This window comes from Granulicella sp. dw_53, assembly GCF_018449545.1.
Classification (GTDB): Bacteria; Acidobacteriota; Terriglobia; order Terriglobales; family Acidobacteriaceae; genus Edaphobacter.
This window is the reverse complement of the sequence record NZ_JAAVUR010000008.1, coordinates 113,828-229,170: the sequence shown is the minus strand read 5'-3', so window position 1 is coordinate 229,170 and position 115,343 is coordinate 113,828. Positions and strand designations below refer to the sequence as shown.

Here is a 115,343-nt window from a genome sequence, read left to right as displayed (position 1 = left end):
TTCGGACAGCCATGGAAAAAGCGCGTTTGCCGCAGGATTGAAGTCTACCAGGCGCTGCTGCAGATCAATCGCAAGCACTGCATCGCGGATGCTTTTGAACACAAGTGAACGCACCGTCGGAACAAGATGGAACCACTCCAGCCGGAATACGGCGACATACACAAGCGCGACCGTAAGGCATAAGGCCAATGGCGCCAGATCGAGTCCCCAAGGGCTCCAGCCAACGAAATAAATCAGGTAGCCGATAAGCGGCGGTATGCAGGACGAGGCAAAAAAGATCGATTGCAACCGTGCGAGTCCCGATGAAGCGCGGATGCGCGAGAGGCAAAGCACTGTCCCGTAAAAAAGAGAGCCATAAAGAAACGCCAGATTTAGCCACGCAATGGGGCCTCTGTGAACCTCGACCACCCAGAAAGGGCCGCGCTGCACAAGCGTCATCGAGCGGTCATACAGACCATGCATGCCGTTAGTCCATTCAGCGATGGCAACGATCACGGGAATGATCGACAAAAGAACTGCACGGCCTCGCAAGCCAAAGTGCCGACGTACAATCAGAACCCACAGCATCGGGATCCAGGGAATGCCGATGTATTCCACATGGAGCCAGAAGACGGCTCCGGCCAGTGTGGTCTGCGCCATCTCCTGGGCGTATCCGAAGCAGTAAAATGCCTCCGCGCACATCGCCAGGAATAATAAACCTGATTGCGGAGCCTGGCGCCGGCGTGTGAACGTCAGGGCGGCCATCACGAACAGACCAAGAGACACGGCAATGAGAAAGATCTGTAAAAACGTAACGAGCTTCACCGGCATGAAAGAGTGGCCACAAATGACTTGATACATTCCATTATCGGCTCTACACCCGAATTCCCGAAATTTCCAGAGTTACGGTTCAACCGGAGGGGCGTTCCATCGCTTGGACGGGAGATGGAGAACAAGCATTAGATTCTAAAATTCCACATTTGCAGTACCTGCGGTCACGATGGAGCGAATTGCCAGGTGAATCGCACTTCACACCAGTCTTTGTATCGTATCCTGTAAGATTTTTATTCCGCCCTCAAAGTCTCCACAGGATCGACCTTCGCTGCACGCATGGCAGGAAAAGAAGCGGCTGCAGCAAAGACGAGCATTAGTACCATTCCGGCTTCGGCGGCTGTCGCGGCATCAAACGTTCTCACTCCATACAGAAACGAACGAACCGCATAACCCGCTCCCCACGCGCCCGCAATGCCGGGAATGAGCCCAAGCAGCGCCATTGCTCCTGCTTGGCTCATCACCAGTGCGGCTGCCCTGGTTCCTGTCGAACCAAGCGCCATGCGGATTCCGATTTCGCGCCGCCGTAAAGCCACCGAATATGCCAGCACGCCGTAAATTCCCACGGCCGACAGCGCCAGTGCAACGACGCCGAATCCCCCAACCAACCGTAAAGCAAGCCGCCTCTGGCCCAGCGAATGCGTGATAGCGTCATCCATAGGCTGCAGACTCATCTCGACCATCGTTGGTGCTTCCTGGGTGACGGCAGCGCGGATCTCCGTTGCTAACGTTTCCGACGCCAGAGGGGATCGTATCGCATACTGCGCCGTCATACTAAACACCATGCCCAAAAGCGAACCTTTGGGCAGTTGCAGATATTCGAGATAGATCATCGGCTGATACGGAGCTCCAAGATCACTTCCCTGAACTTCGTCCTCAACTACGCCGACGACGGTCATGGGCTGAACGAAGGGAAGGTCTGCATCAGTCTCGCCTGGATTGCGATGGAACCGCAGGCTTGCACCGATAGCTTCCCGCCCTTCGAGATACTTCTTCAGGAAGGCTTCGTTGACCAGCGCCACCATCGCAGAGCTGGCCTCATCGCCTGCTACAAAGTTGCGCCCCTTCAGGAGGCGCATTCTGCTCGTTTGCACAAAGTTCGTGCTGACCAGGCTGTAAAAGGCGGAGTCTCCCTGTTGAAACGCGCGCCCGGAGACCTCTGTATCTCCGTTCAGGGTCATGTTGTAGCTCGAGAACGGAACCGCAGTTTGCATCGTCACCGATTGCACACCTGGGAGTGTCTCGAATCGACGCAGCAGACGCGCTTCGATCTCGCGTGAGAGCTCAGGATCCTGATTCTGTAGTTCGGGCATGAGGACCAGTGTCGTCACGCCGCGGGGATCGAATCCAAGCTTCACATTTTGAAGCGATTTAAGAGTGCGAACAAACAGACCGCTGATCACCAGAAGGATGCACGTAAGCGCCACCTGAAGCGCCACCAAGGCTCCAGGAAGACGCGATCTCCGTGTAACGCTCTTGGTGTTGAACTGCGATGTTGTTCGTCGGCGAATATTCAACAGAGGCGCGATCGATGCGACAATTCCTACGAACACGGCAAGTACGCCAGTACAGCCCAAAACGACTAGACGAACGGACAACTCATCAAATCGTGGGAACTCCTGCCCATAGGCGTGCCGCACAATCCCAACCGCCGCAAAAGACAACATCCCTCCGAGCACCGCCCCGAGCAGCGAGACCAGAATACTTTCCGAGATCAATTGCTGGAGCAGTCGTCCGAAACTGGCGCCCAGCGCCGAGCGAGTCACGATCTCCGGCATGCGACTGGCTGCGCGTCCGATCTGCAGGTTCGCCGCGTTGGCGCATGCGATCAACAGCAGCACGCCGACACCACCAAGCAGTGCGAACAGGGGCTTCTGCATGTCGCCAACGATCAAATTCTGGTACGAACGCATCGACAATCGCCTGTACCGCTCCGCGTATCTCCTGTCGCCATGAGCAAAGACGCTCTGGGCATCCGCCAGTGCCTGCTGTGCGGAGACACCGGGCTTTAGGCGCGCGATTGTAAGAGCCGACTCGATCTTGAAATCGTCCTCGCCCGAGGCGTTCAATGAAACCGGTAGATAAACCATCGGCCCACCCGTTCCCTGAGGAACATGAACTTCCGCCGGCAGCACACCAATCACCGTGCGGAGTTGGCCTGAGACCTTGATCGTCGAACCAACTGCCTTGGGGTCTGCGTGAAGCCGTTCACGCCAGAACTCGTCGCTGACAACGACCACCGCCGCCTTATCGTCGCCAGGGCCGATCGGCCGTCCGAGCCTCGTCTGAACACCGAGCATGGGGAAGAACTCCGGCGTCACTTCCGTCAGCACCGTGATGCGCGTACCGTCCGATGCGCTCACGGGCCGCGCCATAAAGTTGTATCCGCTCACGTTGGTGAAGGAGTGGGTGTTGCGCCGTAGCTCGTCGATCGCCTTATACGACAGTGCGTGAGCCGACGCGGAGGTTCCGTCCGGCCCGTCTTCGCTATAGACCTGAACTAGTTGCTCGGGATGCGGCAGAGCCACAGGCCGCATCAGAATCGACTCGACGACGGCCATCATGGTGGTCGCGGCCCCCAGTCCCAGTACGAGCGTGCACACAAGGGTAGCGGTGTACGCCGGGGATCCCCTTAGGCTTCGCACCGCATACCGGACATCCTGCAGCATGCGCTCCAACCAAAGCCGGCCCCAGATCTCGCGGGATTCCTCTGCGGCAAGCAACACATTGCCAAACTTCTTTCGTGCGGCTCGTTTTGCTTCCTCAGGCGACATCCCTGCTTCAAGGTTCTCCCGCGTTTCGACTTCGATGTGCGTCTCGAATTCCTGCAGTAATTGATTCCTGCGGTTGTTCCAGCCAAACATGATCGAGTCCTCCCACTATGGATTTTCTTCGGCTACCGGCGCCAGAATGCGCGCAATCGCATCTGAGAGCCGCTGCCACTCGGAAGCTTCCGTGAAGAGTTGTTTGCGACCCTTCGCCGTTAAGCGATAGAACCTGGCCTTGCGGTTGTTCTCAGAGATCCCGTCTTCGGCGATGATCAAACCAAGTTTGAGCAGGCGCTGCAGTGCCGGGTAGAGAGAGCCATGGCCCACCTGCAACACTTCGTCAGAGCGCCGCTCGATGGAACGCGCAATTGCGTGGCCATGAGCGCGGCCAAGGGCAACGGTCTGGAGGATCAGCAGATCCAAAGTGCCCTGCATCAGTTCCAGTTGATTCGCATCTCTAGTCGACATTCGACCCAAGATAAGACGACTCCGGTCGAATGTCAAGGGGAGATTTGATGAGCTTTTAGCGAAACGGTGGACGGAATATACGGTTTTATTCACATGAAATCGAATATGACGTTTAGTCGTTTATTGGCCACTTGCAAGAGTTCCGGAACTGCCCGAGATGCATCAAAACCATCGACATCGGGCAGTATCCGTCAACACTCTCCGTGTTCTTAGCACGCAAACTGACACGGAAGAGAACTATCGCTTCAAGGAGCTCCATGTTTCGCAATCTTTTTTTCAGTCGTTCGCATCTTCCCAGACTCTTGCCTTTCGCAGTGGTTGGTGTCCTGTTACTCAGTTCGCTCCACGCCTTGGCGCAGTCCGGACAATTAAGCGGAACAATTAAAGATCTTGATCAATCGGTCGTACCCAACGCCCAGGTCGTGCTGTCGAACACACAAACCTCTTCTCCACTGCAAATGGTTACCAACCAGGATGGCCAGTACACGTTTGCTTCTGTGCCTGCCGGCACCTATAGGTTGGAGGCACGCAAGCCCGGTTTTACCACCTTTGCCATCCCGTCCTTCACCATCCTCCCAGGACAGAACGCACTACAAGATATTTCATTCGCCGTTGCGGGCACAGACAGTTCTATAACCGTTACAGCCGGACTTGCAGGTACGCCGGCGACCGGTTACTACGTAAACAACGTCGATCAAGGTGTCTTAGGAAACTCTCCTATCGTAAATCAGCCGTACACGATCACTGTCTTGCCGGCTGAACAGATCACAAATACTCAGGTAAAAAGCCTGCGCGACGCCATTATGTTCCTACCTCTGGTGTCCTTTACCGAACAGCAGGGATCAGAGATCTTACGCCCCTCCACACGCGGTATTCAGGGAAGCATCGCACAGAACACACGCATGGACGGTATGGCAATCGCCATCACGGGCGCGAATGCCATGGAACAATACCAGGAACTCCAAGTCGAAAATGGCCTTGGAGCGGCAATGTATGGGCCTGCCAATCCCTCCGGCATGTTCGACTTTGTCCTCAAGCGCCCAACGGAAGAGCGCACGACTAACCTCTATCTTGAGCAGGACAGCAAATCCATCGGAACTGTTTATGGTGACGCCGGCGGCCGCATCGGCCCACACAAGGTGTTCGGGTATCGGACGAATCTTCTCTTCGGAGATGGAACAGCATTTGTAGAACAGAGTCGACTGCGACGCAGATTGGCCGAATTCGCCTTCGATTTAAGGCCTACAGCGCATACGACTATCGACTCCCATTACAGCGCCTATGACATCGTCCAGCGCGGCTATCCCGGGTGGTTCAGCTATGGTCCTGACCCCACCGATACGACCTCAACGAAGCAGAGGCCAAGCCGAACGCTACTCTTGCCCGTCGCGCCCGATCCGACGAGACTAGGCTTTGGCCAACCCTATGCCGGCGTCAATCTCACCACACAAAGCACGAGTGCTCGCATCCTGCATGACTTTTCGCCCAACTGGCACGCGATGGCTGGGGGTCTTGCACAGCGTCTGGATCGCTTTATGGATACACCTGTCAACACCATCACGAACAACACAGGTACTTACGTAAGTTCGCTTGCAACCGGATTCGCCCCGCGCTTCGGAATCGAGAGCGACCTTGGCTATATCACCGGCACAATCTCTCGCTGGGGAATCAAACAAGATGTCGTCCTTGCTAGCGAGGGTTATAGGTTCAATCAGTACGCCTATTCAACACCGCCTGCCGCCAGTGTTCTGCTTGGAACCGCGTCAGTCGACAACCCGGTTGTGTTCGCACCACCCGCTGCCGGACTTCCCCAGAACCGCGGCCTATATCAGGCTACTGTCGTTAACCAACAAGGATTCAACCTGGGGGATCTGATTTACTTTCCCAAGGGTTTCGCCGTACGTCTAGCCGCGAGTCAAGACTTCATCGGTGTCGATAACAACTCGGCAACTGCCAGACTCAGCGGATCAAACAAGCAAGGCATCAGCCCCTCAGCCAGTGTCATGTTCAAGCCGCGTAACTGGATGACAGCCTATGCCACCTACGCCAGTAGCCTTCAACAGGGAGATATAGCTCCCGGAGGTGCCAACCTGGTGAATGCTAATCAGGCCCTCGCTCCCTATCGCAGCAAGGAATGGGAGTTAGGATTCAAGACTGCATCGAAGACGATGAACATTACGACTGCCCTATTCCGTTTGGAGCGGCCCTTCGCAAATACGATCGCACTGAATGCGACCGAGAATATATTTGCGATCACGGGACAACAGGTAAACTTCGGAGCCGAGATCTCTGCCCAGGGCACTCTCTTTCACCGTCTCCTGATAGATGGAGGCTTCACAGCTCTCAATGCTCGACTGAACGATACCGGAATCGCAGCAACGAACGGAAAACGATTCGTCGGCATCCCAAGCTATAGATCCAACCTCTACAGCGAATATCGGCTTCCTGGGGTTGCCAATCTGAGCGTAACCGGCGATTGGCAGTTCGTGGGACGACGTCCCCAAGATGATGAAAATCTTCACTCAACAAGTGGATATAACGTCTACGATCTCGGGTTTCGCTATTCCCATATGATCTTCACCAAACTGGCAACTTTGCGTTTTACCGGCAACAACATCGGGAACGTTCACTACTATTCAACGATTGCGGCTGGCGACATCACAGGAACAAATGCGAGTAGCAACACTGCCCATTTTGGCGCTCCACGGACGATCTCAACGTCGCTGCAGTTTGCCTTCTAAACTAGTAGTTTGAATACCTGCAGAGTCGCTGCCGCGAATTCGATCAAGTCGGCAGCGATCAAATAATCAATCATATGTACCAACTTGCCCTGAAGCGCTTCAAAGCTGAAGGCTAGCAAACGTGCCTCATCAAGGCACGTTTTGCGACACCCTCATTCCATCCGCAGCGCTTCTAGCGGCTCGATAGCCGAAGCCCGCCGCGCAGGAAAGTAACTCGCCAGCACCGCCGCCGCCACCATTGCACAGCAAGCCGTAGCAAGCGCCATCGCTGTGCTCCACGACGAGGCCGAGGCTCCCGCGCCGGCAGTGTACATGCTGCTGTCCAGCAGCGAGCGCAGAAGTCGAGGCAGCAGAAGGCTAGCTCCCGTGCCCACCACCAACCCCACCATCGTAAGAAACAATCCACGCTGCAGCACAAAGCCCAGAATCCTTGCTCGCGTGGCCCCAAGTGCAATCCGTACGCCGATCTCGCGCGTGCGCTCCGACACCTGGTAGCTCAGCAAGCCGAACAACCCAATCACCGTCAGAACCAGTGCAAACCCCGCAAACGCCGTCACCAGCGATGAGAAGAACTTCGGCCGCGCTAGCGAACGGTCGATGATTGCCTGCATCGTGGTATAGCGCGAGATCGGAATCCCCGCATCCGCCTCGCGAATCGCTGCCTCAACACCCGCTGCCATATCGACATCCGCCGCGCTGCGAATTGCAAAGCTCGTGCGAAACCATCCATTCAACGCCTTCATCGTCTTGTCAGGCTGTTGTTGAAACGCCTCGTAGATCAGCAACGCCGGAGGCTCTGCCAGCGAATGTGTACGCGCATTGCCTACCACGCCCACCACCACTGGCGGCCCCGTCACCTTGTCGCGCAGAGAGTCAATGTGCTCACCAATTGCGGACTTTCCCGGCCACAGTTTCTTGGCGAATGCCTCGCTCACCACTACCGCCGTTGGCCCCCCCGCCTTGTCTGTGTCAGCAATATCCCGCCCTGCCAGCAGCGGTGTGCCCACGGCGGCAAAATATCCCGGCGTTACCAGACGAAGCTCCACAATGTACAACTGCTCATTTTTTCCGGTTGGAGGGATCGCGATATTCAACCCACGGTCCAGGAGAAGCCCGTTGATCGCGGCGACATGCTTCACCCCTGGCTCACGCGCCAGCCTTCCCAGTACCTTGTCGATGAACTGCGTCGTCTCGAGCGTCGAAGCATAGCCTGACCCCTTAAGATTAACCTGCGCGACCGTTAGATGCTCCGGCTGCACCCCCGAAGGCGTAGCACGCAGCCGCAAAAACACCGCAAGCAGCAACGAAGCAGCCGAGAGCAGCACCACTGCAATCGCCGTCTGAGAGACAAGCAACACTTTACTCATACGGCCATCCGCTGCCGAAGCTCCCACACTATGCCCCGCCTTCAGATTGGAGGCCGTATTCCGCCGCAGCACCATCCACGACGGAGCCAACCCGCACATCAGCGTTACCGCGAAGACCAGTAGCGGCGTCAGCCACACAGTCGCGATCATACTCAGACCCGCACGCAAGATCGGAACCGGAGATCTTGCCAACAACATGTGCAACATCGGCATCGACGCCACAATTCCCAGCATCGAGCCACACATCGCCAGCAGAAAACTCTCCGCCAACAGCAGTCGCACCACCGCACCCCGTGACGCTCCCAGCGCACTGCGCAGAGCCATCTCCCTCTGTCTGCGACTGGCCCTCGCCACATTCAATCCAGCAAGATTAAGACAAGCCACCAACAGCACAGCTATCACCGCGGCCGTCAACGTAACGATGCTCGAGCGAACATTGCTCACCATTACCTCGCGCAGTGGCCACACCCTAAGTTCAGGGATCGTCTGCTTCGGGCCGACCCATTGCGCCAGATAGGGCATCGCCTTGTACAGCGGTTTGACAAGTGCAGACACGTCCTCCTGCGCCTGCGCTATCGTTACACCATCTCGCAGCCGTGCAATCATGTTGTAGTTCTTGCCTGGGTATCCCGCATTCTTCTCGTCCAGCTTCAGCGGCTGCCACACATCGGCTACCGCACTCAGCGAGCGTGGATCGTCGCTGCCGAACGCCATACTCTCCGGCATCACGCCCGCAACTACGAAACTCTCGCCGTTCAGATGAACCACGCGATCGACCACGCCGCGATCACCTGCAAACATCCTCTGCCACAATCCATAGCTCAGGATGATTGCCTTCGGTCCGGTCGCTCGATCTTCATCGACCGTAAAGTTCCGCCCTATTACCGGAGCTATGCCAAGCGTCGGAAAGAAGTTGTGATCGACCGCTTGCACTGCCACCTGCACTGCTCCTGACGCGTTGTCGTTTCCTACCGCGAGGTTTGCGCCCGAGGTCGTATCGACATATACCCCAGTCGTTGCAAACGATCGCGCATGTTCGATTACAAAATTCGCCGTAGCTCCCGTCTGCTCATTGTTCGCAGGCTGGCCTGGTTGCGCATACGCCACTCCGACGAGTCGATCCTGTAGCGGATAGGGCAACGGAGCCAGCAGCACCGTGCGCACGAGGCTCATCATCGTAATCGCCGCACCAATCGCAAGGGTCAGTGTTACCAACGCCGTCAACGTGTATACCGGCGAGCGCCTTAATTGTCTTAGCGCAAAGCGCATGTCGCGCACAACATCATCCACAAGCCGCACACCGCGTCCCTCCCGAACCTGCTGCCTCACCTGCTCCAGGCCGCCAAGAGATAAACGGGCAAGACGGATCGCCTCAGCATCAGGCATACCCGCACTACGATTCTTTTCCACCTGGCGCTCCAAGTGATAAGCCAGTTCCTCGTCCAACTCGCCATCAAATCTCTTGCGGCCCAGCAATACCCGCAGCCGGTAAAACAGATCATTACCCATGAGGCCACTCCCTAAACCGTGCCGAGAATCTCGTTCACCGCGCCAGTAAGTCGGTTCCAGTCACTCGTCTCCAGCGCAAGCTGTTTGCTTCCCTTCCCCGTCAGTTCGTAGAACTTCGCCCTGCGGCTATTCTCGCTGATCGCCCAATTTGCCTTGATCCACCCGCGTCGCTCCAGACGGTGCAACGCCGGATACAGCGACCCCTGCTGAACCTGGATCGCATCCCGCGACATCTGCTGCAGGCGCTCGGAGATTCCCCATCCATGCATCGGCTGGAGCTCAAGCGTCTTAAGTATCAGAAGGTCTAGCGTTCCCTGCGGCAACTCCAACCTCTTTTCGCCCATCACACACGTCTCCCCTTTCACTTCGACAACAGAAACCTAACAGAATGTACTGTCGAAGTGCAAGGGGAAAGAAATTAGAGTAGTGCCATTTTTTATTTATCCGTAGAACATTAGGGCAGGAGACCCATCGGATTCTCCAGAGGAAAAGCGAGGGCGCAATCCATTCATAAAAAATAGTTCTTGATCGGATAGTCGGAACACGATATAGTCGGTTTTCGACTAGAGACCCTATCATGAAGAAGGAACATAAAACGCCGCCACCGCTTTCTAGCGCAGCCCTTTACATTCTTCTCGCTCTTGCCAATGAAGACCTGCATGGTTACGGCATCATTCAAGAGATCTCACGCCAGTCCGAGGGAGGCTATCGAATCGGCCCCGGCACCCTATACGACAACCTAAAGAAACTCGTCGATCAGAAATTCGTGGTCGATGCCCCCCGCTCCAGTCGAACCCAAGGTGACGACCGCCGATTCTACCGCCTCACTGCGACAGGGAAAGCCGCGCTCTCCTCTGAGGTTGACCGCCTGCAGAGCATCGTTTTAGAAGCGCAACTTCGTCTTCGTGAGAGGAAGCCACGCAACGCATGAGATCATTCCTTCGTCTCGCTTATCGCGCTATTCTTCAACTGCATCCGTACGCCTTCCGCGCCGAGTTCAGCGAGGAGATGCTTTGGATCTTCGATCAACAACTGCGAGACAAAAAATCCCGCGACAGCACATCTGCACACCTGCTGTTTGACGGCGTCCGCTCCCTCGTCACTCAGCATGCAAAGCCCCGCATCCAGCACACCGAGACCGTGAACCGATACTACTGTGAGATCGACTCATCTCTTCCTGCATTTCGTTTCACTCAGGCTGGGATGATTGTTCTCTCCTGCCTCTGTTGTCTTTTTAGCATCGGCCTCTTTGTGAGCATGATGATTCCGAAACTAACCGTGCTTGATGCCGCAAGACAAAAAGACTGGCTCCTTACACGAGTCAAAATCTTCTCATCTTTACCCACGCCAGCTCCACAGAGATCCACCGCTAACCTACGCGCAGGAGTCAACCGATGAATGATCGCAAGTTACGAACGATAAGTGTCGCCGCATCTCTTCTCTGCATAGCGGCAACTCTTTGCGCCCAGGACATAACCGGCAACTGGCAGGGCACAATTGACTCTGGTTCAAAACTCCGCGTTATCCTTCAGATTGAAAAGACCGCCGACGGCACGTTCAAAGGAATGGCCTATAGCATCGACCAATCGCCCAATCCCACTCCAGTCACTACTATCTCCTTCACCAACCCGACATTGAAGTTCACGGTGGATTCCCTCCACGCGTCTTACGAGGGCACCCTCAGTCCCGACGGAAAAACTATAACCGGCACTCTCATCCAGGGCAAGGCCAACCTCCTCGCCTTCGAACGTGCCACAAAAGAGACCGCATGGAAAATTGACCCATCGCCTCATACCAAGCAGATGATCCCTGTAGAGAAGGACGTCATGCTTGAAGTACTCGACTGGGGAGGAACTGGTCGGCCGCTTGTACTTCTCACTGGCCTCGGCGACAACGCGCACGTCTTCGACAACTTCGCGCCGAAACTCGCGGCAACTTATCACGTCTACGGAATCACCCGACGCGGTTTCGGAGTCTCCAGCGCCCCTTCATTCACAACAACCAACTACACCGCCGCCCGCCTCGGCACCGACGTCCTCGCCGTCATCGACGCGCTCCACCTTAGCCGCCCAGTGGTCGCGGGGCACTCTGTCGCCGGGGAAGAGCTCAGCTACATCGGCAGCCAACATCCGGAGAAAGTAGCTGGCCTCATCTACCTCGATGCGGGCTACCCCTACGCGATGTATGACAAAGCCAACGGCAACTTCCTGATCGACGCCATCGATCTGCGCGAGCAACTCAACCAGATCCTTCCTGGCAGACCTCCCGCCGAAGACCAAAAGAAGCTGCTCGACGAATTCATATCCAACCTTCAGCTCGTCGAAAATGAGGCAATTCGGCAACGGCAGGATTTGGAGCACATGCCACCTCCGCCTCCCGGACCCCACCCCGCAGCACCGCCGGTTGCGGTCGCCATCATGACCGGCCAACAGCGCTTCACTACCATCAGCGCTCCTGCACTTGTCATCTTCGCCTCTCCCCACGATCTCGGACAGACGATGAAGGACAAGCCAGAGATACGCGCTGCCATGGAAGCCAACGACAAGCGCAACGTCGATCTCCAGGCCAATGCCTTCAAGACCCAAGCCCCCTCAGCCCACGTTGTCCGCATACCCAATGCGAACCACTATCTATTTCGTTCCAATGAGGCCGATGTCCTCCGCGAAATAAACGCCTTTATCAGCACACTGCCTGCAGCGAATTAATACCAGGAGCTATGAAGCGGTTGCTGATGAGCGGACGTAACGTGTAACTGGTAGGCATGGCCAGACTGAATCAATCGGAAGGTTAGTATCCCGGCAAAAGCAGATCGAAAAGGCAGAAGGACTTTGCCGCGAATAAATTATCTTTGAGGCAGATCGCGTCTCTTACGTAACCGAAGTGGGTGTGCCGATCGCGGAGCTAATCCGGAAGGTGGAATCAGCGATGACATGTTCTATCGTAAGAAGTACATTGGCTTAGAAGCGTACCAGTACGGCCACTGAAAAAGCTCCTCCAACGAGAGCATATGGCCGAAGCAGTAGGTGGCCAAGCAGACGCTCGACAAGTGGCCCCCAAATCATCCTCGCGCTAATATGTGCTGCTATGCTAGACGGAACCTCCGACAACGGCACCGGAATGCCTGTCTTTCTATCTCTGTCGCAGACTGCTCAAGGTTGAAATTGCGCCATCATCTGATACACAATTCTGAAACCATCTGAATGAGGCTCGGCGGGTGGATCGTCCCCGTCACTCTACGTAAAATAGAGATGAACCTCGTCAGTACGTCATCATCCACTAACATTGGACGCCGTCCTTCGCCCCTGCGCCATTGATTCCAAGTTTGATCTTCTAACTACAGCTACTCATTCAAGACTAGATACCTCAAGAAACCACCAACCCATCCACAGATCATCGTTGGATGAAACTCCTAGGATTCGGAGCGCTCGTCACAGCAAGAGAGGCCATTTTGATTCATCTATCTTCATCCCCGATATCTATTAGTTGTAAGAGGAAGTGTATCCTCCGATCTTCCAGCGCTAGCGCATTCATTACGACAGGAAGCAGTCTACCCTTCGCCGTCTTAGCTCTATTCTTAGCGATATCTTCCCCACTCTTCGCGCAAGTCACCTCCGGAGCCATCCTAGGCTCCGTTCAGGACACGTCGGGGGCCATTCTTCCCGGCGCCAAGATCACCGTCATCGCCAGCGCCATTGGAGTAATCCGGTCCGTCACCTCCGGCAAGAACGGTACCTTCTCTCTCACAAATCTGCCTGCCGCTACCTACAGTGTCACTGTCCAGGCCCCCGGTTTCGAAACCAACACCAAGACCGGTGTCATCCTAAGCTCCGCCGACAACCTCAACGCCGGTTTTTTTATTCTGAAGGTAGGCGCCGAGTCCACCACCGTCACCGTCGAGACTGATGCCGGTCAACTACAACTACAAGCCAACTCCGGCGAGCGCTCCGACCTCATCACCGGCAAGCAGCTCAACGACATCGCCCTCAACGGACGCAACGTGCTCGATATCGTCCGTGTTATTCCAGGCGTCTCTGGCTCCGGTGCCTTCGGTGCCTCCGGAACGAGTGGCCTCGATAGCTACTCCATCAACGGCAGTCGTACCAATCAGCACGACTTCACCGTCGACGGAGCCTCCAACGTCGATACGGGCAACAACGGCACAACCCAGATCACCGTCAATACCGACGCCATCGCCGAGGTCAAAGTCCTCACCTCTAACTTCCAGGCAGCCTTCGGCAAGGCCGGCGGCGGGTCTATCGTCGTCACCACCCGCGGCGGTACTAACGACTTCCATGGAAATGCGCACTTCTTCCACCGCAACGAAGGCATGAACGCCAACGACTGGGTCAGCGACCACAATGGCACCGCCAAACAGCTCTATCGCTATAACACCGTCGGTTATCAGATCGGCGGCCCCATCAATAAAGACAAGCTCTTCTTCTTCTTCTCCAATGAGTTCTACCGCCAGCTTGTCCCCGGCGGCATCACTCAGTACCGCAGCCCCACCGCTCTAGAACGCAACGGTGACTTCTCACAGTCGGTCGACAGCAGCGGCAACCACCTTCACATCTTCAATCCCGAGACCCACCAGCAGTTCGCTGGCAATGTCATTACGCCGGGTGCACTAAGCGCAGCGCAGGCATCCGCCTTCGCACAAATCCAGAAGATCCTCGCGCTCTATCCTCTCCCGAACGTCACCGGCAACAATACTTACAACCGTCAGGACCCACTCTCCTCGACCCACCCCCGCACAGAGTACATCGGGCGCGTCGACTATCAACTCTCCCAGTCTGAACGTCTCTTCGCTCGTTATGTCCGCAACCAGGATACCCAGACCGGCCCTATGGGCTCCTTCGGCATCCAATGCCTTGGCCCCCTCCAGATCACCGGCGGCTGCACTAATTCCCAGCCTGGCTGGAACCTCGCCGTCGATCTCATCAGCACACTCTCGCCTACGATCGTTAACGAGGTCAGCGTCGGGCCCAGCGTGTACTCGTCCCGTATCGCAGGCGTCAGCGGGAACATCACCGTCGGCGCTAACAGCATCAATTTGCCCCTGCTCTACCCTGTCACCTCCGAAACCTCGATCCCTGACTTCAATTTCAGCGGCAACGGCCAAACCTACCCCGGCAGCTACTTTGGCTCGACACCCTGGCACCAGGCCAACACCACCATCACCGCGAACGACAATCTCACCTGGAGCTTTCATAGCCACACATTGAAGTTCGGTGCCTTTTACCAGCGCAACCGAAAAGATCAGGTCAGCTACGGCAACAGCAATGGACAGTTCAGCTTCTCCACCAACTGCACTGGCCCCTCCGGCTGCCTGATCTCCACCTCCAGCAACCAGGGTTCCCCTTACGCTAGCGCTCTACTTGGAGCCTTTTCCAGCTTCGACCAATCCAGCGCACGGCCCACCGGTTACTTCCGCTACAACCAGGTGGAGTTCTACGCGCAAGACACTTGGCAGATCACCCCGCGCTTGACTCTCGACTATGGCGTCCGGTTCGTCTACATTCCGCCGCAATATGACGCGAAGAATCAGATCGCGCTCTTCAGCCCTTCCGCCTATGCCCCTTCGACCGCCGTTCAGATCGATCCCGATGGCAACATCATTCCCAACACAGGCAACCGCCTCGACGGCATGATCTTTGCCTCGAACGGAACTCTCCCTAGGGGTGGTTGGAACAGCAACGGCATCATGCCCGAAGCGCGCTTCGGTTTCTCGTTCGACCCCTACGGCGATCACAAAAGCGTCCTCCGCGGCGGCTTCGGCACCTCACACGATCGCGAACAGGGCAACCTCGTCTTCAACACCGTCTTCGGCAACCCAGCGCTCGTTACCACTCCTACTATCTCCAACGGGACCATCGCCGGCATCGCCTCTGCGGCTCAATCCAACTCCGGCGTCCTCAGTGGAATCTACGGTGCCGACATCTCCGGACAGGTGCCCGTCACTTACAGCTACTCCTTGGGCATTCAGCGCGAAGTCGGTAGTGGCATCACCCTCGATGTCGCCTACGTCGGCAATGTCAACCGTCACCAGGTCACCGCGCGCGACATCAATACCATTCCCTACGGCACCACCTTTACCCGCGCCGCCCAGAATCCCGCTAACTTCGCCGGCGGCGTCGTGCCCGCCGTCGAACCCAATCTTCCACCAGAATATGCTGCCGCAGGATATTCGTTCTCCGGACAGTATGCCTATCAGCAGAACTTCCTCTCTCCCTACAAGGGCTACGGCCAGATGGAGTACTACAAGTTCGACGGTACCTCCAGCTATAACTCTCTCCAGACCTCTGTGCAGCGGCGCTTCTCAAACGGCCTCACCTTCGGCGGCGTCTACACTTGGTCCAAGACCCTAACTACCTCGAGCGCTGACGAAACCTTCGTCGATCCCTTCGATCCCCGCAAGTACAGCTACGGAGTCGCTAGCTACGATCGCCGCCACATCGCAGCTATCAACTACGTCTACGACCTGCCCAACCTCAACCAGCGATTCCACGGCCCATCCTGGGTGGGCTACCTTACCGACAACTACCAACTCTCCGGGCTCGCCAGCATGCAGAGTGGGGTACCAGTCCGCAACGCCCTCTTCTCCCCAGCCAACCAGTTGACCGGTGGATCTCAGTACAGCAAGACACCACCCGCCTTCGTCGGCGTTGACCACAACGGCAACCTGCTCCTGCCGACCATCGGCCAGCCCAATCTCGGCGCACCCGGCAGCCTTCGTCAGGGCGCATTGGTGACGTGGGACTCGTCCATCTTCAAGAACTTCCCGTTCGGCAGCAAGGAGAAGGGGCGCTCCATTCAGCTCCGCGGAGAATTCTTCAACATCCTCAACCACCCCAATTTTTTGACACGCGACTATGGCGCTAACATCACACTACCGTCCTACAACAACTCCACCGGCACCTTCACTCCACTCTCCATCGCGAAGGACACCAATTGGGGTCAACCCACAGCGTCCTATAACCCAACCGGCCCTGGCGGACCCCGCGTCATCCAACTTGCCGCCAAGGTCTATTTCTAGCCTCAACTCAACCCGCGGATGAGTGTTCTAAACCACCATCCGCGGCCGCAAACATTCGGTCACCTTCCATGGTGAAGTCATCTCCTCTAAAAGAGGTAGATACCGTGTAGCGCGCAACAACTGTTACAATTCCCCCTCAAATTGAGACGTCACATTTTTGGCTGAAGCAACTGCTCCGGGGGAAACAATGCGCTCGAACACTGCCCGTAATACCATCTGCGTCATCTCCTTAATCTGGACCTTCGGCCTCTCGAACCTTATTGCCCAAAGTACCTCTGACCCACTCGAGAAGAACTTTCTGAATCCGCCCGAAGCCGCTCGGCCGCGCGTCTGGTGGCACTGGATGAACGGCAACATCACCAAAGAAGGCATCGGTCTCGATCTCGATTGGATGAAGCGCGCTGGACTCGGCGGATTTCAGAACTTTGACGCTGCCCTTAACACACCCAAGGTCGTCGACAACCGTCTCGTCTATATGGATCCCGGCTGGAAGGAGGCCTTTCGCTTCGCCATCGAGAAGGGTAAGTCTCTCGGCTTTGAGATGGCCATCGCCGGCTCTCCTGGATGGTCTGAGACTGGCGGTCCCTGGGTCACTCCCGAGCAGGCCATGAAGAAATACGTCTGGAGCGAGACTACTGTAGAGGGCGGCAAGCACTTCAGCGGCATCCTTCCCAAGCCTCCCAGCGTCACAGGTCCCTTCCAAACCCTCGCCTCGCAGGACCCCATGGGCAACATGGGCGGAGCAGGCGCACACCCTCCCTCAGTCCCCGACTTCTATAAGGACTCCGTCGTCATCGCTTACAAACAGGCCACTGATGACAAACCCCCAGCCGCGCTAAAGCCCACCGTCACCACCACCTCCGGAGCTGTCGACTCTGCCGCGCTGTGGGATAACGATCTCATGACCAGCGCCTCCATCACGGCGCCCACAACCGAACCCGCCTGGATCCAGCTAAGCTTCCCCATGCCGCAGACTATCCAGTCCGTCACCTTCGCCCTAGGCGGCCCTCGCAACCCGCTCGGGATGTTCATCCCTGAGACCAACGACGGGCCCATGATCGAAGGCAGCGAAGATGGCACGACCTTTAGTCCGCTGGTTCGCGTCCCCACCTTCGGTGCCGTCCAGCACACCCTCACCTTCCCTACCAAAACTCTTCGCGCCATCCGAGTCACCTTCGCCCCCAAGGTCTCCAGTGGTCTCGGTCCCGATGATCTCGACCTCACCGACCTCGGCGTCAAAGGTCCTACATCGTCACCCCCTGTCATGGTCGCCGAGTTCTCCGTTCACTCCGGTGCACGCGTCAATCGCTTCGAAGACAAGGCCGCCTTCGCCGCTCCGCCCGATCTCTATAGCTTCGCCACTGGCGATGTCTCCCCTGCTTCCGCCGTCGATCCCAAGTCCGTCGTCGATCTCACTTCGAAGATGCAGCCTGACGGTTCGCTTACCTGGGATCCGCCCTCTGGCAAGTGGACCATCGTGCGCATGGGCTATTCGCTCACCGGAATTACAAACCATCCCGCGCCACCCGAGGCAACCGGACCCGAAGTCGACAAGCTCAACAAGACCTACGTCGCCTCGTACATGAACAAGTACCTCGATAACTACAAGGACGCCACCGGTGGTCTGATGGGGACCGAGGGCGTGCGCTACGTCATCACCGATAGCTGGGAAGCTGGCACGCAAAACTGGACCGACGATATGCTCGCCGAGTTCCAGAAGCGTCGCGGCTACAGCGCCACGCCATATCTTCCCGTTCTCACCGGACAGATCGTCGGTAGCGCGGCAGACAGTGACCGCTTCCTCTGGGACTTCCGCAAGACCATCGCCGAGCTCGTCGCAGAGAATCATTACGGCACCATCGCCGAGCTCCTCCACTCACGCGGCTTGAAGGTCTACGGTGAATCGCACGAAGATCGCCGCGCCACCATCGGCGACGGCATGGAGATGAAGCGCTACACCGACATTCCCATGGCCGCCATGTGGACCCGCCCCGGCGAGCAGTTCGGGTCCCAGGCCGACATCCGTGAGTCCGCCTCGGTCGCCCACATCTACGGGCAGAACCTCGCCGCCGCCGAATCTCTCACCAGCTCCGCCGGCCCTTGGGCTTGGTCGCCCGCCATGCTCAAACCCACTGCCGACCTGGAACTCGCCAGCGGCCTCAACCGCTTCGTCATCCACGAGTCCGCGCATCAACCGCTCGTCGGCAAAGCCCCCGGCCTCGCCCTTGGCCCCTTCGGCCAGTGGTTCAACCGTAACGAGATCTGGGCCGAGCAGGCCACACCTTGGATTAACTACCTCGCGCGTAACTCCTATCTGCTACAGCAAGGCCGCTTCGTTGCTGACGTAGCCTACTTCTACGGGGAAGACTCCAACCTCACCGCCATCTTCAACGACCACGCACCCGACGTCCCCTCTGGCTACAACTTCGACTACATCAACGCCGACGCACTCATCAACAAACTCTCCGTCAAAGACCACAATCTAATCACTCCCAGCGGCATGACCTACCGCGTCCTCGTGCTCGATCCCTACGCGACGCACATGTCGTTGCCAGTGCTGCGGAAGCTGCACGAACTCGCCGTCGCAGGTGCCACCATCTACGGCGCCCGCCCCACCGCCGACCCTAGCCTCGGAGACGACGCCAAAGAGTACAAGACCGTAGGCGACCAGCTCTGGAACTCACGCGGTCGCGTCAAGCTGCAGGTCTTCAGCCAGGAGAAACTCTCGATCTTGCTCGAAGACTTACGGGCCAGGCCTGACTTCGAGTACACCAAGCCCGCAGCTGATACCAAAGTTCTCTTCGTCCATCGCCACCTCGAGGACGGAGATCTCTACTTCCTCGACAACCGCAACGACCGCCCCGAACAGATCGAGGCCACCTTCCGCGTCACCGGCAAGATCCCTGAGATATGGCACGCCGATACCGGCCAGATCGAGCCCATCAGCTACCGAATTGAAGACGGCCGGACTACCGTGCCTCTCCCGCTCGACGCCTACGGCACGACCTTCGTCGTCTTCCGCAAACCTGCATCGGCACCATCGCTTACTCTACCTGCGAAGCACGACGTCACACTCGCTCCCGTCAAAGGTCCATGGAAGATCTCCTTCGAGCCTAACCGCGGGGCACCGGCTACAACCACCGTGTCGACGCTTGCCTCGCTCAGCGAGAACGGCGACACAGGCATCCGATACTTCTCCGGCCATGCCACCTACATCAGAACTATTAATGCCCCCGTCACATGGTTCAAGCATGACGCGCTGCTCTGGCTTGATCTCGGCGACGTAGCGAACCTCGCCGAAGTCAAGATAAACGGAAAGCCACTAGGCATCGTGTGGAAGAAGCCCTTCCGCGTCGACGTCACCAGTGCGCTCAAGCCGGGAGACAACCATATAGAGATCACCGTCGCCAATCTATGGGTCAACCGCCTCATCGGAGATGCACAGCCAAACGCCACCACAAAGTACACCTTCACCACCCGCAACCCTTACAAGGCGAACTCCAAGCTTCTCCCTTCTGGTTTGATCGGCCCGGTACAGGTAATGGAGACTCAAGTCGTCGGCAGGTAGAACCCATATGCGTAACAACGACGCAAGCTTCGCAGGTAGAGCTGGCACCATAGCTGTCGAAGAAGCTCCGGTTGTGCTCCGTAGTAATGTTCTTCCCTTCCCCAATCTGGGAGGTTAGAAGTTGACTCGTGCTCCGAGTTCGATTCGACGTGCGGCCTCCGCGGCAAGAGACTGCGCGAAGGTCGGAGATGAGACGACCGTACCAACCGCAGTAACGTTTGTATGGTTCAGCAGATTGGCGCTCCGTACGTTGAGGGTCAGAGTTCGTTGATGATCCGGCCCTCTATTGAGGTTGAAAGTGCGACTCACACTCAAATCAAGGTGAATAGTCGTTGGCAAGGTTCCGAGATTTTTGGGGACATTGCCATTGATGGCATTGGTGCTGAGCAGCCCAAAGCGAGTAGCAAAGACCCCGTTCCCTGGCACGGTGGCATAAGAAGGACGGTCATTAAAGGTGCCGTCGCCATTTGCATCTGTCCCCGTCGTCAGATTGAATGGACTACCGGATTCGGCATCCATTACTGACGACAACTCTACCTTGCGAGGAAGGGTCAGATTGCCGGTGAGAGTCATGCGATTCTTTACCACCCATGAGGCTTTCCCGGACTCGCCATGATCGGTATACGAGGACTGAGGGACATCGAGGTCATTTCCGTAGTTTCCCGATACGCTCGTATGTACATAGCTCACATTGATGCTTGCACGCTTGAAGCTATTCTGGCTAATACCGGCCCTGACCACATTACCAGCAAGATGACCGGTATTTTGGAACTGGAGAATGTTCATATTGGGAGCAAGGGGACGAGGTGCAAATAGGACTGCGGTGGGATCCGGCACGGTGTTATTGCTGCTTGCGACAATGGGGGCATTGATATTGCGTACACGAACTCCATTCCATGCCACCCCATATATGAAACCGACGGACATGCTCCACCCATGAGACAAGGACTGCTCGACGCTGAGATTGAATACGCTTAGAGTGGCTTCGCTCAACGAATGTGGAAGTGCACGCACAGTGCTTACCTGGAACGACCCAGGTACTGGAGTAAGCGGTGCGATAAAGGAAGGCGAATAGACCAGGGCCTGACGCTGACGAATACCATTCAAGCGGAACGCCTCTGTCGATGTACTCCGATTATTAAAGTCGTTGAAGAGACCCGCACGAGCGTGAAGCACTGTGGAACTCTTCTTACCAAGGGCCCACGCCACGCCGATTCGCGGTTCCAGGTTGAGAAAGCTGGCGGGGGAGGTTTGAAGCTGAGAACGGATGCCAGCAGAGAGAGTCACGTTAGAACGGAGCTTAATGGTGTCCTGCGCATAGAGTCCGGTCTGCCATTGCGTATAGTTCACAAGCGCAGTACCCGATGTAATCTGAAAGGTGGTTGGCACACCACCCGCCAGGTTGAGACGGGCTCGTCGATACTGCTCCAGAGCATTGATATTCGTGGCCTGCGAAAGTGGCTGTCCATTAGTATCCAGCACAGGAGCACTACCGCCTCCAAAGACGAAGGCTCCATTGAAAGTATCCGGATCGAAGTCGTGAACAAAATAACCAAGTGCCTTCGCACCGATCTTCAGCGAATGCTTGCCGCGCACATAAAGAATATCGTCGTTGACCTCAAGACTGCGGTCGCGATTATTGAGCTGCTGCCCCGTGAAACCACCACCAACGAAGAAACCAGCTACCTGCAGTTGAGGCGCCGTCGAAAGTGGAGTCTGGACCGTATCCTTCCATGTAAATCCAAGACGAGTTTCATGAACGAGATTTGGACCGAAAGTCTGCGTATTCTTAAGTTGGAGGGTATATTCGCTAACGTGATTGGTGTATCCAGCCTCAGCGAGTGTCAACCCACCAACCCCCTGATTATCGAGATCGTTGACATTCGCCGCAAACGACGCTGTCGCGGAATCGCTGGCGCTAACTTCCATGTCTCCGCGCGCCGAGGCAACCCATAACCGCTGTGGTGCTGAAACTGTCTGATGCAAGGCTTCCTGATTGTTATTACCATCGAGCGTAATGGCGTTTACAACATTGAATTCATCAATATCGCGCTTCTCGAACGCCAGATTGAAACCAATCTTCTTGGGAACGATGGGGCCACCCACAGTGAAGCCATACCGGCGCTTGCCTGCTGGAGTCGACGTTGAAGAGAAGGGATTGGTGGCGTTAAAGCTTCCATCGCTATCGGTAAAAAATAGAGATCCATGCAGAGAACCCCCTCCGACCTTAGTTACAACATCAACGTGACCGCCACTAGCGAAAGGAGGCCATTGATACTCCGACGAGAAGAGATCCGGATTGATCCGAATGAAGGCAATGGAATCTTTCGGGGGCAGAGCGCTGGTGTTCTCGAAACCATCTACCGTGATTGCGGTCGAGCTCGGTGCACCTCCCGTTGTCGCTGCAAGTGCTTGGAGCTCTCGAATCAGATCGTCGGGATCGTTGGCCAACCGCTCAATGTCTTTTGTATTCAGGGTTCGAGAGCCTGGCCCCTCTCCCCCTTCCATTGGTGCTGGCTCATCCCCAACCTGGATAACCGTTTCAACCTCAGAGAGAGCAAGCTGAATCCGCATGCTCAATCGACCGTTCGGAGAAATCGGCGCACTTTCCGTCTTTGGGGCAAAGCCTGGAGCCTCGATACTGATCTCAGCCGACGGCGGCGTAACACAGGGCAGGACGAAATGACCTTCTGAATCGGTAACAGCGGTCGGGCCGCTGGCAGCTTTGACCTGCGCCCCTTGTATTACCAGATTGCCAGGGTCGGTAACCACACCTTCAATACGGAGGCCATTGCTGCAACTCTGCGCGGCTGCAGTAAGAGAGTAAAGAGAAAAGATCAGTATTGGATAGTGTATGTTCATATATTTTGACTTCGTTCTGTATGCTTGTTTGCGTAAACCGTTGTCGGAAAGTTCGGCCGTATTGTTGTTATTCTTCCAATTGAGTTGGTCCTGCTTCGTCGTTGTTCCTGAGAAATGGCGCTCTTCAAGCCGCTGATCTCGGGTCTTGCCATTCACCATGAGAGGCATTTCATGGATCTCCCTTGAAAGGTATGAAGTTAGAGCTCTGTGTTTTCTTGAATAACAAGGCAATACGCAAAATATTCCAAACGGAAAGCACTGAATCTCGAAATCGAGGTCTTGCGCTTCAGAATCTGCAGAGAGCAGCTACAGAGGGACAACATCCTTCGCACTCGCGCGTCCTCCTATTGGCGACGGAACGCTAAGTAGATTCGCTGTATCGGCAGGGCGGACCATAGGATCCAAAACGGATCACTCTGCAGGCGATTGTCATCAGTTCAGAAGTAAGTCGGAGGGGCGTTACGAACCTATTCGCGTCTTCGCCGCGAACTTTAGGACAAGCGTAAGTTGCAGGCCACACCCAAAGCCGGCAGCAGCTATACCATTCGCGTCTGAGCATCATACTTTATCTATGCTATAGTCTTCTCGATAAATATTGTTTGATTTCTACCCTGGTAGATGAGTTACGGTCGGACCGTTTATGGATTGCAAATCGTTGAGTGTATCCAAGCGGCATAGAACCGGATGTGCATCTCGGATACCGCAAAGAAGGCGCTTCTATGCGCCGTCGGAGAGATCCTTCAACTTATCCCTCTCACGACCAATGACTGCTAGTCATACCCAATTACACGCACGTTCGTGCTCGTGAATCGTCACCACTGGGTCCTGCGAACTCTAAGGCATTTACGTCGCAGATAGGTTCGGAAGAGGGATGGGAATGAGCCGAACAATGGATCCGAAGATCAGCGAAATACTCACAAGAGGCGCTGCGATTCCGGCTCACCCACTTGCATTGACTGCCGCACGTCGTCTTGACGAACGGCGTCAACGAGCTCTAACTCGCTACTACGTTGCCGCAGGAGTAGACGGCATAGCCGTCGGAGTACATACAACTCAATTCAGTATTCGAGATCCCCACATAGGACTCTTCGAGCCAGTTCTGTCACTCGCCGCAGAAGAGATGAACCGAGCCGATCTACTTCGGATTGACCCTTTGCTCCGCATCGGTGGGATCTGCGGGGACACGAACCAAGCAGTCCGCGAGGCCGGTCTTCTCGCAGATCTCGGTTATCACTCCGGCCTCTTAAGCTTGGCTGCTCTAAAAGACCGGGACGAGGCAGCCTTAGTAAACCATTGCCGCAGCGTAGCTCAGATCATCCCAGTAACTGGCTTCTACCTGCAGCCCTCCGTCGGAGGTCAGGTCCTCTCATCGACATTCTGGCGTAAATTCGCCGAGATCGATAACGTAGTCGCCATCAAAATCGCTCCTTTCAATCGCTACCAGACCCTGGATGTCATGCGTGCTGTCTGCGAGTCCGGCCGAAATATCACTATCTACACCGGCAACGACGACAACATTCTCATGGATCTGGTCACCCCATATTCATTTCTAGTCCAAGGCAAAAGGCAGCAGCTTCGCATGAAGGGTGGCCTTCTCGGGCATTGGTCTGTCTGGACGCATACGGCAGTCCACCTCTTCCATGAGTGCCAGGAACTCGTCCACAGCACCGATGGCATTCACCATAACTTCCTCCAGAAGAGTGTCGAAGTAACCGATACCAACGCGGCGTTCTTCGATGTTGCAAATGGATTTGCTGGCTGCATCGCCGGCTTGCACGAAGTGCTGCGACGTCAGGGCCTCTTGGAAGGAATCTGGTGCCTCGATCCCAACGAGACCTTGGGAAAAGGTCAGAAGGAAGAGATCGATAGAGTCTACGAGGCCTATCCACATCTCAACGACGACAGCTTTGTACAGCAGCATTTAGATAAATGGCTCGCGCCATAGTAGTTGGTTCCTATCCTGGCTTGCCGGAGATCACGATGTCCGATCGACTCGACCGCCGAAGCTTCATGCAACTCGCCGGCACGACATTTGCGGCGGGAGCGATTGGACCAGCGCTAGGACAGCCCGCGTTGGGATCCCCAGCCGACGTGGCATCTCCAATCCACTTGGGAAAGGTAGCGTGGGTAAACGACGATCAGACTGCGGATTCCGTAATCAAAGACGTACGGGAACTTGGCCTTCGCACCTGTCAAATTGGCTTCGAGCATCTATCGACCGACATAGTCGCTCCGCTACTCGCCGCACTCAAAAAATACGCAGTAGAAGCAACCTCCATCAGCGAACACAACCCCGGCCGCCGCATCTTCGACTTCTACCAGGGGCCACTTACGATTGGAGTGGTTCCCCCGGACACACGCGCCGTCCGCATACAAGCCTTGAAGATTGCAGCCGACGTCGCAAGCCTCGCCGGCATTCCCGCAATCCACACCCACTGCGGCTTCATCCCCGAAGATCCAAACGACCCCCTATATCCACAGGCCGTCGAAGCAGTGAAAGAAGTAGCCAGCCATTGCAAGCAAAGAGGCGTAGTATTGCTTTGCGAAACGGGACAGGAGACCCCCATCACCTTAGTCCGAATGATCGACGATGTGAACCTTGGCAACGTATTCGTCAATCTGGATCTTGCCAACCTCATTCTCTACGGCAAGGGAAATCCCGTCGATGCAATGGACGTCTTTGGTGATCGAGTGCGAGGGATCCATGCTAAAGACGGGAAGTTTCCGACCAATCCGAAACATCTGGGTGCAGAGACCCCGATCGGTGAGGGGAAGGTCGACTTCCCACGCGTCTTTGAGGCTCTGAAGAGGATCAACTACAAGGGCTCCATGATGATCGAACGCGAGGTCGGAAACGAAGCAGAGCGCAGAACCGACATCCTTAGGTCTAAGAAATTTCTTGAACGCCTCATTCTGAAGACCTACGGCTAAAGCTCGAAGTGGGCGGCCTAAGTCAAAGCATGCGTCCGAACCAAAGGAGTTGGAGATGATAAGAACCGCTCCACACGATACCTTATCTGAACCCGCTCCACGAATCTTCTACGGATGGTGGATTGTCGCCGCGGCCTTCCTCAATCTGTTCTGCAGCACAGGAGTCATCTACTATGGATTTCCCGTCTTCTATCCCGCCTTGGTAGAGTCGCTCGGATTCACCCGAGCGCAAGTCACACAAGGCTTCCTGCTTGGTTTCATCATCGTTGGGTTGCCATTTGGCTATCTCGCCGGCTTGCTCATCGACCGGAGTGGAGCTCGCCGAGTTATCCTCCTTGGCGTTGCCTTCATTGGGCTCCCGCTCATCTTCATGGGATTCATGAATAAGTTCTGGCAGTACGAAATCCTTTGCCTGTTCGAGGTCCTGGGATACGTCTTCGCCGGGCCAATCGCAAACCAGGTCCTTATCTCACAGTGGTTTCGTCTGCGCCGAGGACGCGCAATGGGATACGCCTATCTGGGACTTGGACTCGGCGGTGTATTCGCTCCGCCTGCTGCAAACTTCCTGATCCATACGTTCGGCTGGAGATACGCACTCGAAGCCGCTGGAACCTTGATTCTCCTAGTACTCTTCCCCGTAGGCTTCTTCGTCACGGAATCAACACCCGCCGACATGGGACTTCTACCAGACGGGACGATAGCCACCTCCGCCCCACCTCTAGAGAAGACATCAGATTCCTCCATGACCATAAGTCAAGCGATCCGCACAGCAAACTTCTGGTTCATTCTGGCCGGCTCCGCACTGGTCATCGGCGCCATCAACACCGTCATCCAGCACTTTATCCTCTTCCTGCAGGACCACGGCCACTCACGAACCACCGCCTCGCATTTTCTCTCCGTGCTTCTGGCATCGAGTCTGGCTGGACGTGTAGTTGTCGGCTACATCGCGGATCGCTTCGTAAAGAAGAACGCGATGGCGCTGTTTTATCTCGTAATTGGCGCGGCCATTCCTCTGCTCTTTCTCGCAGATCGTCCCCTTGCCGCATGGAGCTTTGCGGTAACCTTCGGATTCGCCATGGGTGCGGACTACATGCTCATCCCGCTCGTTACCGCAGAGTGTTTCGGCGTGGGCTCTCTAGGAAAGCTCCTCGCTCTACTCATTATGGGTTACTCGGTCGGTCAGTGGGTAGCCCCATGGATGGCCGGAAAGATCTTCGACACGTATCACAACTACGATCTCGCCTGGAAGATAATAGCCGCGTGCGGCATCCTTGGTGCAGCGGCAATCTACACCGTCAGGGTGCCTCCGTCTCTTTCCACCGCGCCAGACTGAAATTCGTGACGCCTCGAAGATAGAACCTTCAAACACGGAAGAACTGAAAGAAGAAAACGTGAGAACAACGCACATCAGCGATGTAGAAGAGCTGGAAGATCTCTTAAGTCTCCCAACTCCGGAAACCGTTGCTGCCCTCGGCAAGCTGGAAGGCGACATCGTGATTTTGGGCGTCGGAGGAAAGATGGGCCCGACGCTTGCGCGGATGGCCAAACGCGCCTCCGACTTAGCCGGCATCTCACGCCGCGTCATCGGGATCTCACGCTTCACCTCCGCAAGCCTGCCAGCGCAACTCCACTCCTGGGGAGTGGAAACACACTCCTGCGATCTCCTGGATCGCACGGCCTATGTAGACCTTCCCGAAGCTCCCAACGTAGTCTTCATGGCCGGCATGAAGTTCGGTTCGACGAATCAGGAGGCGCGAACATGGGCGATGAATACCTTCATGCCTGGACTAGTAAGCGAAAGATATCGCGACAGCAGGATCGCGGCCTTCTCCACGGGCAATATATACGGGCTATCTTCGATCAACCTCGGCGGCTCCCTCGAAACCGACGAATTAAACCCCGTCGGAGACTATGCAATGAGCTGCCTGGGCCGCGAGCGAATCTTCGAGTACTTCAGCCGCACCTATGATATTCCGCTCTCCATCGTCCGCCTGAACTATGCAACAGAGCTTCGCTACGGCGTTCTCCTGGATATCGCAGAGCGCGTACTAGCAGGACGTCCAGTATCGCTGCACATGGGCCACCTCAATACCATCTGGCAAGCCGATGCGACCGCGATGAGTCTGCAATCGCTCCTGTACGCCTCATCTCCGCCCTTCATCATCAACATAGCCGGTCCGGAGTTGATGAGTGTACAGCGCATCGCCAGAAACTTCGCGGAACGTTTCAACACCGATGTTCGCTTCGAAGGAGTCGAATCAGGAGACGCCATCCTCAGCAACGCGCAAAAATCATTTGAACTCTTCGGCTACCCCACAGTCAGCGTGAACCAGATGATCGCATGGATCGCCGACTGGACCACCCATGGCGGAGAGAAGTTAGGAAAACCCACTCACTTCGAAGTACGTAGCGGAAACTTTTAAATCGACTTCATCAACCTCGCACCTCAGCAGACGCCACCCCAGGCACGGAGGGGACACCATGAACCGTAGAGATATACTTCAAGGCCTTTCATTGAGCATGCTCTCCCGCAAGCTTCTCTCGAACGAGCCTCTGCTCGCGCAGACCGCCAAAACAAAACCGAAGCCCATCGCCGCCAATGATCGAATCAACGTGGGTGTTATCGGTCCGGGCAGTAGAGGCCGGGAGGTCATGCGGCAGATGCTACGGATACCCGGTGTCGAAATGGCAGCCGTATGTGACGTGTACGAGCCACGCTTCGCAGAAGTAAATGAACTTGTAGGCAAGAAGGTGATGTCCTACAAAGACTACCGCGAGCTTCTGGAGCGGAAAGATCTGGATGTAATCCTGATCGCCACACCGCCTATCTTCCACTCCGAATACACGATCGCGGCTCTCGAAAAAGGCAAGCCAGTCTATGGCGAGAAGACACTCGGCTTCACCGTTCAGGATTGCAACGACGTCGTCGCCGCCGTAAAACGAACCGGACAGATCTTTCAAATAGGTCACCAGTTGCGTTACGCATCTTGGATTCAGCAATCCATCAAGCGCGTCCGTCAGGGCGACATCGGTGTTCCCACCCATGTCTATGCCTACTGGCATCGAGCCGATGATTGGCGCCGTCCAGTCAACGATCCAAAGCTTGAGCACCTCTTCAACTGGCGCCTGTACAACGAAACCTCCGGCGGTCTGCTCGAGGAACTTGGATCGCATGCAATCGACATCGCCAACTGGGTCTTCGGGGAGACACCAGAGACGATCATGGGCTCCACTAGCATCGCCGTCTATCATGACGGCCGCACCGTTGGCGACAATGTGCAGGCAGTCATCGGCTACTCCAAAGGCCGCCGCATGTTCTTCAGCTCCATTACGGATAACGCCATGATGGCCGATCAGATCTGGATCTACGGAACCGAAGGCAGCGCCCAAATCACATTGCAGGACGCCACGTTCTATCGTCCTACCCAAAAAACGGTAACGGCGTCATCACACACCGATATCGTCGAGCGCGGCGTCAAAACAGGTGCGTCCTACAAGACCAGTTGGGAGATGCCGTACCGTGGGCCAGGAGAACGTGTGCAGTTTCCCTCCGGCGATGATCCAACCTTGACGGCCTGTCAAGCGTTCTTTCAATCGGTGCGCGATAAGCACCAGCCAGTCGCGAGCGCAGAGGTAGGATTTGGATCGGCCATCGCTTGCGTGGTAGGGAAACAAGCCATGACCGAGGGACGAACGATAACTGTGCCTCAACTCCCAAAAAGTTAAACCTGAAGTGGCATACATCAACGCCGAATAGAAGCCACTTCGCATCCAGAATGAGGAAAGCCCGGCACAAGGACAAGGTCATCCATGCTGAAGATTGCGCCTCCGCTTTGGCCCATGATCTGTCTTGTAATACTTTGTCAGAACATAAGACACCTGGCCCCGCAGTCCCATACCGTCACAACCAAACCACTGCAACTTTACTCAAGCAGTCATCCCGCGATGGGCACGACCTACTCCTTATATCTCTACGCATCATCGGCCACCGAAGCCGACGCAGAATCAGCGGCAGTATTCGAAGAGATCGACCGGCTGGAACAGTTACTCAGCAACTATCGGGAAAGCAGCGAACTCTCTCGAATCAATCGGGAAGCAGATAGCTCCGAGGTAACAACCGATCCCGAGACCTTCGAATTCCTTCAGACCTCTCTCGAGTGGAGTGCCCTATCAAACGGAGCGTTCGACATCACCGTCGGCAAGCTGATGAAAGCGTGGGGATTTTTCAGAGCATCCGGACACCGCCCAACCCAGCAAGAGCTCACACAAGTAAGCAACGAAATCGGATGGGAAAAAGTCCAACTGGATCCACAGCGCCGCACAGTCCGATTCCTGTCTCCAGGAATCGAACTCGATCCTGGTGGCATCGGTAAGGGTTACGCCATCGAGCGGTCAGTCGCAATCCTTCGCGCAGACAATGTTCAGGCCGCTCTACTCTCAGCCGGAAGCAGCACCATCTATGCATTGGGCGCACCCCCCGGAACGTCAGGTTGGAAGGTTCGCGTGCCCACCCTCGGAGACCACCAAAACACCCTCTCCACCGTAACCTTGCGCGATACGTCTATCTCGACCGCCAACTGTTCTGAGAAAAACTTCATTCAGAATCACCATCTCTATTGCCACATTATGAATCCCCATACCCTGCAGCCAGTCGAAGGAATACTGCAAGTCTCCATAATCGATCCATCGGCCACCGCCAGTGACGCCCTCTCCAACGTACTCTTCGTATCAAGCGCCAGACAAAGGGCTTCCATCCTGCAACATCTGCCAAAGGACTCTGCGTTCATCATCACTGGCACCAGGCTGACCTCCCGCTGTAAGACCATTCGCTGGACGGGAACTAGAAACGGCTACTGTTCAAGCCGAATGGCCAACAAAACACATTGATACAGTCATCTACCATCAATGCGGTAACTCGAAGTTCATTTCACGAATCCTGTCCGCTCAACCCGGTCAATAAGAATCTGCAGGCCCAGTACCCACGCAGCCACCCATTTCCACGCAAAATCTCCGTAAACTAGTCGGATGGATAAGTTTGTAGTGCGTGGCGGCAACCCCCTTCTCGGCACCATTAAAGTCTCCGGAGCAAAAAACTCCGCTCTCCCTTGCATGGCCGCCGCCATCCTCACCGAGGACGAAGTAATCCTCGAAAACATACCTCAGGTCCGCGACATCGAGACCGAGCGCAAGCTCCTCGTCAGCATGGGAGCAGAGGTTGAACTCGGCTACGGCCGCGCCCAGCATCGCACCAGCATCAAGTGCGCCCTCCTCTCCGACCCCGTCGCCAAGTACGAAATCGTCAAAACCATGCGAGCCTCCTCGCTCGTCCTCGGTCCCCTCATCGCCCGCACCGGCGTCGCCCGCGTCGCCATGCCCGGCGGCTGCGCCATCGGAGACCGCCCCATCGATCTCCATATCAAAGGCCTCGAAGCCATGGGTGCCACCGTCTCCTACGATCACGGCTACCTCGAAGCCCGCAGCCCCAACAGCGGCAACAACCGCCTCCATGGTGCTCACATCGTCTTCGACAAGATCACCGTTACCGGCACCGAAGACCTCCTCATGGCCGCCACCCTCGCCGAAGGCGAAACCCTCTTCGAGAACTGCGCACGCGAGCCCGAAGTCACAGACCTCGCCGCCCTCCTCATCGCTATGGGTGCTCAAATCGAGGGCGCAGGCACCGGCACCATCCGCGTTCACGGCGTCCCCCAGCTCCACGGAGCGCGCCATAAGATCAATCCCGACCGCATCGAGGCTGGCACCTTCCTCCTCGCCGGAGCCATCACCGGCGGCGACCTGAACGTCGACTGCTGCGACCCCTCACACCTCGGCGCACTCATCGCCAAGCTCGAACAGTGCGGCGTAAAGATCGACGTCGGCACCGACCACATCCGCGTCCGCTCCGGCGGCGACCTCAAAGCCTCCGACATCTCCACCGAGGAGTACCCCGGCTTCCCCACCGACATGCAAGCCCAATTCATGGCCCTCGCCACCCAGACCGAAGGCACCACCACCGTCACAGAAAACATCTTCGAAAATCGCTTCATGCACGTCGGCGAACTCAACCGCATGGGCGCCAACATCACCGTCAACGGCCGCACCGCCACCATCCGTGGCAAGACTCCCCTTCAGTCCGCCGCCGTCATGTGCTCAGACCTACGAGCCTCCGCTTCCCTCGTTCTAGCGGCTCTGGTCGCTGACGGCGAGACCATCCTCGACCGCGTCTACCACCTCGACCGCGGCTACGAGCGCTTCGAAGAAAAACTCCGCGGCGTAGGCGCCCAGATCCGCCGCATGGGCGACGTCTTCGGCAAAAAATAGCACTCCGTCCGCTTCTTTGGTAGATGGATTAAAGCTACGAAACGTATCGCAACTAATGCTGTTACGTAAAATTTGTCATCCTGAGCGAAGCCACTCGCAGTCTCATCGCGAGTGGCGCAGTCGAAGGACCTGCGGTTTGCTCAGACCGTCAATCCTTTCAAATGGTTTAGGCATTCTCCTTACCTGCATGCCTTTGAGATGAGAGTAGGATCTTTGCCTACAAACTTCAGCCCCAAGCCTCTCCTTCACACTGCAACCGATTATCAGCCATCCCTCCAACGCGAAGTCCAGCCAACGCGATACCATAGCTCAATCCTCAAAGCGCCCCACGGAGCTCGCAAGATGAAGTTGTCCCTACGCCTGGCAATCGCCACCGCACTGCTGCCCCTCAACCTCCTGGCCCAATCCCCTACACCCGACTGGGACGCCGCCGGCAAAGCCTGGTTCGCCCACGTCCAGTACCTCGCCTCGGACGAGCTTCAGGGCCGCCGGCCCGGCACTCCCGGCTTCGACGCCGCCGTAGCCTACGTCCAAAAGCAGTTCCAATCCATCGGCATCCTGCCAGCCGGATCCAGCGGCTACCTCCAGCCCGTCCCCCTCGACCAAGCCACCATCGACCCCGCTAAATCCTCCGTGGCCCTATGCATCGGCGCCACCCAGACGCCGCTGGAACTCACCAAAGAGATCACCCTCAGCCCCCACATCACACCCGGTGGCCCCATCGACGCACCCTTGGTCTTCATCGGCTACGGCCTCGATCTCCCCGCCAAACACATCAACAATCTCGCCAACCTCGATCTTCACGGTAAGGTAGTTGTCTTCTACAACGCCAGCCCTGCGAACGTCCTCGGTCCTCTGCGCGCATACTCCCGCGTCCTCAGCCAACGTTGGAAGGCCCTGCAGGCCGCCGGAGCCATCGGCGTAATCTCCTTCACCCCACCCCGCAACCCTCCCGCTCCAACACCTCCCGGCCCACGCCCCACTTATCTCATCTCCGATCCCAGCTTGGAAACCCTCCCTGGCCTTCGCCTCAACGCCACCCTCACCGCCGCTGGAGCCGAAAAGCTCCTTGCCACCTCCGGCCACACCTTCGCCGAAATCAAAGCCCTCGCCGACCAGGGAAAACCCCTTCCCATCTTCCCCTTCAACGGCAACCTCCACGCCACCACCACCGTCCAGCAGTTAGCCCACCTCGCACCACCCAACGTCATCGGCGAGCTCGAAGGCTCCGACCGCAAGCTCAAGCACGAATACATCGTCATCAGCGCCCACCTCGATCACCTCGGAGTCGGCCGCGCCGTCGACGGCGACACCATCTATAACGGTGCCATGGACAACGCCTCTGGCGTAGCCTCCGTCATCGAAGCCGCCAAACTCCTCGCCGCCGGACCGCGCCCCAAACGCTCCATCCTCTTCATCGCCCTCACCGGTGAGGAGTTAGGCGAACTAGGCTCCCAATACTTCGCCACCAAGCCCACCGTAAAAAAATCCGAGATCGTCGCCGACCTCAACATGGACATGTACCTTCCGCTCTTCCCTCTCCGCTACCTCGAGATCCAGGGCCTCGGCGAATCCACCCTCGGCAACGACGCCCGCGCCATCTGCCAACTCAACGACGTCGAGCCCCAGTTCGACAAGCAGCCCGACGAGAACCGTTTCATCCGCTCCGACCAGGTCAACTTCGTCAATCAGGGCATCCCCGCCCTCGCCTTCAAGTTCGGTTGGACACCCGACTCCCCAGAGATGAAGACCTTCAACGAGTGGGTCAAGGCCCGCTACCACCAGCCCTCCGACGACCTCCAGCAGCCCATAGACAAAGTTGCCGCCGCGCAGTTTACCCACATCCTCGGCCAACTAGCCGCACGGGTAGCCAACAACCCCCAACGCCCCACATGGTACCCGGAGAGCTCCTTCGCCCCTCACTAAACCCAGGAGAACATGGAACAAAGACGATTACATGTTCTCTCAGCTATCCAATCCACTTCCGATACACCCACGCATCCATTCTCTTCGCACCCGCCGCAATCCCGCTGTAGAACCCCGCAACCCGCTCTCCTCGCACATAACCAATCCGCTCGTAGAACCTGATCGCCCCCTCATTCTCGACAAACACATGCAGCCCCATCCAGATCGCTCCACTCTCTCGTGCTTGTTCCTCCGCCTCTCCCATCAATCTGCCAGCTAACCCCGACCGCCGCCACTGTTCACTAACATCCAGAGTCACCACATAGCCCCCCATCGCCCGGCCGCTTCCCTCCAGATGCACGATTACAAATCCAACGATCTCCCCTGTACTCTCGACCTCCGCCACCACCACGACCGCTCTGCGATGCCCCACAAAATGCCGCATAGACTCCCGGTCGAACCGGAACTCCGCAGCAAAGCAGGCCTCATCGATCTGGAAGAGAGTCTCTAAATCAGTCTCTCGATAACCACGCAGCACAATCTCCATAGCTCATCTCCACCAGCACCGGCGCTCCCTCTCTTCGAGCCACAAGTATCTCTCTCCATGCTCGCACGCTGACATCAAAACACCATCTCAAAAGAAAAAACCTCGCATTCCTGCGAGGCTCTCTCACGTTTCCACCTGCAATCTCAAAAGTGCGAAAGCTCAGCGCGCTTCGTATCCGGGCGTCCCGCCAGGCTCTTTTCGAGCTCCCGTTCAAGCACATCGACAGCCACGTCCAGGCCGCGAGTCTGTGCAATCACCTTCTGGAAGGCACGCGCCTTGTCGCGGTAGCTCGTATCCTTCAGCACCTTCTGAATCAACCCGGCGAGACCTTCCACCGTCAGATCCTCCACCTCCACGAGCTCACCCACACCATGATATGCAATGCGGCTGGCGACACCTGGTTGGTCGAATCCAATCGGCATCGCCACCATGGGAACCCCCTGCGCCAAAGATTCGAGCGCCGTATTCAACCCCGCATGCGTGATACAAAGAGCCGCACGCTTCAGCAGCTCAATCTGAGGAGCCTTCCTGACAACAATCGCATTCGATGGAACGGGTCCCAGCTCATCGAGGTCGACAACGCTGCCAGCCGAGAGCACCAACTGAACCCCCGGAATCGTCTTTACCGCTTCGAGAATGGTGCGAAACACCTGTTCCAGGCCATTCACCAGCGTTCCCAGAGAAGCGTAGACCAGAGTCTCACCAGTCAGCCTCTCCCACGCAAAAGGGACATCCTCTCGCCCTCCTTCATCATGAAAGGGACCAGCGTAATGAAACGCGGGAGGCCACGGAGCGCCGCTGAAATCGAACTCCCGTGGAGTCTGGGTAATCACCGCCACCTTGGACACCGTCGCAGCCGGATTACTCCATTCAATCTGAAGCCCTTCCTTCTCTGCATAGGCCTTCGCAACCTCCGCCATCGGCCCAAAGAAACCACCCATCGCTTTAACTCCCTCCATGTTGCGGGCAAGGGCCTCCGGAGTAGTCTCATGCGGCCAACTAAAGTAATACGGTGGAGTCGCGCCCGAACGATCCAGATGAAGAATATTCCAAATTTGGGCGTAAGGCATACCCAGACGAATCGGCATCAACTCGGTAAAACGGTAGACAGTATCAAGGACCAGCGCCTCCACACCGGTCTCTACCAGCTTCTCGGGCAACTTATTCAGCGTCGCCCGAACGATGCCAGGAAGAATGTTCCAAGCGGTATACCGCACCCCTTCCAGGCCCGGCAACTTCGCCACAGGACCAAACAGCTTCGCGACAGATCCTACCGGATACTCTTCTTTGCAATAGGAGACGAAATCCAGCTTCGCAGCCCGAACGATCGGTCCACAATCCAGAACCCCAAAAAACACTACCTCGTGCCCACGCGCCTTCAACCGTCGCGCGAGCGTCGTCATGGGATTCAAATGCCCCGTCAGAGGCATACTCAAAAAACCAATCTTCACAGTGTCTCTCTCTTCACATAAGTCAATCCTCGGATCGACTCATCCGGCATGCAACGCAAAACCTGCATTAGAGAAATAGACCCGCCCTCTCAAATTTTATTCCCAGCGGGCACAACCTCTGGAGATGGAAAGGCCGCGAAACTAAAGCTTCCCCGCAAGAAACAGCTTCATAGCAGCCGCAATCTCCACCACATGCGTCTCCGTCGCAAAGTGTCCCGTATCCAGAAATTGAACCTGAGCATTCGGGATATCTCTTCGATAAGCCTCCGCCCCCGCAGGAATGAAGAAAGGATCGTGCTTACCCCAAATCGCCAGCAGCGGAGGCTTAGCTTTGCGGAAGTACTCCTGGAATACAGGATAGAGCTTGACGTTATTGGCATAGTCCAAAAACAAATCCAACTGAATCTCCATATTCCCCGGCCGTGCGATCATCGCGGCATCCAGCGTATAACCCTCCGGTGCAATAACCGCAGGATTCGGCACTCCATACGTATACTGCGTGCGAATCCCCTCAGCGCTAAGCTCCCTGCGAACAGCCTCGCGATTCTCTGCTGTCGGCTCTCGCCAGTACCGCCGAATCGGAGCCCACGCATTCCCCAATCCCTCTTCGTACGCATTGCCATTTTGCGAAACAATAGCCGAGACCCGTTCAGGATGCGCCAACGCCAGCCGAAAGCCAGTAGGAGCGCCATAGTCGAAGACATAAAGCGCATAGCGTTTCAATTGGAGTGCATCCGTGAAGGCGCCAATCGTCCGAGCCAAAGCATCGAAAGAGTAAGTATAGCCGCGCTTCTCCGGCACCTCCGTAAATCCAAAACCCGGCAGATCCGGCGCAATCACGCGGTAGCGGTCAGCCAATCGCGGAATGAGTTCGCGATACATAAACGAAGACGTCGGGAAGCCATGCAACAAAAGCACAACCGGCGCATCGGGCGCGCCCGCCTCTCGATAAAAGACGCTTACGCCGTCCGCCTCCACGCGATGAACAGACGTGCGCGGAATCTCAGAAGTAGTGCTGCCCCGCTCTGCGTGAACTGTAGGGACTGCGGCCGAAGCCGCGACTAAGCTCGCCCCCTGTGATAAAAAGTCTCGACGAGTCATAAATCTCCTTGATATTAGCCAACGAATGCGACACCCTTGAAATCCATTTCTATGGTTACTCGGATACAGTCACCTGTCAATATCAGAATCTCCGGTTACAATAGAAAAGATCGCCGGACTGGAAATATGCAAAATAAACGACAACCCTCCACACAACAAGAGCCCATTCTCCTCGCCGATCATCCGGCACTCGATCTCTTGAACACCCTTCCCAACGTGAACGGCAAGCTCGTGGATCTCTTCCAGACCGACGCAGACGTCGTGCACTGGCTAGTCCGTGCCGAACTCACCCCGCCGGCAACGCGCCCACCCGCGCCGCCGTCATCCCTGCTCAACGCCGCGCGCACCCTGCGCGAGACCTTTCGCCGGCTGCTTCAAAAGTACAAAGCTGACGAACGCGGAGACCTCACAGCCATCAACGCCTTCCTAACCGAAGCGCAAAGCCATCCTCAACTCGTCTGGGACCGGTCACGCTCTCTGAAGGTAGCCCGTGTACGCCAACAGACCACACCGGAGCAGATCCTCGCGCCCCTGGCGGAGATCGCCGCAGACCTTCTTGTCACTGGAGACATGGATCTAGTGAAGCGCTGCGAGGACGAGACCTGTGTGCTCTGGTTCTACGACCAGACAAAATCCCACCATCGCCGTTGGTGCAGCATGGCGACCTGCGGCAACCGCCACAAAGTAGCTGCCTACAGAAGACGAAATCTCGAAAGAGAAATCTGAACGCAGACTACCCCTCCGAGACCCGCGCCGAAAGTCGATCCACGATTCTCTTTGCCACCTCGGAAGGCCCCTCGGAACTGAAGACCTGAAGATCTCCCAGTTCCATATACCCATCAAAGCGGGCCGCAAACGTAGCCTGTTGCAACAAATAATTCAGCCCCAGACCCCGCCCCATCTGACGTTCCAGCACGATCTTCATGCTCTCCTCGAAACTGCGGGATGGCATCAACAAGATCGAAGTCCCCGCCTCTTTCACCCTCAAACGATTGCTGGCAACCACCTCGGGTTCGACATCGGTGACCAGGAAACCCGAGGACAGAACGAAGAGGGCAGGCTCCTCTTGCATCTCCAATAACTCACCAAACAATGTCGCATTGCGCCGCACATACGCAGCGTATCCATAGCGGTCCAGGTAGCTGCGAATCGGTTCGACGCGTGCACAGAACTCCTCATCCAGATCGATAAAATCGCGACCCAACATAGAGGCAACAAACCGGCCCGCCGCACTCTTACCCACCCCTCCCGGCCCTATAAGAAAGAGATGCGCCATCCATCCAGCTTAGAGCACTTGGCATCACGCACCACTCATGAGAACCTACAAAGTCCAGCCGCCTCCCAACGCACGAAACGAACCGACCGCGGCACGCGCAGCAGCCTCACGCGTAAGCGCAAGATCGTCTTTCGCCACGAGCAACTGACGATCCGCATCCAGCACATCGGTCAGTCCAATCACTCCGGCCTGATAGGACTCCTGCGACCGATCCCTCACCCGTTGCAGAGCGCTGATCTCCCGAACGATCTCGTCACGGCGAGCCTCAGACTGAGCCAAAACACTGAAGGCATCTTCGACATCTTCAGCCGCATGCAAAACAGAGTTGCGATACTGCAGCAGAGCATCCGCATTGGCGAAACGCGTCTCCTTCACCTCGGCATCCACTCTTCCGAAATCGAATAACCTCCACCGCAAACCCGCCACAGCAGCCGGCTGGAAGCTCTGGCCTTGGAACAGGTGGCCCGGTGCAAGACTCTCGGACCCCAGAACACCCGAGAGTGAAATCTTGGGATAGTACTCGGCAAGAGCCTGCCCAATACGGGCATTCGACGCCGCCACTCGGCGCTCCGCCGCAATAATGTCTGGCCGCCTTCGCAAAAGATCGGAGGCATTGGCATATCCGGTAAGAGCCGGAACCACTGGAATGTCCACCACCGGAGTCAGTTCGGCAGCATAGGTACCCGGCTGTGCCCCCATCAGAACATCCAACCGATTCAACTCCGACTCCAGCGTGATCATAAGCAGTGGTACCGTCGCAATGGCCTGCGACAACAGCGCCTGCGCCTGCGCAAGCTCTCTGTCAGAAGCGATGCCGGCATCCTTCCTCTGCTGAACCAGCTTGACCAGGTGCTCATCTGTAGCGATCTGTTCCTTCGCAAAGGCGATCCTGGCCTGGGCTCCGCGAATCTGCAGATAAGCATCGGCAGCCTCCGCCACAACCGAGATGCGCGTCCCCATGCGCAGAGCCTCCGCTGCTTGAGCCTCATCGGTTGCAGCCTCGGCTCCGCGCTTCAGCCCACCAAAAAGGTCGGTCTCCCAACTCGCGCTCGCCCCAAGATCGTAGTAGTTTTGGTTGCGGTCATATCCCGGGAGCCCGCCAACGAAGCGCCCCACCTGGCTCTCCAGCGATTGATGAAACGATGTCGTCTGCGCATTCAGAGCACCTGTCGGTTTGCGTTGTGCACCCGCCTCACGCGCAACCGCACGAGCCAACTCGACCCGGCTTAGCGAAGCCGCGAGATCCAGATTCTGATCCAGGGCCCGTTGCACGATCTTGGTCAGCACCGGATCATTGAAGCCCGTCCACCAGCTATCGAGCATCGGCGCGGGTGGCACCCCCGTACGCGCTTCGATCGAAGGAGCATTATGAAACGGCTGCAATTGCGAGGTCGGCGACCGGTATTTGGGTCCCACAGTACAGCCGACAGCCCCAAGCGAAAGCAACAAAACGGACCTCATCCAAAGCGAGGAGCCCACTCGCGCTCTTCGTTCCTTCGAACGGAACGTGTCGCCTGACAGGGAGGAAGCAGCGCAGGATGCAATTGGACCTTGACTCGTCATAATTAGTAAATAGTATTGATAATCGTCACTTGTTGTCAATGTATGATGATTGCTCTATCATCTATTTATGACAAACACGGTCTCGGATCCGGCAATTACGATCTCGACTGCGGGCCAGCGTGGCCCGGCGGAACATGAGCGGCGGCATCAGATTCTACAGGCCGCCCTGGAGCACTTTCGCCACTATGGATACAAGAAGACGACCGTAGGCGATCTGGCCAAGGCGATCGGCGTGTCGAGTGCTTATATCTACAAATTCTTCGACTCCAAACAAGCTATAGGCGAAACCATATGCACAATGGGTCTAGCCGAAATCATCTCGGAACTGGAGCGGATCATCTCTGAAACCGAATCTCCTGTTGAGTGTATGAGATTGATTTATAAGGGTACCGCGCTCAAAAGCAACCAGGTCTTCCTCGAGCATCGAAAGATACACGACATCATTGCGGCGTCCTTCGAAGAGAACTGGAACTCTCACAATCATTACGGCAAGGCCTTCCTGGATATCATCCGCAAGGTCGTCCTAAAAGGCCGCGAGACCGGGGAGTTTGAACGGAAGAGTCCTCTCGAAGAGGTCTGCCACGCAATCCGTCTCACCATGGAGCCTTTCTACCACCCGTTGCTCTTGGAGCAGGATAGAGTTCGTTCAGAACAGGATGCAATTGCTGTCGCCAATCTAGTTCTCCGCTCACTAGCTCCGTAATAAGTGACGAGTTGACAAATACGTTACTTGTTATATAAATTCAGCTCAGCGCCACCAAGGGAGAGCTGAATCAATGAGGATCTGGATATCAATCTATGACGTGCTGGCTGTCGTTGGCCTGGCGTTTGCGCTAACAGGCTGCGAAAAGCACGAACAAGACCCCCGGACGCAGCCCGAACTGGTGCGCGTAGTACCGGTAGAATCCGCATCACACAGTGAGCGGGCATTCACCGGAGTCGTCTCGGCTCGGGTTCAAAGCGATCTCGGCTTCCGCGTCCCAGGCAAGATCACGAAGCGTTTTGTAGATGCAGGTCAGGCCGTTCGAGCCGGCCAGCCGCTCATGCGCATCGACGTAACAGACTTCACCCACGCCATTACGACGCAGACAGGAAACGTAGCAGCGGCAAAGGCGCGGGCGATTCAGGCAGCCGCAGATGAAGCACGCTATCGCGGTCTGGTCAGCACCGGTGCCGTCTCCGCCTCGGCATACGACGGAGTAAAGGCAGCCGCGGACGCAGCGCAGGCCCAACTCTCCGCGGTCGAAGCCCAGGCCCAGGTAGCAAGAGACGAAGGAGACTACTCCCTGCTCATCGCGGACGCCGACGGCATCGTGGTCGAGACGCTCGCTGAGCCCGGACAGGTAGTCACCGCTGGCCAGACAGTCGTGAAGTTGGCGCACTCCGGACCACGCGAGGCCGCCGTCAACCTTCCAGAGACGATCCGCCCCGCCCTCGGCTCGATCGCTCACGCAAATCTATACGGCACCGACACCCCCGTCGCATCGGCTCGGCTAAGACAACTCTCCGACGCAGCCGATCCACAGACGCGAACCTTCGAGGCCCGTTACGTCCTCGAAGGCGCTGCAGCCAAAGCCCCCCTCGGAGCGACAGTGACCATCCGGCTCGGTGGAGGTGAAGCCTCTCAGCCGATCGAAGTTCCGATCGCCGCTATTACAGACCGAGGAGCAGGCCCCGGCGTCTGGGTGCTCAACCCCGCCTCCACCATCTCCTTCCGCCCAGTGCACGTACTCTCCATCGGCGAAGAGAGTGCAACCCTCAGCGATGGCGTGCTCCCCGGCGAAAAGATCGTCGCGCTTGGAGCCCACCTACTCAGCAACGGTCAGCAAGTTCGTATCGCTGAAGAGAAGGCGGCAGTCCGATGAGCGACAAACACCTCTCAGGCCCTGAGATCCGCGCACGCGCAGAGTCCGCATTCCTGAACCTCTCGGCCCTGGCAGTCCGAGAGCGCGCAGTAACCCTCTTCTTGATCCTCGCCATCGTCATCGCGGGCATCGTCTCCTTCTTGAAGCTAGGCCGCGCCGAAGACCCCACATTTACAGTCAAAGTCTTCACCGTTACAGCAGTGTGGCCCGGAGCCACCGCGCAGGAGATGCAGGACCTCGTCGCCGAGCCCCTCGAAAAGCGCGTCCAGGAGCTACGCTACTACGACCGCGTCGAGACATTCACACGTCCCGGAATTATATGGATGACGGTCACCCTCAAAGACCTGACCCCTCCCATTGAAGTTCCCGAACAGTTCTATCAGGCCCGCAAAAAACTAGGCGACGAAGCACACAACCTCCCCCAGGGAGCCTTCGGCCCCTTCATCAACGACGAGTACTCCGACGTCACATTCGCACTCTTCTCCGTAGAGGCCCACGGCCTCCCCCCGCGCTTGCTCACAAGAGAAGCCGAGTCCCTGCGCCAGCGCGTGCTGCACGTCCCCGGAGTAAAAAAGGTCGACATCCTAGGCGAGCGCCCAGAGCGCATCTTCGTCGAGTTCTCCTACGCACGTCTCGCAACGCTAGGCGTAGGCGCTCGCGACATCTTCGACTCCCTCGTGCGGCAGAACGCCGTCACCCCCGCAGGCTCCATCGACACCCAGGGCGAACAAGTCTTCATCCGTCTGGACGGCGCCTTCGACGACCTCCAAAAGATCCGCGACACCCCCATCGTCTCTGGCGGACGAACGTTAAAGCTATCCGACGTAGCCGAGGTCAAGCGCGGCTATGAAGATCCCGCCACCTTCCTCATCCGCCACAACGGCGAACTCGCGCTGATGCTCGGCGTCGTCATGAAAGAGCAGTGGAACGGTCTGGAGTTAGGCAAGGCCCTCGAAGCAGAGCAAAAGAAGATCCAGTCCGACCTCCCTGCCGGCATCACCTTCACCAAAGTCACGGATCAGGCTGTAAACATCAAAGAGGCCGTCGGCGAGTTCATGCTCAAGTTCTTCGTCGCGCTCGCCGTCGTCATGGTCGTCAGCCTCATCAGCCTAGGATGGCGCGTAGGCCTCGTAGTCGCTGCTGCTGTTCCCCTCACGTTGTCCGCCGTCTTTATCATCATGCTGGCCACCGGTCGAGCCTTCGATCGCATCACACTCGGCGCACTCATCCTAGGCCTCGGCCTGCTCGTAGACGACGCCATCATCGCCATCGAGATCATGGTCGTAAAGATGGAAGAAGGCTGGGACCGCATCCAGGCAGCCGGCTACGCCTGGAGCCACACCGCAGCCCCCATGCTGGCCGGAACACTCGTCACCGTAATCGGCCTCATGCCCGTCGGCTTCGCAAACTCGAGCGCCGGAGAATACGCAGGCAACATCTTCTGGATCGTCGCCTTCGCCTTGCTGGTCTCCTGGCTGGTCGCAATCACCTTTACCCCCTACCTCGGCGTGAAGCTCCTCCCCAACATCAAACCCATCGTCGGCGGACACGCCGCAATCTACTCGACCCCCGGCTACCGCAAGCTTCGCAGCATGGTGGTATGGGCCGTTCGCCGCAAGGTCCTCGTAGCAGGACTCGTAGTAGGAGTCTTCTTTCTAGCCATCGCCGGCGTATCCCTCGTCAAACAACAATTCTTCCCCAGCTCCGACCGGCCCGAACTCCTCGTCGAAGTAACCCTCCCTCAAGGCACAAGCATCGAGACTACCAACGCCAGCTCCGCAAAAGTCGAGAACTGGATAAGGCAGCAACCCGAAGCGAAGATCGTAAGCGCCTACATCGGTCGAGGCGCGCCACGCTTCTTCCTCGCCTACAACCCCGAGCTACCCAACCCCAACTTCGCGAAGATCATCGTCCTCACGCCCAGCGAGAAAGAACGCGATCAACTGAAGCTGCGCCTTCGCCAGCGCATCGGACAAGGACTAGCCCCCGAAGCCCGCGTGCGTGTAGCACAACTCGTCTTCGGCCCCTACTCACCTTGGCCAATCGCCTTCCGCGTCATGGGCCCGGACACCGCCAAAGTCCGGTCCATTGCGGATCAGGTCAAAGCCATCATGCTCGCCAACCCCCACACCCGTCAGGCCAACGAGGACTGGGACGAACGCGCCCCAACCATGCACTTCGTTCTGGATCAGGATCGCCTGAGACTGATCGGTCTCTCCTCCAACGACGCCGCACAGCAGATCCAGTTTCTCCTCACCGGAGTGCCCATCACGCAGGTTCGCGAGGACATCCGCACCGTCGACGTCGTCGCTCGCAGCGGCGGCTCAGACCGTCTCGACCCCGCCAGGCTAAACGACATGACCCTCACCGCCCACGATGGACACCTCATTCCCATCAGCCAGATCGGCCACGTCGAAGTCAGGTCCGAGGACCCCATCTTGAAGCGTCGTGATCGCCTGCCGACCATCACGCTTCAAAGCGACATCGACGAATCTCTCCAGCCGCCCGAGGTCTCCGCCGAAATCCAAAAGGCGATTCAGCCCATCATCGCCCACCTGCCCGAGGGCTACAAGATCGAGACCGGCGGACCAGTCGAAGAGGCCCTCAAGGCAAACGTAGCCTTAGCCGCGGTCTTCCCTCTCATGATCGTCCTGACCCTCATCGTCATCATGCTGCAGGTACGTTCCTTCTCCGCAATGGCGATGGTCGTCCTCACAGCACCCTTGGGTCTCGCCGGAGCCGTGCCGATCCTCATCATCTTCCATCAACCCTTCGGCTTCAACGCCATCCTTGGCTTGATCGCACTCGCAGGCATTCTCATGCGAAACACGCTCATCCTCATCGGCCAGATCAAGACCAACCAGGAAGAAGGCCTCGATAGCTTCCACGCTGTAGTCGAAGCAACCGTACAACGTGCCCGCCCAGTCATCCTCACCGCGCTTGCTGCTGTGCTGGCCTTCATCCCTCTCACCTTCTCCGTCTTCTGGGGCTCACTCGCATACACCCTCATCGGTGGAACCGCGGTAGGAACCGTGCTGACCCTCGTCTTCCTTCCAGCTCTTTACGCGATATGGTTCCGCGTAAAGGCGACACCAGTCTCTCGCGAAAGTGCGCAAGGTGTCCTCCTACACAGCTAGAGATCACAGCTCGTCCTCTAGGTCATAGGAATCAGAAGAGACGTAAGTTGATTTTAATGAGAGGAATGTTTTCAGACGTCATCCAATTGGAGTAAGATCTGGCACCCGTAGGAAGATTGCCTGCGGCGCTGCCCGACTTAGGGAAGAACCTATGTGATGCCTCGGACGGCAATCGTTGTCGGAGAATAAACATGGTCACTTTGAGAAAGCGAATTCTCTTTGCTCTTCTGATGGCGGTACTTCCACTTACTTCGGGATGTACAAAACACAGTAAGAAAGAACGGTACTATCTCGTCTCGACCAACACCGACGTAGGCTACTGGAAGACCGTAGCTGCAGGCTTCCAGAAGGCCGGCGACGAGTACGGTGTTACAGCCGAGATGCGCGGCCCCGGAAAGTTCGACTCCCAAGGCGAAGTCGCCGCGTTCCGTGCCGTAGTTGCCCTTAAGCCGACAGGCATCATAGTCTCCGTCTCAAACTCCGCCTTGATGGCGCCCGAGATAGACGCCGCAATCGACGCTGGAATTCCAGTCATTACAGTCGACTCAGACTCACCCGCAAGCAAGCGGCTCTACTTTATCGGAACAAATAATCTGGAGGCCGGACGACTAGGCGGCCATCGCCTCGCGGCACAACTAAACGGGAAAGGCAACGTAGCCTTCTTCTCGAATCCAGGCCAGCCAAATCTGGACGAGCGCTTGAAGGGCTACAGGGAGACCTTCGCCGGATACCCTGGAATCAAGGTCGTTGAAGTCTTCGATATGAAAGGCGACACCGGCACCGCCATGGATAAGACCACCGAATACCTCGCCAGAACAGGTGCCGACAAGGTAGATGCAATAGTCTGCCTCGAGTCCTCTTCCGCGAAAGATGTAGGAGAAGTCTTCAAGCGATTAAAGGTGAAGGACCGGCTCTTAATAGCTATGGATCTCGATGTGGGCACACTATTGCTCGTGAAGGACGGCATCATCGATTCGACCATCTCACAGAAGCCCTACACCATGGGCTTTCTCGGCCTCAAAGCACTCGATGAAATCCATCACTATCCGGTGCGTCTAGCCGGAGACTATGGCCTCGATCCCTTCGCTCCCTTCCCCGCATTCATCGACACCGGCGTCTCGCTCGTAGATAAGAACAACGTGGATCCGCTTCTCGAGCGCGTCCGTGCCGTGGAGCTTCAGTAAGTACGAAACCAGGTAAGAAAACTTAGTAAGAAAAGATAGACGCGAAGAATGCCATTAACCCAACCGGTACTCTGCGCGTTCAAATAAAACATCCCAGCTACCATCGCTATATGTGCCCAGGTAAACTCACGCGATGGAAGGCTGTGCAAGCTTGCGCAATCGCATCTCTTCTCTTCCCTATCCTCCCATCGGCCTTGTCCGCACAAACTCCTTCTATCGACTCTCTTCAGGAACAGATCCGCAAGATCGCCGCGGGCGCACACGGCAAAGTATCTGTGGCGTGCTCCTTACCCGGTTCAACGCTGAACTGCGACCTGGATCCCCACGCGCATCCTCCCATGCAGTCGGTCTTCAAGATGCCCCTGGCCCTCCTGGTCCTGCATCGTGTCGAGCAGGGCACGCTCTCATTGGACCAACAGGTACGCTTTCTTCCCACGGACCGAATCCTCCCACACGCCTACAGCCCCTTGCAGACGAAGTATCCAGAAGCAGACGTCGATGTTCCACTACGCGAACTCACACGGCTGTCGGTCTCTCTGAGCGATAATGTGGCAGCGGACATCCTTCTTCGTCTCGTCGGTGGTCCCGCTATGGTGAACGCCTATATCTCCTCGCTTGGGATCGCCGGCTTTCATCTTCAGGATGGAGAAAACGCGATGCATCACGACGTTACTCTGCAATATCGCAACTGGTTTGAGCCTGCGGCAGCCGTCCAGCTCCTTCGTAGGATGAGCGATAACTCCCCGCTCACCTCCGAAAACACAAAGCTGCTTCTAAGCTGGATGCACGGCTCCATGCGAGCCAAACGTCTGGAAGGCGATCTTCCTGAAGGAACGTTCGTGGCTCACAAGGCCGGCACCTCCGACGTAGACAATGGCATCGCACACGCCACGAACGACATCGGGCTAATAACCCTACCGGACGGACGAAAGCTCGCCATCGCCGTATTTGTAACCGATTCAATTGCAGAGGAAGCCACCCGGGAAAAAGTAATCGCCCGCATCGGAAGAGCAGCCTATGATGCAGGGGCGAGAACGCACTAACTTCTTTTCGTTTCGACAGTTCATACAGGGGGCCGGCGATGGCAACAGAACAGCGGAAGCTGCGATCTCTCTCATGGATGTTGACCGCCATCAGTCGCGGCTTGATACTTCGCGACCGCCTGCGGGGTATAACGCGGGGGTTGCGCAGACACGACGCACGACAGGAATACTTCATCACCAGCGGAACACGAAAGCTATCATGCGTATACGTGCCCGGCATCGAAGCAGCACCTGCGGTACTGCTCTGTCACGGCATAGGAGAGACCGTAGAGCACTGGAGCGCAGTCCAGGCATTACTTCGCGATCATGACATCGGATCACTCATCTTCAACTACTCGGGCTACGGAAAGAGCTCAGGCCGCGTACGCGCAGAACACTGCGATGAAGATCTCGTCACTGCCTACACGGAACTGCGTCGCCAAGTAGGGGCACAGACTCCCGTATTTGTATTGGGATTTTCCCTAGGCAGCGGCATCGCTGCACACGGCATAGCGGCACTCCATCCGCCACCCGCAGGACTATTCTTGTGCGAAGCATTCGACTCATTCCGTGAAGCAGCATCAGCCGCAGGCCTCCCCCGTAGACTCGCACGCATGCTGCCGGACGTTTGGGTCACTGTCGCCAACATGGAACAAGTTCAAATCCCCGTATGGGTAATCCATAGCGATGGAGACCGGCTCTTCCCACTGGAGATGCCGCGAAAGATCGCCAAAGCCTGCGGCCAGTGGGGTGAGCTCATCGTGCTGGAAGGGTTCACCCATAACGAACCCATCCTGACCGCTTCAGAGACGTACTGGCAACCAATAATAGAACGGATCAAAAGATCGACGGCGATAGCAGAAAGCAAACTGGAAGGTAACTCATGAACATACTGCGTGTAGCTTCCTTCCTATGCCTCGCAATCTCACAATCTCTCGCCGCAACAAAGATCGTCACCGTCAAGTATCCCTATCCCTGGGGATTGGACACCGTGACCTTCAATCGAGCCATAACCACGCGCACGCAATTAAATAAATGGATGCGGCTCTCTCCATATCTAAGCCCTCAGAACGATCTCTTTGTAACCATCGACATCAGACGGTGTATCCCGACCGATCGCGCATACGTCGGATGCGGCCCAGAAGCCAAACTAAACACTCACAACATCGACATAAACATAAGCAAAATAAAGACCCTCAGAGAAAGTCTCGACCCAGCAGGTTATCCAGACGATCTAAAACCAGTCGTCGAATATTTCATCAAAATTCAAGACTTTGCTCTCTTGAGAATGGAAAGACAACGCGAGTTTTTCGTCACACATAACCTTTCCACGTTGACTCTGCCTTACGAAAATATAGATCCGAAGATCAGTTGCGCCGCCGAACTTCGTGCGATCGCCTCTAGCTCATCCAAGGATCGAAACTTCGAGAATCTGGTAGTCGTCGATTGGGAGAACTGCGTCAACCTGCTAGGCAGACAGCGCATAGGTCCTTATCCAAAGGATCGTTGGTCGCTCTTCCTAAGAGCACATCAAATTACGGAATCGAACGCCGACCTATCCGCAGAAGAGAGCTTCGTACAAGAGCCACACCGCCCTCCATCTCCACGGCAGATCCGCCTGCAGGTATCCCTCGCAATTATTTTTCGCGATTTTCCTTAGCAAAATCGCATGTCAACCCCTAAAACTACCTAACTCAACCTCCACTGCGACTTAGCAGTGGCACTTTAGTTTCGGTCCAAGCCATAAGATAGAAGTAAGGATCAAACAAGAAAAGCTCCAGCATAAAAAGCTGGAGCTCTTTCATTTAAACAGAAAGGAGTTCCTGTAAGTGACGCTAGCAGACGTTTTTGGACACAACCAATGTGGAATGAATATTTTACGCAGGCTCAGTCGCCATAAACCAAATCCCTGCCACCACTTGGCCCCAGAAATGGGGGGAGGGGGTGCACTAGTGGACTAACTAGACCGCCACGGTAAACGAGTCCTCACTCCGGGTAACGGCGCGATACATCGTATCCCGCTCAAAGGGCTCGCGCCCCGCCTCCGTGATCAGCCGTACCAGATCCGAGCGTCGCATCCCTTGCGGAGTAGTGGCACCGGCATCGTGATAGATCTTCTCCTCGATCACCGTGCCGTCGATATCGTCCGCTCCAAACCGCAGCGAGATCTGCGCCATCTTCGGCGAGACCATCTGCCAGTAGCTCTTGATGTGCGGAAAGTTATCCAGCATCAACCGGCCCACCGCGATCTGCCGCATATCCATCATTCCGGTCGTCTTGGGGATGTGCGCCAACGCAGTATTGTCCGGATGGAACGACAGCGGAATAAAGGTCTGGAATCCGCCCGTCTCATCCTGCACCGCACGTAGCTTCATCAGATGATCGACCCGGTCCTCGTCGTTCTCCACATGCCCATAGAGCATGGTGGCATTGGACCGCAGCCCCATCTGGTGCGCCGTCCGAGCCGTATCCAGCCACTCGCTTCCATCGATCTTGTGGTCGCAGATAATGTGCCGCACACGGTCCGCGAAGATCTCCGCTCCGCCGCCCGGTAACGAGTCGACGCCCGCGTCCTTCATCTGCTGTAGCGCCTCGGCAATCGTCATCTTGCCCCGCTTGGCCAGAAACGCCACCTCAACCATGGTGAAGGCCTTCACATGCACCTTCGGAAACCGCACCTTCAGTCCGCGTACCAGATCCATAAAGTATTCGAAAGGAAGATCCGGATGCAGCCCGCCCACAATATGAAACTCAGTCACCGCCTCGGAGTAGCCCGTAGCAGCAGTCTCCCAGGCCTCTTCAAGAGCCATCGTATAGGTCCCAGCCTCGCCCTTCTTCCGCCCGAAGGCGCAAAGCCGGCAAGACGCCATGCAGACATTTGTAGGGTTAATGTGACGGTTCACATTGAAGTAAGCAGTATTCCCATGCATCCGTTCGCGAACCCAGTTCGCCAGCCAACCCACCGCGAGGATATCGCCGCTCCGGTAAAGCGACACGCCATCCTCGAAGCTCAGTCGCTCGCCGTTCTGCACCTTCGCCGCGATAGGCTCCAGCGCAGCATCATCAGTCTGGAAGGAATGGCGCGGACGTTGGGATAATGGGAGGACACTCATACACTTATTCTATTCCTTGGCGCTCCGCGTCGACACATCGGACTTCGCCGATATCTCCGCAGAATCGACCATCTGAGGCTGAATAACGACCCCATCAAACAAAGTCGCACCGATCATATGATCGCCAACTGGACGCGCAAACCGCAGATTCCATCCCGTGTCCCAGAACTTCACCGACCGATCTGGTATATGGACCGCAAACACAATCGTATTCGCGCCGCCTGACGTAATCACGACCCGCTCCGAAGCCCCATCGTAGAAGACGCTGTTCACATCATGAATATGCAGATTCTTCAGACCTTCCCAGCTCGCCCCGCCATCCCGCGTAACAAAGAGCCCCTCTCGCCCACCAACCCAAACCGCGCCGCTACTATCAGCGGCCACGCCAGCCACCTGGGTCAACGTATCCGGAAGCTTCATCTCAGCCCAGGTCTTTGCATCATCGACCGAAAAAATAACCGACTTCAAACCACCAGCAACAATCGTCCGCTTCGTCGCCGAGACGAACAACAGCCCCTGTTTATCCGCTCCAGCAACTCGTCCCCATCGTTCGCCCGCTGTTCCGCTGGCCATCAAGCCCTCAGAAGTAGCAGCATAAAGCGTATCTCCACTTCGAGAGATCGCATAAACGCTCCCATCGAACGGCTGCGTCTTCACTCCCTTACTACCAATCGTTCCATCAGGCTTACTCAATCGCGCAGCAGCAACAGGCGATCTCCCTGCAGGACGAACCTTCTTCCCCACTTGCTTCCCCTGCGCAACTGCAACAGCTGGACCATCTCCAGATCTGCTCCACATAGCCCCATTCAGACGGTAGAATCCATGCCCAGTTCCCGCGATAATCGTCCCATCCGAAGCCTGCCCAAGGCTGAAGACATCTCGCCCTCCGAGCCCCGAGCTCTCCTGCACCCAGCTCAACCCACCATTCTCACTCGCAAAGACTCCACCCCACTCCTTGTCATTCACCACTCCCACATAGACAGTTGCAGGATGCTGTGCATCAGCGACGTACGAGGTAATCTGACGAGCAGAGAATCCCGCGTTCGAGCTTATAAACGAATTACCTCGATCGCGACTGAATAACACGCCACCTCGGTCGGTTGCCAATAGCACATGAGATGAGTCCGTGGGATCAACATAGACGTCATTGACGATCACCTCCGGACCAGTCGTCCTTACCCAGTTAACTCCGGAGTCGTCGCTTCGAAACAGACCTTCCGTAGTCCCCGCATAAACGGTCTCTAGATGCTTGGGATCTTGCATCAAAACACGCGTTCGTCTCGCTGTAGAAGGAATCCCCTGGATCTTCTTGAACTTCCCGCCTGCATTCTCACTCTTGTAAATTCCTGAACAGGCACTCGCATACACAACGTTCGGCTTAGTCGGATCGACGATGATCGAGAACACGTCTGAATCCTCGATAACACCCTCTTTGATACTGCTCCAGTTCTCACCACCGTCGAGTGATTTCCAAGGCAGATGCCATGTTCCGGCATAGATAGTCTTTGGGTCGTTGGGGTCGATCGCAATCGACTCTACCTCATGGAGCTCATGACTCCCCTCTGGACTGATCAGCTGCCACTTTGTTCCACCATCGACAGACCGGTAAACTCCCTTCAAGGTTCCAGCGACGATCGTCTTTGGATCCGAAGAAGAGGCCGTCAGCGAGCGAACTGACTGTCCAGCCATTCCCGCATTACTCGTCCAGGTCAGACCAGCATCGTTGCTTACATATAAACCGCCATCGTTACTTCCCAGCACCCAGGCACCGACGATGATATGGCTCGCATTCTTGGCATCTACAACGATGTTGTCCAGCACCAGGTCATCACGCTTCCCTACCCGAGCCAGTCGCCGCCATGCCTTGCCGCCATCGCGCGATTCGAAGATCCAACCGTTCACAGCTCCGAGATAAAGATGTTGCGGGTCATGAGGATCTGACGCAAAACTGCGGGCGTCTCCTCCATCTGGCCCAAAGGGCAGCCAGGTTACCGCATGCCCCAAACCGGAGCAAAGCAACAAAAACAAACTCAATAAACCTAGGGAAAATCCAAACCGTCGATTCAACTTAGTCCGTCCAGTTCTAACAATGGTCCTTGGAATCTGCTGCAAAACTTATTCCTTCAACACAAAGGCTGACTGGGAACCAACCCAGTCAGCCTCTGTGCTTTGTTGCATTAGGAGACTACAGCTTACTTGGTGTGCTTCCGGGCTACCTTGTGGGGAACCTTCACTGCGCTCTCGTCGACAGGGGTGATACCTGTCGTGTCGAGCGTTGCGCCGGCGGGGATCAACGTCGTGGTGACCGTCTTTGCATCCGTCGAGCCAGTGTAGACCGATACACGCGATGCATCGATGCCCTTCTCGGTTACCAGGTAATCCTTGGCGTTGACTGCACGAGCTGCAGCAAGGTCAGCTACCTTGGCATGTTTGCCCCGAGGTGTCTTCTCCTTCGCATCAGCGTTGCCGACGAGTGCAAGCTTCGCATCCGAGCTGCGCTGCAAGTTGAGGGAGATGTCATCCAGGCAAGCCTTGGCTTCGTTGTCTACTCGCGCCGGGCGACGAGCCTCGCGCTCGAAGTTGATGGAGCAGAGGTTTGAAGTGGTGGGTGCTGGCGGCGGCGGGGGTGCCATAACCGTTACAGTTGTCGTGGAAGAAGCCGACTGGCCCTTGTCATCGACGACGTTGCAAGTAACAGTGATCGTACCCGGCGCAGCTCCAACTGTGGAGAGAGTACCAGTGGAAGCGTTGCCTGCCACTGAACCGGCGGACGCGCTGTAGCTGTAGGTCAGAGGACGATTCTGCGGGCTAACACCAGTCGCTGTGATCGTCGAGGAATCGCCAGGGCTCACGGTCGACGGATTCGCCGAGCAGGAGACGGTTGGCGGCTCGAAGGCCTTCACAGTGTAAGAAGCGGTGCAATCCGCCATCTGGCCGGGCTTGGTGCCCTCAGAGACGTGACCCTTAGCCGTATAGGTTCCCGGCGCGGCGGTCTTGGTGTCGATGTTCGCTGTGCTGGAGGTGCCTGAGATCGTTCCGCCATCAGTCGACCAGGTATAGGTTGCGGTCTTCTTGGGGTTCAGATTCAGAGCCGTACCGGTAACGGTGAGAGGGTCACCCGGATACGCCGTCGCAGGAGAGACCGCGCAGGAGTAGGTCACAGGAGGAGGAGGAATGATGTGGCCGAAGTGCGTCACGATACCGGTGCTCAGTTCGACGCCGCTCAGGTTCGCACGTCCACCAAGGACGCCGCCGGTCGGAACAGGAACAGACGGACCGAAGTTGGCGTGGATGTAACGGTAGTCCGCTTCAAACAGACGAAGCGAAAAACGGTTGTTCAGGAAAGGCAGATCGTAGTCCATGCCACCACCTGCGGCAACCGAAGCGCCCCAGCGGTAGGGCTCGTGGTAGACCACCGGCCCTTCACTGTTCGGACCGCCCAGACGGGCGCCTCCGACCAATCCGTGAGCAAATACGGTGAAGTTCTGCATCGGTGCGCGGAAAATCGGGCCACCGGAGATCACCGACATACCGTCGTTCTTTCCATCCGGGTGGTTCGCGTATACGCCCTCAAGACCGACATACTTGCTGAAGTAGTAAGCGCCACTGCCGATCGCACCGACGTCGATCGAAGAGTAGGCAATGCCGGCAGGCTTCACCTGACCATGTGCGCCATAATAGGAAAATCCGGTGAACACATCCACGCGGGAAGGGTTCGGCCCCAAGGGAGCGGTTGTGCTGGGCACAGTCTGTGCGCTCAGGCTTGCTGAACCAAGGCTGACTGCACATGCAGCCAGTACAAACCGGCCAATACTACGTAACGGGCGATAAACCATTCGACTTCCTCCGCGTAATTAATACATTTTTATTTGCCAGCGCTAAAAATTTAACACTTGGCTTGATTTCTGTTTGATTCTATTAAGCTTACCGCAGTTGCAGGCGTACCTCGCATTTATATGCAGTATGTAATTCATCTTTCAAGACTTTACCAGCCCGTTGGCAGTATTGCGCCACTATCGATACACCAGGCGAACCTGAAAAGTAACTCAACTGTCTGAACTCTTGGCGCTGCCATCCTAATCCAGATTCAGGGTCTTGCGTAATGTTCCTCGCTCTTTTTGTATCTTTTCCTGCAGAAGGGTGATCGCATACAGCAATTGTTCAGGCCGAGGTGGGCAGCCGGGAACATAGATGTCAACCGGAATAATCTGGTTGACCCCTTGCAATAACGCGTAATTATTGAAAACCCCGCCCGAGGTGGCACACGCTCCCATGGAGATGACCCATTTTGGCTCTGGCATCTGCTCATAAAGCCTGCGAATGACCGGAGCCATCTTCTGCGAGACGCGTCCCGCAATGATCATTAGGTCGCTCTGCCGTGGGGAAGGCCGAAATACCTCAGCTCCAAACCGGGCGATATCGTACCGCGAACCGCCCATCGACATCATCTCGATAGCACAGCACGCAAGTCCGAACGTCATCGGCCAGACCGAGTTCTTTCGCACCCAGTTGATCGCCGCGTCCATCGACGCTAAAACGATCCCCTCAGGCTGATCGTAACCCCAGCTCACCTCTGTCAGTTTGTCGCGATTCTTCCCGAAGCTATCGAGCGCGCCGAAAAAATAACGATCATTGTTTTGTGGAACTGCCGTAGGCCGGCCATTACTCGAAGTCTCGTTTGCGGGTACGCTCATATATTTCAGTATAAAACTCTTCCACTAAACTAGTAACTTTTCCATTGAAGTCCGGAACATTTACCTAGCCCATTCCCTTCCGATGCACAACTCTCGAGCAAAGTTGGCTGCTAAGGACATTTGTATTCTTCAATCTTCATCTCAGGATTAACCCTGAATCCCTGCGGAAAATCCAGGCTAATCCTATACCGCGCCCAAGTTAGCTTCCCCAGCGCCATCCCCTTGCCTTCCGTAGGCTCCTCGACTCGATGTGCGGTTGAGCTGAAGTGCGATGCCACCATAGCGGCCATCTGGGCCTGATTCGCCGTTCCTGGAATCAAATGCGCATCCAGAATCTCCAGCTTTCCCTCTGACGCTTTCGATACCATCGCTGCCAATTCACTCTCCGCTCCCTGCGCCGGAGGCACATGTTTGCCATACCGTTCGTACGCTTCCATCAACCTCGCAAACTCCGCTGCACTCGCCGCAAACCGGAACCGCCTCGGATTCCACGCAACCGCGTCCTGTGCCCGAAAGCTGAAGTCCGTGCTGAATAACAGCGGATTCACCGAGTCATAGGGCGGCGTGGCCAGTCCCGCATAGTCATGTATCAGCCTGGGGCCACTCTCCGGCAGCACCTGCAGCAGCCATCCCGATCCCCAAGACAGCGGCTCCATTCGCACCTGCAACCCGCCTCCGATCGGACGCGAGAGGCTCTCCCCAGCGCGAACCTCACCCTCTACTATCCCTCGTCGGCAAACACCCTTGCCAACCGGCCTCTCCGCAGCGATAGCCTGAGTCGCACCACCTCCCACCACAGCGACTCCCACCAGACCCGCTATCGCCCGCAGAGTTCTACCGAGCATTCTCCTCCATCGCCCGCATCAGATCGACACGCAATCCCTCCTGCTCCTCTAGCGACAGCTTCGCTCCATCTCGCGTCAGGTAAAAGACGTCGATAGCCGTCTCTCCCTCCGTGTCGACCAACGCCACCTCGATATTGAAGCCGCCTCCAGCCAGGGTCAGGCTCAGCGCGCGCAGTAAGCCCGGATTATCCTGTGCCACAACCTCCAGCAGCGTACTGTGCGACGAGGCTGTATCGTCAAAGTCCACCCTGGCCTCGATCACAACCTTGGGAGTCGTCTTCCGGCCTCTTTTTCGCCCACTCAGCAGCTTCTCGACTGCAATCTCTCCAGCAACGACATCGTGCACGCTCTTCACGAACCGCTCATGCTCAGACTCGTTCAGCTCTAGTGTCTGAAAACCGTCCGTAAATCGAAAGCTGTCCACCACCACGCCCTGCCGGTTAGAAAACGCGTCGGCCGTTACGATATTCATCCCCCATGCAGCCAGCGCTCCGGCCATATTCGCAAACAACAACGCCCTGTCCCGCGTCACCAGCGTGATCTCGCTCACGATCGGCGCATAGCGAAAATCTAACTGCACCGCATCTTCGGCAAACCGGCCAGCGCTCAGAAAGTTCGCCCTTACCTGCTCCGGCGTTCGTGTCCTCACGTAGCGCTCCGGAAACCCTTCGAGATAAGCCCGCACCTCCGCGGCCCGCCCCGGCAACAGCGCAGTGACCCGATAGACCAGCTCGCTCTCCTCACGCGCTCCCAGACGCTCGTCATCGACGTTCCGGTCCAGGTAGTTAGAGGTCGCGATATACAGCCTCCATAAGTTCTCCGCCTTCCATGGAGTCAAAGCATCCGGATGAACCGCATTGATGTCCGCATAGGTAAACAACGTCAGCATCCGCAGCGCCTCAGGCGTCGGCACCTTGACCGCGAACGCCTCCACCGCCTCCCCGTCCGCCACATCCCGTCGCAACGCGGCTGACATATCGAGATGGTTCTCGATCAGTCCCAGCACCAACCCACTCTCATACCCATCCAGCTCCAGGCGATCCAACACACTTCGCGCCATGCGGGCACTCTCTACAGCATGTTCGCCCGTAGCTCTGCCCTTACCCGTATCGTGCAGCAAAGCGGCAAGGTATAACAGCCCAGGATGAGGTAGCTCCTGCAGGAGCATGCCAAACCGTGCTGCCCACTCTCCCAGGCCGCCGTCCTGCGGTGTAGCCAGCCGATGCAGCGTATCGATCAGCACGAACGTGTGCTCGTCTACCGTATACCGGTGATAGGCGTCCCGAATCACAAGCGCATCGATCCCGTGGAACTCCGGGATCAACAACTCCAACACCCCAAGCGCATGCATCGCCCGCAACGCATCCCCCGCGTTCGGCTCCGTTAGGATCGCCTGCAACTGCCGCCACAACGCCGGTCCCTCTTCGATATGTGCGGAGATCAGCGGCAGCGCATGCGACAACCGGTCCTCCGCCTCTCGTCCTAGAGTGCAGCCCGTCCGGGCCATCGCCGCAAAGATCTTCAGCACCACATCCGGATCAAGCGCCGGATCGTAGGCACGGTCCCCATCCATCCCACTCGCCGCGTCCAACACCACGCGCCCACGCTCCAGCCGGAATCCCTCCAGAGACTCCTCCACCCGTCTCCCCATCTTCAGACCAAAGATCGAAGCTGCCTTTCCCTTTCTTCCTTGAAGGTCGGAGATCTCCTCCAGCCTCTGCTTGATCTGCCGTTCGATACTCCTCGCATGCCGAAAGTAGACGCGCATCCAGTACGCTGCATCCGCAGATCCCGTACCCTGCAGTCCGATCGCCGCCGCAGCGGCTGCATCCTGAGCCTGCCAATCCAAAGTATTGTCATCCCGCTCGTGCCTGTAATGCAGGAAGCAGCGCACCTGAAACAGAAACTCCACGGCCTGGCGAAACTCCTCGCGATCGTTACTCCCAACCGCATCCACGCCTGACTTGCCCGACTTGCCACTCTCCGGCGCCGAACCCTGGATCGCAGCAACCCACGCGCAAACATGAACGTCCCGCAGCCCCCCCGGAACATCCTTGATGTTCGGCTCCAGATGGAAGAGCGTTCCACCATACTTCGCATGCCGGTCCCGAGTCAGTTGCGCAAGCCGCGTCAAAAGCGCCTTCTGCTCCCGATGTATCAGCTTCGGCAAAATCTGCTCGGCAAGCTTGGCTTGCACGCTCGAATCCCCAGTGATCAAACGTTGGTCCAACAGAGAGACCGTAAACTCCGGATTGTCCTCATCGAACTTCTCGCACTCGGCCAGCCGCCGCGTCGCCGGAGACACCCGAACCCCGCAGTCCCAAAGCTCCTGCCCCACCCGCCGGACCGCATCCTTCAGGTCCTTCTCCGCGACCTTCGCGTCAAGCAGAAACAGCAGGTCCACATCCGAGTAAGGAAAGAGCTCCTGCCGCCCATAGCCTCCCACCGCAAGCAGCGCGATCCCCGTCCCCAACCGCGGGTCCTGTTCAACCTCAGCGCCCCACAGCCGCTGTACAAGCTCATCCAGCAACTTCGCGCGCGCCGCAATCGCCGCAACTCCGCTGCCCCCGGCGTCGAACGCGCCGCGGATCTCCAACATCCGTCGTTGATACTCCCCACGCATTCGGCTGCCCGCGGATTCTGCCACTACTTCATTCGATCCGCTCGAATCGTCTCCGCGCATGGTGTTCGCCTCTGAAAGAAACTAAAGCATAACAGCCATTCAGCCAGAACCGCCGTTCCAGCTCCCGCCTCCGAACTGGCGGGGCGGACACATTTAGAGCGCGATCTCCCCCCGCTCATCGTTCCTGATCCGGATCGCCTCATCAATCTTCGACACGAAGATCTTGCCGTCGCCGATCTTGCCCGTCCGTGCCGTCGTAATGATCGCCTGGATCGCCTTCTCCACCATCTCGTCCGTCACCACCATCTCCAGCTTGACCTTCGGCAACAGGTCGACCGAATACTCGCGCCCCCTGTAAAACTCCGTATGTCCCTTCTGCCGGCCATGTCCCCGCGCCTCCAGAATGGTGATTCCTTCCACCCCGATCTCCACCAGCGCGTCCTTCACTGCATCCAGCTTCGATGGCTGAATCACCGCTTCAATCTTCTGCATGTCCTCTAGTCCTTCCTTGCCTTTAGACTCTCACTTGCTCCGGAGGTCCGATCTCGCAATACGAATCGCAATATGAATATTAGTGCGCCCAATCGTACCCTTCTTCGCCGTGTTGCGACAGGTCCAGTCCCTCGCGTTCGTCTTCCTCGCTTACTCGTAGCCCAATCGTCTTGTCTATCACAAACAGCAGAATCAGAGTCCCGACAATCGAGATGCTCCATGCAATCCCTACCCCGATCGCCTGATTCAGCAACTGGTGTGCATTGCCCTCCAGCAGTCCAGTCGGCTTGCCCGCCCCGAAGATTGGGTTGATCACGCTATTCGCAAAGACGCCAGTCAGCAGCGCTCCCAGCGTTCCGCCTGCGCCATGCACGCCGAAGGCATCCAGCGAGTCATCATATCCAAACGCCGCCTTCACCTTCACGACCATGAAGTAGCAGAACACGCCAGCAATCAGCCCGATCCATATCGCCGACATCGGCGTCACGAAGCCCGCAGCCGGAGTAATCGCGACCAGCCCAGCCACCGCGCCCGAGATCGCTCCCAGCGCCGAGGGCTTGCCCTGCCGAATCCACTCCGCCGCGCTCCAGCTCAATACCGCAGCAGCCGCGCCAAAGTGCGTCGCCACAAACGCCGAGGTAGCCAACGAGCCGGCACCCAGCGCGGACCCCGCATTGAAGCCGAACCAACCCACCCACAACATACAGGCTCCAATAAAGCTCAGAACCACCGAGTGCGGCGGCATCGGCACCTTCGGATATCCCAGCCGCTTGCCCAGATAGATCGCTGTCACCAGAGCCGAAACGCCCGAGGTCACATGCACCACCGTCCCGCCCGCAAAGTCCAGGCACGGAAACTTGCCCCCTAACGCTGCATTCAGAAGGCCATGCTTACCCCAAACCATGTGCGCCATCGGGCTGTAGATAAAGATCGCCCAAAGGATCATGAACACCAGCATCGCCGAGAACTTCATCCGCTCTGCAAACGCGCCCGTAATCAGCGCCGGCGTAATAATCGCGAACATCAACTGGTAGACCATGAATGTCTGCAGCGGAATCGTCGCGGCGTAGTCCTTATCCGGCATCAACCCCACACCATGCAGAAACGCGTTGTGCAGCCCGCCGATAAAGGCTCCGCCATCTCCAAACGCCAGCGAATACGTAACCAGAGCCCACAGCACCGTAATCACCGCCATCATGGCGAAGGTCTGCATCATCGTGCCCAGGATGTTCTTCTTCCGTACCAACCCGCCATAGAACAAAGCCAGCCCCGGGCCGCTCATCATCAACACCAGCGCGGCCGAAACCAGCATCCAGGCGTTGTCTCCGGCGGTCTGCGCGGCGGCAATCGCAGTCGCACTATCCGTTGCCTGCTTCTCCAACGTCGCAATTCGATCCGCCTGGCTCGCGGAGGACGGCGCAACCTGCGCCGCCGGAGTCTGCGCCTGTGCCATCGGCCCAAAGGTCGTTAGACCGCTCAAAATCATCAAGCACAACGCTAGGCACAACTTCACAAAGCCCACCTTTACAAAACAAAGCCGCATGGCTGAATCACTCATTTCAGGGCTGGTCTCCAATCGGCTCTTAAGGCCAATTGGGAATAGTTCTCGCCGCCGTCCGAGGGCACAGGATCGAACTCTCCCGCCAGACGGTCAATCTCTCACAAGTCTCTGTTGGTTGAAGCAGGGCTACAGCAGCTTCCAGGGGGAAACCACAACGAATTAAGAGCTATTGTCACTCAATGTACACAAACCGATCCCTAATACAAAATCAAATCCGCTCATCCAGCAGATGAGCCGTCGTCCAGTCTTACGGAGTCTCAGGAACTTCAGCCGCAAAACCGCGCTCCCGCATCCACTTGATCGCCAGATAAGGCCACACCCGCAGCTGCGGATTCGCCGCCGCCAGGCCCGCTCCATGCCCTCCATGCTGGAAGATATGCATCTCCACCGGCACCCCAACCTTCACCAGGGCCTCGTAAAACATCACGCTGTTCAGCACCGGCACCGTCTGGTCGTCGGTGGTCGAAAAAAGAAACGTAGGCGGCGTCTCCTTCGTCACCTGCGTCTCCGCCGACAACGACTGAACCAATGCAGGATCCGGAACATCCCCCAGCAGAAACTTTCGCGATCCCGTATGCGCATACGGATCCATCAGCGTGATCACCGGATACGCCAGAATCAGAAAATCCGGCCGACTCCCCTGCTGCTCAATCACATCCGTAGCCGCCGCATTCCCTTGATCGAAGTGCGTGCCCGCAGACGCCGTCAGATGCCCGCCCGCCGAGAAGCCCCACATCCCAATATGATCTGCAGCCACCCCGTAATCCGCCGCATTGGCCCGCACCGTCCGAATCGCCCGCTGCGCATCCCCCAGCTCGATCGGGTGATGATACTTCGGTCCCAGCCTGTACTTCAGCACAAAGGCCGCCACCCCTCGAGAGTTCAGCCACAACGCAACATCCTCGCCCTCCTTCAGCATCGAGAGATGCGTATACCCACCTCCCGGAGCCACCACCACCCCGGTCTTCGTCACATTCGGCCCCGTTGGCAGATACACCGTAAGCGTCGGCTTATCCTCCTCCGCATCCCCCAACGCGCCCGGAGCCCCCGCAGGCCACAGCAGCATCGTCTTCCCCTTCAACACCACAGTCGGTTGTGCGACCGTCGGTTGTGCCACCGTCGGTTGTTGCCCTTGCATAGCGCCTGCAACCGCCAGCAATACCGTCACTCCAAACCACGTCGTTCGTCTTGTAACCATCTCGTCCCTTCTTGCTTGCAAACCAACGAACAGCAAAACCGTCCAACACTTCAGATTCGGCAGAACACCAGCGAATAGTAACCCATCGCATCCGCTCTGCCTACAGACACAACATCTATACTGTTGCAACAAACAGCTTGAACGCGAATCAACGGCCCTAAATTCAAAATAGTGAGTTGAATGAATAATCGTGAACGCAAGATGTTGGAGCTTCTCAAGCTGGGGAAAAAAGAGTTCGGCTATCTCGCCGTAAAAGCCGAATTCGAAGCGGAAGGCACCCGCGTCGACGAGCTCCTCCGCCTAGTCGAGATCTGCAGAAAGGCCGACCTCAAACTCGCTCTCAAGATCGGCGGCTGCGAGGCCATGCGAGACCTCATCGAAAGCAAGCAGATCGGCGTCGACTACATCATCGCTCCCATGATCGAGAGCACCTACGCCCTCTCCAAGTTCGCAGAGGGCGTCGCCAAGGTCTACACCAAGGAAGAGCAGGAAGAGACCGACTTCCTCTTCAACCTCGAGACCATCACCGCCTTCCAGCAACTTGAAGCTCTGGCCATCGAAACCGGGAAGGCCCCCGAGCTCTCCGGCATCGTCTTTGGCCGGGTCGACTTCTCCCTCTCCGCCGGTCTGGGCCGCGACGCCATCAACGGAAAAGAGGTGACTGACTACGTCCTCAAGACCGCAGCCACCTGCAAAGCGCACAACCTCGATCTCGTAGTAGGCGGCGGCGTCTCCTCCGACTCCATCCCCGTCCTCCGCCAGATGCTCGACATCCACCTCACCCGCTTCGAGACTCGCAAGGTGGTCTTCGACGCTCAGGCCGCCCGCAAAGACAACATCGCCGAAGGCCTCCTAAACGCCGTCCACTTCGAGCTCCTCTGGCTCCTCAACAAGCGCGACTACTACGGCGCAATCCAACAGGAAGACACCAAGCGCATCGACATGCTCGAATCCCGCTGGGCAGTCCTGAACAAAGAAGAAACCAAATGACCCCTACCGAACGCATCCTCATCTTCGGAGCAACCGGCGCCATCGGCCAGTCGGTCGTGGAAGCAGCCATCGCACGCCAATGGCACGTCACCGCCGTCTCTCGAACGCCCCACTCCAGCACCTCCGCCGGCATCACCAACCTCCTACTCGATCCCTTGGCTGCCAACTTCGATCCCGCTCAACTCGATACCGGCGCTCCCTACACCAGCGTCTGCTGGGCTCAAGGAGCCAACACCAACGACAGCATCTACAACGTTGATTTCGATACGCACCTCGAAATCTACCGCGCCAACTGCCTCTACATCCTCGTCACCCTTCAGGCTCTCCTCAAGCACAAACTCCTCGCCCCGGCCTCTCGCCTCTGCGTCATCAGCTCCGTCTGGCAAAACGTCGCCCGACAGTCCAAGCTCTCCTACTCCATGAGCAAAGCCGCCCTCCAGGGCCTCGTCCTCTCCGCCACCGCGGACCTCGGAGCCGAAGGCCATCTCATCAACGCAGTCCTCCCCGGCGCTCTCGATACCCCCATGGCCCGCAAGAACCTCACCCCCGCACAGCTCGAGCGAATGAGCTCCGCAACCTCCTTCGGACGGCTTCCCGCCCTCACCGATGTAGCCTCCCTCGTCTGTTACCTCTGCTCCCCGGAGAACACCGGCATCACCGGCCAGTTCATCGCCGCCGACCTCGGATACAGCCATGTCCGCATCGTTTAGCGTCGCCTCCTCCACTGGCTCCTACCAGGTCACCATCGCCGCCGACTCCTTCGCCTCCACCCTCGCTTCTCTCGAATCCCCCCACCTCATCGCCGACGAGTTCTTTCGCCTCAACCTCCCCAACCTCGCCCACCCACCGATCCTCCTCGAAGCCACCGAACAAGCCAAGTCCCTCGACCGCTCCCCCGCCCTCATCGAAGCCCTCCGCATAGCCGGTGCAAACCGCAACTCCCAACTCGTAGCCCTCGGCGGCGGCGTCATCCAGGACATCTCCGCCTTCATCGCCTCCATCTACATGCGCGGCCTCTCCTGGACCTACATCCCCACCACCGTCCTCGCCATGGTCGACTCCTGCATCGGCGGCAAGTCCAGCATCAACGTAGGCCCCTACAAGAACCTCGTCGGCACCTTCCACCCTCCGCAGACCATCCTCATCGACCCCACCCTCGCCCGAACCCTCCCACCCGAGCAGTTCGCCAGCGGCCTCATCGAAGCCGCCAAGATCTGCTTCTGCCGCGGTCCCGAATCCTTCTCCTCCTACCTCGCCTCCAACCCATCGCCCAACATGCCGACCTCCGCCCTCGAACAGGTCACCCTCAGCAGCCTCCTCGCTAAAAAACACTTCATCGAGATCGACGAGTTCGACCGCAACGAGCGCCTCCTCCTCAACTTCGGCCACACCTTCGGCCACGCCCTCGAAGGCGCCTCCCACTACGCCATCCCCCACGGAATCGCCGTCGGCCTCGGCATCCTCTGCGCCTCGGCGTTCCAACGCAATCGCGGCATCAATCTAGCCTCGATACCCAAAGTCCAACAACTCGAAAGCCACCTCACCACCCTCATCCAAACCCTGCCCAACCTCCCCACCCACCTCCGCGACCTCGACCTCGACCTAGACGAAGTCCTCCAGCGCCTCGCCTCCGACAAAAAACACTCCACCACCCAATACACCCTCATCCTCCTCAACGCCTCGGGAGACGTCTCTCTCGAACGCATCAACCGCACCCCGCAACTCGAAGCCGACCTCCGCCAAGCCATAGCGGCTACCATAGACACTCATACCGAATGACCAAATACTCCGACCTACTCGCCGACTGGCTCGTCACCCTCGGCTACAGCCACTGCTTCTTCGTCGCCGGCGGCAACATCATGCACCTGCTCGAATCCTGCAGCCACCGCCTCACCTGCATCCCCGTCGTCCACGAGGTCGCCGCGGGCATCGCCGCCGAGTACTTCAACGAGGTCCACCTCAGCCCCGAAGGCCCCCCCAAAGCCTTCGCTCTTGTCACCGCCGGCCCCGGCCTCACCAACATCGTCACCGCCCTCGCCGGAGCCTGGCTCGAATCCCGCGAGCTCCTCGTCATCGGCGGCCAGGTCAAAACCTCCGATCTCTCCCGCTCCCTCGTCCGCCAGCGCGGCATCCAGGAGATCGACGGCATCGCCATCACCAGCTCCATCACCGAGCGCTCCCAACTCATCGCGACCATCCTCGACCGCGCCACCTTCGCCGCCCTCACCTACTCCGGCCAGACCGGACGCAAAGGCCCCATCTTCCTCGAAATCCCCCTCGACATCCAGGGCACGCAAGTAGACCCCGAAACCCTCAACAGCCCCATCCCACCCTTCCAACCCCTCTTCCCCGCCACACCTAAAAACGCAGTAGAAGAAATCGCCGCACGCCTGCAAACCTCCCGACGTCCCGTCATCCTCCTTGGAGCAGGCATGGACCGCGCCACCACCCACCGCCTCTACGATCGACTCACCCCCCTCGGCATCCCCATCATGCTCACCTGGAACGCCGCCGACCGCCTCGGAGCCGACCACCCCCTCTACTTCGGTCGCCCCAACACCTGGGGCATGCGCTACTCCAACATCCTCCTCCAGCAAGCCGACCTCCTCCTCGCCCTCGGCACCCGCCTCTCCCTCCAGCAGAGTGGCTTCAACTGGCAACAGTTCATCCCCTCTGGCGAAATCATCCAGGTCGACTGCGACGCGAACGAGCTAGCCAAAGGCCACCCGAACATCGCCCTACCAATCCGAGCCGACGCCAACCCCATCCTCAGCGACCTCACCACCAGACAACTCGGCGACCACACCGAATGGCTCACCTTCTGCCACGCAGTAAAGTCCACCCTGCCGCTCGTCGAACCTGTAAACCAGACCGGCGAAGGCTACCTCAACCCCTACCTCTTCACCGAAAAACTCTCCACCCTCGCCCAGCCCGACGACATCGTCATGCCCTGCTCCAGCGGCAGCGCCTTCACCGTCATGATGCAGACCTTCGCCCAGAAGACCGGCCAGCGCATCGTCACCAACAAGGGCCTCGCCGCCATGGGCTACGGCCTCTCCGGAGCCATCGGAGCCGCCTTCGCCGCCCCATCACGCCGCACCATCCTCGTCGAAGGCGACGGCGGCTTCACCCAGAACCTGCAAGAGCTAGGCACCGTCCAGGCCAACCAGCTCAACCTCAAGATCTTCCTCTTCGACGACAACGGCTACGCCTCCATCCGCATGACCCAGAAGAACTACTTCGGCGGACGCTACATCGGCTGCGACACCAGTACCGGCCTCGGCATCCCCAACTGGGAACTCCTCTTCTCGGCCTACTCCATCCCCGTCCAACGCCTCCGCCCCGGCTTCGAGCAGGACCCCGTCTTCCTCGCCGCATTCAACGCCCCCGGTCCCCAGGCCTTCCTCGTCCACATCGACCCCAACCAGACCTACTTCCCCAAGATCAGTTCCCGCGTCACCGCCTCCGGCTCCATGGAGTCGAACCCCCTCCACCGCATGTCCCCCGACCTCGACGAAGCCACCGCCGCCAAGGTCTTCCGCTACCTCCCCGACTAACCATGCCCCCACTTCCCGCCGACGATCTCGCCCTCATCGCCACCCACACCGCTCCCCTCTGGAACGAGATGCGCGGCCAGCGCCTCTTCCTCACCGGCGGCACCGGCTTCTTCGGCGTCTGGCTCACCGAGTCCTTCCTCCACATCAACCGCACCTTCGCGCTCGACGCCCACCTCACCGTCCTCACCCGCGACCCCGCCGCCTTCACTCGCAAGTGCCCCCACCTCGCCTCCTATCACGCCCTCACCCTGCTCCCCGGCGACGTCCGCACCTTCAACCACCCTCAAGGCGACTTCGCCTACATCATCCACGCCGCCACCGAAGCCAGCGCCAGACAAGTCGCCGAAGCGCCCCTCGAGATGCTCTCCACCATCCTCGACGGCACCGCCCGCATCCTCGACTTCGCCGCCACCCACAACACCCGCAAGCTCCTCCTCACCAGCTCCGGCGCAGTCTACGGAAAGCAACCCGCCACCCTCAGCCACATCCCTGAGGACTTCCTCGGAGGCCCCGATCCCCTCGACCCCGCCAGCGTCTACGCCGAGGGCAAACGCCTCTCCGAGCAGATGTGCGCCCTCCACGCCCGCCAGTCCTCCCTCCAGATCAAGATCGCCCGCTGCTTCGCCTTCATCGGCCCCCACCTCCCCCTGGACACCCACTTCGCCATCGGCAACCTCCTCCGCGACGCCCTCAACAACAGCCCCATCCAAATCGCAGGCGACGGCACTCCCCTCCGCTCCTACCTCTACGCCGCCGACCTCGCCATCTGGCTCTGGACCATCCTCTTTCAAGCCCCCTCCATGCAGGCCATCAACGTAGGATCCGAAGAAGCCATCAGCATCGCTACCCTCGCCCAAACCATCGCCGCAACCCTCAACCCCACGCTACCCATCCACATCGCCAAAACCCCCACCGCAGAAACACCTCCATCCCAATACGTACCCTCCACCCAGCGTGCCCAGCAAACCCTGAGCCTCAAACCGCTGACCACCCTGGAAGAATCCATCCGCCGCACCGCCGCCTGGCATACCCTTAGAACGAGCGCCTAGACCAAATGCAAAACGCCCCATCTCCCGTCCTCCAGCCAGAACCGAACCTCGCGCCCCCCACCGGTCCCTTCGCCAGCCTGCGCCGCCTTCTCCCCCCGGGCGAAGTCATCCGCTACCTCCTCGTCGGCGTCTGGAACACCCTCTTCGCCTACGCCCTCTACTCCGGCTTCGTCCTCCTCTACGGACACTTCCTACCCAAACACTACCTCCCCCTCACCGTGGTCATCGCCTCCGTCTCCGCCAAGCCCATCGGCATCACCATGTCCTTCCTCTGCTACAAACACTTCGTCTTCCGCACCCACGGCAACTACCTCCGCGAGTGGCTCCGCTGCTTCGCCGTCTACGGTGTAGGCATGCTCCCCGAACTCATCGCGCTACCCATCCTCACCCACCTCTTCCTGCGCTTCGCCCTCACCCACCGCCCCGCCCCCTACCTCGCCGGAGCCTTCATCACCATCTTCACCGCCACCCTAAGCTACTTCGGTCACAAGAAATTCTCCTTCCGCATCTGAAATTCCAACGAAGCATTCCTACGACGGCAATCCGTTTGCTCCTATCGAACGAACGCGCAAAAAAACGGGAATAAAAGTAAGGCTGATAGTTTCTTACCTCTCAATTAGGAAGTTAGATCTATAGGCAGGTCAGTTCTATGAGATGGTCGCTTAGGCCAAAATTCAAAATCGATTACGACCAGAGTAAGCACATTGACGTAGGCGTTTGTTACGGAATGTGCAGGCGAATCCTGGAGCTCGACGGACATGCTACCAACGCCAGGACATTGGAGAAGGCATTCGAAATCCTACGAAACAGGATTCATTCGAGAACGTTTCTACTCAAAGGATTAACCGCCCAGGTCAACCGCCGTCAGACGGGAAGAAATTACGTCTCCTATCCCCTCTCGCAACAGAGGTTCTACATCGTATCGTGCAACATTAGCCTCTCGGCCGGGTACTGTACGCCATACTCGCTAGCCAGTTATGTAACACCCTCAGGCTGGTCTCCGGACCATGCGGTGCTATTGCTTGGAGTGGATGGGGGAACCCTCATGTTTGATCCCAACTGGGGATGTGCCGCCTGGGAATCTCTACCGATAGAAATCCTACGCCGCAAGCAGCTTGAAGAACTCATAGGCGGTGGTTATAAACCTTCATTCCCCGTCTACGTAACCCACGTCGAAACATAAGAGAAACAAGAGCTAGCTACAATTAAAGAAAATCCCATAAGAAAAATTGCGAATTAGTCAGTAGAAATAGAAATAATAAGTCAGCTCTACTCAGCAGCAAGCACAAAGTTCCAAAGATTAAATCTTCAACGTAGATCTTTTACAAAGCTAGAGTCACGAGAACAGACCACTAACAAATTCGAACCACCATAAACCCAACGCAGCATGAACTCTCCACACCGAATATCCCGCAGCCACACCCACCAGCTCTTATCAGCCTTTATCCCCAGGATCACCGTTACGCCTTAAAAGCCGTAAGCTCCGCAGCCGCCCGTTGAACCGTCCACACGCAACACCGATCCCCAAAATGCTTTAACCTTTAGACAGCAGCAAGCAGTCACCACCTGCTTCAGTGGCTGACCTAGGAGAAACACGAACCACCATGAAGCTCACCTTGCCTCCCGGCCCCTTCAAAGCCTACCTGTTCGACTGCGACGGAACCATCGCAGACTCCATGCCCCTCCACTACACCGCCTGGAAAGAGATCCTCAGCGATTGGAACTGCACCCTACCCGAAGAGGTCTTCTACCGCTGGGGCGGTATGCCCGTCGTCGACATCATCGCCACCCTCAACCAGGAACAGGGCCTCAGCATGCCCGTCGAAGAGATCGCGCGGCGCAAGGAACAGTTCTACTTCAACATTCTTCCCCAGCTCCAGGCCGTCCCCGAAGTCCTCGAACACATCCACATCTCGCACGGACAGATCCCCTTTGCCGTCGTCTCCGGCAGCACCCGCGACTCCGTCGTCGCCTCGCTCGAAGCGCTCCACATCCTCGACCGCTTCGACACCCTCGTCTGCGCCGGCGACTACACCCGCGGCAAACCCGACCCCGAACCCTTCCTCATCGCCGCCGAACGCCTCGGCGTCGCCCCCCAAGACTGCCTCGTCTTCGAAGACACAGACATGGGCATCCAATCCGCCACCGCCGCCGGCATGGCCTCCGTCAAAATCCTACAACCCTGGGAAAGACCCAAAGTCTGATCCACACACTCCCAGCCTCCAACCCCAGACCGCGGTTGCACCATAAAATCGGTGCAATCGGCGTAAATCGGCGTTAAGCCTTCCCATCCTGGACACTACACTCACCCGAAATGCTCTAATCTTTCGACAGCATGAAATCCGTAAGCATCGTAACCGCCTGCTTCAACGAGCAGGACAACGTCGAGGAGCTCTACCTCCAGGTCCGCACCATCATGGCCTCCCTCGCCCGTTACCGCTACGAGCACCTCTTCATCGATAACGCCTCCACCGACGCCACCGTCTCCATCCTCAAGCGCCTCGCCGCCTCCGACCCCAACGTCAAGATCATCGTCAACGCCCGCAACTTCGGCCACATCCGCTCCCCCATGCACGGCCTCCTCCAGGCTCGCGGCGACGCCATCATCTCCCTCGTCGCCGACTTCCAGGACCCACCCGCCCTCATCCCCATCTTCCTCGAAGAGTGGGAGGCCGGCTTCTCCATGGTCCTCGGCATCAAGCGCTCCAGCGAAGAGAACTCCCTCTTCTTCTTCCTTCGCCGCCAGTACTACAAACTCGCCGAGCGCCTCGCCAACATCGAAACCTTCCAGAACTTCACCGGCTTCGGCCTCTACGACCGCAAGGTCATGGACCTCGTCCGCTCCTTCGGCGACCCCTACCCCTACTTCCGCGGCATGATCGCCGAAATCGGCCTGCCCAACAAAAAAATCCCCTACGACCAGCCCGCCCGCAAGCGCGGCATCACCAAAAACAACTGGTACACCCTCTACGACATGGGAATGCTCGGCATCATCAACCACTCCCGCGTCCCCCTCCGCCTCGCCACCTTCGCCGGATTCGGCGGAGCGATCCTCTCCTTCCTCATCGCCTGCATCTACCTCTTCCTCAAACTCGCCTTCTGGAATACCTTCAGCTTCGGCCTCGCCCCCATGCTCATCGGTGTCTTCTTCACCGCCTCGCTCCAACTCCTCTTCCTCGGCGTCATGGGCGAGTACATCGGAGCCATCTACACCCAGGTCCAAAACCGCCCCTACGCCGTAGAGTTCGAACGCATCAACTTCGAAACCCCACCCCCCCCACCCAAACCCGAATAACCCCCAAGCTCGCGTAACGCCTGAATCCCAAACGCTCACGTAACGCCTGAGCCGCTAACGCCTAAGCCCACTCAAATTTGTCGCCAGCCCACACAATTTGTCATCAGCCTACAAAAAAAAATTGTCATCCTGAGCGTAGTAACTCGCGCATTTTGCGAGTTACGCAGTCGAAGGACCTGCGGGTGCACTTGCTTTTGCTTTTGCAGTTGTACTTGCAGTTGCCTGTTTTACGCCGTCATCCTGAACGCAGTGAAGGACCCCTGTATTTCGTAACCTCTATAGTTGCTATTGTTAGCAGACTCCGTTCTTGTCTTTGCTGTTGCCGTTAAGGATTAGCGTAGGGCTTTAGCGCTACGAAAAAGTCCCATCAAGAAGAGGGGCTTCAGCAAGAGGGGCTTCAGCCCCGGAAATCGACGACTCAACCTGTCAAGCCCCAAAAAACACCCCAAACCCCACAACCCAAACAAAAGAAACAAGATAAAAAATAAACAAAAGTGGCATGTTAGTTACCACCCACTTGATAAACTAGAAATAGTAAGAAAAGCCCCGGCCAGCCGGGGTTTAGCTCTTTAACAACCTAACTCCAGCTGCTGGACATATTTGGACGCAAGCCCTTTCCCTGCACGTACTTAGCAGAGCCTAGCCCCCGCATCTCATTGCAACCACTACCCTTACGCGCAGGCAATGGGGGGGAAGGGGCACCCTAAATCACCACCAACCCACCCAGGACCGCACGGACAAACTCCACGATCGTCCTCACAATAAAGTCCAGCATCTCCCTCGTGAGCCCCGGATAGACCCCAATCCAGAAGACATGGTTCATCACAAAGTCGGTGTTCACCATATTCCCGATCACCCGGCACTCAATCCCCTCATAAGCCGGCTGCCGCAAAAGATTCCCCGCAAACACCAGCCGAGTGCCAATCTTCTGCGCCTCCAGAGCCCGAGTCATCTGATCCCGCGTAAACCCGGCATCCGCCTTCACCCCAATCGGAAACCCAAACCAGCTAGGATCGGAGTCCGCTCCAGCCACCGGCAACATCAGCACATCCGATAACCCCGCCAGCCCCTCCATCAAATAAGCGAAATTCTCCTTCCGCCGCGCAATAAACTCCGGCAGCTTCGCAATCTGCGACACCCCCAAAGCCGCCTGCATATCCGTCGCCTTCAGGTTGTAGCCAATATGCGAGTACGTGTACTTGTGGTCATACCCGCAAGGCAGCGTCCCCAACTGCCACTCAAACCGCTTCCCACAAGTGTTATCGACTCCCGGCTCACACCAGCAGTCCCGGCCCCAGTCGCGGAAGCTATCGATCAACACCTGCAACGCCGGCGTATTGGTCAATACCGCCCCACCCTCACCCGTCGTAATGGGGTGCGCCGGATAAAAACTTACAGTCGCGATATCCCCAAACGTCCCCACCTTCTGGCCCTTGTAAGTCGAACCCAAGGCATCGCAGCAATCTTCCACCAGCCAAAGATTGTGCCTCTTGCAGAACTCCGTCACCGCTCCCAGGTCGAACACATTCCCCAGCGTATGAGCCACCATCACCGCCTTGGTCTTCGCGCTGTAAGCCTCCTCCAAACGGCTCACATCCATCTCATAAGTCGGCAGCGTCACATCCAGAAACACCGGAACCAGCCTGTTCTGCAGAATCGGATTCACCGTAGTCGGAAACCCCGCCGCAACGGTGATCACCTCGTCACCCGGCCGCAACGCCCGCTCCCCCAGATTCGGCGAGGTCAACGCGCTCAAAGCCACCAGATTCGCACTAGACCCCGAGTTCACCAGCGAAGCCGACCGCACTCCAAAGAACCGCGCCAGCTTCCTCTCAAAGTCCTTCGCAAAACGCCCCGTCGTAAACCACCCATCCAGCGCCGACTCCACCACCGAGCAGATATCGTCCGCCCCAATCACCTTGCCCGAAACCGGAACCACCGACGCCCCAGGCACAAACTCCCGCTCCGGAAACGCCTCCGCATGGTACTCCGCCGTCAACTCCAGGATCTGCCGCCGCAGCCGCTCCGCTCGCTCACTCATATCCATTTAGAGTACAGCGCCGGCCCCTACGACCCGCCAGTCCTTACTACATCCATATACCCGCCCAATTATGATGTTCCCAGCGAAACAATGCACAAGGACTCCTCAACCGAATGAAAGCCGTAATCCTCGCCGGCGGCCTCGGCACCCGCATCGCCGAAGAGACCTCCCTCCGCCCCAAGCCCATGGTGGAGATCGGCGGACGTCCTATCCTCTGGCACATCCTCAAGCTCTACGCCCAGCACGGCATCAACGACTTCCTCATCTGCTGCGGCTACAAGGGCTACATGATCAAGGAGTTCTTCGCCAACTACTTCCTCCACACCTCCGACGTCACCTTCGACATGCACGACAACAAGATGACCGTCCACCAGTCCGTCGCCGAACCCTGGCGCGTCACCGTCGTAGATACCGGTGAATTCACCGGCACCGGTGGCCGCCTCCGCCGAGTCGCCAAATACCTCGACTCCGGCGAGCCCTTCTGCATGACCTACGGAGACGGCCTCGCCGACGTCGACATCACCGCCTCCATCGCCTTCCACCGCGCCCACGGCAAGCTCGTCACCCTCACCAGCGTCCAGCCCGTCGCCCGCTTCGGAGCCCTCGGCCTCAAGGACACCCAGATCTACTCCTTCCAGGAAAAACCGCCGGACGAAGGCGGCTGGATCAACGGCGGCTTCTTCGTCCTCTCCCCCAAAGTCATCGAAGCCATCACCGACGACGCCCAGATGTTCGAGCGAGAGCCGATCGAGACCCTCGTAGCCCAGGGCCAAGTCCACGCCTTCTTCCACCACGGCTTCTGGCAAGCCATGGACACCCTCCGCGACAAGCAGCAACTCGAAGACCTCTGGAGCAAAGGAAAGGCCCCATGGAAGACCTGGTAGAGCGACCCGTTCAAGATTTGTTAGGACTCGCTCTTCGGGATTAAGCGTGGGGCTTCAGCCCCACGAATAGCCATCGAGAATAAGAGGGCTTTAGCCCCGGACTCTCTTCTCCAACACTTCAGCCACCAAGGAACACCAAGAATGAACGCAACAAACAACCTCTGGACCGGAAAGCGAGTCTTCCTCACCGGCCACACCGGCTTCAAGGGCGGCTGGCTCGCCCTCTGGCTCAATCACCTCGGAGCCAACGTCCGCGGCTACTCGCTCGACCCCAGCACCACACCCAGCCTCTTCTCCTCTGCTCGCCTCAACGAAAAAATCGAAGACCTGCGCGGCGACATCCGCAACTCCACCACCCTCGATCGAGCCATCCAGGACTTCGCCCCCGAGGTCATCTTCCACCTCGCCGCGCAGCCTCTCGTCCGCGCCTCCTACGACGACCCCATCACCACCTACGAGACCAACGTCATTGGCACCGCCCGCGTCCTCGACGCCGTCCGCCGAACGCCCTCAGTCAGAGCCGTAGTCTGCGTCACCACCGACAAGTGCTACGAGAACAAGGAGTGGATCTGGCCCTACCGCGAGACCGATCCCCTCGGCGGCTACGATCCCTATTCCAGTTCCAAAGCCTGCGCCGAGATCGCCGCCGCCTCCTTCCGCCAGAGCTACTTCCACCCCGCGAAGCTCGCCGACCACGGAGTCGCCATCGCCACCGCCCGCGCCGGCAACGTCATCGGCGGCGGAGACTGGTCCATCGACCGCCTCATTCCCGACCTCGTCCGCGGCTTCCTCTCCGGAGAGCCCGTCCTCATCCGCCATCCCCACGCCATCCGCCCCTGGCAACACGTCCTCGAGCCCCTCCACGGCTACATCCTCCTCGCCGAAAAACTCCTCCCTGAAAATCCAGAGGCCGCCGCACGCTACGCCACCGCCTACAACTTCGGCCCATCCGAGTCCGACGCCCAGCCCGTCTCCTGGATCGCCGATCGCATGACCCGCTTCTGGGGAGACGGAGCCTCCTGGGTCCTCGATCAAGCCCCCACCCCCCACGAGGCCCACTACCTGAAGCTCGACGCCAGCCGCGCCCGCGCCGACCTCCACTGGACCCCGCGCCTCAACCTCGAAACCGCCCTCCAATGGCTCGTCGAGTGGTACCGCTCCCACCAGTCCGGGGCCGACATGCAGGCCTTCACCCTCCAGCAAATCGCATCCTACGAATCGCTGACCACCGACCATCGATGACACCTCGCGAAATTCTTCTCGCCACACTCCTGTTCGTCAGCCTCTCCGCTCACGCGCAGACGACCCCACCTCCCGTGGCCCCAACCGCATCGCCCTCCAGCTTCTTCACCCACTGGAAGAACTTCTACGGACAAGACTGGCACCCGGACCCCAACGCCCCGGCGTCCCCCGCGCCACCCCGCCGAGGCCTCCCCTCTCCGCTCGACTCTCCTCCCTTCCCCAGCATCGACTGGTCCTACGGCGGCTCCCCCGTCATCGGCGAGCCAGACACCAACAGCTATCCCCTCATGACCGCGATCAACGGAGCAAAGAGCCGCATCAAGATCTACGGCTGGCTCGACCCCACCCTCAACTTCAGCACCTCATCCAACAGAAACACCCCCGTCGGCAATGACCTCTTCTCCAACCGCTTCGAGCTCAACCAAGCCGTCCTCTACGTGGAACGCCTCCCCAACTCCGTCCAGCGCGACCACATCGACTGGGGCTTCCACCTCACCGCCCTCTACGGCACCGACTACCGCTACACCACCAACAAGGGCTACTTCAGCAGCCAGCTCCTCAAGCACGGCCGCCAGTACGGCTTCGATCCCTCCCTCGAATACGTGGACATCTACTTCCCTCACGTAGCCCAGGGCATGAACCTGCGCATCGGCCGCTACATCTCCATCCCCGGCATCGAAGCCCAGCTCTCCCCCAACAACTACCTCTTCAGCCACTCCCTCCTCTACGTCATCGATCCCTTCACCGACACCGGCGCCCTAGCCACCATCAAGCTCAGCAACCGCTGGCTCATCCAACTCGGCATCACCGCTGGCCACGACGTCGCCCCCTGGACCTCCGACGCCAAGCCCTCCGGAACGGCCTGCGTCAGCTTCACCACCCAATCCGCGAAAGACAACATCTACGCCTGCGCCAACGGCATCAACAGCGGCAAATACGCCTTCGACAACCTCCAGCAATACGACGCCACCTGGTACCACAAGTTCTCGAAGACCATCCACATCGCCACCGAAGCCTGGTATATGTACCAGCTCGACGTCCCTGCCGTCGGCGGCCCCATTCAGCCTCAGACCAACACCAACGGCGCATACTGCCGTCCTGGTCAGATTCGCTGCACCGCCCCCGAGTACGCCATCGTCAACTACCTCAACAAGCAGCTCTCGCCCCACGACTACATCACCCTCCGCAGCGACTTCCTCAACGATAAGAAGGGCCAGCGCACCGGCTTCCAGACCCGCTACTCCGAGAACACCCTCGCCTGGAACCACTGGATCGGCAGCACCATCCAGATCCGCCCTGAGCTTCGCTTCGACCGCGCCTGGGACTCCGCCGCCTACGACAACGGCACCCGCCACAACCAGTTCACCGCCGCCTCCGACCTCATCTTCCACTTCTAATCAGAGACCGGCTCCGCCAGAGCCAGCGCAGTAGTAAGATTCCCCATGTGAAACTCTTTCCCATCGCAAAAGAGGCTCCTGTGTTCAAGCTCCTCCTCCCCGCCCTCGCCCTCACTGCCTCCGCCCTCGCCCAATCAGCGTCTCTCGCCCCAATGAAGTACACCTGCGCCCCCGCCGACCACGCACTCTCCCCGACAACTCCCTACACCGACACCACCGCCGGCTTCGACCTCAACACCACCCCAAAGATCGACAGCAAAGTCTGCACCAGCGACAAACCCTTCTTCTTCTCCGTCCCCATCCCCGAAGGCAGCTACCGCATAACCGTAGTCTTGGGCGGTCCACAAGCGTCCGTCACCACCGTAAAATCCGAAGCCCGACGCCTCATGCTGGAGAAGATCCCCACCAAGCCCAAAGCCTCCGTCACCCGCAGCTTCGACGTCAACGTCCGCCTCCCCGAGATCACCTCTCCCTCCGGGCCGCAAAACCGCGTCCGCCTCAAACCCCGCGAGATCGGCAACCTCAACTGGGACCCCAAGCTCACCCTCGAGTTCAACGGCGATCATTCCAGCGTCCGCTCCATCTCCATCGAGCCCATCAAAGAACCAACAATTTACTTAGCCGGAGACTCCACCGTCGTCGATCAAGACATCGAACCCTGGGCCGCCTGGGGCCAGATGCTTCCCCGCTTCTTCTCTCCCGGCATCGTCATCGCCAACCACGCCGAGTCCGGCGAGACCGTAAAGTCCTTTACCTCCGAACAACGCTTCGCCAAGATCTTCTCCCTCATCCAGCCCGGCGACTACCTCTTCCTCCAGTTCAATCACAACGACCAGAAGATCAACCCCACCACCAAGGAACCCGTAGTTCCTATCGCCGAGTACAAACGCATCTTCACCGAGTACATCGCCAAGGCCCGCGCCGCCGGAGCCACCCCCATCGTCGTCACCGCCATGAACCGCAACACCTTCGACGCCTCCGGCCACATCACCAACTCCCTGGCAGGCTACCCCGACGCCGTCCGCGAGCTAGCTGCCGAACAGAAGGTCGCCCTCATCGACCTTAACGCCATGTCCAAAACCCTCTTCGAAGCCCTCGGCCCCGACGCCACCATCCACGCCTTCATGCACTACCCCGCCAACTCCTACCCCAACCAGACCGAAGCCATCAACGACGACACCCACTTCAACGGCTACGGAGCCTACGAGCTCGCCCGCTGCATCGTCCACGGCATCCGCGCAGCGAACCTACCCCTCACCAAATTCCTCGCCCCCGAAGTCCCCGACTTCGACCCCGCCCACCCCGATGCGCAGTCCACCTTCCACCTCCCCGAGACCCCCATCCAGATCAAGACCAACGTCATGACCGTTCCTCAAACCTAGTCACTACTTCGTTCCGGATGAGACCAGCGAACTCACGAACTCCAGAAAGGTCAGCGTCTTCGCGGGCAGATAATTCCTCGACGGGTACAGCGCATAGAGCGGAAAGCGTTCGTCCGGCCAATCTGGAAACAGGTCGATGAGTCGTCCATCCGCAATCAACTTCGAAACCGCCAACTCCATCACCTGCGCGACTCCATAGCCTGCCAGGCAGACGTTATGCATCGTCACAATATCGCTGACGATAAGCTGTCCACCCGTTGCAACCTTCACGACCTTGCGGCCACGATGAAACTCCCACTGGAACGGCCGTCCCGTCTCCGGATCGCGATAGTCGATCAGGACATGTCCTTCAGTCGCCAGCTCCTGCGGTATCGCAGGCCGCTTGTAGCGCTTCAGATACGAAGGTGCCGCTACCGTGACAATGCGCGTATCCCACAGCTTTCTCGCCACCAGACTCGACGTCTGCGGCTCCCCCAGATGGATGGCAATATCGAAGCCCTCGCTGACAAGATCCCCCAGTTGATCTCGCGTCACAAGCTCCACATTCAGCTCCGGATGGGCTTCAAGGAAGGCCTTGAAACGCGACCCAATCAGCAGATGCGAAAACACAGGATGGCTCTTGACCCGCAGGCTTCCTCGCACCAGCGTTCGCCCCTCGACGACGGAAGCAGCAGCATCCTCAAGACCAGCCAGTAGCGGCGCAATCTGCTCATACAGGCGGCGTCCCTCATCCGTAATGACAACTGAACGCGTCGTCCGCGCAAACAGACGTATGCCCAGACGCTTTTCCAGCCGCGCAATAGATCGGCTCACGCCCGACTGCGACATATTCAGCGCCTTCCCTGCACCGGCAAAGCTACCGCTCTGCACAATCGCGTCAAGCACGCTCATCCCATTCAACACTCGTTCATCAAAGCTCATGATTTATGCCTTCGGATCATATCTAACATGACATACATGCTCCAATCGCATCAATAGCGGCTGACATCAGATATCCAGATCAGAGACCTCTGATCGGGAGCCGACAATGTTTGCAATCACAGGAATTACAGGAAAAGTAGGTGGAGCCGTCGCACGCAACCTTCTCGCCCAAGGCAAGAGAGTCCGAGCCATAGTGCGCGACGCAAGCAAGGGCCAGCCATGGGCCGTTCTGGGCTGCGACGTCGTCATAGCGTCTATCGACGACACAGAAGCACTCACCCAAGCCTTTCAAAACACCGAAGGCGTCTTCCTCATGACCCCGCCCGACTTCGATCCCAAACCCGGCTTTCCCCAGACCATCAAAACCGCTGCAGCAATCAAACTCGCCATCGAAGCAGCGAAGCCGCCAAAGCTCGTCTTCCTCTCCTCGGTAGGTGCACAGGCGCAGGAGCCCAATCTCCTGAACAACTCCAAGATCACAGAAGATATGCTGCGCACTCTCTCTGTTCCCGTCACTATGCTGCGCCCCGGTTGGTTCATGGAAAACTCCATATGGGACGTGGACGCCGCCCGTGCCGGCGTCATCCCAACCTTCCTCCAGCCTCTCGATCACAAGATCCCCATGGTCGCCACCTCGGACATCGCCCACACAGCCACGGAGCTCCTCAGCCAGACCTGGACCGGCGTCCGTATCGTCGAACTCGAAGGACCGCAGCGCTACTCCTCCAACGACATCGCCGCCGGCTTCTCCGCCGCCCTCGGCAAACCTGTACAGGTCGCCCCCGTACCGCGCGACACCTGGGAAGACCTCTTCCGCTCCCAGGGCATGAAGAATCCAACGCCGCGCATCCGCATGATCGACGGCTTCAACGAAGGATGGATCGACTTCGAAGTCGGACAAGCAAAATCCCTCAAGGGCAGCACATCTCTGGAGACCCTCCTGCGCTCCCTGGTCGCAAAACAAGATCCCACCAGCTAACCGCTCCTCTGGAGAAAGAATCATGACAAACACCCGGAAAGTTGCATTCATCACGGGAGCCAACCGCGGTCTGGGCTACGAGACTGCTCGCGAGCTCGGAGAAGCCGGAATAGAAGTCGTTCTTGGCACCAGAGATTCTGAGTCTGGTGAAAAGGCCGCTGCCTCCCTTCGAGAGCGCGGCCTCAAAGCCCAATCGATAGCATTCGACACCCTCCACGAACGGGATCACACCCGCGTCTTCGATCTCATCTCCGCGCAATACGGCCACCTCGACATCCTCGTGAATAACGCCGCCGTCAGTCTCGAGGGCACCGCCTCAGACCTTGGCCCGCACAACACCACGCTCACTGTCTCCCTGGAAGACCTTCGCAAAACCTACGACGTGAATTTCTTCAGCGTCATCGCACTCACCCGAACCCTGCTGCCATTGCTTCGCCAGGCTCCGGCAGCACGTATCGTCAACCTCTCCAGCATCCTGGGATCACTCACGCTGCAGACGGACCCAAACCAACCCCTCGTCTCGGAGTACAAGTCCCTCGGCTACGGCAGCTCCAAGACCGCTCTCAACGCATTCACCATCTACCTCGCGCACGCCTTGCGAGACACACCAATCAAGGTCAACTCCGCGCATCCAGGCTGGGCAAAGACAGGGCTCGGTGGCTCCGCTGCTACCTTGGAGCCAGATGAAGGAGGCAAGACCAGCACCGCACTCGCACTCCTCAACCACGATGGTCCAAGCGGAGGCTTCTTTCATCTAGGAGAACCAGTTCCATGGTAGTCAAAGCTCTCCTAACTCCTAACTCCTAACTCCTAACTCCTAACTCCTAAAAGCCCTCCCCCAGCAACCGCTCCACGTCCGCCCGAAACTCCCGCTCCTTCGTCTCGCCTACATAGGTCTTGGCGACCCTGCCTTGGCGGTCCACCAGAATCGTCGTCGGGATCCCTGCCATACCCGTCGCCATCTGCGACATCGGCTCCGGAAACGCAATGGGATACCCGACATGCATCCGTCGTACAAACTCGCGTACCGGCTCTTTGCCTCCCACATCCATTGAGATCCCGACGACCGCGAGCTTCGGTTGCATCTCCTCCTCCAGCCGCACCAGCCCCGGCGTCTCCGTCCGGCAAGGACCACACCAGCTTGCCCAATAGTTGATCAGCACCACCTGCCCCCGATGCTCCGTCAGCCTCCAAGTCCCACCATCGAGTTGAGTCAGAGCCACATCCGGCAGTACGCGTCGCTGACTCACAGTAATCAGCGGCTCAGACCGCCGCTGCCAGGGCATCGCCAGGATCGCCAAAACCAGCACGGCTGCTCCCACAAAGGCAAACGCCCCTCGTCTCGAACCTCGCGCGTCTTTCACCGCCTCGGCCATCCCTCATCCTCCCACACCCATCCCGCCAGACGCCGCCCCAACTTTCAGCATCTCAACATCCAGACACATACGTAAGAATCGAGACTAGTGATCAACGATAAGAACGGTACGCCCATGCAATCTTCCTCCAGCAACGTCTCCTCCGCAATGAAGCCTAGCCATAGGAACGCCATCACCAGCACTCTCTCCGTCGCCCTGCTCTGCTTCGCAGCCGGATGCCACTCCAAGACCAAAGCCACGCCAGAGAACTTCATCGCGGGCCTGAACGCCAACTTCCTGAACCACAGTGAGTGCCTCTTCCCCGACCCGCCTCGCTTCCCCTACGGCACCTCCGATAAGACCGAGACCAAGCAGTTCGACTCCCTCGTCAAGGCCCAGCTCCTCACCGTAGCCCAGGAGCCCGCCATCAAGGTCAGCCGTTACACCGTCACCACCACCGGAGCACGCTACGCTCCCCGCTTCTGCTACGGCCACCGCACCGTCACCGCCGTCGACTCCTTCACGCCCCCCGCCCAGGCAAACGGCTTCCCCGAGACCCGCGTCACCTATCGCTACACTGTGCAGGACGTCCCCGTCTGGGCCAAGACCCCCGATGTCCAGGCCGCCTTCCCCAAGATGGCTCAGGCTACCTCCGGCGAAAGCACCGCCCAGGCCACCCTCGCCGGAACACTAGCCGGCTGGCAGGTCCCCGAATAGGCCTCCCAGCCTCTAATCTTTGCCCTCTTGGATCGTGACCACCCCCCCGATGATCTCGCCCTCCTGCCCAAGGATGGGCGCGGCTGTCAGGCTCACGCGCCGTTTCACTCCATCGCCGCACAGGTACAAAAACTCTTCGGCGCCACTGGCCTCCCCACGCACCACCGCCCGCACCAACGGATAATCTTCCGTCGCCACCCGGCTTCCATCCAGGTGAAACATCACCCACTCCTCATGCGAGGTGACATCCGGAGTCTCCAAAATCCGGTGCCTCAAAATCGCCTCCGCCTGCGGATTCCCCATCACTATCCTCCCGCTGGGTGCCTCGGCGATCACAATCCCCACCGGCACCGCATCGAAGACCCCATGCAGCCGCGCCACCGCCTCGCGCAGCTCCTCCTTCGCCCGCTTGTAGTCGTCGATATCCTCCAGCGTCCCATACCAACGAATGATCTGCCCGGAGTCATCTCGCCTCGGAGCCGCTCTCGCCCGCATCCAGTGCAACTTCCCTTCCGTGGTGCGAACCCTGTACTCCACATCGAGCAGCTCGCCCGTCTTGATCGAATGCGTCCACCTCTCCCGCGCCCCAACCAGGTCCTCCGGATACACAGCCTTCGTCCACGCCATCCCCATGGACTCATCCCGTCCCAGCCCCGTCAACACCGTCCACTGCGGACTCGCCTCGATAATCTGTCCCTGCGCATCGGCCGTCCAGGGAACCTGCGGACTCAGCTCCACCGCATACCGGTGATGAATCTCGCTCTCCCGCAGCGCCACCTCGGCACTCTCCCGCTCCGTAATATCCACCACCGCCACCGACACCCCCACCACCTCACCAGCCTCGTCCCGAGTCGGCTGATAAGAAGTAGACCGCACCTGGACCACCCCATCCGCTCGCGCTGCGCGAAACACCAGCCCCGAAAAAGCCTCTCCATTCATAGCCCGCTTGATATACGGCCCCAGAAAGACATAGAACTCCGGAATCATCTCCGCCACCGTCCGTCCCAGGTGCGACACAATCGGCGCGTTATTCATCTCCGCCAGCCGCTTGTTCACGCTCACATAGCGCTCGTTCCGGTCCAAAAAACACAACCCCACCGGAGCCCCATCGTAGATCGCCTGCAACTGCGAGAGCCGCTGGCTCGGCAGCGCGTCCATCTGGAAGGTCGCATCCTCCGAGTTCGGCGGTCTTCCCACCTCCCGCCGCGTCGCCTTCTTCTGCTCCAGGACGAATCGCTCCAGCCTCTTATCCGACACCGGACGCCCATATAAATATCCCTGCCCCAGATCGCAGCCCATCCACAGCAGCATGTCCGCCTGCGCTTCGCCCTCGACTCCTTCGGCTACTGTCGTCAACCCCAGGCTCTGCCCCAACCCGATAATCGCCGCCACGATCTTCCGGCTCTCACGCCGCGAAAGCATCGTCTGCACAAACGTCCGATCCACCTTAATCTCATCGAACGGCAGCGCATGAAGATGCCTTAAGCTTGAATACCCCGTCCCGAAGTCATCGATCGCGATCCGCACCCCCAGCGCCTTCAACTCCTCCGTAATCGTCCGCGCGTGTTCGATGTTCCCTACCAGCGCGCTCTCTGTAATCTCCACCGTCAGCCGCTTCAGCGAAAAACCCGCCTGCTCAGCAGCCAGACAGACCTGCCGCCGCAGCGTCCTGTCCCTCAACTGAATCGCCGACACATTAATAGACAGCCGCAGATACTCCGGCAGTCGCCGCATCGTCGAGAACGCATGCAGCAGTACCTTCTCCATCAGCTGCCCGATCAGCCCCGCATCCTCCGCCATCCGGATAAACTCATCCGGCGGAACCATCCCTCGCAACGGATGCTTCCACCGCGAAAGCACCTCAAATCCGATCAACTGGCCCGTTCGTAACTCCAGCAGCGGTTGAAAGTAGGGCACAATCTCGTCACTCTCAATCCCCCTCCGCAAATCAACCACATAGTCTGGAATCATGAGGCTCATACTAAATCCCTAACGGGACGCCTCGGACATTATTCTTCAATAAGCTACGGGCTTAGCTGCCATTAGCCGACGCAATCCTCCGAATCGCCATCGCTGCCCCAGCCAACATGTTCTCCCCTTGAAACTTTGCCTCAAATGAACTAACGTGGCACCCGTGGTTCCTTAGCCGCAATTCCACCCATATGACCCGAACCATACTCCTTCCCTCCGCGCTCGCCCTCGCCTCCCTCCTCGGAGCAGCCACCTCCGCCAGCTCCCAGCCGCCAAAGCCCACTCAGACCTTCACCATCCAGCAGGATCACTTCCTCCTCAACGGCCAGCCCTTCAAAATCCTCTCCGGCGAGCTCCACTACGCCCGCATCCCCCGCGAGTACTGGCATGCCCGCCTCAAAATGGCCAAGGCTATGGGCCTCAACACCATCGCCACCTACGTCTTCTGGAACATCCACGAGCCCACCCCCGGCCACTTCGACTTCACCGGCAACAACGACCTCGCCGCCTTCATCAAGGCCGCCCAGCAGGAAGGCCTCTACGTCATCCTCCGCTCCGGCCCCTACTCCTGCGCCGAGTGGGAGTTCGGCGGATTCCCCGCCTGGCTCCTCAAAGATCCCGCCATGGAGCAGACCCTTCGCTCCAACGACCCCTCCTTCATGGTCCCCACTGAGCGCTGGATTCACCGCCTCGCTCAGGAGGTCGCTCCCCTCCAGATCGGCCACGGCGGCCCCATCATCATGACCCAGGTCGAAAACGAGTACGGGAACTTCGATCACGATCACGCCTACATGGAGCACTTGAAGACCATCTTCGAGCAGTCCGGCCTCACCGCCTCCCTTCTCTACTCCGCCGACAACTGGCGCAACATCCCCGCCGGCTCCATCCCCGGCCTCTACGCCGCCACCAACTTCGGCATCGGCAACCACCAGGGCGGCATGGACGCCCTCGCCAAAGTTCGTCCCGACGCCCCCCTCTTCGTGTCCGAGTACTGGCCCGGCTGGTTCGATCACTGGGGCCACCCCCACGAGACCCGCCCCGTAGCCCCCCAGCTCGAAGACCTCGACTACATCCTCCACCGCGGAGCCGGAATCAACATCTACATGTTCCACGGCGGAACCAGCTTCGGCTTCATGGCTGGCTCCAGCAACATCTCCGGCCAGTTCCTCCCCGATGTCACCAGCTACGACTACGACGCCCCCCTCGACGAGGCCGGCCACCCCACCCCCAAGCTCCTCGCCTACCGCAAAATCCTTGCCACCTTCAGTCCGTGCGGCAACGAATCCTGCCTCCCCCCCGTCCCCACCGCCCCACCCGTCATCACCATCCCCCCAATCACCCTCACCGAATCAACCTCCCTCTGGCAGAACCTCCCCACCGCCATCGCCAGCGAAACCCCACAATCCATGGAGCACTTCGACCAGAGCTACGGCTACATCCTCTACCGCACCCAGCTTCCCGCCGCCACCTCCGGCGACCTCGTCCTAACCGACCTCCACGACTACGCCCAGATTTACCTCGACGGCAAACTCACCGGCACCCTCGACCGCCGCAACAAGCAGTCCACCCTCCCCATCAAGACCGACGGACCCGCCCGCCTCGACATCCTCGTAGCCAACGACGGACGTATCAACTCCACCAAGCAAATGAGGATCGAGTCCAAGGGCATCACCAAATCCGTCACCCTCTCGGGTACCCCCCTCACCGGATGGCAGATCTACCCCCTCCCGATGACCACCCTTCCCACCCACTTCAACCCCGCCGCCAAACAAAGCCAAGCCCCTACCTTGCGCCGCGGCTCCTTCACCCTCGCCTCCACCGGCGACACCTTCCTCGACATCCGCACCCTCGGCAAGGGTGCCCTCTGGATCAACGGCCACCCCATCGGCCGCTTCTGGAACGTCGGCCCCCAGCAGACCCTCTTCGTCCCCGGACCCTGGCTCCGCAAAGGCCGCAACGAAGTTGTCGTCTTCGACCTCTTGCCTTCCACCACCCCACCTCACCTCGCCGGACTAGCCCAACCCATCCTCGACGGCCCAGCCACCGACCAGACCAAGAGCAAACAGGAATAGCCCATGCCCACCTTCTCTGCACGTCTTCCACAGGCCCTCCACCTTGCGCGAGCATCCGCGACCTTAGCGGTACTGCTAGCAGCACCACAGTCAAGCAGCTTATTTGCAGCAGATAGACCTATAAACCTAAAGCAACAATTCCAGAACCCACCAGCCGATGCCCGCCCCATGATGCGCTGGTGGTGGTTTGGCACAGCAGTGGAAAAACCCGAGATTCTCCGCGAACTTCAGCAGATGAAGGCCGACGGAATCGGCGGCGTAGAACTGGCCTTCGTCTACCCACAAATCCTCGACGAACCCTCCAAAAACCTCGTCAATCAGATCTTCGTTGGCCCGGAGATGCTTGATAACGTTCGCTATGCTCAATCAGAAGGGCGCAAGCTCGGCCTCCGCATCGACGTCACCCTAGGCAGCGGCTGGCCCTACGGCGGAGCAGCCACCACATTAGAAGAGGCCGCTGGCCACCTCCGCGTATCCGAGATCCCGCTTCCCGCCAACGCCACCACCCTCCCGAAGTTCAAACTCCCGGAGGGCGACTCCATTATCTCCGCCGCCGTCGTCTCCGGCGAACCCAAAAGTTGGGACGCTACTTCCGCTAAGACCGTCGAAACCATTGGGAACGCACCACTTCCTCCAGGCTCTGGTCCGCGAACCGCCCTCTTCTTCATCTCCAGCCACACCAAACAACAGGTAAAGCGAGCCGCCGTCGGCTCCGAAGGCTGGGTCCTCGATCCCTTCAGCCATCAGGCCGTAGCCACCCACCTCAAGACCGTCGGCGAGCCCCTCGTCAAAGCCTTTGGCGCCACCCCACCCTACGCCGTCTTCTCCGACTCCCTCGAAGCCTACGGAGCCGACTGGACCCCCCCCCTCCCCGCCGAGTTCAAACGCCGTCGCGGCTATGATCTCCTCCCCCATCTTCCCGAGCTCGTAGCCGGAGGAACCCCCTCCGCCGAAGCAGTAAGGCACGACTGGGGCAAAACCCTCACAGAACTTGTGGATGAAAATTACCTGACTCAAATCAATAACTGGGCCATCGCGCATCACACGAAGTTTCGCTCACAAACCTATGGTGAACCAGCAGTTAATTTTTCAAGCCAAAAACTGGTCGCACTTCCGGAAGGCGAAGGTCCACAATGGCGCGCGTTTTCCACACTCCGCTGGGCCACCTCTGCAAATCACGTCTTCGGCAATAACGTCACCTCCGGCGAGACCTTTACCTGGCTCCACTCCCCCGTCTTCCGCGCCACTCCCCTCGACATGAAAGCCGAGGCCGACATCGACTTCATCATGGGCGAGAACCAGATCATCGGCCACGGCTGGCCCTACTCCGCTCCCCAGGTCGGTGAGCCCGGCTGGTCCCTCTACGCCGCCGCCGTCTTCAACGACCACAACCCCTGGCACCCCGTCATGCCCGACGTCGCCCGCTACATCCAGCGCATGAGCTTCCTCCTCCGCCAGGGCCAGCCCGCCAACCAGGTCGCCATCCTCGTCCCCACCGACGACGCCTGGGCGCACTTCACCCCCAGCAAGGTCACCGTCACCGGCGAGCTCGCCCGCCTCATCACCCCCCGGCTGATGTCCACCATCCTCTCTGCCGGGTACAACGTGGACTTCATCGACGCCGAAGCCATCGACCGCCTAGGCATCCACCACCCCATCCTCCTCATCCCGCCTACCGACCGCATTCCCGTCACCACCCTCCGCAAGATCCAGGCCTGGGTCACCACCGGAGGCAAAGTCATCTCCATCGGCCACGCCCCCTCCCTCTCCGCCGAAGGCAAAGCCACACCCGAGATCGCCACCCTCGCGAAACAGCTCTTCGACCCCTCCAAGCAAACCTTCGTCCCCGACGAGTCCACTCTCGCCGAAGCCCTCAACCGAGCTCAATCCCCAGATTTCAAATTCGAAACAACCGATCGAGATACCATCGGCTTCATCCGCCGTAAGCTCCCGACCGCAGATATCTACTTCGTCGTAAATACCTCCAATCGACTTTTCGCCACGCACGCTAGCTTCGCAACCAAATACAAGGCAGGGGAACAGTGGGATCCAGATAGCACTGCCTCCATCCCAGTCCCCTCAGCTGACGCTAGGATTTTTCTCGCGCCTTACGAATCTCGCGTCTTTGTGTTCTCCAACACCGGTCAGAAGTTGGACCCCAAATCCGTGGAACACGACAAAATTCTGGACTCCGCTGCTTACTTCACTGGACCAATAGGTCACGTCTCTGCCGGACGCCAACTCGCCGATCTCTCCGAGAACTGGCAACTTCGCTTCACTGGAACCAATAAGTCAGAACCCCAGTCCAAACTCACCGACTGGATCGCCGACCCCGCCACCAAAAACTACTCCGGCGAAGTCGTCTACACCCGTGACTTCACCCTCAGCTCCACCCCCACCACCCAAACCTTCCTCCAGGTCGAAGGCGGCGCCCCAGTAGCCGGAGGCCCAACCGCTCCGCCCGAACACGCCCCCCTCGGGCCCAACGGTCTGCCCGATCCCAAGGTCACCCGCCCTGGCCCCGGTATGCGCGCCTGGTACGACCCACCCATCCGCGAGGCCGCTATCGTCCTCATCAACGGTCAGAAGGCAGGCTCCCTCTGGCACCCGCCCTACCGCCTCGACGTCTCCAAATTCCTTAAGACCGGACAGAACCACATCGAGATCCGCGTCTATAACACCGCCATCAACGCCTGGGCCGCGCTTCCACCCCACGACTACAAACCCCTCATCGCCAAGTACGGCGACCGCTTCCAGATGCAGGACCTCGACAAGGTCCAGCCCGTCTCCTCTGGCCTCCTCGGCCCCATCCACCTTGTCACCGTAGAGGCAACCCATTGATCCGCACCTGCTCGCACGAACTCACGACCACACCGCAGATTCCGTCGGTGTTGACACGCCTTGTACAAGTAAGTCAGGGAACACACCAGTCCGGCGCAAGCTGGACTGCGCTGTTTAACCGCGAAATTCGTCGCTGGAAGTCCACGGCTAAGCGCTGTTATTCGAAGATTTTAAACCAGAAACACGGGGGGAGGGGTAGGGCAGGAATGCTAGACATCACGAGACGGGCACACCGGCCAGCATACGCACTGGCCCTGACAGCAATCCTCAGCGCCTCCGCCCTAGCCGCCCCAAAGACCTTCGTCGCCAACGACTACGGTGCCTCGCCCGAGAGCACTACGCCCAACACCGTCGCCATCCAGAAGGCCATCGACGCAGCCGCCAAATCCGGCGGAACCATCACCCTAAAACCCGGAACCTACCTCACCGGCTCCCTCTTCTTAAAGTCCGGCACCACGCTCGACCTCCCCGAAGGAGTCACCCTCATCGGCTCCCAGAAGCTAGCCGACTACCCGATGCTCCCCACCCGCATCGCCGGAATCGAGATGACCTGGCCCGCCGCGCTCATCAACAGCCGCGACCAGCACGACGTCACCATCACCGGCAAAGGCACCATCGACGGCGATGGCCCCATCTGGTGGAAGTCCTACTGGGACCTCCGCGCTACCTACGAGCCCAAGGGCCTCCGCTGGGCCTCCGACTACGACGCCCGCCGCCCCCGCCTCATCCTCCTCCAGAACTCCTCCAACGTCCATCTCGGCGGCGGCATCCTGCTCAAGCGCTCCGGGTTCTGGACCCTCCAGATCCTCTACTCCCATAACATCGTCGTCGACGGCGTGACGATCCGTAATAACGAGGGCGGAAAAGGCCCTTCCACCGACGGCATCGACATCGACTCCTCCCACGACATCCTCGTCGCCCACGCCGACATCGACGTCAACGACGACGCCCTCTGCCTCAAGGCCGGACGCGACTCCGACGGCCTACGCGTCAACCGCCCCACCGAGAACGTCGTCCTCCGCGACTCCATCATCCGCCACGGAGCCGCAGCCGTCACCATCGGCAGCGAGACCTCCGGCGGCTTCCGCAACATCGAGGCCTACAACCTCACCGCCCTCGCCGGCGTCCCCTCGGGAGTCCTCTTCAAGTCCGCCCACACCCGCGGCGGCTTCGCCAAGGACATCCGCATCCACGACCTCACCCTCGAAGGCGTAGCCGTCCCTATCCACATCACCATGAACTGGAACCCCAGCTACAGCTACGCCACCTTGCCCGCCGGTACCGACCCCAAGACCGTCCCGCCCTACTGGATCCCCCTCACCACCCCCGTCCCAGCCGACAAAGGCCTCCCTCACTTCTCCGACGTCCACATCTGGAACATCAAGGCCACCGGAGCCAAGACCGCCATCCAGGTAGCCGCCTACCCCAACGCCACCCTGGACAACTTTCGCCTCGACCACCTCGACATCCAAGCCGCCACCGCCGGCACCATCGCCGACGCCAAAGACTGGCAGCTCACCGACAGCACCATCACCACCACCGACAAAACAAAGATCCAATTCCTAAAACCCGGCGAGACCCCAACCAAAGAAGGCCTGGCCTTCGGAGAAAAATAACCCCACAAAAAAGAAAACGAAAATCTGCCAGATCCTCCAAAGAAAAGGAAAATCAACCGCAGCCCGAACCACTCTTATCAGCCTTCATCCCAAGAATCACCGTTACGCCTTGATTCGCGGCCGCACTAAGCCCGTCCAAAGTCGATAAACGCATGAGCAGGATCGGTATGCAGCAGCTTCACCGTGAGCGTATCGCCAACATCCAAACCCTGTTCGCCCTTGATAACTCGGCCTTCAACCGGAGGATCGAACACGCGCACATAAACACCCTTATCGCTCGCACCAGTAACAACACCGCGAAAGAGCTTCCCAATGCTTCCGCTCATCGCCACCGCAGCCACACGCTTCCGCATCGCTCGCTCCACCTTGTGCCCAGCGCTCTCCTGCAAATTGCACCGCAGCGCAATCGCCTCCAACTCCGCATCGGTATAAGGAGCAGGCTCATCATCCAGCATCGCCTTCACCAACCGCTGCGTCACCAGATCGGCAAACCGCCGATTCGGAGCCGTAGAGTGCGCATAGTCCCTCGCAGCCAACCCAAAGTGCCCCAACGGCTTAGCATCCTTACCTGGAGAGACCACATACTCTCCCGCGCCCATCAGCTTGATAATCGCCAACGAAAGATCCGGATAGTGAACCGCATCCGCCGCTCGCTTCTTGCGTAGAAACGCATTCAACGCCGCCGAATCCGGCTCCGCAGGCAATATCGTTCCATGCCTTCCCACCAGCTCCACAATCCGCTCCCAACGCTCCGGCGACCGCACCACTCGCCGAATGCACGATCGTCCTGCTGCCCGTAGCAATCCCGCCATCGTCTCATTTGCACCGATCATAAAGTCTTCGATCAAGTCCGTCGCGCGGTTATGCTGCGCCGTCTTGAGAGCCTTCACCTGCCCATCGATCACCACAGGATCAGCCTCAATCCTGTTGAACTCGAGAGCACCCTGACTAACTCTCTCCTCGCGCAACGCACGCGCCGCCTCATCTTGCAGCCTCAACTGCGCCTGCAACTCCGCAGAAGCTGCTATCTTGGCATCCGGCTCCGCCTTACCCTCCAACCAAGGTCCCACCTTGCTGTACGCCAGTTGCGCGCAGTTATGTACGAGCGCCCGATAGATACTCTGCTGCTGCAGACAGCCTTGCGGATCCACCACATACTCCGTCACGACCGCCGCCCGGTCAACGCCTTGATTCAGCGACGTCAAGTCCGTCGAAAGCTCATTCGGAATCATCGGAAAGTTCCGTACCGCTGTATAGACCGTCTTGGTCTGATCCAGCGCATGATGGTCGATGGGACTATTCTTAGCAACCGATTCGGAGACATCCGCAATCCCAACCCGCACCCGGATGCCGCCCTCCACTCGCTCGGCCCACTCCACATGGTCCAGATCGCGAGACGTGTCGTTGTCGATCGAAGACCAAAGCAGCTCGCGCAGATCCCGCACCTGGCCGCCCGGCGTCACCTGGCCGTCAGAACGAATCCGCTCCACCTGTTCTTCTGTTCCTGTTGGAAAATCCGGATGAAACCCTTGGCGGACCATCTCGGTAAAAGCCGCGGCAGCTAGGTCAAAAGTATTGGCAGACATGCACCCTGAAGCCTACCACCTCAAAACCGCTCAGTCCCGCCGGTACACGGTCTTAATTACATAGTCCTTCTTAGGTCCACGAACTTGGTGCTGCACTTCGAACGTCCCATCTCTACCAAAGACATACTCTGAGTCGTAGACGTCGTCCTTACAGTCATGGTGTGCGTTCCCCTGCCACACGCCATCTTCCCCTGCCGTTAGACCCACTTGATGGAAGAGTAGTCCCGTGTCGTGGAAGTACACCGCAAAGCCGTTTTGCATGCTCTCGTAGAGATATTTCTGCTCTCCACGCACCCTCTGCCCATCCAGTAACTTCACTTCTCCCGATTCGCGATACGCCACCCGATTTCCATCCACTTCGAATACGGCAAAGCCAACCATCGAACCATGGCCTGATATCTCGCGCTCAAAGGCCCACCGCCCCAGCAGCCGCTCCAATACCCAGCCTTCCTCGGCTTGAAGCATCGCTACTGAGCCCCAGCCTCCATCGCTTCGACAAAGATCAGCGCCCACCGCGACACCTGCTCGGCATAGACCCCGGTTACGATATCCCGGCTTCCTTCAAGAGCGGCCAACTGTACGGCAAAGTTCCCCACCGTCGAACTCTCGGCCGACCCGCGATACACATCGAGCCCGGTCGCCTCGCGCGTAAGCCGATTCAGAAACTCATTCCGGCTCGCACCACCCACTACAAACAACCGCTTCAATTGCTTTCCACTATGCAGCGCAATCCGGTCCAACACCTCGGCATAACGTGCCGCCAGACTATGGAAGATCAGGCTCGCAAATACCGGCGCAGCATCCGGACTCTCATCCAGAGCTTCAAGCCCTCGCAGCAGCCGTTGTGTATTGATCCGCTCCAACATCCGTCCCGCCAGCATCAACTCTGGATCGTCCACATCCAGTAGCCCTTCGGGCTTCGCCACCTTCTCCGCAGCGGCCACCAACTCCACCACATCCCAGACCCGGCCCTTTGCCGCCCAAGCGTCCGTGCATTGTTTGATCAGCCACATCCCATTCACATTTTTGTGAAAGCAGATCCGATCCCCTACTGCGCCGAGATTGGTGAAGTTCTCCTCACGCTCTGCCGCCCCGTTCCGTGCCTGCTCCACCAGCGTTCCCACCAACGACCACGTACCGGAGCTGATATACGCCCAATCATCCCGCAGCGCAGGAATCCCCGCAATCGCCGAAGCCGTATCATGGCAGGCCGGCGCAACCAGCACCGTATCGCGAAACGCCGGCAACTCCGCCAGCGGTCCCTTCAGTTTGCCCACGATCGTTCCCGGGGGCACGATCTTCGCTGCTTTTGAGACATCCAGCCCAGTCGCTTCAAAGATCTCCGTACACCAGCGCTTGTTATAAAGCTCCACCATCTGCGTATGAGTCGCATTGGTATGCTCCGCGACGCACTCTCCACCCCAGCGCGACAGGACATACTCTGGCAGATTCATCCACGCCACACCTGGATCGATCCCCGCCAGCTTATCCGCATACAGCTGGTACAGACTGTTGATGCGAATCAACTGAACGCCAGTTAGCTCACGGAGCCGATCCGGACGAATCCGCTCATACAACAATTTCTCCGACTCTACCGTCCGCTCATCGCGGTAGCAAAACGGATCGGCCAGTGGCTGCCCCTTCGCATCCACGCGAACGTAATCCACCGCCCAGCCGTCAACAGCGATCGATCGAATCCCCTCCGTCGCAAGAGCCGCACACTTCTTCAACCCCTCATCGAGACCCGTCACGATCCGCGCCAGATCCCATCTGAGTCCCCCACCGGCCTCAGCAGCAACCTCTCGCGGAGCATTTCCAAACCGCTCCACCAACGAGATCACTGGCTTGCCATCCACCCAACGGAGCAACGAAACCCGGCAGCTCTCCGCGCCCAGGTCGACGGCGATGGAAGCCCGCGTATCCGCAGGCACCATCGTCATTCCACCAATCTCATGCTCCGAATGCCCACCCACCAGGCTCATCGTAGATAGGCCTCAACCAACCCGCCGTCGACCGGAATGAGGTGGCCAGTCGTGCAACGTGCATTGGGCCCTGCGAGGAACATAATCGCCTGTGCGCAGTCCTTCGGGTCGATGGGCTGATGCGTCAGCGTGCGCTTGGCGTAGAACAGCGCCAGCACGTTGCGCAGCTCGTCGTCGGTCATCTTCTCTTCGAAGGGCAGCTCGTACTTCTTCAAGCTCGCGATCACACGGTCTCGCGGGAACATCGTCGAGCCCTTCACCACCGTCGCCGGCGAGATCCCGTTCACCCGGACCTTCGGCGACAGGCTTACCGCCAGCTCGCGCACCAGATGGCTCAGCGCAGCTTTGCTGACGTCATAGGCCTCGCTGCCCTTCTTCGCTACTACGGCGTTCGCCGAGCTGGTCAGCACGACGCTCGCATCGATGCCCTGCTCCGCAAATACCTTCGCCGCCTCATCGGTCAGCAGATGGTTCGCCGTAACGTTCACTTCCAGCGTCACCCCCCACATCGCATCGCTGATGATGCCATCCGGAGACGACGGGAACATCGCCGCCGTGTTGATCAAAATATCGATCCCGCCGAACTGCGCGATCGTCGCATCCAGGGCTGCACGAATGGCCTTGCGGTCGCGGATGTCGATGCTCGTCCAGCTCACGGCCTCCTTGCCCGCGATCGCCTTGGTCTCCTCGGCGACAGCTTCGGCACCCTTTACATCGCGATCAGCAACAACGACGTGCGCGCCACGCTCGGCTGCAAGCAGTGCTACTTCACGGCCGATACCGCTGCCGCCGCCTACGATCACCGCGATCCGGCGGCTCAGCTCCTTCTCCGGCGGCTGCCTGCGGATCTTCGCCTCTTCCAGCTTCCAGTACTCGATGCGGAACGCCTCGCTCGCCGGCAGCGCCACGTAGTTCGAGAACGTCTTGAACTGATCGGCTGCAGCAGCAGGTCCGGCCTGCGGAATATCCGTGCACTTCACTCCCGCACCCAGCGCGCCCGCGCCCTGCATCACGCCGATCGCGTTGATGTAGAACTCGCCCGTGATGCGCGACTCCGTCTTGTTCTTGCCGAAGCTGAACATCCCCACGCCCGGCACCAGCACCACCGTCGGGCTCGCATCGCGTACCGCCGGCGAGTCCTTCAGCGCATGCTTCGTGTAGTACTCGCCGTACTCCGCGCGATACGTCTCAAGGGCAGTCTCGATCAATCCCTTGAGCTCGCTCGGATCGCCCGCCGGATCCCACTTCAAGAACATCGGACGAATCTTCGTCCGGATGAAGTGATCCGGGCAGCTCGTGCCCAGATGCGCCAGCTCCTCCGCGTGCGCCGAGTTCACGAAGTCCAACACCTGCGGCAGCTCCGAGTAGCTTCCGATCCAACGCTGCTTGCGCGACACCGCTCCGCGCAACTGCGGGAAGATCTTGAGTGCGATCTCTTTGCGATCCTCGCGGCTCTTCGCCTTCGCTCCGCCGAAGTGCACATGTCCCGGCGTCAACCCATGCCGCTCGATGAACTGCCCTAGCTGATCGATGATGGTGATGGTGTTCAGGTAGCTCTCACGCTGCGTATCGCCCCATGTAAACAGGCCATGTCCGCCCAGCACTACGCCATCGCAGCCCGGAGTCTCCGCCACGATCTTGCGCAGCATCATCCCCAGCTCGAATCCCGGACGCTGCCACGGCAGCCAAGCCAGCTTATGCCCGAACTCTTTGTTGAACTCCTCCATCTTCAGCTTCCCGTTCGCCGAGGCCGCCAACGCGATCCCCCAGTCAGGATGTAGATGGTCCACATGCGCGAACGGAAGATACCCATGCAGCGGAGTATCGATCGACGCCGCCACCGGGTTGTTCCCGAACGTGCACAGCGGATACAGATCCACCATCTCGTCTTCGAACTCTACTCCCCGGTACACCTTCTCCAGCGCCAGCAGCTTGTCCAGATACAACGTCGCAAAGCCTGCGCGCTTGATGCTCCCCAGGTCTCCGCCGCTTCCCTTCACCCACAACACCTGCTTCGCCAGCCCATCTACAGGGTCGACCTGCTCTAGCTTCGAGCTCGTGTTCCCACCCCCGAAGTTCGTAATCCGCAGATCACTTCCCAACAAGTTAGACCGGTACCGCAATAACTCGGGCGCATCCAGCTTCGACGCCACTGCTTCGTCCCACTTGTCTTCGAGAAACTTAAGTCCTGCAACGCCCGCCTGAACAGCCATTTGAATTCACTCCTTGAGAGATCGTCTACTTCTACGCCATTCATCATTCCACACGCAACATCAATAGAGCAACTATTTCCAATGTGAAAATACGCCTAAAGGGATCACCTTTTGACATACAGCCACGACCCGGGCCGTTCTACTCCAGCGAAGCCCGCGTCACCACTTTGTGCTCCACGTAGTTGTACGGCGGTACTGTCTGCCCACGCAACAGCTGCAACCCCAAATGAATCAGGCTCGGCCCATACGAGCTAGTCTGGTGCAGCACCGATCCGATCAAGGGAGACCGATCCTTCCGCATCTCCGCCATCGCCTCGGCGATGCAGTCCTGCCCGACGATCGCCACGTTCCGCTCCCGCTTCTGCTCCCGCACCGCATCCACCGCACCAAGGGCACTCGAATCGTTCGCCGCCGCAATCAAAATGTACTTATCCTTAGGATGACGCTGCAGAAAGTCCGAGATCAGCTTCCGGCTGCGTTCCCGCATCCCGCGCGCGTCAATCCGCACAAAGCACTCCACCGGAAGCTCCGGAAATCCCTCCCGTACCCCCTCAAAGGCCCCCGTAATGCGGCTTTGGACCAACTGGCCCGCCTCCGCCAGATCCAACCCGATCACCCACTCTACTTTGCCTGCCCAATGTGCCGTCGCGTGCGCGGCCAGCGTCTCTCCGGCGGCTACTCCAACCCGGTAGTTGTCGACTCCGAAATACGTCGCATGCGGATGCGGAATATCGATCGCGATCAGCGGGATATTCGCCCCTGCGATCTTATCTCCAATCATCGGAGCCACTTCATGCTCTACCTGGAACTCGATCACCAGGTCCACCTTGCTTCGTACAAACTCCTCGGCGTTCTTCAGCGCGGTGGCAGCGTCGTACTTGTTGTCCAGAATAAGCAGGTCGACTCCCACCGCCGCGGCAGCCTCTTTCAAGCTCTCCGTCACCTCCACGGAGAACGGCATATCCGCGCTCTGCCCACCAAACCCGAACCGCAGCTTCTTGGGTCTCGTCACCTGCCGGTAAAGCCCATCCGGAGATTGAGAAAGATATCCCCGGTGCACAAACGTCTTCAGTACCCGATACACCGTCGTCTTTGAGATCTTCGTCTGCCGATGGATCGACTCCAACGTCATCGGTTGATTCTCTGACTGCAGCAACTCCAAAATATCCAGCGCCTTCGACAGCACCGGAATCAGATACAGACGCTTCGTTGTCTTACGCAATGCTTTAGGCCCCCGACGAGAAAAGTAGACTCGCTTATCGCGCTCCATTATCCACGTACGGAGAAAGTTTCGCTAATGAAATCTAATCCCCTAACGTTAGGGGCTGCAACCTATGCGTAAGACGAGGCGCTCGCCGCATTCTTTGCGCTTCGCTCCGACGTGATCTTTTCCACATAGCCGCTCTCCTTCAGCGTCTTTAGTGGATCAGCCGGGAGACCCCGAGCATTGCGCCACGCCGTCACAACAGGTCGCACATCCGTCCAGAACGCTCCACGGAAGCACTCCTCCGCTTCCACCAGGCGACACTCCTGCTGCAGCCCGGCCAGCTTCTCCCGATCCACCAGCGCGGCCTTCGCATACAGCTCCTGCGCCGTCACGACCGTCTGCACCATCGCCTCCATCTTGCCCTTCAGATTGTGGCTCTGGTCGATCATGAAGGCGATACCCGCCCGTTCCTGGGTGCTTGCGCTAAGAATCTCGTGGAAGATCCGGTACACCTGGTACGGATCGATCGAACCCAGCGTCAGGTCGTCGTCGGCATACTTGCGATCGTTGAAGTGGAATCCGCCCAGCGCACCCAGATGCAGCAACCATGCGACGATCTGCTCAATGTTCGTGCCTTGGTAATGATGCCCCGTATCTACGAGCACCTTCGCCTTGGGTCCCGCATGCCGTGCAAGCTCCAGAGCCATTCCCCAATCCGCGATGTCCGTATGGTAGAAAGCCGGCTCAAATGGTTTGTACTCCACCAGCATCCGCTGCCCCTCGCCCAACGCGTCGTGGGTCAGCTTCAGCACCTCCTGCATCCACTCGATCCTGCGCCGAACGCTCTGCGTGCCAGGATAGTTCGATCCATCGGCGATCCAAAGCGAGACGTCCTTCGATCCCAACTCCCGCCCGATCTCCACCGAGTCCAGCAGATGCGTCAACGCATTCTTGCGAATCTCGGCGTTCGGATTCGCAATCGAACCGTACTTGTACTCCTGATCCTGAAACAGATTCGGATTGATGGACCCAGCCATCGCGCCATGCTTCTTCTCCAGCCGCCGTATCTCCGCGACGTCGCCCTTGCCATTCGGCATATCCCACAACACATGCAGGGCCACCGTGGGGCTCGCCCCGGTCAATGCATTCACCTGCCCGGCATCGGCAAACTTCTCTTCAATCGATGTGGCCGCGCCACCCTGCGTAAATTTCCCGAAGCGGGTTCCGGTGTTCGCAAACCCCCACGACGGCACCTCGATGCGAAAGCTGTCTAGCGCCGCAAATACCTGTTCCTGCTCCCGAACTGCCAGTTCACCAGTGCTTGTAGCCATGTCCTCAACCTCGCGGAATTCTCTGTTGGGAAATTTACTCTCTATTGAAACGATCGGCAAGCAACATCTCGAACGCCTGGCGAGACGCCACTTTTCAGCAGCCTATTCGACCAGAATCACATCCAGAAACCGGGGACCGTGCACCCCTTTGATGCGCGTCATCTCGATGTCCGCTGTCGCCGAAGGCCCCGAAATAAACGTAGTCGCCAAAGCGGATGTCGCCGCCAGCCGATCCATCGCCTCCGGCACCGTCTCCACCACATTCGCCAACTCAACCAGGCAAAGATGGTAGTCCGGCACCAGCGATACTGCCCGGCGTCCCTGCCCCGGCGCGTTCTGCAGCACGATCGTCCCTGTCTCCGCAATCGCGACCGTGGACTCCGTAATCACCCCGTCCACATCATTCAACTCCGCAGACGATAACCCCTCATCCTCTACAAACTCGAATCCCGGAACCAGCACCTCCGCCCGCAGACCCTTCGGAACCACCAAGCGCCGCACCCCACGCGCCGTCAGCATTCGCGCTACCGTGGCAGCGACCTCGCCACGCCCCACATGCAGCACCTGGGCATCGTAGTCCACCAACCGATCCACGAGCAGCTCGATCACCGCTCCCCGCTCCCGTCTGGCGCTCCGCTGATACCCACGCCGCAGTCCAGCCCAGGCCGCATGAGCCTCCTCGACCCTGGAGCCAGTCTCCGCCCCCCGAACCATCGCGCTCCGGATGCGACCCAGCACCTCCTCCCTCCCACTAGTTGCCACGAGTCACCTCTTTCTTCTCGCGCTTCTCCCACCAGTCGCGGAACGTCTCCTCCGGCATCGACTGCAGATCCCGTACCTGCGTCCACCCTCCCAGCAGCCCCGGCAGCCAGCCGATCCAGCCCTGCCCGCGCCCATCCTTCCTCACCAGAGGAGCCTCTGCCATCCGGCCCATTCTCTGCGCCGCCCGGAATCTCCGTTCGCTCCGAAAGATAATCCCCATCGCCCGCATCGCCAGCGCCTCGGCGTTCAACATTCCATTCTGCTTCACCACCTTGTTGCGCAGATGGATCAGCACCTCCGGAATATTGATCTTCACCGGACAAACCTCATAGCAAGCCCCACACAGGCTCGAAGCATACGGCAGCGTCTGCGCATGGTGCATCTCCTGCAACTGCGGCGTCAGGATCGCCCCAATCGGACCTGCATACACGCTCCCATACGCATGCCCACCCGTCTGTCGGTACACCGGGCAAGCATTCTGGCACGCTCCGCAGCGAATGCAGTTCAGCGTCTGCCGCCCCTCCGCATCCCCCAGAATCTCTGTCCGCGCATTATCCATCAGCACGACATGAAATACCTTCGGCCCGTCCGCAGCATCTACTCCAGTCCAGATCGAGTTATAAGGATTCATCCGCTCGCCCGTAGCGCTGCGTGGTAACAACTGCAGCAGCACCTCCAGGTCGGCAAACCGCGGAACCACCTTGTCGATCCCCGCCACCGTAATCAACGTCTCCGGCAGCGTCAGGCACATCCGCCCATTGCCTTCGCTCTCGACCACGCAGACCCCACCCGTCTCCGCGATCAGGAAATTCGCGCCACTCACCCCCGTCTTCACCCGCAGAAACTTCTCCCGCAGAAACCTCCGCGCTGCATCCGCAAGATCTTGCGGACTCTCCCCCAGCTCCGGCAGATTCATCTCCCGCCGAAAGATCTCCCGTATCTGCTGCCGATTCTTATGCAGCGCCGGCACAACAATATGCGAGGGCTGATCGTGCCCCAACTGAATAATCAGCTCCGCCAGATCCGTCTCGTAGGCGTGAATCCCCTCGGCCTCCAGCGCCACATTCAGTTGAATCTCCTCGGTCGTCATCGACTTGATCTTGATGACCTCCTGCGCTCCCGCCTCCTTCACCAGCCCGACGATGATCTGCCGTGCCTCAGCCGCATCCCGAGCCCAATGCACCACCCCGCCCGCCTTGGTGCAGTTCCTCTCAAACTCCTCCAGATAGAAATCCAGATGCTCCATCGTGTGCTGCCGAATCTGCTTGCCCGCCTCGCGCAGCTCCTGCCAGTCGGGCATCTCGCCCACCACCCGCGCCCGTTTGGCTTGGATCACATCCGTCGCATGACGAACATTCTTCCGTAGCTGCGTATCGCCCATCATCGACCGCGCCGCCATCGGAAACGTCGGCGCCGTCTTCGGATCTAAAGCCGTTCCACTCACTGTGCCCCCTCGTCGCCCGCCAGAATCTCCGCCAGATGCACCGTCTGCACCCCCGTCCGCTGCCGGTGCAGCGCTCCCTGGATATGCATCAGGCAGGAGTTGTCACAGGCCGTACAAGCCTCCGCCTTCGTATTCAGAATCGCCGTGGTCTTCTCCGCCAGCATCGCGCTCGAAACCTCCGCGTTCTTGACGGCGAAGGTGCCGCCAAACCCGCAGCACTGCTCCAGCCCCGCAATCTCCACCAGATCGATCCCCCGCACCGCCCTCAACAGTCTCTGCGGACCATCCCCCAGCCCCAGATTCCGCAACCCATGGCAGCTCGCGTGGTACGTCACCCGATGCGGATAGTAAGCCCCTACATCCTCCAGCCCCAACCGTTTCGTCAAAAACTCCGAAAACTCGAATACCTTCGGCAGCAACTCAGCCACCTCAGCCTTCAGCTTCGCATCGTGCAGCTCCTCCGCCATCTTCGGATAGTGGTCCCGCATCATCGCCACGCAGCTCGACGAAGGCACCACCACCGCCTCCGAGCCTCGAAACTGCTCCACAAAGCGCGACAGCAGAGGCAGCGCCTCCGCCTGATACCCCGTATTCCAGTGCATCTGCCCACAGCAGGTCTGTCCCGCCGGAAAATCCACCGTATGCCCCAACCGCTCCAGCACCCGGACGACTGCCTTGCCCGTCGCAGGAAACAACGTGTCGTTATAGCAGGTAATAAACAGCGAAACTCGCAGGACCGGCCTCCTCGGAGAAAACTTCTGCCAACAATTCTCTTTCCATCCACAACTTGATTCAATAGAGACTACATTTCCCCGGCGCAACTTGTCTCAGGTACCATGGTAGCGCTCAGTAAATATTCGCCCGTTATTCAGATTGAGGACTATTCGTGGGACCAAATCCATTCATCGGCGTCATCTATCACTGGATCGGCGGCTTTGCCTCCGCCACAAATTTCATTCCCTTCCGTGGCATCAAACGCTGGTCGTGGGAGATCTACTGGCTCATCCAGGGCATCGCCGCGTGGCTTATCGCTCCCACCCTGCTCGCCTCCATCTTCGTGCCTCACCTCTTCAGCATTCTCCATACGGCCTACGCCAACGACCCCACCACCATCTACTACGCCCTCTTCTGGGGAGTCCTTTGGGGAGTCGGCGGTCTGACCTTTGGCCTCGCCATCCGTTACCTCGGCATCGCCCTCGGCTACGCCATCGCCCTCGGCCTCTGCACCGCCTTCGGAACCCTCATCCCGCCCATCTACCACGGCCAGATGTCCACCATCCTTCACGAGACCTCCGGCCAGGTCATCCTTTTGGGAGTTCTCGTCTGCCTCATCGCCGTTGCTGTCAATGGCGCGGCCGGCTACTCCAAGGAGAACGAGATCACCCCCGAAGAGAAGGCCGAGGCCGGCGAGACGGACTACAACTTCGGCAAAGGCATCGCCGTCGCTATCTTCGCGGGCATCATGAGCTCCTTCTTCGCCTTCGGTCTGGACGCTGGAGCTCCCATCGCCAAGATCGCCAAGGCCGAGCTCCTGGCCGACAACCGGTTGGACCTCTGGCAGAACCTTCCCGTCCTCATCGTCGTCCTCTGGGGCGGCTTCCTCACCAACTTCATCTGGTCCGCCATCCTCATCATCAAGAACGGCAGCTTCCGCCAGTTCGTCGGCGAGCCCGGCCTCAACCCCATGCGCGCCACCCAGGCCGCAGGCAACACCCTCGTAGACTTCGATCCCCTCGATCCCAGCACCTACGACCGCGTCGCCCCCAAGACCCTCGTCGCCAACTACATCTTCGCCGCCATGGCCGGAGTCATCTGGTACTTCCAGTTCTTCTTCTACTCCATGGGCCAGACCAAGATGGGCAAGTACGACTTCTCCTCCTGGACCCTCCACATGGCGAGCATCATCATCTTCGCCACCCTCTGGGGCCTCTTCCTCAAGGAGTGGCGTGGAACCAGCCGCCGCACCCGCGTCCTGGTCGCCGCCGGCCTCATTCTTCTGGTTGCCTCCACCATCATCGTCGGCTACGGCAACTACCTGAAAGCCGTCTTCAACAAATAGCAAGCAGGGTCCAGGGATTAGACTCTGGACCCTGCTTTCATCACCTGCTCCGTCACCCAGTCCGTCCATACTGCCTCCTCCACCGGACAAACCAGCGCCGCCCCATCCAGCACCGCCTCCACAAAGTTCCCCACCACCGGAGCATGAAGGTTCGCATGAGGCGGCAACAACTCCTCCCGCCCCGCAACTCGCAGCGCAGGCCCATTCAAGGGATCGAGATTCATCTCTCCCTCTGTACCAATCACCCGGAACTGATCGCGCGCCACCCGCGAGTTCCACCGCACATCGACCACCCCATGCACCCCGCCTGCATACTCGATCAACACCGTCGCCGAATCCTCCACCCCCATCCCATCTCCCACCGGATGCACCGCATTCGATAGCATCCCCGTCGCCCGCACCGGCTGGCCGAACAGAAAGTTCATCGCATCGATGCGGTGCGACCCCGTGTCATAGAGCGGCCCACCGCCAGCCAGCGCCGGGTCTCGCAGCCACCCGCGCTCCTCGCTCTCCAGCCATCCATGCGCGTTCGCCTCCACCAGCACTGGCTGCCCAATCGCTCCCTCCGCAATCAGCTCCTTCGCCCGCATCAGCTTCGGATAAGCCCTCCGGTAATAACTCACCCCCAACAGCCTTCCACTCTCCCGGGCAGCCGCGACCATCTCCTCTGCTTCGGAAAAGTTCATCGCCGTAGGCTTCTCGCACAGCACATGCTTGCCAGCCTTCAAACAAGCGATCGCCTGCGGAGCATGCAGCGCAACCGGAGAAGCCAGATACACCGCATCGATCGCATCATCCTGCAGCGCGGCATCCAGCGTCGCCCAGGCGGCCACCCCCGGATAGGCATCCGCCTTCTTCAAATCCCTCGTAACCACCCCATAGAGCTGGCTACGAGGCTCCGTCAGAATCGCAGGAATCACCCGCTTTCGCGCAATATCGCCCACCCCAACCAACAGCCACCGCACCATGTCAACTCCTGTTCCTGCTAAGACTTCATACTCGCCATCCGCAACATCTCTGCCGCCGTCTCCGGGGTAATATCCCGCTGCGGTCCCCCCAGCAGCTCGAACCCCACCATAAACTTCCGTATCGTCGCCGACCGCAGCAACGGAGGATAGAAGTGCGCATGAAAGTGCCAAGCCGGATGCTTCTCCCCATCGCAAGGCGCAGGATGCAGCCCCATCGAATAAGGGAACGGGGTATCGAACACCTTGTCATACGTCGAAGTCACCGTCTGCAGCATCGCCGCCAATCCATCCCGCTCTGCATCGGTCATCTCAGCCAGATCAGCCACATGCCGCACCGGCAATACCAGCACCTCGAACGGCCACACCGCCCAGTACGGCACCACCGCGACAAAATGCGCGTTCGCCGCTACCACTCGCTCGCCCAGGCCCATCTCCATCTCGCGATACGCGCACAGCAGACACCCCCCATGCTCCGCGAGATACGCCGCCTGCCCCTTCTGCTCCGCCACCACCTCATTCGGAATCGACCGGCTCGCCCACACCTGCCCATGCGGATGCGGATTGCTCGCCCCCATCATCGCCCCGCGATTCTCAAAGATCTGCACATACCGTATATCCGGGTTCGCGCCCAGCTCTAGGCTCTGCTCCGTCCAGACGTCCACCACCGTCCGTATCTCCGGCACGGACATCTTCGCCAACGTCAGGTCATGCCGCGGCGAAAAGCAGATCACCCGGCAAACCCCACTCTCTCCCTCAGCGACCAGCAGCCCCTTCCCGCCCTCATCCACCTTGAGGTCCGGCACATCGGGCTTCAACGCCGCATAGTCGTTCTCGAAGACATACGTGCTCGTATAAACATCCGTCCGCACGCCTCCCGCACGCTCATTCCCCGGACACAGATAGCACGTCGGGTCATACTGCAACGCCGCCGGAGCAGCCGTCGTCTCCGTCTGTCCCTGCCACGGCCTCTGCGTGCGGTTCGGTGAGACCAGCACCCACTCTTGTTTCAGCGGATTAAACCTCCGATGCGGACTCTTCGCCAGCCAAACACTCTGCGTAAGCGGTTTCATTTTGCTCCGTCCTTCGCCGCCAGAACACCCGCCCGCAGCGCCAAAGCTCCATCCGCAGGAGCGCACACAAAGCACTCCGCACTAATCCCCGTAGCCGTCCGATACCTTGCCACTACCGCCGTGACGAAATCCTCCGTCGCATCGGCCTGCACCAGATTCACCGTACACCCTCCAAATCCACCACCCGTAATCCGCGCCCCATAACAACCGGCTTGCTTTGAGGCAATCTCCACCAGCGTATCCACCTCAGCGCAGCTCGCGGCAAAGTCATCCCGCATGCTCACATGCGCCGCCTTCATAATCTCGCCGAACTGCACCACATCGCCCCGCAGCAGCGCCGCCCGCGAATCCACCACCCGCGCATTCTCCGTCACGATATGCCGGCAGCGATGAAAGCTCGCGGCACTCATCTTGTCCGCACAAGCCTCAAGATCCGCCAGCGTCGCATCGCGCAACTGCAATACTCCCGGCCGCTCCCGCCGAACTACCTCTTGCCCCGCCTCGACCTCACCTCTGCGATCGCCATATCCTGCAACGTCCGCCAGCCGATGCTTCACCATCGAGTTGCAGATCACCACCCGCACGTCCTCCGGCAGCGGCAACAACTCAAACTCCAGCGACCGGCAGTCCAGCATCATCGCCCGATGCGCTACCGCTCCGGCGACGACGAACTGGTCCATGATCCCTGTCTTCGCCCCCACATACTCGTTCTCCGCCCGCCGGCAAGCTGTCGCAAGCCTCTCGATCGGCAGATCCACCCCCGCATAATCCAGCAGCGCCATCGCCGTCGCCACCTCCACCGAAGCCGACGAACTCAACCCGGCCCCCAGCGGCACATCGCCACGCAACGTCATGCTGAAGCCGCCCACCGCAACACCCTCCTGCGCCAGCGCCCACAACACCCCTACCGCATAGTCGCTCCACTCACCCCGCCGGTCCAGCCCCACCGAGGCAACATCCACCGCAAACTCCGTCCCATAGTTCTGCGAGTAAAAGACCGCCCGCCCATCCTCCCGCGGACTCAGCACCGCAACAGTTTGGAAGCCGATCGCCATCGGCATCACCAGGCCGCCGGTATAGTCCGTATGTTCGCCAATCAGGTTCACCCGCGCCGGGGCCCGAAACGCCTTCCCTTCTACTCCGAAACGCTCAAAGTGTTCTTCCAGCGTCCGTACTTCATCAACCTTCATTGCCGCCCCTGCGAACCGAAAATTCTGTGACTCCAGTTATCCTACAGCCAACCGGAACCCCTCATCGTTTCCCTTTATGGGCCGTTGGATGCCCCGCCGCCATCCGCCGTATCTCCGACCCAGCCAGTAGAAAACCTCCCACACCATAGGTATAACTAGCCGTCGGCCGAAACGGCGCCGGCTCCGCCCCAGTCTGCTGAATCCCACCCAGCCTGCCGTCGGCATAGACATGCTTCAGCATCCCCGCCCAAACCTTTTCAATCACCGGCCGATACACCTTCGCATCCAGTAGCCCCTCATTCACACCCCAGGCCAACCCATACGCCATCAGGGCTGAACCTGAAACCTCCGCCACCGCATAGCTCTGCGGATCCAGCATCCCCGCCCGCCACAACCCATCCGGGCCCTGCAGCGCCGACACCGCCGCCGCCATCTCCTTCAACTGCGTCTCATACTTCGCCCGCGCCGGATCGTCCTTCGGCAGATACTGCAGCGTCCGCACCAGCCCGCCCATCACCCAACCCTCGCCCCGCGACCAATACATCCTCTTGCCGTTCTTCTCCGTCTTCGTCAGATACGTAATATCCCGCGCATACAAGTGATCCGTCTTGTCATAAAGCAGATCCGAAGTCTTCGCAAACTCCTCGTCGAGATACGTGATGTACTTCCTATCCCCAGTCGCCGCATACATCCGCGCCCACGTTGGAGGCCCCATAAACAGCGCATCGCACCACCACCACACAATCGGCCTCGCCGGCCCCGGATTCTTCGCCACCCGCGGAGCCTCCAGCAAAGCATCCAGCTCCGTCTTGGTCGGCGTCATCATCGCCGGATCCTTCTTCAACAGAGAGAGCTCCAAATAAGTCTGCCCCACACTCTCGTCATCCGCATCCGGAAGATGTGACCGCAACTGCCAGTCATATCGCTTCCCCATCCGCTCCATGGCATCGCGATACTTCGCATCCCCCAGCGAATCCGACGCCGCCATAAACCCGCTATACAAGACACTCCACGTCCAGATGCGGTCGAAATAAGGCTCCGACCGCGCCAACTGCCAGTCCGCCACCTTGCGCATCGCCTTCGCGACCGCCGCCGTCGTAAGCTTCGCCGAAAGATCCGTGGCCAACGGCCCCCCGTCCTCCGGATCGTCCCCAAAGTGCCTCGAATTATCCTTCGCAATCCCCGCCAACTGCGCCGGAGTAGCCCCCTGCAAAGCATCCGGACCCGCACCCACCTGCTGCGCCGAAGCCTGCAAACCAAAGCTCCCCACCAGCGCCAATGCCACCGCGCCCCGAACCGAACCACTCCAATTCATCCGCATCCATCACTCCGATCTTCATCCACTCGCAACACAAGGCATAACAAAGCCAACAGAGCCGCACATGAAATCTATGGAACCAGACTAAGACATGTCAATAGAAATACAGTTTCACTAATGAGTTACCGGCACTTGCACTCCTCCTTCCTTGGAAGACAGAAGCCGCAGAGCAACACGAGTAGCAATCAAAAATACTCCGGCAACCACCAGATTCGGATACACAATCACCCCATCGATCCTCGGCTCCGCCCCCACCTTTCCTGCCCACCACGTCGAAGACGGCAGAACAAAAGGAATATAAAACAGCGGAGTCCAGTAAGAGATCGAGATTAAAGCCGCGACCTTCACCGCAACCTCTGGCTCTCGGCTATCCCGCCACAATAACCACAGGCCGGTCAACGATACCCCAGCCAACAAGAACAACATCAACGCCCCATGAAACCGAGCATGCGCATGCCAGGCCGGATTCAACAGATGATTCGAACTCCAGTCCAACACAAACGAAAGAACCCCGCCCACCGACAACAGAACGCTCATAATCCATCTTGCAACTGTCAATCGAGTCATAAAAATCCTTTCAATACTGAGTGAGTGCTCACTATAATTTTTAATCAGAGATCTGCAAACGTTTTAATCAACCCAAACTCCTGTCACACTGAATCCACACCAATGAAAAAAGCGCCCCAAACCAAACCACCACCCACACGGGGCCGCCCCAGCCGCCGCCCTCAGATCATCGCCGCAACCGAGAATCTTCTCCGCACCAAGGGCCTCGGCAGCGTCACCACCCGCGCCATCGCGGAAGAGGTCGGCTGCTCCGAAGCAGCCATCTACGTCCACTTCAGAGGTCGCCTTCAGCTACTACTCGCGGTCCTCGAAGAGAGCCTCCCTGACATGCTCATCCCTCTACAGACACTGGAACAGGCCATCGGCAAATCCACGCCAGAGAAAAATCTGAAAAAAGCCCTGCGCGCCATCGCCGCATTTCACGAGCGCGTCACGCCCATGTTCTGTTCCCTCTTTGCGGATCCCGAACTCCTCATCGCCTACCGCAAAACCCTCACCGTCCGCGGCAAAGGACCCCACGGAGGCGTAGGCCGGCTCCGGAACTACATCCAAGCCGAACAAAATCTAAACCGTATCGACCCAACCATCGACGCAGCCACCGCCGCCACCACCCTGATGGCTGCCTCCTTCTTTCGCGCGTTCACAGAACAATTCCTGGGAACAAATACCCCTTTCGACACCTTCGCCAATAAAACACTGCACTCCATTCTCAGGTCAATAACTCAGAAATAAATCTTACTTACACACCCAACTTGATCAAACAATACGCCCATCATGCATATGCACCTTACGATCCGCATAGGCCGCAGCCTCTGGGTCATGAGTAATCATCAAAATCGTCTGCCCGAGCCGTTGGTTCAAATTCTTTATCAGCTTCAGAACTGCCACCGAGTTCTGGCTATCCAGATTTCCCGTAGGTTCATCCGCCAGCAGAATTGCAGGTCCATTCACGATTCCCCGGGCAATGGCAATCCGTTGTTGCTGCCCTCCCGAGAGCGCACGAGGCTTATGCTTCAGACGGTCCGCGATCCCCAGCAACCTCAATACCTCATTGAACGGCGCGTCGAAATCGGTGCTATGCCCACCGATGTACTTCACCAGGCGGATATTATCTTCAGCCGACAAAGTAGGCAGCAAATTGTACTTCTGGAAGACAAATCCTACAGTGTCTTTCCGCAAGTTAGTCCGTTCCGCACTCGTCATTCCAGCTAGATCTTTACCACGGATATGAATACTTCCCGTAGTAGCCGGAGTAAGTCCACCTAGAATATTAAAGAGTGTCGACTTACCCGACCCGGAAGATCCAACCACGGCAATAAACTCCCCCTTGGCCACCTCGAGATCAACCCCACGCAATGCATGGACTTCAACATCGCCCACACGATACGTCTTAGTAAGTTGACGAACCTGAATAATCGAACCTTCACTCATACGACAGCGCCTCGGTAGCATCCTGTTGAACCGCTTTAATGCCAGGAACGATCTTCAACCGCGATGGCGAGAACGCTCAGAACAGTCCGAACTGGCCTGTGAGCTAGATTGGCGAAGATCAACTTATTGAGCATGAGCTAGAACAGACTATAAGATTTTGGTCCGGGACTCCACCAACTCCGGAGCCTCATCACTCCCAACCACCGAACCAAGCCTCCCAACTCCTCGCCCCCAACGCCTGCGAAGCCATCGATTCATCGGCTCCGAATACCCTCGCGCCATAATCTCACCAAACACGCCCGCCAGGATAACAACGCCAATAAAAAGCATTGGCACCGCTCTCATCGGTTTGTTCGCCAATACAAACAGAAAAAAGAGCCCCAGAACGACAAACACATGCGTAAGGTAGACCTCATAGCTACGCCGTCCCAGCGCAAGAAGCGGCCGCAAAATACGCGGAGCCCGCCACTCCGTCTGCGCCGACACCGCAATCACCATGCAGGCCCCAACAGCCAGGATCGTCATATTCAGCCCATTGCGTCCAAGCCCCCAGAGATACGCACGAATAGAAAATCCCAAACTAAATACCAGCAGAGCTACGCCAACACTACCTAACGCCCACAGGACACCACGGGACAACCGCCGTCTCGCAAGAAAGAGCGCCGTAAGGCAGCCAAGAGCGATCGCATCCATTCCCCCAAGATAGGAATACTCCCGCCACACAGGGTTAGGATTAAACGCTCGTGCCCGCGCAAAAGGACCAACCAAAACAAACGTCAGCAGCGGAATGAGAAGGAACCTGCCACGGCGAAAGAGACGGCACGCAAGCGGAAAGAAAAGATAAAACATCTCCTCAACCGAGAGCGACCACAGGATGTCCCAACTCGGCGGCAGGTAACCTCTGCGAGCCTCTAGAAGGTTGATGTGAAAGGTGAGCGCCGCAAGCAAGGCCCGCCCTAATCCCCCCGTCTTATGAGACACAACGAATCTCTCAACGTGTCCCAGATGAAGAACACTCAAAACCGCAAGCAACAGCAGAAGCAGAGGCCCGATACGCGCAAACCTCAGCAGGTAAAACTCCCGAACATTCACGCCCGCAGGCGAACCCCAACGCCGCAGCGTAGTCGATGTAATAAGAAAGCCAGAGATAGCAAAGAAGATCTGCACACCAAACTGACCGTTCCACACCAGCGAGGAAACCAACTGCGCGGGCAGGCCCTGCGTGTAAGGAACCTTCGCCCCAAGCAATTGCATATTGACGTGATTCATCAACACAAAAAAGATGGCGAGACCACGAAGAAGGTCTACGCCGTCGATGCGAGCCCAGGGTCGTACGGCTGGAGAGAACTCTGCTGAAGCCATGCACCATTCTGCATGACCCGAACGAGGATCGCCAGCGGCTTACTCCACCAAAATTAAAACAGGAGATAGAGTTCAATCGCTCAACTCTTACTACTCCTCCCGCAGAATCTCCAACGGCTTCTGCCCCAGAATCCGGTGACTCGCCGCCCATCCCGTAGCCACCGTCAGCCCAGCCGTTCCCAACAGCGCCAGCGCATTCCATCTCCACACAAAGTGATACTCCGCCGTCAACTGCTTCAGCAACACCCGTGCAATCACATTCGCAAACCCAATCCCCACGATCCCCGCGACCAGCCCCAGCACCGCAAACTCAATCGAAAACACCGTGGCAATCCGAGCCCGCGTAGCTCCCAGCGTCTTCAGCACCACCACCTCGCGAATCCTCCTGTACCGAGTCCCCGCAATGCTGCTCGCCAGAATAATAATCCCCGCAAAGATGCTGAACGCCGCCAGAAACTGAATCACATACGTAATCTGAATCACCACCGCCCGCACCGTCTCCAGCGCCTGCGCCACATTGATCACCGTCACCGTCGGATAGGCCTTATACAGCGCCCGCTGCAGCTCCCCCACGCGCTGCGGATCGGCATGGACACCCCCGTACCAGACCACCGGAAGCCCCTTCAGCGCCTCCCGCGGCAGCATAAACTCCGCCCGCGAAAAAGCATGCTGCCCATCCGTCTTCGTCAACGCCGCCACCGTCGCTACGAACCTCGTATCCTGCGCCGCAAACGTAATCGTCGACCCCACATGCACACCCAACCGCTCAGCCTGCCGCTCACTCACCGCGACCAGCGGCACCTTCCCGGCATCCGCACTCTGCCCCGCCGTCCACCACTTACCCTTCGTCACCGTCACGCCCGCAGGAGGAGCCTCAAACCAGCTCAACGAGATCGACTGCAGCATCCGCTTCGGAAAGTTCTTCAGCTTCACCTCACTCGCAGGCCTGCCATCCAGCGCAATAATCCGCGAAGATACCACCGGCAGCAGCTCCGGAGCCGCCGTCACGCTGCTCTGCCCCTTCAGCAGCACCTTCACCCCTTCAATCTCGTCACTCGTAATATCCACCAGAAACACATTCGGCAGATTCGGCGCCGAAGAAATATGCAGGTCCGACACCACCGACTGCTGCACCAGGTACACCGTCATAATCTGCATCACGCCCATGCCCAACGCAGCCAGCAACGCCGCCGAAGGATTTCCCGGCCGATACAGATTCGCCAGCCCATGCCGCACCGAAGAGGGCAGACTCAGCCTCGTCTTATTCAACAGAAATCTCAGCCCGCTCAACACCGCCGCCGAAGCCGCCAGCAGCACCAGCAGCACCGCCACCAGCCCCAGAGAAAACGCCCTGCCCACCGCAACCGAATCGCTCAGCGTAGTAGCAATCGCCGCCAGCCCCGCAAGGATCAGCGCCGCAGCCCCAATCTGCGCAACGTTCTTCCTCAGCTTATTGAACAGTGCCGAAACAAAAGGATCGTCGTTATCCTCCACCGCCCGCCGCAAAATCAAAATCGGCCTGACCCCACGAATATCCAGCAGAGCAGGCAGCGTAAACAACAACGTCGTAAGAATCCCCGCAGCGAGCCCCGTCGCTACCGTCTGCCATTGCACCTGCAACTCCGTATCGACGTTGATCAGCTTCGCCAGCAGCAAAGGAAACGCCAGTTGCACCCCGACTCCCAGCGCCACACCCAGCACTCCCCCTAGCAGCCCCAGCAGCAGCGTCTGCAGCAGATAGATCCTCATAATCTGCCCCGACCGCGCCCCCAGCGACTTCATAATCGCGATCGTATCCAGCCTCTGCTGCAGATGCGCCCGCATCGCCATCGCCACACCCACCGCACCCAGCACCAGCGCCACCAGGCTCATCAGCGACAACAAACTCGTCGCCCGATCCAGCCCCTGCGCCAGCGCCGGATTCGTCTCCCGATAGTCCGTCACCTGCGCCTCTGGCAGCATCTTCACCAGGCGCTCCTTCAAATCAGCGACGTCTTTATCTGAGATCGCCGCGCCATTCCTAGGCGTTGGCAGCTTGAACAAATACCGCTGCCCAGCATGACTCCCCGGAGCCAGCAATCCACTCGCCTCCAACCCCTCCCTAGAGATCAGCACCCGTGGCCCCGCCGCAAAGCTCCCGCTCAAACGGTCCGGCTCATTCGTAACCACCGAGGCGATCCGAAACGCCTTGCTCCCAATCTTCAGCGAATCCCCTATCTTCAGCTTCAACCGCACCAGCAGATCGTCCGCCACGATCACCGTATCCGCAGTCAACACATCCCGCAGACTCCCCGCCGGCATCAAGTCCACCGCCCCATAGAACGGATACTCCGCCGGATCCACCGCCTTCAGCGACACCAGCAGCGGGTCCATCGTCGTGGTCGCACTCACCATCGACAGCAGCTCCGTCACCGGCGACACCTTCACCCCACTCGCCTCAATCTCCTTCAGCCCCTTCTCCTGCTCCGGAGTAGGTTGCTGAAACATCCTCGCCGACAGATCTCCCGCCAGAATCGACCGCGCCCGCATCAGCAGCGTTCCGCGAAACGAAGCCGAAAATCCCCGCACCCCCGTCAGCGCCGCCACGCCGATCGCCACCGACAGCACCACAAAAAAGAACTTCCCCCGCGAAGACCGCATCTCGCGAGCCGCAATCCTCAACGCCGAAGCATACGAAAGTCCTGCCATTACCGCTCCCCGCCGCCACCCACAATCACTGAGTGCCCCATCCCGCCCGCAGCTCCAACAGTCCCACCCACCAGCCCATCCTCAGGATTCGCACTCATCTCATCCGAGAGAATCACCCCATCCCGCAACACAATCCTCCGGTTGGCATAGCTCGCCAGCACCGGATCATGCGTCACCAGCACCAGCGTCGTCCCCTCCATGCGATTCAGATTCAACAGCAGCTCCAGCACATGCGCGCCATTCGTCGTATCCAGATTCCCCGTAGGCTCATCCGCCAGCACAATCGGCGGCCGCAGAATAAACGCCCTCGCCAGGGCCACCCGCTGCTGCTCGCCCCCCGAAAGCTGCACCGGATAGTGGTCCATCCGGTCCCCCAAGCCCACACTCGTCAGCAGCTCCCGAGCCCGCGCCAGCCCCGCCTTGCCATCCTTCGCGTCGGCATTCAACTCATGCGGTAGCAGCACATTCTCCAGCGCCGTCAGCGTAGGAATCAACTGGTACGACTGAAACACAAACCCGATCGTCCTCCCCCGCACCTGCGCCAGCTTATCCTCCGGCAGATACGAGATCGCCGTCCCATTCAAATGCACATTGCCCGCGCTAGGCGTATCCAGTCCCGCCAACAGCCCCAACAGCGTCGACTTCCCCGACCCCGACGACCCCATAATCGCCGCAAACTGCCCTCGCGGAATCGAAAAATCCAGTCCCTTCAGAATGTCCACCGTGCGCGTCCCATTCCGAATCGACCGCCGCAGGCCTACCACCACAATCATCGGATCGGACAAACTTAAAGCAGCTTCAGTCACCGTAAGATTCTCCCGGATGGAGCAATTGAAAAACAGATGCATCAAACCTATCGAAGCATCTAACAACTTTAGATACGAAAGCCGGCCATAAGAGTTCATGTCGCGACAAAACACGACATAAGCTCCGGTAACCGACTGGTACCTTTACCCAAAATGCGCAAACTTAGCTTTGTCTTCATACTAGTCGCACTCTGCCTCCCGCCCACAGGATGCCGCACCGACAAGGGCTCCGCCCGCTCCTCCGAGCTGGACTCCCGCAACGGCGCCCCCGCCCCCGAAGCCCCCCAGCCCTCCGCAGCCGAACCCCCCGCCCCCGCCGACCCCGCACCCGCGCCAGCCACCTCCGCCACCGCCAACGCCAACGATCCCCGCCCCCTCATCGTCTGCTTCGGCGACAGCCTCACCGCCGGCTTCGGCACCGAGGCCGGCCAGACCTACCCTGACTACCTCCAGTCCTCCCTCGACGCCCAGGGCTACCACTACCGCGTCGTCAACCAGGGCATCAGCGGCAACACCACCAAGGACGGCATCAGCCGCCTCGACACCATCCTCGCCCTCCACCCCGCCGTCATCATCGTCGAGTTCGGTGGCAACGACGGCCTCCGCGGCCTGCCCATCTCCGACTCCCGCGTCAACCTCGACAAGATCGTCTCCACCCTCAAAGCAAGCGGCGCCAAAATCGTCCTCGCCGGCATCACCCTTCCCCCCGACTACGGCCCCGACTACATCCAGCAGTTCGACGCCACCTACTCCCTCCTCGCCAAAAAATACCGCGTCCCCCTAATCCCCTTCATCCTCCAGGGAGTCTTCGGCACCCCCGGCATGATGCAACGCGACCGCACCCACGCCACCGCCGCAGGCAACAAACTAGTAGCCCAAAACATCCTCCCCTACATCCAACCCCTAATCAAAAAATAACGCAGTACCCGTCCTTATCGGTGCAATCGGCGAAATCGGTGTTAAGCCTTCCCCAAAAACCGCCCGCACTCCATCCAGCTCTTATCAGCTTTTTATCCTCCAGATCACCGTTACGCCTTACCCCAGCACCACAATAGGCTGCATCAAAGTCCCCGCCACCCGCTTCGCAATCGCCAT

86 protein-coding genes (2 of these 86 running past the window's edge) are annotated in these 115,343 nt (G+C 58.5%); 43 read left to right on the top strand and 43 right to left on the bottom strand.

The genetic code is table 11. The features are described from left to right. The 3 genes from HB393_RS14495 to HB393_RS14485 form a co-directional block, all read right to left on the bottom strand. Positions 1–840 carry the 5' portion of a diguanylate cyclase gene (locus HB393_RS14495; protein ID WP_213805892.1) on the bottom strand. The gene continues 756 nt to the left of window position 1, outside the view, so the window shows 840 of its 1,596 coding nt (coding positions 1–840); it begins with the start codon at positions 838–840; its stop codon lies beyond the left edge, outside the window. Between the two features lie 203 nt (positions 841–1,043). Beyond that, entirely contained in the window at positions 1,044–3,674 is a 2,631-nt protein-coding gene (locus tag HB393_RS14490; RefSeq protein ID WP_213805891.1) for an ADOP family duplicated permease, read from the bottom strand. A 15-nt stretch (positions 3,675–3,689) separates the two neighbouring features. Beyond that, positions 3,690–4,001 (bottom strand): PadR family transcriptional regulator, encoded by a 312-nt coding sequence (locus HB393_RS14485; RefSeq protein WP_345945206.1) that lies wholly within the window; start codon positions 3,999–4,001, stop codon positions 3,690–3,692. A 302-nt stretch (positions 4,002–4,303) separates the two neighbouring features. Between HB393_RS14485 and HB393_RS14480 the strand changes: the two genes are divergently transcribed. After that, positions 4,304–6,787, top strand: coding sequence for a TonB-dependent receptor (locus HB393_RS14480; RefSeq protein WP_213805889.1), 2,484 nt, complete (start codon positions 4,304–4,306; stop codon positions 6,785–6,787). A 152-nt stretch (positions 6,788–6,939) separates the two neighbouring features. Here HB393_RS14480 and HB393_RS14475 read toward each other — a convergent pair whose 3' ends face one another. Together HB393_RS14475 and HB393_RS14470 are read right to left on the bottom strand one after the other, a co-directional pair. Continuing rightward, on the bottom strand, positions 6,940–9,663 hold the full coding sequence (locus HB393_RS14475; RefSeq protein ID WP_213805888.1) for an ADOP family duplicated permease: 2,724 nt from the start codon (positions 9,661–9,663) through the stop codon (positions 6,940–6,942). An 11-nt stretch (positions 9,664–9,674) separates the two neighbouring features. After that, a complete protein-coding gene (locus HB393_RS14470; RefSeq protein ID WP_213805887.1) occupies positions 9,675–10,007 on the bottom strand; it encodes a PadR family transcriptional regulator in 333 nt (110 codons plus the stop codon). Positions 10,008–10,240: 233 nt separating this feature from the next. Here HB393_RS14470 and HB393_RS14465 point away from each other — a divergent pair, with 233 nt between their 5' ends. The 5 genes from HB393_RS14465 (at position 10,241) to HB393_RS14445 (ending at position 20,264) form a co-directional block, all read left to right on the top strand. Next, the gene (locus HB393_RS14465; protein WP_213805886.1) at positions 10,241–10,594 is read left to right on the top strand and encodes a PadR family transcriptional regulator; all 354 of its coding nucleotides are present in this window, start codon (positions 10,241–10,243) and stop codon (positions 10,592–10,594) included. Continuing rightward, a complete protein-coding gene (locus HB393_RS14460) occupies positions 10,591–11,061 on the top strand; it encodes a hypothetical protein (RefSeq protein WP_213805885.1) in 471 nt (156 codons plus the stop codon). Before HB393_RS14465 ends, HB393_RS14460 begins: the two co-directional genes overlap by 4 nt. After that, positions 11,058–12,368, top strand: a complete 1,311-nt coding sequence (locus tag HB393_RS14455) for an alpha/beta hydrolase (protein WP_255551123.1) — start codon at positions 11,058–11,060, stop codon at positions 12,366–12,368. The genes HB393_RS14460 and HB393_RS14455 overlap by 4 nt, the downstream gene beginning before the upstream one ends. A 695-nt stretch (positions 12,369–13,063) precedes the next feature. Next, positions 13,064–16,696 (top strand): TonB-dependent receptor, encoded by a 3,633-nt coding sequence (locus tag HB393_RS14450; RefSeq protein WP_213805884.1) that lies wholly within the window; start codon positions 13,064–13,066, stop codon positions 16,694–16,696. A gap of 187 nt (positions 16,697–16,883) precedes the next feature. After that, positions 16,884–20,264 carry a glycosyl hydrolase gene (locus HB393_RS14445; protein ID WP_213805883.1) on the top strand — a complete coding sequence of 1,127 codons (3,381 nt, stop codon included), beginning with the start codon at positions 16,884–16,886 and terminating at the stop codon, positions 20,262–20,264. A gap of 114 nt (positions 20,265–20,378) precedes the next feature. On the opposite strand, the gene HB393_RS14440 is transcribed toward HB393_RS14445, so the two are convergent. Further along, positions 20,379–23,357, bottom strand: coding sequence for a carboxypeptidase regulatory-like domain-containing protein (locus HB393_RS14440; protein ID WP_255551122.1), 2,979 nt, complete (start codon positions 23,355–23,357; stop codon positions 20,379–20,381). A 646-nt stretch (positions 23,358–24,003) separates the two neighbouring features. On the opposite strand from HB393_RS14440, the gene HB393_RS14435 reads away from it, so the two are divergent. From HB393_RS14435 to HB393_RS14400, 8 genes are all read left to right on the top strand, one after another. Continuing rightward, positions 24,004–25,071, top strand: a complete 1,068-nt coding sequence (locus HB393_RS14435; RefSeq protein ID WP_255551121.1) for a dihydrodipicolinate synthase family protein — start codon at positions 24,004–24,006, stop codon at positions 25,069–25,071. A gap of 35 nt (positions 25,072–25,106) precedes the next feature. Next, positions 25,107–26,057, top strand: a complete 951-nt coding sequence (locus HB393_RS14430; protein WP_255551120.1) for a sugar phosphate isomerase/epimerase family protein — start codon at positions 25,107–25,109, stop codon at positions 26,055–26,057. Between the two features lie 55 nt (positions 26,058–26,112). Next, complete coding sequence (locus tag HB393_RS14425; RefSeq protein WP_213805882.1) at positions 26,113–27,390, top strand: MFS transporter; 1,278 nt, start codon at positions 26,113–26,115, stop codon at positions 27,388–27,390. A gap of 58 nt (positions 27,391–27,448) precedes the next feature. Then, positions 27,449–28,480 (top strand): NAD-dependent epimerase/dehydratase family protein, encoded by a 1,032-nt coding sequence (locus HB393_RS14420; RefSeq protein WP_213805881.1) that lies wholly within the window; start codon positions 27,449–27,451, stop codon positions 28,478–28,480. Between the two features lie 58 nt (positions 28,481–28,538). After that, positions 28,539–29,783 (top strand): Gfo/Idh/MocA family oxidoreductase, encoded by a 1,245-nt coding sequence (locus HB393_RS14415; RefSeq protein WP_213805880.1) that lies wholly within the window; start codon positions 28,539–28,541, stop codon positions 29,781–29,783. 219 nt (positions 29,784–30,002) lie between these two features. After that, positions 30,003–30,944, top strand: a complete 942-nt coding sequence (locus HB393_RS14410; protein WP_255551119.1) for an FAD:protein FMN transferase — start codon at positions 30,003–30,005, stop codon at positions 30,942–30,944. A 138-nt stretch (positions 30,945–31,082) separates the two neighbouring features. After that, on the top strand, positions 31,083–32,378 hold the full coding sequence (gene murA, locus HB393_RS14405) for a UDP-N-acetylglucosamine 1-carboxyvinyltransferase (protein ID WP_213805879.1): 1,296 nt from the start codon (positions 31,083–31,085) through the stop codon (positions 32,376–32,378). Between the two features lie 342 nt (positions 32,379–32,720). Next, positions 32,721–34,304 carry a M28 family peptidase gene (locus HB393_RS14400; RefSeq protein WP_213805878.1) on the top strand — a complete coding sequence of 528 codons (1,584 nt, stop codon included), beginning with the start codon at positions 32,721–32,723 and terminating at the stop codon, positions 34,302–34,304. 43 nt (positions 34,305–34,347) lie between these two features. Here the strand turns inward: HB393_RS14400 and HB393_RS14395 are convergent, their stop codons facing one another. From HB393_RS14395 to HB393_RS14385, 3 genes are all read right to left on the bottom strand, one after another. Next, a complete protein-coding gene (locus HB393_RS14395) occupies positions 34,348–34,830 on the bottom strand; it encodes an N-acetyltransferase (protein WP_213805877.1) in 483 nt (160 codons plus the stop codon). 143 nt (positions 34,831–34,973) lie between these two features. Then, positions 34,974–36,281 carry a nucleotide disphospho-sugar-binding domain-containing protein gene (locus HB393_RS14390; protein WP_213805876.1) on the bottom strand — a complete coding sequence of 436 codons (1,308 nt, stop codon included), beginning with the start codon at positions 36,279–36,281 and terminating at the stop codon, positions 34,974–34,976. A 141-nt stretch (positions 36,282–36,422) separates the two neighbouring features. Beyond that, on the bottom strand, positions 36,423–37,382 hold the full coding sequence (locus HB393_RS14385) for an alpha/beta hydrolase (RefSeq protein WP_213805875.1): 960 nt from the start codon (positions 37,380–37,382) through the stop codon (positions 36,423–36,425). A gap of 126 nt (positions 37,383–37,508) precedes the next feature. Between HB393_RS14385 and HB393_RS14380 the strand changes: the two genes are divergently transcribed. Continuing rightward, the gene (locus tag HB393_RS14380; RefSeq protein ID WP_213805874.1) at positions 37,509–38,108 is read left to right on the top strand and encodes an ABATE domain-containing protein; all 600 of its coding nucleotides are present in this window, start codon (positions 37,509–37,511) and stop codon (positions 38,106–38,108) included. Between the two features lie 7 nt (positions 38,109–38,115). Here the strand turns inward: HB393_RS14380 and HB393_RS14375 are convergent, their stop codons facing one another. Beyond that, positions 38,116–38,658: a shikimate kinase gene (locus tag HB393_RS14375; protein ID WP_213805873.1), complete on the bottom strand. Its 543-nt coding sequence runs from the start codon at positions 38,656–38,658 to the stop codon at positions 38,116–38,118. 45 nt (positions 38,659–38,703) lie between these two features. Then, a complete protein-coding gene (locus tag HB393_RS14370) occupies positions 38,704–40,107 on the bottom strand; it encodes an efflux transporter outer membrane subunit (RefSeq protein ID WP_255551118.1) in 1,404 nt (467 codons plus the stop codon). Positions 40,108–40,288: 181 nt separating this feature from the next. Between HB393_RS14370 and HB393_RS14365 the strand changes: the two genes are divergently transcribed. From HB393_RS14365 to HB393_RS14335, 7 genes are all read left to right on the top strand, one after another. Further along, positions 40,289–40,924 (top strand): TetR/AcrR family transcriptional regulator, encoded by a 636-nt coding sequence (locus tag HB393_RS14365; RefSeq protein WP_213805871.1) that lies wholly within the window; start codon positions 40,289–40,291, stop codon positions 40,922–40,924. A gap of 73 nt (positions 40,925–40,997) precedes the next feature. Then, a complete protein-coding gene (locus HB393_RS14360; protein ID WP_213805870.1) occupies positions 40,998–42,086 on the top strand; it encodes an efflux RND transporter periplasmic adaptor subunit in 1,089 nt (362 codons plus the stop codon). Then, positions 42,083–45,223 carry an efflux RND transporter permease subunit gene (locus HB393_RS14355; protein WP_213805869.1) on the top strand — a complete coding sequence of 1,047 codons (3,141 nt, stop codon included), beginning with the start codon at positions 42,083–42,085 and terminating at the stop codon, positions 45,221–45,223. The genes HB393_RS14360 and HB393_RS14355 overlap by 4 nt, the downstream gene beginning before the upstream one ends. A gap of 191 nt (positions 45,224–45,414) precedes the next feature. Then, a complete protein-coding gene (locus HB393_RS14350) occupies positions 45,415–46,407 on the top strand; it encodes a substrate-binding domain-containing protein (RefSeq protein ID WP_213805868.1) in 993 nt (330 codons plus the stop codon). A 143-nt stretch (positions 46,408–46,550) separates the two neighbouring features. Beyond that, positions 46,551–47,450, top strand: a complete 900-nt coding sequence (gene bla, locus HB393_RS14345; protein WP_345945205.1) for a class A beta-lactamase — start codon at positions 46,551–46,553, stop codon at positions 47,448–47,450. Positions 47,451–47,488: 38 nt separating this feature from the next. Continuing rightward, positions 47,489–48,316 (top strand): alpha/beta fold hydrolase, encoded by an 828-nt coding sequence (locus HB393_RS14340; RefSeq protein ID WP_213805866.1) that lies wholly within the window; start codon positions 47,489–47,491, stop codon positions 48,314–48,316. Continuing rightward, positions 48,313–49,089 (top strand): hypothetical protein, encoded by a 777-nt coding sequence (locus HB393_RS14335; RefSeq protein ID WP_213805865.1) that lies wholly within the window; start codon positions 48,313–48,315, stop codon positions 49,087–49,089. The genes HB393_RS14340 and HB393_RS14335 overlap by 4 nt, the downstream gene beginning before the upstream one ends. Before the next feature lie 301 nt (positions 49,090–49,390). Here the strand turns inward: HB393_RS14335 and mqnE are convergent, their stop codons facing one another. From mqnE to HB393_RS14290, 9 genes are all read right to left on the bottom strand, one after another. Then, complete coding sequence (mqnE, locus tag HB393_RS14330) at positions 49,391–50,542, bottom strand: aminofutalosine synthase MqnE (protein WP_213805864.1); 1,152 nt, start codon at positions 50,540–50,542, stop codon at positions 49,391–49,393. Between the two features lie 9 nt (positions 50,543–50,551). Further along, the gene (locus HB393_RS14325; protein ID WP_255551116.1) at positions 50,552–52,564 is read right to left on the bottom strand and encodes a hypothetical protein; all 2,013 of its coding nucleotides are present in this window, start codon (positions 52,562–52,564) and stop codon (positions 50,552–50,554) included. A 170-nt stretch (positions 52,565–52,734) separates the two neighbouring features. After that, a complete protein-coding gene (locus HB393_RS14320; RefSeq protein ID WP_345945204.1) occupies positions 52,735–54,288 on the bottom strand; it encodes an OmpA family protein in 1,554 nt (517 codons plus the stop codon). A gap of 330 nt (positions 54,289–54,618) precedes the next feature. Further along, on the bottom strand, positions 54,619–55,236 hold the full coding sequence (locus HB393_RS14315; protein WP_213805862.1) for an NADH-quinone oxidoreductase subunit B: 618 nt from the start codon (positions 55,234–55,236) through the stop codon (positions 54,619–54,621). Between the two features lie 110 nt (positions 55,237–55,346). Beyond that, complete coding sequence (locus tag HB393_RS14310; RefSeq protein WP_213805861.1) at positions 55,347–56,081, bottom strand: hypothetical protein; 735 nt, start codon at positions 56,079–56,081, stop codon at positions 55,347–55,349. Further along, positions 56,071–58,764 (bottom strand): [protein-PII] uridylyltransferase, encoded by a 2,694-nt coding sequence (gene glnD / locus HB393_RS14305; protein ID WP_213805860.1) that lies wholly within the window; start codon positions 58,762–58,764, stop codon positions 56,071–56,073. The genes HB393_RS14310 and glnD overlap by 11 nt, the downstream gene beginning before the upstream one ends. 93 nt (positions 58,765–58,857) lie before the next feature. After that, positions 58,858–59,196, bottom strand: a complete 339-nt coding sequence (locus tag HB393_RS14300) for a P-II family nitrogen regulator (protein WP_213805859.1) — start codon at positions 59,194–59,196, stop codon at positions 58,858–58,860. Positions 59,197–59,275: 79 nt separating this feature from the next. Then, positions 59,276–60,754, bottom strand: a complete 1,479-nt coding sequence (locus tag HB393_RS14295) for an ammonium transporter (protein WP_255551114.1) — start codon at positions 60,752–60,754, stop codon at positions 59,276–59,278. Positions 60,755–61,004: 250 nt separating this feature from the next. Then, a complete protein-coding gene (locus tag HB393_RS14290) occupies positions 61,005–61,955 on the bottom strand; it encodes an alpha/beta hydrolase (protein WP_255551113.1) in 951 nt (316 codons plus the stop codon). A 180-nt stretch (positions 61,956–62,135) separates the two neighbouring features. Here HB393_RS14290 and HB393_RS14285 point away from each other — a divergent pair, with 180 nt between their 5' ends. From HB393_RS14285 to HB393_RS14250, 8 genes are all read left to right on the top strand, one after another. After that, positions 62,136–62,945, top strand: a complete 810-nt coding sequence (locus HB393_RS14285; RefSeq protein WP_213805858.1) for an aldolase/citrate lyase family protein — start codon at positions 62,136–62,138, stop codon at positions 62,943–62,945. After that, positions 62,942–63,655, top strand: a complete 714-nt coding sequence (locus HB393_RS14280; protein WP_213805857.1) for an SDR family oxidoreductase — start codon at positions 62,942–62,944, stop codon at positions 63,653–63,655. Before HB393_RS14285 ends, HB393_RS14280 begins: the two co-directional genes overlap by 4 nt. Continuing rightward, on the top strand, positions 63,639–64,724 hold the full coding sequence (locus HB393_RS14275; RefSeq protein WP_213805856.1) for a 3-dehydroquinate synthase: 1,086 nt from the start codon (positions 63,639–63,641) through the stop codon (positions 64,722–64,724). Before HB393_RS14280 ends, HB393_RS14275 begins: the two co-directional genes overlap by 17 nt. Further along, positions 64,721–66,502 (top strand): thiamine pyrophosphate-binding protein, encoded by a 1,782-nt coding sequence (locus HB393_RS14270; protein WP_213805855.1) that lies wholly within the window; start codon positions 64,721–64,723, stop codon positions 66,500–66,502. The genes HB393_RS14275 and HB393_RS14270 overlap by 4 nt, the downstream gene beginning before the upstream one ends. A 2-nt stretch (positions 66,503–66,504) precedes the next feature. After that, on the top strand, positions 66,505–67,551 hold the full coding sequence (locus HB393_RS14265; protein ID WP_213805854.1) for an NAD-dependent epimerase/dehydratase family protein: 1,047 nt from the start codon (positions 66,505–66,507) through the stop codon (positions 67,549–67,551). Between the two features lie 5 nt (positions 67,552–67,556). Continuing rightward, positions 67,557–68,063: a GtrA family protein gene (locus HB393_RS14260; protein WP_213805853.1), complete on the top strand. Its 507-nt coding sequence runs from the start codon at positions 67,557–67,559 to the stop codon at positions 68,061–68,063. Between the two features lie 1,092 nt (positions 68,064–69,155). Continuing rightward, complete coding sequence (locus HB393_RS14255) at positions 69,156–69,755, top strand: HAD family phosphatase (RefSeq protein WP_213805852.1); 600 nt, start codon at positions 69,156–69,158, stop codon at positions 69,753–69,755. 131 nt (positions 69,756–69,886) lie between these two features. After that, on the top strand, positions 69,887–70,846 hold the full coding sequence (locus tag HB393_RS14250) for a glycosyltransferase family 2 protein (protein ID WP_213805851.1): 960 nt from the start codon (positions 69,887–69,889) through the stop codon (positions 70,844–70,846). Positions 70,847–71,549: 703 nt separating this feature from the next. Here the strand turns inward: HB393_RS14250 and rfbH are convergent. Further along, the gene (gene rfbH / locus HB393_RS14245) at positions 71,550–72,887 is read right to left on the bottom strand and encodes a lipopolysaccharide biosynthesis protein RfbH (protein WP_213805850.1); all 1,338 of its coding nucleotides are present in this window, start codon (positions 72,885–72,887) and stop codon (positions 71,550–71,552) included. Between the two features lie 113 nt (positions 72,888–73,000). On the opposite strand from rfbH, the gene rfbF reads away from it, so the two are divergent. The 4 genes from rfbF (at position 73,001) to HB393_RS14225 (ending at position 77,792) form a co-directional block, all read left to right on the top strand. Next, entirely contained in the window at positions 73,001–73,771 is a 771-nt protein-coding gene (gene rfbF / locus HB393_RS14240; protein ID WP_213805849.1) for a glucose-1-phosphate cytidylyltransferase, read from the top strand. A gap of 141 nt (positions 73,772–73,912) precedes the next feature. After that, a complete protein-coding gene (rfbG, locus tag HB393_RS14235) occupies positions 73,913–75,013 on the top strand; it encodes a CDP-glucose 4,6-dehydratase (RefSeq protein WP_213805848.1) in 1,101 nt (366 codons plus the stop codon). Then, positions 75,010–76,410, top strand: a complete 1,401-nt coding sequence (locus tag HB393_RS14230) for an outer membrane beta-barrel protein (RefSeq protein ID WP_213805847.1) — start codon at positions 75,010–75,012, stop codon at positions 76,408–76,410. Before rfbG ends, HB393_RS14230 begins: the two co-directional genes overlap by 4 nt. Positions 76,411–76,457: 47 nt before the next feature. Then, complete coding sequence (locus HB393_RS14225) at positions 76,458–77,792, top strand: rhamnogalacturonan acetylesterase (RefSeq protein WP_345945202.1); 1,335 nt, start codon at positions 76,458–76,460, stop codon at positions 77,790–77,792. A 3-nt stretch (positions 77,793–77,795) separates the two neighbouring features. On the opposite strand, the gene HB393_RS14220 is transcribed toward HB393_RS14225, so the two are convergent. Beyond that, positions 77,796–78,713: a LysR family transcriptional regulator gene (locus HB393_RS14220; protein WP_213805846.1), complete on the bottom strand. Its 918-nt coding sequence runs from the start codon at positions 78,711–78,713 to the stop codon at positions 77,796–77,798. A 106-nt stretch (positions 78,714–78,819) separates the two neighbouring features. Between HB393_RS14220 and HB393_RS14215 the strand changes: the two genes are divergently transcribed. Further along, positions 78,820–79,692 (top strand): NmrA family NAD(P)-binding protein, encoded by an 873-nt coding sequence (locus tag HB393_RS14215; protein ID WP_213805845.1) that lies wholly within the window; start codon positions 78,820–78,822, stop codon positions 79,690–79,692. A gap of 22 nt (positions 79,693–79,714) precedes the next feature. Continuing rightward, positions 79,715–80,470 carry an SDR family NAD(P)-dependent oxidoreductase gene (locus HB393_RS14210; protein ID WP_213805844.1) on the top strand — a complete coding sequence of 252 codons (756 nt, stop codon included), beginning with the start codon at positions 79,715–79,717 and terminating at the stop codon, positions 80,468–80,470. 46 nt (positions 80,471–80,516) lie between these two features. On the opposite strand, the gene HB393_RS14205 is transcribed toward HB393_RS14210, so the two are convergent. After that, positions 80,517–81,068: a TlpA disulfide reductase family protein gene (locus HB393_RS14205; RefSeq protein ID WP_213805843.1), complete on the bottom strand. Its 552-nt coding sequence runs from the start codon at positions 81,066–81,068 to the stop codon at positions 80,517–80,519. Positions 81,069–81,155: 87 nt separating this feature from the next. Here HB393_RS14205 and HB393_RS14200 point away from each other — a divergent pair, with 87 nt between their 5' ends. Next, positions 81,156–81,764, top strand: coding sequence for a hypothetical protein (locus HB393_RS14200; protein ID WP_213805842.1), 609 nt, complete (start codon positions 81,156–81,158; stop codon positions 81,762–81,764). Between the two features lie 12 nt (positions 81,765–81,776). Here the strand turns inward: HB393_RS14200 and HB393_RS14195 are convergent, their stop codons facing one another. After that, the gene (locus HB393_RS14195; protein ID WP_213805841.1) at positions 81,777–83,744 is read right to left on the bottom strand and encodes an EAL domain-containing protein; all 1,968 of its coding nucleotides are present in this window, start codon (positions 83,742–83,744) and stop codon (positions 81,777–81,779) included. A gap of 182 nt (positions 83,745–83,926) precedes the next feature. Here HB393_RS14195 and HB393_RS14190 point away from each other — a divergent pair, with 182 nt between their 5' ends. The 3 genes from HB393_RS14190 to HB393_RS14180 all read left to right on the top strand — a co-directional run bounded on the left by HB393_RS14190 (position 83,927) and on the right by HB393_RS14180 (position 90,264). Next, a complete protein-coding gene (locus tag HB393_RS14190) occupies positions 83,927–85,807 on the top strand; it encodes a beta-galactosidase family protein (RefSeq protein WP_213805840.1) in 1,881 nt (626 codons plus the stop codon). Between the two features lie 3 nt (positions 85,808–85,810). After that, positions 85,811–88,648 carry a glycosyl hydrolase gene (locus HB393_RS14185; protein ID WP_213805839.1) on the top strand — a complete coding sequence of 946 codons (2,838 nt, stop codon included), beginning with the start codon at positions 85,811–85,813 and terminating at the stop codon, positions 88,646–88,648. Between the two features lie 206 nt (positions 88,649–88,854). After that, positions 88,855–90,264 (top strand): glycosyl hydrolase family 28 protein, encoded by a 1,410-nt coding sequence (locus tag HB393_RS14180; RefSeq protein ID WP_213805838.1) that lies wholly within the window; start codon positions 88,855–88,857, stop codon positions 90,262–90,264. Positions 90,265–90,389: 125 nt separating this feature from the next. On the opposite strand, the gene HB393_RS14175 is transcribed toward HB393_RS14180, so the two are convergent. The 9 genes from HB393_RS14175 to HB393_RS14135 form a co-directional block, all read right to left on the bottom strand. Next, positions 90,390–91,850, bottom strand: coding sequence for an RNB domain-containing ribonuclease (locus tag HB393_RS14175; protein ID WP_213805837.1), 1,461 nt, complete (start codon positions 91,848–91,850; stop codon positions 90,390–90,392). A gap of 30 nt (positions 91,851–91,880) precedes the next feature. Then, positions 91,881–92,315, bottom strand: a complete 435-nt coding sequence (locus tag HB393_RS14170) for a DUF6314 family protein (protein WP_213805836.1) — start codon at positions 92,313–92,315, stop codon at positions 91,881–91,883. A gap of 2 nt (positions 92,316–92,317) precedes the next feature. Further along, positions 92,318–93,832, bottom strand: a complete 1,515-nt coding sequence (locus HB393_RS14165; RefSeq protein ID WP_255551110.1) for an FGGY-family carbohydrate kinase — start codon at positions 93,830–93,832, stop codon at positions 92,318–92,320. Further along, positions 93,829–96,045 (bottom strand): bifunctional rhamnulose-1-phosphate aldolase/short-chain dehydrogenase, encoded by a 2,217-nt coding sequence (locus HB393_RS14160; protein ID WP_213805835.1) that lies wholly within the window; start codon positions 96,043–96,045, stop codon positions 93,829–93,831. The genes HB393_RS14165 and HB393_RS14160 overlap by 4 nt, the downstream gene beginning before the upstream one ends. Before the next feature lie 139 nt (positions 96,046–96,184). Further along, the gene (locus HB393_RS14155) at positions 96,185–97,267 is read right to left on the bottom strand and encodes a substrate-binding domain-containing protein (RefSeq protein ID WP_255551109.1); all 1,083 of its coding nucleotides are present in this window, start codon (positions 97,265–97,267) and stop codon (positions 96,185–96,187) included. Between the two features lie 110 nt (positions 97,268–97,377). After that, entirely contained in the window at positions 97,378–98,583 is a 1,206-nt protein-coding gene (locus tag HB393_RS14150) for a TIM barrel protein (RefSeq protein WP_213805833.1), read from the bottom strand. A 102-nt stretch (positions 98,584–98,685) separates the two neighbouring features. After that, positions 98,686–99,345: an LUD domain-containing protein gene (locus HB393_RS14145; RefSeq protein WP_345945200.1), complete on the bottom strand. Its 660-nt coding sequence runs from the start codon at positions 99,343–99,345 to the stop codon at positions 98,686–98,688. After that, positions 99,335–100,789 carry a LutB/LldF family L-lactate oxidation iron-sulfur protein gene (locus tag HB393_RS14140; RefSeq protein WP_213805832.1) on the bottom strand — a complete coding sequence of 485 codons (1,455 nt, stop codon included), beginning with the start codon at positions 100,787–100,789 and terminating at the stop codon, positions 99,335–99,337. The genes HB393_RS14145 and HB393_RS14140 overlap by 11 nt, the downstream gene beginning before the upstream one ends. Continuing rightward, on the bottom strand, positions 100,786–101,523 hold the full coding sequence (locus HB393_RS14135; RefSeq protein ID WP_213805964.1) for a (Fe-S)-binding protein: 738 nt from the start codon (positions 101,521–101,523) through the stop codon (positions 100,786–100,788). Before HB393_RS14135 ends, HB393_RS14140 begins: the two co-directional genes overlap by 4 nt. A gap of 152 nt (positions 101,524–101,675) precedes the next feature. Between HB393_RS14135 and HB393_RS14130 the strand changes: the two genes are divergently transcribed. Further along, positions 101,676–102,848, top strand: a complete 1,173-nt coding sequence (locus HB393_RS14130) for an L-rhamnose/proton symporter RhaT (RefSeq protein WP_213805831.1) — start codon at positions 101,676–101,678, stop codon at positions 102,846–102,848. Positions 102,849–102,865: 17 nt separating this feature from the next. On the opposite strand, the gene HB393_RS14125 is transcribed toward HB393_RS14130, so the two are convergent. The 5 genes from HB393_RS14125 to HB393_RS14105 all read right to left on the bottom strand — a co-directional run bounded on the left by HB393_RS14125 (position 102,866) and on the right by HB393_RS14105 (position 107,931). Continuing rightward, positions 102,866–103,816, bottom strand: a complete 951-nt coding sequence (locus HB393_RS14125; protein ID WP_213805830.1) for a Gfo/Idh/MocA family oxidoreductase — start codon at positions 103,814–103,816, stop codon at positions 102,866–102,868. Positions 103,817–103,833: 17 nt separating this feature from the next. After that, complete coding sequence (locus HB393_RS14120; RefSeq protein ID WP_213805829.1) at positions 103,834–104,886, bottom strand: UDP-glucose--hexose-1-phosphate uridylyltransferase; 1,053 nt, start codon at positions 104,884–104,886, stop codon at positions 103,834–103,836. Next, positions 104,883–106,076 carry a galactokinase gene (gene galK / locus HB393_RS14115; RefSeq protein ID WP_213805828.1) on the bottom strand — a complete coding sequence of 398 codons (1,194 nt, stop codon included), beginning with the start codon at positions 106,074–106,076 and terminating at the stop codon, positions 104,883–104,885. The genes HB393_RS14120 and galK overlap by 4 nt, the downstream gene beginning before the upstream one ends. A gap of 61 nt (positions 106,077–106,137) precedes the next feature. Beyond that, on the bottom strand, positions 106,138–107,397 hold the full coding sequence (locus tag HB393_RS14110; protein ID WP_255551108.1) for a glycoside hydrolase family 88 protein: 1,260 nt from the start codon (positions 107,395–107,397) through the stop codon (positions 106,138–106,140). Positions 107,398–107,508: 111 nt separating this feature from the next. Beyond that, positions 107,509–107,931, bottom strand: a complete 423-nt coding sequence (locus tag HB393_RS14105; protein ID WP_213805827.1) for a DUF6640 family protein — start codon at positions 107,929–107,931, stop codon at positions 107,509–107,511. Positions 107,932–108,063: 132 nt separating this feature from the next. On the opposite strand from HB393_RS14105, the gene HB393_RS14100 reads away from it, so the two are divergent. Next, positions 108,064–108,693, top strand: a complete 630-nt coding sequence (locus HB393_RS14100; RefSeq protein ID WP_213805826.1) for a TetR/AcrR family transcriptional regulator — start codon at positions 108,064–108,066, stop codon at positions 108,691–108,693. A 24-nt stretch (positions 108,694–108,717) separates the two neighbouring features. On the opposite strand, the gene HB393_RS14095 is transcribed toward HB393_RS14100, so the two are convergent. The 4 genes from HB393_RS14095 to HB393_RS14080 form a co-directional block, all read right to left on the bottom strand. Next, entirely contained in the window at positions 108,718–109,392 is a 675-nt protein-coding gene (locus tag HB393_RS14095; protein ID WP_213805825.1) for an ABC transporter ATP-binding protein, read from the bottom strand. 147 nt (positions 109,393–109,539) lie between these two features. Beyond that, on the bottom strand, positions 109,540–110,754 hold the full coding sequence (locus tag HB393_RS14090; RefSeq protein WP_213805824.1) for an acyltransferase: 1,215 nt from the start codon (positions 110,752–110,754) through the stop codon (positions 109,540–109,542). Between the two features lie 90 nt (positions 110,755–110,844). Beyond that, complete coding sequence (locus tag HB393_RS14085) at positions 110,845–113,442, bottom strand: FtsX-like permease family protein (protein ID WP_213805823.1); 2,598 nt, start codon at positions 113,440–113,442, stop codon at positions 110,845–110,847. After that, positions 113,442–114,215 (bottom strand): ABC transporter ATP-binding protein, encoded by a 774-nt coding sequence (locus tag HB393_RS14080; RefSeq protein ID WP_213805962.1) that lies wholly within the window; start codon positions 114,213–114,215, stop codon positions 113,442–113,444. The genes HB393_RS14085 and HB393_RS14080 overlap by 1 nt, the downstream gene beginning before the upstream one ends. 186 nt (positions 114,216–114,401) lie before the next feature. Between HB393_RS14080 and HB393_RS14075 the strand changes: the two genes are divergently transcribed. Next, positions 114,402–115,166, top strand: a complete 765-nt coding sequence (locus tag HB393_RS14075) for an arylesterase (RefSeq protein ID WP_213805822.1) — start codon at positions 114,402–114,404, stop codon at positions 115,164–115,166. Positions 115,167–115,283: 117 nt separating this feature from the next. On the opposite strand, the gene truB is transcribed toward HB393_RS14075, so the two are convergent. Beyond that, positions 115,284–115,343: the 3' portion of a tRNA pseudouridine(55) synthase TruB gene (truB, locus tag HB393_RS14070; protein ID WP_213805821.1), read on the bottom strand. Its footprint extends 822 nt past the window's final position; only the last 60 of its 882 coding nucleotides appear in the window; its start codon lies beyond the right edge, outside the window — the gene reads right to left on this strand; the stop codon is at positions 115,284–115,286.

Excerpts from the sequence above, each read along its gene's own strand:
- HB393_RS14490 (WP_213805891.1), bottom strand. The coding sequence starts at position 3,674 with ATGTTTGGCTGGAACAACCGCAGGAATCAATTACTGCAGGAATTCGAG.
- HB393_RS14480 (WP_213805889.1), top strand. The coding sequence starts at position 4,304 with ATGTTTCGCAATCTTTTTTTCAGTCGTTCGCATCTTCCCAGACTCTTG.
- HB393_RS14475 (WP_213805888.1), bottom strand. The coding sequence starts at position 9,663 with ATGGGTAATGATCTGTTTTACCGGCTGCGGGTATTGCTGGGCCGCAAG.
- HB393_RS14470 (WP_213805887.1), bottom strand. The coding sequence starts at position 10,007 with ATGGGCGAAAAGAGGTTGGAGTTGCCGCAGGGAACGCTAGACCTTCTG.
- HB393_RS14465 (WP_213805886.1), top strand. The coding sequence starts at position 10,241 with ATGAAGAAGGAACATAAAACGCCGCCACCGCTTTCTAGCGCAGCCCTT.
- HB393_RS14460 (WP_213805885.1), top strand. The coding sequence starts at position 10,591 with ATGAGATCATTCCTTCGTCTCGCTTATCGCGCTATTCTTCAACTGCAT.
- HB393_RS14455 (WP_255551123.1), top strand. The coding sequence starts at position 11,058 with ATGAATGATCGCAAGTTACGAACGATAAGTGTCGCCGCATCTCTTCTC.
- HB393_RS14450 (WP_213805884.1), top strand. The coding sequence starts at position 13,064 with ATGAAACTCCTAGGATTCGGAGCGCTCGTCACAGCAAGAGAGGCCATT.
- HB393_RS14445 (WP_213805883.1), top strand. The coding sequence starts at position 16,884 with ATGCGCTCGAACACTGCCCGTAATACCATCTGCGTCATCTCCTTAATC.
- HB393_RS14435 (WP_255551121.1), top strand. The coding sequence starts at position 24,004 with ATGAGCCGAACAATGGATCCGAAGATCAGCGAAATACTCACAAGAGGC.
- HB393_RS14430 (WP_255551120.1), top strand. The coding sequence starts at position 25,107 with ATGTCCGATCGACTCGACCGCCGAAGCTTCATGCAACTCGCCGGCACG.
- HB393_RS14425 (WP_213805882.1), top strand. The coding sequence starts at position 26,113 with ATGATAAGAACCGCTCCACACGATACCTTATCTGAACCCGCTCCACGA.
- HB393_RS14415 (WP_213805880.1), top strand. The coding sequence starts at position 28,539 with ATGAACCGTAGAGATATACTTCAAGGCCTTTCATTGAGCATGCTCTCC.
- HB393_RS14410 (WP_255551119.1), top strand. The coding sequence starts at position 30,003 with ATGGGCACGACCTACTCCTTATATCTCTACGCATCATCGGCCACCGAA.
- murA (WP_213805879.1), top strand. The coding sequence starts at position 31,083 with ATGGATAAGTTTGTAGTGCGTGGCGGCAACCCCCTTCTCGGCACCATT.
- HB393_RS14400 (WP_213805878.1), top strand. The coding sequence starts at position 32,721 with ATGAAGTTGTCCCTACGCCTGGCAATCGCCACCGCACTGCTGCCCCTC.
- HB393_RS14395 (WP_213805877.1), bottom strand. The coding sequence starts at position 34,830 with ATGGAGATTGTGCTGCGTGGTTATCGAGAGACTGATTTAGAGACTCTC.
- HB393_RS14385 (WP_213805875.1), bottom strand. The coding sequence starts at position 37,382 with ATGACTCGTCGAGACTTTTTATCACAGGGGGCGAGCTTAGTCGCGGCT.
- HB393_RS14380 (WP_213805874.1), top strand. The coding sequence starts at position 37,509 with ATGCAAAATAAACGACAACCCTCCACACAACAAGAGCCCATTCTCCTC.
- HB393_RS14375 (WP_213805873.1), bottom strand. The coding sequence starts at position 38,658 with ATGGCGCATCTCTTTCTTATAGGGCCGGGAGGGGTGGGTAAGAGTGCG.
- HB393_RS14365 (WP_213805871.1), top strand. The coding sequence starts at position 40,289 with ATGACAAACACGGTCTCGGATCCGGCAATTACGATCTCGACTGCGGGC.
- HB393_RS14360 (WP_213805870.1), top strand. The coding sequence starts at position 40,998 with ATGAGGATCTGGATATCAATCTATGACGTGCTGGCTGTCGTTGGCCTG.
- HB393_RS14355 (WP_213805869.1), top strand. The coding sequence starts at position 42,083 with ATGAGCGACAAACACCTCTCAGGCCCTGAGATCCGCGCACGCGCAGAG.
- HB393_RS14350 (WP_213805868.1), top strand. The coding sequence starts at position 45,415 with ATGGTCACTTTGAGAAAGCGAATTCTCTTTGCTCTTCTGATGGCGGTA.
- HB393_RS14340 (WP_213805866.1), top strand. The coding sequence starts at position 47,489 with ATGGCAACAGAACAGCGGAAGCTGCGATCTCTCTCATGGATGTTGACC.
- HB393_RS14335 (WP_213805865.1), top strand. The coding sequence starts at position 48,313 with ATGAACATACTGCGTGTAGCTTCCTTCCTATGCCTCGCAATCTCACAA.
- mqnE (WP_213805864.1), bottom strand. The coding sequence starts at position 50,542 with ATGAGTGTCCTCCCATTATCCCAACGTCCGCGCCATTCCTTCCAGACT.
- HB393_RS14315 (WP_213805862.1), bottom strand. The coding sequence starts at position 55,236 with ATGAGCGTACCCGCAAACGAGACTTCGAGTAATGGCCGGCCTACGGCA.
- HB393_RS14310 (WP_213805861.1), bottom strand. The coding sequence starts at position 56,081 with ATGCTCGGTAGAACTCTGCGGGCGATAGCGGGTCTGGTGGGAGTCGCT.
- glnD (WP_213805860.1), bottom strand. The coding sequence starts at position 58,764 with ATGCGCGGAGACGATTCGAGCGGATCGAATGAAGTAGTGGCAGAATCC.
- HB393_RS14300 (WP_213805859.1), bottom strand. The coding sequence starts at position 59,196 with ATGCAGAAGATTGAAGCGGTGATTCAGCCATCGAAGCTGGATGCAGTG.
- HB393_RS14295 (WP_255551114.1), bottom strand. The coding sequence starts at position 60,754 with ATGAGTGATTCAGCCATGCGGCTTTGTTTTGTAAAGGTGGGCTTTGTG.
- HB393_RS14290 (WP_255551113.1), bottom strand. The coding sequence starts at position 61,955 with ATGGTTACAAGACGAACGACGTGGTTTGGAGTGACGGTATTGCTGGCG.
- HB393_RS14285 (WP_213805858.1), top strand. The coding sequence starts at position 62,136 with ATGAATAATCGTGAACGCAAGATGTTGGAGCTTCTCAAGCTGGGGAAA.
- HB393_RS14280 (WP_213805857.1), top strand. The coding sequence starts at position 62,942 with ATGACCCCTACCGAACGCATCCTCATCTTCGGAGCAACCGGCGCCATC.
- HB393_RS14275 (WP_213805856.1), top strand. The coding sequence starts at position 63,639 with ATGTCCGCATCGTTTAGCGTCGCCTCCTCCACTGGCTCCTACCAGGTC.
- HB393_RS14270 (WP_213805855.1), top strand. The coding sequence starts at position 64,721 with ATGACCAAATACTCCGACCTACTCGCCGACTGGCTCGTCACCCTCGGC.
- HB393_RS14265 (WP_213805854.1), top strand. The coding sequence starts at position 66,505 with ATGCCCCCACTTCCCGCCGACGATCTCGCCCTCATCGCCACCCACACC.
- HB393_RS14260 (WP_213805853.1), top strand. The coding sequence starts at position 67,557 with ATGCAAAACGCCCCATCTCCCGTCCTCCAGCCAGAACCGAACCTCGCG.
- HB393_RS14255 (WP_213805852.1), top strand. The coding sequence starts at position 69,156 with ATGAAGCTCACCTTGCCTCCCGGCCCCTTCAAAGCCTACCTGTTCGAC.
- HB393_RS14250 (WP_213805851.1), top strand. The coding sequence starts at position 69,887 with ATGAAATCCGTAAGCATCGTAACCGCCTGCTTCAACGAGCAGGACAAC.
- rfbH (WP_213805850.1), bottom strand. The coding sequence starts at position 72,887 with ATGAGTGAGCGAGCGGAGCGGCTGCGGCGGCAGATCCTGGAGTTGACG.
- rfbF (WP_213805849.1), top strand. The coding sequence starts at position 73,001 with ATGAAAGCCGTAATCCTCGCCGGCGGCCTCGGCACCCGCATCGCCGAA.
- rfbG (WP_213805848.1), top strand. The coding sequence starts at position 73,913 with ATGAACGCAACAAACAACCTCTGGACCGGAAAGCGAGTCTTCCTCACC.
- HB393_RS14230 (WP_213805847.1), top strand. The coding sequence starts at position 75,010 with ATGACACCTCGCGAAATTCTTCTCGCCACACTCCTGTTCGTCAGCCTC.
- HB393_RS14220 (WP_213805846.1), bottom strand. The coding sequence starts at position 78,713 with ATGAGCTTTGATGAACGAGTGTTGAATGGGATGAGCGTGCTTGACGCG.
- HB393_RS14215 (WP_213805845.1), top strand. The coding sequence starts at position 78,820 with ATGTTTGCAATCACAGGAATTACAGGAAAAGTAGGTGGAGCCGTCGCA.
- HB393_RS14210 (WP_213805844.1), top strand. The coding sequence starts at position 79,715 with ATGACAAACACCCGGAAAGTTGCATTCATCACGGGAGCCAACCGCGGT.
- HB393_RS14205 (WP_213805843.1), bottom strand. The coding sequence starts at position 81,068 with ATGGCCGAGGCGGTGAAAGACGCGCGAGGTTCGAGACGAGGGGCGTTT.
- HB393_RS14195 (WP_213805841.1), bottom strand. The coding sequence starts at position 83,744 with ATGAGCCTCATGATTCCAGACTATGTGGTTGATTTGCGGAGGGGGATT.
- HB393_RS14190 (WP_213805840.1), top strand. The coding sequence starts at position 83,927 with ATGACCCGAACCATACTCCTTCCCTCCGCGCTCGCCCTCGCCTCCCTC.
- HB393_RS14185 (WP_213805839.1), top strand. The coding sequence starts at position 85,811 with ATGCCCACCTTCTCTGCACGTCTTCCACAGGCCCTCCACCTTGCGCGA.
- HB393_RS14180 (WP_213805838.1), top strand. The coding sequence starts at position 88,855 with ATGCTAGACATCACGAGACGGGCACACCGGCCAGCATACGCACTGGCC.
- HB393_RS14175 (WP_213805837.1), bottom strand. The coding sequence starts at position 91,850 with ATGTCTGCCAATACTTTTGACCTAGCTGCCGCGGCTTTTACCGAGATG.
- HB393_RS14170 (WP_213805836.1), bottom strand. The coding sequence starts at position 92,315 with ATGCTTCAAGCCGAGGAAGGCTGGGTATTGGAGCGGCTGCTGGGGCGG.
- HB393_RS14165 (WP_255551110.1), bottom strand. The coding sequence starts at position 93,832 with ATGAGCCTGGTGGGTGGGCATTCGGAGCATGAGATTGGTGGAATGACG.
- HB393_RS14160 (WP_213805835.1), bottom strand. The coding sequence starts at position 96,045 with ATGGCTGTTCAGGCGGGCGTTGCAGGACTTAAGTTTCTCGAAGACAAG.
- HB393_RS14150 (WP_213805833.1), bottom strand. The coding sequence starts at position 98,583 with ATGGCTACAAGCACTGGTGAACTGGCAGTTCGGGAGCAGGAACAGGTA.
- HB393_RS14125 (WP_213805830.1), bottom strand. The coding sequence starts at position 103,816 with ATGGTGCGGTGGCTGTTGGTTGGGGTGGGCGATATTGCGCGAAAGCGG.
- HB393_RS14120 (WP_213805829.1), bottom strand. The coding sequence starts at position 104,886 with ATGAAACCGCTTACGCAGAGTGTTTGGCTGGCGAAGAGTCCGCATCGG.
- galK (WP_213805828.1), bottom strand. The coding sequence starts at position 106,076 with ATGAAGGTTGATGAAGTACGGACGCTGGAAGAACACTTTGAGCGTTTC.
- HB393_RS14110 (WP_255551108.1), bottom strand. The coding sequence starts at position 107,397 with ATGCGGATGAATTGGAGTGGTTCGGTTCGGGGCGCGGTGGCATTGGCG.
- HB393_RS14105 (WP_213805827.1), bottom strand. The coding sequence starts at position 107,931 with ATGAGCGTTCTGTTGTCGGTGGGCGGGGTTCTTTCGTTTGTGTTGGAC.
- HB393_RS14100 (WP_213805826.1), top strand. The coding sequence starts at position 108,064 with ATGAAAAAAGCGCCCCAAACCAAACCACCACCCACACGGGGCCGCCCC.
- HB393_RS14095 (WP_213805825.1), bottom strand. The coding sequence starts at position 109,392 with ATGAGTGAAGGTTCGATTATTCAGGTTCGTCAACTTACTAAGACGTAT.
- HB393_RS14090 (WP_213805824.1), bottom strand. The coding sequence starts at position 110,754 with ATGGCTTCAGCAGAGTTCTCTCCAGCCGTACGACCCTGGGCTCGCATC.
- HB393_RS14085 (WP_213805823.1), bottom strand. The coding sequence starts at position 113,442 with ATGGCAGGACTTTCGTATGCTTCGGCGTTGAGGATTGCGGCTCGCGAG.
- HB393_RS14080 (WP_213805962.1), bottom strand. The coding sequence starts at position 114,215 with ATGATTGTGGTGGTAGGCCTGCGGCGGTCGATTCGGAATGGGACGCGC.
- HB393_RS14075 (WP_213805822.1), top strand. The coding sequence starts at position 114,402 with ATGCGCAAACTTAGCTTTGTCTTCATACTAGTCGCACTCTGCCTCCCG.